Source organism: Paraburkholderia sp. RL18-085-BIA-A (assembly GCF_046027075.1).
In the GTDB taxonomy this organism is placed as follows: Bacteria; Pseudomonadota; Gammaproteobacteria; order Burkholderiales; family Burkholderiaceae; genus Paraburkholderia.
In genome coordinates, this window is sequence record NZ_JARESU010000013.1 from 1 (window position 1) to 113,278 (window position 113,278).

The window sequence follows — 113,278 nt, forward strand, 5'->3', positions numbered from 1 at the left end:
CAAGTACGAGCCGTTCAACCAGTTGATCGACCAAGACCCCGCGACTCGCGCGTCGCTCGCCGAGCTGGCCGCGCGCTACGCGCTGGCCGGCCAGCCGGTGGTGATCGCGATCAACAACAAGGCGGAAGGGTCGGCGCCGTTAAGCTGTGTGGAACTGGCGCGCGGGATTATCGAAGCATATGCGCGACTGGCTCACGAACGGGAACATGAGGACGAAGAGCCGCCTTCGGACGAGCGGCAACAGCAGGCAGGAGACGGCGAAGCCGGCGACGAACCGGCTTCTTAGGTCATGCAGCTCGGGCGGCAAGGCAACAGTTCAGCGAAGGCTCACTTGCGGAGCCCTCTTTGCCCGCGCCGCGCGCGCATTGAACGCAGACTGCGAAGCGCTGGAGCTGGTGCGAACGGCTGCCGGCCCCGACCGCAAGGCCCGGGCATCGAACAGCACGCTCGGCCCCGCCTCAGCCCGCCTTGATCCTGTGCGCGAACTTCTGACGAAACTTCGCCACTTTCGGCGCCACCACGAACGAGCAGTACCCTTGATTCGGATGCTGCGCAAAATAGTTCTGGTGGTACGCCTCGGCAGGCCAGTAGTTCTCGCCTAGCGGCAGCACCTGGGTGACGATCTGCCCGTCGTAAATCCCCAGTTCGCCGATCTCGCGGATCGCCTGCAGCGCCGTCTCGCGCTGCGCCTCCGAATGCGTGAAGATGACCGACCGGTACTGCGTGCCGACGTCGTTGCCCTGCCGGTTGAGCTGCGTCGGATCGTGGATCGCGAAGAAAATATCGAGAATCTCGCGATAGCTGATCTTCGCCGGATCGAAGTCGACCTTCACCACTTCAGCGTGGCCGGTCTCGCCGTCGCACACCTGCTCGTAGGTCGGATTGCGGGTCTGGCCGCCCGCATAGCCCGACTCCACCGCGTTCACGCCGTCGACGCCCAGATACACCGCTTCGAGGCACCAGAAACATCCGCCACCGAGGGTGGCGACTTCGCCTGTCTGACTCATGCTGCTCGCTCCTTCATGCTGATGGTCGGCCGATGCCGGTCTTGCATCGCCGCAACGCTCGTGCCACAAACGGGACTTGCCAGCTTAGCGGGTTTTGCGCTGACCGGCTGGGGTCGCGGCCAGTGCGCCGCGATTGCAGTTAAAATTGGGACAAATCGACGATTTTCACTATGACTTTCGAATCATTTGTTTCCGAGCATGCGCGCGATGGGTTCAGTCCGGCTTCGGCCCCGCTAACGCGAGGAGTCGCCTTCCGATGAAGCGCGCCAGCCCGCCCAATTTCGACCAGAACGCCTTCAAACAGGCGCTCAGCCAATTCGCCACCGGCGTCACCGTCATTACAACGCGAGCAGAGTCAGGCCAGTTGATCGGCATCACGGCCAGTTCATTTAACTCGGTGTCGCTCGCTCCGCCGCTGGTGTTATGGAGCCTTGCCACCCGCTCGGCGTCGATGCCGGTGTTCCAGGCCAACAGCCACTACGTGGTCAACGTGCTGGCCGCCTCGCAACTCGATCTATGCAAACGCTTCGCGACCGTCAAGGGCGACCGCTTCGAAGGTGTGTCGCACGCGCAGGGCGATAGCGGCATGCCGGTGCTCGACGGCGCGCTCGCGTGGTTCGAATGCCATAACCGCAGCCGCTACCAGGAAGGCGACCACGTGATTTTCGTCGGCGAAGTGGAACGCTGCGGCGTGCATGAAAATGCGGCGGATACTTCGCCGCTGGTGTTTCAGAACGGCCAGTTTCACGGGCTCAAGCCGCTGTGAATGAACGGCCGCGCTTCGCGCGGCCAGCCACTGCCCTTCAGCGGTCGTTATGCGCCGCACCGTGCCCGGTTTTCTTCACTAGCGAGACCGGCACGCCCGAATCTTCCTTCAGCGTCTGCAGCACGATATTCGAGCGAATATCCATCACGCCCGGCGCCTTATACAGACGCTGCAGCACGAAATCCGAATAGTGCTTGAGGTTATGCGCGAGAACCCGCAGCAGATAATGGGTCTCGCCGGTCACGACGAATGCGCCGACCACTTCCGGCCAGTCGCGCACCGCGTCCGCGAAACGCTCGTGCCAGTTTTCCTGGTCATTGCGCATGGACACCTGGACGAACGCCTCCAGTTCGAAACCCAGCACTTCGCGGTTCAGACACGCGCGGTAATGCTCGATGACGCCCTGCTCTTCCAGCAGACGCAAGCGCCGCAGGCAGGCCGACGGCGAGAGCGAAATGCGCTCCGCGAGATCGAGATTGCTGATTCGTCCTTCTTGCTGAAGCACCGTCAAGATACGGCAATCGGTGGCGTCGAGCGAGATCGCGTTCATATTCGGTCTCCCTTTCCCGTTTGACTCAAATTATGTTCCAAGACAGCGGGCAGAAGGTGATTTTTTCGCAATCACATTTTGCAGCAGGCCGCCTATCATTCCCGCATGGCCACAATTCATCGATGGAGACATGCAAACACTCTGGGACATCACCCCCGCCGTCAATACCGCGACGCCCGTCTGGCCCAGCGACACGCCGGTCGGCATCGAGCGCATGTGGCGCATGGAAGCGGGCTCGCCCGTCAACGTCGCGCGGCTGACGCTGTCGCCGCACACCGGTGCGCATACCGACGCCCCGTTGCACTACGACGCCGAGGGCGCGGCGATCGGCGAGGTGCCGCTCGACGCCTACCTTGGGCGGTGCCGGGTGATTCATTGCATCGGCGCGTCACCTGTTGTGACGCCACAACACTTAACCGGCTCGCTCGACGACCTGCCGCCGCGAGTCTTACTGCGCACTTACAAAAATGCGCCGACGAGCGCCTGGGACAGCGCGTTCTGCGCGGTCGCGCCGGACACCATCGACCTGCTCGCGTCGCGAGGCGTGCAGCTGATCGGCATCGACACGCCGTCGCTCGATCCGCAGGAATCGAAGACGATGGACGCTCACCGCCGGATTCGCGCGCATCGGATGGCGATTCTCGAAGGCATCGTGCTGGATGCCGTCGCCCCCGGCGAGTACGAACTGATCGCGCTGCCGCTCAAGCTGACCACGCTCGACGCGAGTCCGGTGCGCGCGGTGTTGCGCGCACTGCCCGAATCACGCTGAAGCGCGCTGACTCGCGCCGAACCCGGCGGCCTCGCTGAACCTCACTGATCCTACCGACGGAACCACCATGAATCACCGTGACGAAGCACTGGCGCTCGACAGCGCCGACCCGATCGCGACGCTGCGCGACCAGTTCGCGCTGTCGCCGACCACCATCTATCTCGACGGCAATTCGCTCGGCGTGCCGCCGGCCGCGGCCGCGCAACGTGCGCAGACCGTGATCGCCGCAGAATGGGGCGAAGGCCTGATCCGCAGCTGGAACAACGCCGGCTGGTTCGCGCTGCCGCGCCGTCTCGGCAACAAGCTCGCGCCGTTGATCGGCGCGGCCGACGACGAAGTTGTCGTCACCGATACGATTTCGATCAACCTGTTCAAGCTGCTGTCCGCCGCCGTGCGGGTCGCGCATGCGCGCGACCCGAAGCGTCGCGTGATCGTCTCCGAGCGCTCGAACTTCCCGACCGATCTGTACATCGCGCAGGGCCTGATCGAGCAGCTCGACCGTGGCTATGAACTGCGCCTCGTCGACGATCCGTCCGAACTGCCCGCGGCGATCGGCGACGACACCGCGATCGCGATGATCACGCACGTGAACTACCGCACCGGCTACATGCACGACATGGCCGAGCTGACGAAGCTGATCCACGACAAGGGCGCGCTCGCGCTGTGGGATCTCGCGCATTCGGCGGGCGCGGTGCCGGTCGACCTGAACGGCGTCGGCGCGGACTACGCGGTCGGCTGCACGTACAAGTATCTGAACGGCGGTCCCGGTTCGCCCGCGTTCGTGTGGGTGCCCAAGCGCCATCAGAACGAATTTGCGCAGCCGCTGTCCGGCTGGTGGGGTCATCGCGCGCCGTTCGAGATGGACCCGGCGTATCAGCCGGATGACGGCATTGGCCGCTTCCTGTGCGGCACGCAGCCGATGGTGTCGATGGCGCTGGTCGAATGCGGGCTCGACGTGTTCCTGCAAACCGACATGCAGGCGGTCCGCAAGAAGTCGCTCGCGCTGACCGATCTGTTCATCGAACTGGTCGAAGCGCGTTGCGGCGAGTTTCCGCTCAAGCTTGTGACACCGCGTGAGCACGCGCAGCGCGGCTCGCATGCGAGCTTCGAACATCCGCATGGCTATGAGGTGATGCAGGCGCTGATCGCGCGTGGCGTGATCGGCGACTATCGTGAGCCGCATGTGTTGCGCTTCGGTTTTACGCCGCTCTATACGCGCTTCGTCGATGTGTGGGACGCCGTCGAAACCTTGCGCGACGTGCTCACGCAAGAGACCTGGCGGGCACCTGAATTCGCCGCTCGCGGCGCCGTGACCTGAGGAGCGCGCAATGACCGATCACATGCAAACACCGGGTTTGCCGGAAGAGCCCGTCGCGCAGGGGTGTCCGTTCGGGCATGGGCGTGGGGGGGCTTCGGCCTCCGCCGCTCCAACTGCCAAAGCTTCCGATGCCCCGGACGCCGCTGAAGGCGGCTGGCATGACGCGCAGCTCGACTTCTCCGAATCGATGAGCTACGGCGATTATCTGTCGCTCGGAACGGTACTGGACGCACAGCACCCGTTGTCGCCGGATCACAACGAGATGCTGTTCATCATCCAGCATCAGACGAGCGAGCTGTGGATGAAGCTCGCATTGTATGAACTGCGCGCCGCGCTGAAGGCGGTGCATCGCGACGAACTGCCGCCCGCGTTCAAGATGCTCGCGCGCGTGTCGCGAATCATGGAGCAGCTGGTGCAGGCGTGGAGCGTTCTCGCGACGATGACGCCGTCCGAGTACACCGCGATGCGGCCTTATCTCGGCAGTTCGTCGGGCTTCCAGTCGTATCAGTATCGGCAGATCGAGTTTCTGCTCGGCAACAAGAACGAGCAGATGCTCAAGCCGCATGCGCATCGCGCGGACGTGTTCGCCGAAGTGAAGGCCGCGCTCGAAGCGCCTTCTTTCTACGACGAAGTGGTGCGATTGCTGTCGCGCCGCGGCTTCGCGATTTCATCTTCGAGACTGGAGCGGGATTGGACCCAGCCTACTACTCACGACGCGTCGGTCGAAGCGGCCTGGCTCGAGGTGTACCGTAATCCGTCGCAGCATTGGGAGCTGTACGAGATGGCCGAAGAACTGGTCGATCTCGAAGACGCGTTCAGGCAATGGCGGTTCAGGCACGTGACCACGGTCGAGCGGATCATCGGCTTCAAGCAGGGCACCGGCGGAACGAGCGGCGCGACCTATTTGCGCAAGATGCTGGACGTGGTGCTGTTTCCCGAGCTTTGGCATGTGAGGACGATGCTTTAACAAGCGAAGCGGGCCTTCGCAGAACCAGACTCACCTCGCCGTATATCCCCCATCGATTGGCAAACAAACGCCGCTAATCATGGACGCCGCGTCGCTCAGCAAAAACATGATCGGCGCGGCGACTTCGCCGGATTCGGCAAAGCGCCGCAACGGAATCGCCTTCAAAGCAGGCTCGCGTTTGGCGGGCTCGCTCCACGCCTGCACCGCCATCGGTGTCAACGTGACGGTCGGATTCACGCTGTTCACGCGAATCCCGAACGGCCCCAACTCGATGCACAGCGCACGCGTCACCGCATCGAGCGCCGCCTTCGAAGCCGAATAGCTCAGATGATCGTCGAGCGCCACGAGCGCCGCCTGGCTCGAAACGTTCACGATACTGCCCGCGCGTTTCGCGTCGATCATCCCACGCGCCACATGCTTGGCAACCAGTACCGCGCCACGCGCGTTCACCGCCATCACGCGATCGAAGCTCGCGGCCGTGGTATCCACCGCGCGTTCGAGCAACGCGATTCCCGCGCAATTCACGAGTCCGTCGAACACGTCGAGCGAACCCAGCGCGTCGTCGATCGCGGCTTCATCGCTCACGTCGAGCCTCAGCGGCTCGCAGCCGGTTTCCTCGGCTAGCCGCGCGAGTTCGTTGACGTTGCGCGCCGCGGCGACGACAGTCGCGCCCGCCTCGCACAACGCCACGACCGTTGCGCGGCCGATTCCGCTAGAGGCGCCCGTCACGAGAATCGAGCGGCCGGAAAAATCAAAGGTCGTATTCATGATGATTGCAACCGATGCATGACCGGCTTCAGAGCCGGATACAAGTCTGTATAAATGCCGAAGCGCTGTTCGTACAACGTCATCCGACGCGCGTCGGGCTGCGCGCGTTCGATCAACGTCACCCAGCTGCCCTCGGCCGCTTCCCGCTCGATCAGTCCGACGCCGACAGCCGGGCGCGTGGCATGCGCCTACGCACACGTTCGCGTTCGAAGTTCATGCACGCGGCTTCATCAACACCTTGATCGAATCGAGCGAGTTCGCGACCTTGATCGCCTCGTCCCACTCTTCCAGAGAAAAGCCGTGCGTGACGATGCCGTTCGACGTGACGAGTCCACGCGCCAGCAGATCGATTGCGATCGGATAGCAGTAGGGTCCAAGATGCGCGCCGCGCACGTCGAGTTCCTTGCGGTCGCCGATCACCGACCAGTCGAGCGTCGTATCCGCGCCGAACACCGAGAACTCGACGAAGCGCCCGAGCTTGCGAATCAGGTCCATGCCCTGGTTCACGCCGATCGGCGCGCCGGTGGTTTCGATATATACGTCGCAGCCGTAGCCGTCGGTGAGCGAACGGATGATCGCCAGCGCGTCTTCCTTCTGCGGATTGATCGTCACGTCCGCGCCGTACTCACGCGCGAGCGCGAGGCGCTCTTCCACGAGGTCGATCACCACCAGCTTCTTCGGCGTCTTCAGATGCGCGACTTGCGTCATCATCAAACCAAGCGGACCCGCGCCCGCGATCACCACCACATCGTCGAGTTGCACGTCACCACGATTGACCGTGTGGATCGCGCAGGCGAGCGGCTCGATGATCGCCGCGTCTTCGAGCGAGATGCCGTCGGGAATCTTGTGCACGATCGCTGTCGGCGGAATCCGCATGTACTCGGCCATGCCGCCGTCCGCCACTTCGCGCTGAAAGCCGAAGATGTTGTGCACTTCGCACATCCAGTACTGACCGGATTTGCAATACCGGCACTTGCCGCAAGGCACGATCTGTTCGGCGATCACGCGCTCGCCCTGCTTCACGCCGAAGTGTTCGGCCGCGCCCACGCCGATCTCCTCGACGTAGCCGAAGAACTCGTGCCCCGGAATCACCGGCGCTTTCACCCACGGGCTCGGACCGCCCCAGAACATCTTCGCGCCCGAGTAGCACTTGCAGTCGCTCGCGCAGATGCCGCACGCGGCGATGCGGATCACGAGTTCATGCGCGCGGGCGCGCGGCTTCGACACCTGCTCGACGCGATAGTCTTTCGGCGCATGACAGACGATGGCGGTCATGTTCGGCTTGTCGGATTGAGTCGTCATTGCATTGTCCTGCCAAAGAAGGAGTGAGTGGAGAAAGTTACTTTCTGCGGTCGCGGCTGAGGTAGATGGCGAGCAGAATGATTCCGACCTTGATCACGTTCTGCACATACGGATTCACGCCGACCATGTTCAGGCCTCACGCCGTGCGAACACAGCGCGATAGGTGTTGAAAAATGCGGTGTTGAAACGCGGGTGAAATGAAACGCTTCGGCTTGCAGCCCAGCGAAGGACTACACAGCCGCGCGATCGCTGCTGACTAGGTGAACGGATAAGCCGCGGCGACGCTGCGCGGCAGCCCCGGCGCGAGCACGATGGCCGGCGCGTCGTCGATGCCCGCGCCACGCGCCGCGGCTTCTTCGGACGCGTCGCGGCTCGCGTCGTTCAGTTGCTGATAGCGCCGGAATTTCGACGGCGCCATGCCCTTCACTGCGAGGAACTGCCGGTTGAAATTCGACAGGTTGTTGAAGCCCGCCTTGAAGCAGATATCGGTCACGCTTAGCTCGCCGTCGGTGAGCAACTGGCATGCGAGGTTGATGCGCATACGGTTCACGTACTGCACGAACGGCAAGCCGGTATGGCGGCGAAAATACCGCGAGAACGCGCTGACGCTCTGGCCGGCGAGCTGCGCCAGATCCGATTCGCGCAACTCGTTCGCGAGGTTCTTGCCGATATACGACAGCACGTGATTGATACGGGTCGACGCGAAGCCGGTCGGGTCGGCCTGATACGCGGGACTCGCGAGCGTCTCGCGGTCCTCGGCATTCGTCAGGATCTCTAACATCGACATGAACAGCACGAGTCGGCGTAGCCCGCGCGCCGCCAGCAATTCCATGAACAGCGGCTGGATCGCCGCGCTGGTGCGCGCGCCGAACGACACGCCGCGGCGCGAGTCGGCCAGCAGCGCTTCGACCTGGCGCCACTCAGGAAAGCTGTCGACGCAGCTCGACACGAACTCCTGCCCGAACTGCACGACCAGGTTGCGCTGCGCGATGGTCTCGCCTTCCGGCACGTCGCTGACCCAGTTGTGCGGCAGGTTCGGCCCCATCAACACGAGGTTGCCGGGCGCGAAGCTGCTGATGTGATCGCCGACGAACATCTTGCCGGTGGTCGCGACGATCAGATGAATTTCGTATTCCGGATGAAAGTGCCAGCGCACCGTTCGGTACGGATAGCCATGCGACCACGCTTTGAACGATTCGTCGCGGCGCACGGCCACGATTTCCAGATCGGGTTGCACTGTCTGCCTCCATGAAGCGGCCGTCGAACCGGCCGCTGATCTTCGTCTTGTAGACGAAAAGTAGCCTTCAAACGCGCCGGCCACCACTAAAAATGAGACCGTGGACCAATACTTTTTTGCATTCGGGTTAATCCTGGCGCGTCCGGCGTCAAATTTGACGCAATGCAATACACACCGTGAGCCGCTTGCGCTCGCCCGGCGAGCGACCGCGAACACCCGGCCAAGCCCCGCCACGCCGCGCTGCGCCACGAAAACCCTGTCGCGCCGCCTTGACTTTCGTTTCGGCGGGTACGATCATTCGCTCACATGCAGAGCAAATGCTCCACTTAAGAAAAACGCAGGCTCCGAGCCGTACGGGCAACTGCAACCAGCAACTGCAACCATCAGATCGGAGTAAGCGCTAAAGCGCTAACGGCAAAGATTATGGGATCGGAGTAAGCGCTAAAGCGCTAACGGCAAAGATCATGGGATCGGAGTAAGCGCTAAAGCGCTAACTCCGATCGACACAGGAGACGCACATGAACAGCGGGCAAGGCAGCGGCGCAGCCGCACACGTGATCCTGCACATCGGCGCGGGATCGTTTCATCGCGCGCATCAGGCGTGGTATCTGCACCGATTGAACGAGGCGAAGCTGGCCGGCGAGTCGCACTGGTCGCTGACGGTCGGCAATATCCGCAGCGACATGAACGCGGTGCTCGAAGCGCTCGCCGCGCAAAACGGCGTCTATACGCTGGAGACCGTCACGCCTCAGGGCGAGCGCGCGTACGAGACGATCCGTTCGATCGAGCGCGTGGTGCCGTGGACCGAAAACCTCGACGCGCTGATCGAAGCGGGCGCCGATCCGGCCTGCAAGATCATCGCGTTCACCGTCACCGAAGGCGGCTATTACCTCGACGAACATGACCGGCTCGATACCGCGAACGCCGACCTCGCCGCCGACCTCAAAGGCGGCCACACCACGATCTACGGCGCGCTGGCGGCGATTCTCGACGCGCGCATGAAACGCGGCGCGGGCCCCGTCACGCTGCAGACTTGCGACAACCTGCGCAGAAACGGCGAGCGTTTTCACGCGGGTATGAGCGAGTTTCTCGAACGGCGCGGCGCCACCGAACTGGCGCAATGGTTCGACGACCACACCGCGTGCCCGAGTTCGATGGTCGACCGCATCACGCCGCGTCCGACGCCCGACGTGCGCGAGCGCGTCAAGGCCGCGACCGGGGTCGACGACGCGTGCCCGGTGATGGGCGAAGCGTTCATCCAGTGGGTGGTCGAGGACCGCTTCATCGCCGGCCGTCCCGCATGGGAGAAAGTCGGCGCCGAACTGGTCGACTCGGTGCTGCCCTACGAGGAAGCGAAGATCCGCATTCTGAACGCGCCGCATAGCTGCATCGCGTGGGCCGGCACGCTGGTCGGGCTGAACTACATTCACGAAGGCACGCTCGACGCCGACATCCGCCAGTTTGCATTCGACTACGTGACCGAGGATGTGATCCCGTGTCTGTCGCCGAGTCCGCTCGATCTCGAACGGTATCGCGACGTGGTGCTCGAACGCTTCAGCAATCCGTATATCCAGGACACCAACCAGCGCGTCGCGGCCGACGGCTTTTCGAAGCTGCCAGGCTTCATCGCGCCGACGCTGTCCGAGTGTTTCGAACGCGGCGCCACGCCCGCTGCGACGGCGATGCTGCCCGCGCTGTTCTTCCGCTTTCTGGAACGCTGGCACGCCGGCAAGCTGCCGTACGCCTATCAGGACGGCGTGATGGACGAGCGCGTCGCGCGCGGCTTCTTCGCGGCGCCCGATCCGTTGCAGGCGTTCGCCGCCGACCGTCTGCTATGGGGCAGCATGGCGCAGACACCGGAGCTGGAAGCAGCGCTCGCTGGCGCGCTCGCGCGCGTCGATGTCTGGCTCGCCAAACGCGGCGCGGTTTGAACACCGCACTGCGCCTTCTTTCGAATCACGCGCGCGGCCAGGCTTAATGCGCATGGCAGCGCGCGTCATGTGCGGCTAAAGTAGCGCATCCCTAACGACGAAGGTTTCGCGCCCATGTATCTCGGCATCGACCTCGGCACGTCCGAAGTGAAAGTTCTGCTGCTCGCCTCCGATGGACGCGTGATCGCCACTGCGGGCTCCCCCTTTACCGTTTCGCGTCCGCATCAGCGTTGGGCCGAACAGAATCCCGAGGACTGGTGGACGGGCACGCGCGCGGCGCTCGCCGCATTGCGCGCGCGGCATCCCGACGAGTTCGCGCAGATTCGCGGCATCGGCCTGTCGGGGCAGATGCACGGCGCGGTGCTGCTGGATGCGGAGGACCGCGTGCTGCGGCCCGCGATCCTGTGGAACGACATGCGCAGCGACAAGGAGTGCGCGGAGCTGACCGAGCGTGCGCCGGATCTGCACAGCGTCGCCGGCAATCTGGCGATGCCGGGTTTCACCGCGCCGAAGCTGCTGTGGGTCGCGCGCCATGAGCCGGAGATTTTCGCGCGAACCGCCTGGGTGCTGCTGCCGAAAGATTATTTGCGCCTGCAGCTGACGGGCGGCAAGGTGTCCGATCCATCCGATGCGGCCGGCACGTTGTGGCTCGATGTCGCAAAGCGTGATTGGTCCGACTCGCTGCTCGCCGCGTGCAACATGACGCGCGCGCAGATGCCGGCGCTCGCCGAAGGCAGCGCGCCATCCGGCACGCTACTGCCCGAAGTGGCGCGCGAATTCGGTTTGCGTGACGGCGTGATCGTCGCGGCCGGCGGCGGCGACAACGCCACCAGCGCGATCGGCATCGGCGCGACGCAACCGGGCGACGGCTTCGTGTCGCTCGGCACGTCGGGCGTGCTGTGCGTGGTCGGCGACAGCTTCCGGCCGAACCCGGCGTCCGCCGTGCACGCGTTCTGTCATGCGATTCCAGACCGCTGGCATCAGATGAGCGTGGTGTTGTCGGCGGCGAGTTGCCTGCGCTGGGTCTGCAAGCTCACCTCCACCGACGAGCCGACCCTGCTCGCCGAAATCGAGGCGCTCCCCGCCGACGCATTGACCACCGCGCCGCTGTTCCTGCCGTATCTGTCCGGTGAACGCACGCCGCACAACGACCCGTATGCGCAAGGCGTTTTCTTCGGCATGAACCACGCGACCGATCGCGCATTGCTCGGCTATGCGGTGCTCGAAGGCGTGACGCTCGCGCTCACCGACGGCCTCGACGCGCTGCGCGCGGCCGGCACCGAAGCGAAAGCGCTGTCGCTGCTCGGCGGCGGCGCACGCAGCGATTACTGGGCGCAACTGCTGGCCGATGCGCTCGACACTGCGACCCGCAAGCACGGCGGCGGCGAAACCGGCGCGGCGCTCGGCGCGGCGCGGCTCGGCTGGCTGGCCGCGGGCGGCGATCCGGCCACGGTGCTGACCAAGCCACCCATCGAAAAGGAGTTCACGCCGAATCCGCGCCGGCATGCCGAGTTGCGCACGCGGCTCGAAGCCTATCGCGCGCTGTACCGTCACGTGCGGCCGCTGTTCGACCCGGCGCGAGCGCCGCTCGCCTGAGCCAGCGGCAAACCACGGCCGGCTGGCGTTCAGAGGCGCAGACCGGCTGTTATCATCGGCGCACTTCAAGCGAGCCGTTACCGTGCCCAAGTCCACAGAAAAACTAGATCTCGCTACCCGCGCGGCGTGGCTTTACTACGTCGCCGGCAATACCCAGAACGAAATCGCCGAGAAGCTTCAGGTCTCACGCCCGGTCGCGCAACGGCTGGTGGCGTTCGCAGTGGAAAAGAATCTGATCCGCGTGCGCGTCGATCACAAACTGGCCGACTGTCTGTCGCTCGCGGATCAACTGTCGAAACGCTATGGCCTCAGCATGTGCGAAGTCGTGCCGATCGACGGCGACACATCCGACGAAGTCGACCGCAAACTGGCCGTAGCCGGGGCGCAGGTGATGGAACGCTATCTCGGCGCCGAAAAACCGATGGTGGTCGCGGTGAGCAGCGGCCGAACGCTGAAGGCCGCGGTCGATCAGATCGCGCAACTGGACCGTCCGCAGCATCGGCTGGTGTCGATGGTCGGGGCGATCGCGCAGGACGGCTCGTCGAACCGCTACGACGTCGCGCTGCACATTTCCGAAAAGACCGGCGGCAAGCATTTCCTGCTGCCCGCGCCGCTGCTCGCCGATAGTGAAGCCGAGCGCGCGCAGTGGTGCAATCACCGGCTGTACCGGATCGTCGAGTCGCTGTCGGCGCAAGCCGATGTCGCGTTCGTCGGGATCGGCAATATCGGGCCGACGTGTCCGCTTCACGAAGACGGATTTATCACATCGGCGGAAGTGAAGGAATTGATGCAGAACGGCGCGGTGGCGGAAATGCTCGGACTGCCGATCGATGCCGCCGGCGCGCACGTCGAATCGCCGACCGGCCGGCGCGTGACGAGCATCGCACTCGATGCGCCGCCGCGCCGCCCGACGATCGGTTTCGCCGGCGGCCAGCGCAAACGCGAAGCGCTGATCGCGGTGCTCAAGGGCGGTTGGCTGTCGGGATTGGTGACTGACGAGTTGTGCGCGCGCGCGGCGTTGGAAGCGTGAGCGTTGCGGCGTTGTGCGTTCGCTAGACAGGCAGTCGCGCATGCCGGTTCGCGGATCACAGCCTGAATAAAAGTAGAAAAGGAAAGCGGAACCCCACCGTGTTACACCAGCGGCAATCCGTCGGTAATGATGATCCGGTAATCGCCGCCCTTCAACCGCGTCTCGCTCACAGCCTGATACGCCGGACTTCGATACCACGCAAGCGCTTCATCGTAGCCGGTGAATTCGAGAATCAGTATGTCCTCGATCGCGGGCCCCTCCACCACTTCCTTGCGCCCGTGACTCGCCAGCATCATCACCGGATACTGTTCGAAGACTGCGGGCGCGATCTGTTTGTATTCTTCCAGCTTGGCAAGGTCGAGGGTTTTCTCGCGCGTGATGACGACATAGGCCGGCATGAGCTTTTCCTGAGCGTAAATGAACGGAAAGCGGCGCGGCCGCCGCCTTTCCGAATCTCACGCGGCCAGCACTTCAACGATCTTACGCTGGAATGCTTTCCCTTCGCTGTCGAACAGATGGCAGTGCTCGGGGGTGGCGCCGAGCTTTTGCGTGTCGCCCTTCGCGTGCCGTTCGAGCGGCGGAATCCGCGCGATCAGACCGTCCGGCGCGACGCTGGATTCCGCATACAGATACGCCGCGTCGCCGAGCGATTCGACCGCCATCGTGCGGGCCGACACGCCGTCGTCGGTGGTGCCCACGTGCAGGTGTTCGGGGCGGATGCCGACCGTCACCTTGTCGCCCTGCTTGACCGCGCCCGGCTCCACCGCGACGCGCTGCGTCTCGCCGGTTTCGTAGCGCACCGTGACGCCGTCGTGCGTGACCGACTGCACGACGCCTTCCATGAAGTTCATTTTCGGCGAACCGATGAAGCCCGCGACGAACCGGTTGGCCGGCGCGTGATACAGCATGGTCGGGCTGCCGACCTGTTCGAGATTGCCCGCCGACAGCACGACGATCTTGTCGGCCAGCGTCATCGCTTCGACCTGATCGTGCGTCACGTAGATCATCGTGGTCTTGAGCTCGTCGTGCAGACGCGCGAATTCGAGGCGCATTTTCACGCGCAGCGCCGCGTCGAGGTTCGACAGCGGTTCGTCGAACAGGAACACCTTCGGCTTGCGCGTGATCGCCCGGCCGATCGCCACGCGCTGGCGCTGGCCGCCCGACAGCTGCTTGGGCTTGCGATCGAGCAGATGGTCGATGTGCAGGATCTTCGCCGCGTTGCGCACGGCCGCGTCGATCTCCGGCTTCTTCGTGCCCGCCAGCTTCAGGCCGAACGCCATGTTGTCGTACAGCGTCATGTGCGGATACAGCGCGTACGACTGGAACACCATCGCGATGCCGCGCTTGGCGGGCTGCACGTCGTTCATGCGCGCACCGTCGATAGTGAGGTCGCCGCCGCTGATGTCTTCGAGGCCGGCGATCATCCGCATCAAGGTCGATTTACCGCAGCCGCTCGGGCCCACGAACACGACGAATTCGCCGTCCGCGATGTCGAGGTTGATGTCGCGCATCACTTCGTTTTCGTCGTAGGCCTTTCTGATGTTGCGCAGAGTTACGCTTGCCATGATGTGTCTCCGTGTAATGCTGTGTGTTGCCTGGGTGTTGCCGATGTGTTGCCTGTGCGTTGAGTTTTCGTCGCCGTCAAGCGCGCGCTCAAGGCGCCGCCGCCGTCGCGCTCAGCGTCCATTGCGCGACCAGATCCGGCAACTGCTGCATGTCGTCGAATACGTGACGCGCGCCGGCCGCATGCAGCTTGTCGATCTGCGCGTCGCTCGCATGACCGCCGCCGACAAAGCCGAGCACCGTCATGCCCGCCGCGCTCGCCGCCGTCACGCCCGTCACGCTGTCCTCCACCACGAGGCACGCCCACGGCGCGAGCCCCAGCCCCTGCGCCGCCGCCAGATAGACATCGGGCGCAGGCTTCGGATTCGGCACCGCGTCGGCGCAGAAGAGGCGCTCGCCGAAGAACCGCACGAGGCCCGTGCGCGCCAGAACAGTCTCCACATAGGGCCGGAAGCTGTTGCTCGCGCAGCCTTTGACGAGCGGCACCTGGGTCAGCGCGGCCTCGATGCCTTCGACCGCCGGTGCCTGGATCGCCGCCGCTTCGACCGCGCGGCGGATCGCGTCGATATCGGCGACGCTCAAGCTTTTGCCGAGCTGGGCCGCCGTGGCCTGCAACACCCTCTCGATGCGCAGGCCGAGCAGCGGCAGCACCACTGGCTCGACATGGGTATCGGGCCAGCGCGCTTCGAGTTCGTGCACCAGCATCTGCGCCGCCACGGCTTCGCTGTCGATCAACACACCGTCGCAATCGCAGATCAGCGCGAGCTTGCCTGGCGTCATTTGACCGCCCCGAACGTGAGGCCGCGCACCAGTTGCTTCTGCGACAGCCAGCCGACGATCAGGATTGGCGCGACCGCCAGCAGCGAAGCCGCCGACAGCTTGGCCCAGAACAAGCCTTCAGGACTCGAATACGACGCGATGAACACGGTCAGCGGCGCGGCGTTCGAACTCGACAAATTGATGCTCCAGAACGCTTCGTTCCACGACAGGATTACGAGCAGCAGCGCAGTGGACGCGAGCCCCGGCAGCGACATCGGCATCAGCAGATAGACGATTTCCTGCCACGTCGCCGCGCCGTCGATACGACCGGCTTCGAGAATGTCGCGCGGAATTTCGGCGAAGTACGTGAACGACATCCACACCGCGATCGGCAGGTTGATCAGCGTGTAGACGATCACCAGACCCGACACCGTATCGAGCAGCCCGCTGTTTTTCCACAGCAGATAGATCGGCACCAGCACGCCGACCGACGGCATCATCTTGGTCGACAGCATCCACAGCAGCACTTTCTGCGTGCGGCGCGTCGGGAAGAACGCCATCGCATACGCGGCCGGCACGGCGAGAATCAGGCACAGCAGCGTGACGCCCACCGAGATCAGGATCGAATTCCACGCGAACAAAAAGTAATTGCTGCGCGCGAACACCTCGCGGAAGCTGTCGAACGTCGGCGTGAAAAAGAGCGACGACGCATAAGCCTGCTGCTCGGTCTTGAACGCGGTGATCGTCATCCAGAAGATCGGAAAGAACAGCAGCAACGCGACCAGCCAGGCGATCACGCCGGGGATACCGCGACGGATCGCGTCGAACGGCGACTTCGCCGGCACGGTCATGGGCGTCGTCGAGGACGCCGGAGTGGAGGCAACGTGGCTCATTTTTCGTACTCCCCTTTCAGGTTCTTCGCGAGCATCCGCACGAGGAAGAACGACACGATGTTGGCCAGCACGACAGCGAGAATGCCGCCCGCCGACGCAAGACCGACGTCGAACTGTTGCAGGCCCAGCGAAAAGATCAGGTAAGACAGATTGGTGGTCGCGTTGCCCGGACCGCCGCCCGTGGTCGTATAGATTTCGGCGAAGATCGACAGCAGGAAAATGGTCTCCATCATCACCACCACCGCGATCGCCCGTCTCAGGTGTGGCAGCGTGATGTAGAAGAACATCGAGAACGGACCCGCGCCGTCGATCTTCGCCGCTTCCTTCTGCTCCTGATCGAGCGACTGGATCGAGGTGAACAGGATCAGGAAGGCGAACGGCAGCCACTGCCACGCGACGATCATGATCACCGCCGTGAGCGGATAGACGGCGAACCAGTCGATCGGCTGCAGGCCGATCGCGCGCATGCCCTGCGCGATCAGGCCGTACACCGGATGCAAGATCATGTTCTTCCAGATCAGCGCGCTGACCGTCGGCATCACGAAGAACGGCGCGATGGCGAGCAGCCGCGCGACACCCTGGCCGTAAAACTTGCGGTCGAACAGGATCGCCATCAGCACGCCGCCGACCACGGTGATCACCAGCACGGAGACGATCAGTTCGAGCGTGTTGGCGATCGACGGCCAGAACGACGGATCGCTCGCGAGATACCGGTAGTTATCGAGGCCGGCGAATCCGCGCAGATCCGGGTTCAGCAGGTTGTAGTGCGAGAAAGAAAACCAGATCGTCATCGCGAGCGGAATCGCCATCCACAGCACCAGCACGGCGACCGACGGCGAGACCAGCCAACGGGCCGAATTGGCTTTGTGGAGTTCGCGTTCTCTTTCTGTTTGGGGATGGGCATGCATGAGAGGTAGGCGCAAAGGACGCATGATTGACCACCTGTTCGGTAATGCGCGGGGCGTCCGCCTGAACGGCGCATGCCGCGCGAAGCGCGGCGCGAACGGCCCGCTGTGCTGCGTGAGCCGGCTGACGGGCGTCAGCCGGCGCGTGCCACATCACTGAAGTGGCTTGGTTGCCGCGTTACTTCTGCTTCACTTCTGATAACCGGCCTGCTTCACCGCGCGATCCGCGGTCGCATTGCCGGCTGCCAGCGCCTGATCGACCGTCATCTGGCCGGCAACCGCGCCGGAGATGCTTTGACCGACCACGGTGCCAAACGACTGGAACTCAGGAATCCCGACGAACTGCACGCCCGTGTACGGCACTGGCTTGAGAGTCGGGTGATCGGGGTCAGCCGTTTCGATTGCCTTCAGCACGAAAGCGCCGAACGGTGCAGCCTTCTGGTACTCGGGCCGCGCGTAGGTGGACTGACGCGTTCCGGGCGGCACCGAGGCCCAGCCTTCATCCTTCGCAACCAGTTCGATGTATTCCTTCGACGTGGCCCACGTGATGAACTTCTTCGCCGCATCGGGCTGCTTCGACGATTTCGGAATCGCCAGCGCCCACGCCCACAGCCAGTGCGAACCCTTCGGCGTGACGGCGATCGGCGCCGCGGCGAAACCGACCTTGTCCGCGATCTGCGACTGCTGCTTGTTGTACAGCATGCCGGCCGCCACCGTCGCGTCGATCCACATCCCGCACTTGCCTGACGACATCAGCGTGAGGTTTTCGTTGAAGCCGTTCGAGCTGGCTCCCGGCGGGCCGTCCTTCTTCAGCAGATCGACGTAGAACGTGATCGCCTTCTTCCATTCAGGCGACGTGAGCTGCGCATTCCACTTCTCGTCGAACCAGCGGCCGCCGAAGGTGTTCACCACTGTCGTGCCGTACGCCATGTTTTCGCCCCAGCCCGCCTTGCCGCGCAGGCAGATGCCGTAGATGCCGTTGGCTTTGTCTGTGAGCTTGTCGGCGAATTGCGCGATCTGGTCGTAGGTCGGCTGATCGGGCATTTTCAGCCCGGCCTTGTCGAACAGATCCTTGCGGTAATAGGTCATCGAACTTTCGACGTAGAACGGCAGCGCGTACAACTGGCCGCCGCTCGACAGGCCGTCGCGGGCCGTCTTCACGACGTCGTTCAGATCGTAGCTGGCGGGCAGATTGGTGAGCGGCGCGAGCCAGCCGCGCTTGCCCCATTGCGGCGTTTCATATGCGCCGATCGTCATCACGTCGAACTGGCCGCTGCCGGTTGTGATGTCGGTCGTGGCGCGCTGACGCAGCACGTTTTCCTCGAGAATCACCCAGTTCAGCTTGATGTCCGGATTCGCCTTTTCGAATGCGGGCGAAAGCTTCTTCAGCTCGATCATGTCCGGGTTGTTCAACGTCGCGATCGTCACGGTGGCCGCCGACGCGCTCAACGCAAAGCATGCAACCGCGCCGGCACTGACCGCCTTCAGCGTGGATTTGAAAGCTGGTTTCATGTGTTGTCTCCTTTCTCGTACGTTATGTGATGCTGCGTTGTTCTACGAAAACGACGGGGATCGCGCAGGGTTGCGTGCCCACGTTCAGCTCATCCAGTTGCCGCCGTCGACGTTCAGCGTCTGCGCGGTGATGTAGTCCGCGTCGGCCGAGGCGAGAAACAGCGCCGCGCCGGTCAGATCGTCCGGCACGCCCATGCGGCCAAGCGGCACCGCTTCGCCGACCAGCCGCTTCTTCTCGCCGAGCGGCCGGTTTTCATAGCGGGCGAAGAGCGCGTCGACTTCGTTCCACATCGGCGTGTCGACGACCCCCGGCGCGATGCCGTTCACGTTGATCTTGTGCGGCGCGAGCGCAAGCGCCGCGGATTGCGTGTAGCTAAGCACGGCGGCCTTGGTCGCGCAGTAGTGCGAGACCAGCGCCTCGCCGCGACGTCCGGCTTGCGATGACATGTTGATGATCTTGCCGCCACGGCCCTGCTCGACCATCCGGCGCGCGACCGCTTGCATCAGGAAGAACATGCCCTTCACGTTGACCGCGAAGAGGCGGTCGAACACGTCCCAGGACTCGTCGAGGATCGGGCGCATGTCGAAGAGCGCCGCGTTGTTGAACAGAATGTCGACCTGGCCGAAGCGCTCCAGCGTGCTTGCCAGAATGCGCTGGATGTCATCGCGGCGCGTGATGTCGGCGCTCACGCTCAGCACGCGCTCGCCGTAAGTGGCGCGCAGCGCGTCGCCGAAACTGTCCGCCGGCTTCACGTCGACCAGCACGCAGCACGCGCCTTCGTCTAGATAGCGCCGGGCCACCGCTTCACCGATTCCACTGGCCGCGCCCGTGAGAATGGCCACCTTGTCTTGTAATCGTGCCGCCACCGCATGTCTCCGGTTCGTTCTGCTTCTTGAGGCGCAGCGAGCGAACGCTCATTGCGCGAACAATTGCTCTGTTGGTGATCGAATGATCGGATACGGACCGGGCCATGTCAAGGCGCTCGACCAGATTTCGATGGTGCAGCGCGGAAGGACGCCACGCATGCCGCAGGTGCCTTCAGCAACACTAGTACGGGAAATCGACGACAGCCAATTCGCGTTCCGCGCAGCCCGCTGACAAAAATTCAAGATACGTTATATCATTGCGGCCTTGCTTCGCTTCGAAGCCTTTGCCGTCTGATTGCGGTTTCATTGCCGTTCTGTCTGGAGGCCCATGCCGATGGCTACGTCGATTGCAGAACACCACGCCTTGCGGCTCGCGCATGCCGACGCGCACGCCGTCGCGCAGGGACTCGCGCTCACGCCTTTGCGTCGTCAGGTTTACGCGGCGATCGTCGCCAGCGAGCGGCCGGTCGGCGCGTACGAGCTGCTGGATGCGCTCGAACCGGAACGCGGCCGCATGCCGCCCACGACCGTGTACCGCGCGCTCGACTTCCTGCTCGCGCACGGCTTCGTCCATCGGATCGAATCGAAGAATGCGTACGTGGCCTGCTGCGAAGTCGGCGTGCCGCATCGCAGCCAGTTCCTGATGTGCGACGGCTGCGGCGCGACCGTCGAGATCCCCGGCGAAGACCTCGCCGACCAGTTGTCGCATAGCGGGCCCGCGAACGGCTTCGAAGTGCATCGACAGGTGATCGAACTCAGCGGTCTGTGCGCGCCGTGCGCCCGCGCGGCGCGTCCCGCGGGCGGTTCTTCATGAAGCCACGCACGAGCTGATGCACGCAGCCGCGCCGGCCGCGAGCCGCCAAATGCCCCTAACGTTTGCAGTTCATTCAACTTTCACGCAGCAGGAAACAAAGATGAGAAAGATCGGGTCGATGTGGTTCGAGGCGCGCCGGGCGCTGAAACTGTCGACGTGCGTGGCCGTAGGCGCGGCGGCATTGGCGTTCGGCCACGGCGCGTTTGCCGCGGACGCGAAAATCCCGGTGGTCGCCGCGGAGAATTTTTATGGCGACGTGGTGCAGCAACTGGGCGGCGATCGCGTCGACGTGACGAGCATCCTCAGCAATCCGGACCAGGATCCGCATCTGTTCGAAGCCAGCCCGAAAACCGCGCGTGCGTTGCAGCATGCCAGCCTTGTGGTCTACAACGGCGCCGACTACGATCCGTGGATGGCGAAACTGCTGGCCGCGTCGAAGGGTGCGAAGCGCACCACGATCGTCGCCGCCGATCTGACCGGCAAGAAGGGCGGCGACAATCCGCACCTCTGGTACGACCCGGCGACCATGCCGAAAGTGGCGCGCGCGGTGAGCGACGCGCTCGTCGCGGCTGACCCGGCGCACAAGTCGGCGTACGATGCGAACCTCGCGAAGTTTCTCGACTCGCTCAAGCCGATCGACGCCAAGGTCGCCGAACTGCATGGCCGCTACGCGGGCGTGCCGGTCACGGCAACCGAGCCGGTGTTCGGCTACATGTCGGACGCGGTGGGCCTGACGATGCGCAATCAGCGCTTCCAGCTCGCGACCATGAACGACACCGAAGCCAGCGCGGCCGATATCGCCGCGTTCGAACGCGATCTGCGCGAGAAGCGCGTGCGCGTTCTGATCTATAACAGCCAGGCAACCGAGGCCCTGACCCAACGCATGTTGAAGCTCGCGCAGCAATCGCAGGTGCCGACCATGAGCGTCACCGAAACCCAGCCGGCCGGCAAGACCTATCAGACGTGGATGCTGACGCAGCTCGACGCGCTGGGCGCAGCGCTGGCCGCAGGCGATGTGAACGGCGCAAGCGGAGCGAACAGCGCGAAGGCAGCGAAATCGGCAACCTCGGGCGCCAAAGGAAAAACCCCATGACCTCGACTGGCCGCAACGCGCCAGCCAGCGCCTCAGCCAACGAATCAGCGAGCGCACTCACGAGCGCTCCCCGCGGCGCGCCCGTGCTCGAACTCGAACGCGTGACCCTCGAACTGGGCGACCGCACGATCTTGCACGACGCCGGCTTCGTGGTGAACCAGGGCGAATTCATCGGCGTGCTCGGGCCGAACGGCGCGGGCAAGACCACACTGATGCGCGCCGTGCTCGGCCTCGTGCCCGCGGCCCAAGGCGCGATCCGCGTGCTCGGGCAGCCGGTCGAGCGCGGTAATGCGTCGATCGGCTATATGCCGCAAACGCGCAGCGCGCTCGCCGGCCGCCGGGTGCGCGGCCGCGATTTCGTCGCGATGGCCGCCGACGGCCATCGCTGGGGCTTGCCGCATGCGGATCCCAAAACCCGCGCCGACGTCGAGCGCGTGCTCGATCTGGTCGGCGGCCGCAAGCTCGCCGAGCGGCCGCTGTCGGAACTGTCGGGGGGCGAACGTCAGCGGCTGCTGCTCGCGCAATGCCTGCTCGGCAACCCGAAGCTGCTGCTGCTCGACGAACCGCTGATCAGCCTCGACCCGCATCATCAGAAGAGCGTGGTGGAACTGGTGCGCAGCGTGCAGCAGGAACTCGGCATCGCCGTGCTGTTTTCCGCGCACGAACTGAATCCGCTCTTGAACTCGCTCGATCGCGTGCTGTATCTCGGCAGCGGCGTGGCGGCGCTCGGCACCGTCGACGAAGTGATCACGCGGCCGGTGCTGTCGCGCCTCTATGGCTCGCCGATCGACGTGATGCGCGTGAACGGCCGCATCTTCGTGATGTCGGGCGGCGTCGAAGTCGAGAAGCACGATCACGAGCATGAACACGACGAGGACGGCGGCCACGGTCACTCGCATTCACACGGGCATTCGCACGACCACGGCGGCGCGCACGGCCACTCACACCAGCACGACTCACGCGACGGACACACGCACGATGTTTGAATACGATTTCATGGTGAACGCATTCGCGGCGTCGGGGATCGTCGCGGTGCTGGCGGGCGTGGTGGGCTATTTTCTGGTGCTGCGCGGACAGACCTTCGCCGGCCACGCGCTCTCGCACGTCGGCTTCACCGGCGCGACCGGCGCGGTGCTGATCGGCATCTCGCCGATCTGGGGGATGATCGGTTTCACGCTTGCGGCAGGCGTCGGCATGGGCGCGCTCGGCGAACGTCTGGCCGGACGCGATGTGGCGATCGGCGTGATCCTGTCGCTGTCGCTCGGCTTCGGCCTGCTGTTTCTGCACTTCTTCACCGCGTACGCGACGCAGGTCACCGCGCTGCTGTTCGGCAACGTGCTCGGCGTGAACGCGTCGACGCTCGGCGTGCTGGCCGCGTTGGGCGTCGTCAGTCTGGGCGCGCTCGCGGCGATCATGCGGCCGCTACTGTTCGCTTCGTTGCAGCCGGAACTGGCCGAGGCCAAGGGCGTGTCGCTGCGTCTGGTGTCGATGCTGTTTCTGACGATTGCCGCGCTCGCCGTGGCGGCATGCACGCAGATCGTCGGCGTGCTGCTGGTCTTCACGCTGATGGTCGGCCCGGCTGCCGCGGCGCAAAACATGACGACGCGGCTCTCGGCCGGGCTCGTGCTCGCCGCCGTGTTCGCGCTGGTGCAGGCGTGGCTGGGTCTGACGCTGGCGTTCTATACCGATTGGCCGACGAGCTTCTGGATCACCGTGCTGTCGGCGGTGGTGTATGGCGGGAGTTTGTTGGGGCGGCGTTGACCGAACGCTGGCGCGCCGGTTTGCCGATGGCGGCTGCACATCCGCATGCCGCCGCCATCTGCGTTGCAAACTACAACGACGTCACCCGTTCAGCACCTTCGCGTGATGCGCGAGATGATCCTCGATGAACGTCGAGATGAAATAATAGCCGTGGTCATACGCTGCGTGACGGCGCAACGTCAGCGGCTGACCAGCGGACTGGCAGGCGGCTTCGAACACATCCGGATACAGCTGCTCGGCAAGGAACTGGTCCGCGAGTCCCTGATCGACCAGAATCCCTTGCGCGAACTTGCGCGATGCGTGCGCCACCAGCTCGCTCGCGTCGCACTGCTTCCACGCTTCGCGGTCTTCGCCCAGATAACCGCTGAACGCCTTCACGCCCCACGGGCAGCGCATCGGCGCGGCAATCGGCGCGAATGCCGACACCGACCGATAGATCTCCGGATTGCGCAACGCCAGCATCAACGCGCCGTGACCGCCCATCGAATGCCCGAAAACGCCGAGCCGCGCGCCGTCAACCGGCAGATTGGCGAGCACCGTTTCGCGCAGTTCATCGCGCACGTAGGAGTACATGCGATAGTGCTGCGCCCAGGGCTCTTGCGTGGCGTCGACGTAAAAGCCCGCGCCCACGCCGAAGTCCCAAGCCGCGCTTTCGCCCGGCACGCCCGCGCCACGCGGACTGGTATCCGGCGCGATCAACGCGATACCGTGCTGCGCCGCGAAGCGCTGCGCGCCCCCCTTCGTCGGAAAAGTTTCTTCCGTGGAGGTGAGACCCGCGAGATAGAACAGCGCGGGCACGTTCGCGTTGGCCTGCAAAGCCTGCGGCGGCAGATACACCGAGAAGCGCATCGGCAGACCGATGACCTGCGAGTCGTGCCGGTAGATGCGCTGCTCCCCGCCATGGCACGCGTGCGCCGATATGAGTTCAAGCATCGCGACGCTCCTCGTTTAGTACAGCACGACCGAGCGGATCGACTCGCCCTTCTTCATCAGATCGAAGCCTTCGTTGATGCGTTCGAGCGGCAGGCGGTGCGTGATCAGATCGTCGATATTGATCTTGCCTTCCATGTACCAGTCGACGATCTTCGGCACGTCGGTGCGACCGCGCGCGCCGCCGAATGCCGAGCCCTTCCATTCACGGCCCGTCACCAGCTGGAACGGACGCGTGCTGATCTCCTCGCCCGCCGCCGCCACGCCGATGATGAACGACTGGCCCCAGCCCTTGTGCGTGCACTCCAGCGCCTGACGCATCACCTTGGTGTTGCCGATGCATTCGAACGAATAGTCGGCGCCGCCATCGGTGAGCTGCACGATGTGGTCGACCACGTTCTCGACTTCGTTCGGGTTGATGAAGTGCGTCATGCCGAACTTCTTCGCCAGCTCGACGCGGCCCGGGTTGAGGTCGACGCCGATGATCTTGTCAGCGCCGACCATCTTCGCACCCTGAATCACATTCAGCCCGATGCCGCCGAGACCGAACACGACCACGTTCGCACCCGCCTCGACCTTCGCCGAATACACGACGGCGCCGACGCCGGTCGTCACGCCGCAGCCGATGTAGCAGATCTTGTCGAACGGCGCGTCTTCACGGACCTTCGCGACCGCGATTTCCGGTACGACGATGTAGTTCGAGAACGTGGACGTACCCATGTAGTGAAAGAGCGGCTTGCCGTCGAGCGAGAAACGCGAGGTGGCGTCCGGCATCAGACCCTTGCCCTGGGTCGCGCGGATCGCCTGGCACAGGTTGGTCTTGCGCGACAGGCAGAACTTGCACTGGCGGCACTCCGGCGTGTAGAGCGGAATCACATGATCGCCCTTTTTCAGCGTGCCGACACCCGGCCCTGTATCGACGATCACGCCCGCGCCTTCGTGGCCGAGAATCGCCGGAAAGATGCCTTCCGGATCGGCGCCCGACAGCGTGTAGTAGTCGGTGTGGCAGATGCCCGTCGCCTTCACTTCGATCAGGACTTCACCAGCACGCGGCCCTTCCAGATCGACTTCCTCGATCGTCAACGGGGCGCCGGCTTTCCATGCGATTGCTGCTTTGGTTTTCATCGTCAATGCTCCTGTGAGTCTATCAATGCGACGCGCGTCGCGGTGCGATGCGTCGCGGCGCGTGGAGGTCCCGCGGGTGTCCTGGTTTCGCTCGCTGCGCGTGACTCAAGCGCGACGCGGGCAGTTCACGTTGCTGCGGCTCTTGTCGTCCCAACCGGCCGGCAGCGCATCCCGGGTTCCAGGCTGGCGTGCGAAAAGCGTAATGGTATGGCAAAGCGCGTCATCGCGTTGTCCAAGGCCGAGATTGCTTCGGCTAGCGAACCGTCGTGTCGCCGAACCAGGTTTCGACGCGGCCGTATAGATCGAGAAAGCGCGCGTAACGTGCGGCAAGCGCCGTATCGTCTCGCGGACCCGCGACGCGCGTCGCGCCCGGCGCGAGCGCGGCGAGCTCATTGGCGTGCCAATGACCGCTGGCAAGGCCGCCGAGAATGGCCGCGCCACGCGGCGCGGCATTGGGACAATCGACCGCATGCAGTTCGACGTTCAGAGCATCGGCGAGCAACTGACGCCAGCGCGCGTCGACGGAGCCGCCGCCTGCAAGCTTCAATGTCGTCACCGTTGCGCCGCTCGCGCGAATCGCATCGAGCCCCGCGCGCAGTGAAAACGCGACGCCTTCGAACGCGGCGCGCATCATCGCGCCGCGTGTGTGATCGAGCGCAAGGCCGAGCCAGCCGCCACGCGCCTGCGGGTTGAGCCACGGCGTGCGCTCGCCTGTGAGGTACGGCAGGAAGGTCAAGGCAGAAGCAGAGTTGACGTTCGTGATTGAGTCAGCCTCATCGCCGAACGCATCGCGATAGGCATCCGCCCATTCATACGCCAGCCAGCCACGCACCCGTTCCAGCGCGATGCCGACGTTCTGCATCGCCGCCATCCGATACCAGTGATCGCTCGCCGCCCGATAGCGATGCAAGCCCTTCGCCGCAGCGGGCGCCTGCGATGCAAGTACGACGATCTGTCCGCCGGTGCCGGTGGTGAGCAACGCGTCGCCGTCGTGCGCGAGTCCGCTGCCGAGCGCCGCGCACGGCGTATCGGCGGCGCCGGTCGCGAGCACGGTCCCGGCGCGCAGGCCAAGCGCATGCGCCGCACTCTCCGACAGCACGCCCCCCGCCGCATACGATGGCGCCAGCGGTGCGAACCATTCACGCGGAATCTGCAGGCGTTCGAGCAGCGCCGTGTCCCACACGCCGGCGGGGTCGGCGAGCGCGGTCGCGCAGGCGTCGGACGGATCGGTCGCCACCGCGCCGCCGAGCGCGACGCGTAGCCAGTCCTTCGGTTGCAGCGCCCAGCGCGTGCGGCGCGCGATCTGCGGCTCATGCAGCACGATCCAGCGCAGCAACGGACCGGCCATGCCGGGCGCGACCGGATTCGGCTGCGGCTCGGGCCACGCATCGAGCAGATCCAGCGCGCGCGTGTCGGGCCACAGCATCGCGGGACGCAACGCTTCGCCCGCCGCGTCGATCAACACGACGCCGTGCATCTGGCCGGAGAAGCCGATCGCCTGCACGTCGCGGCGTAATTCGCCGGGCAAGCGCGCCATCGCTTCGCAGAGCGCGCGCCACCATGTCTGCACGGATGTCTCCGCCCAGCCCGCGTGCGGCGTGTCGAGCGCATAAGCGACGCTCGACACCGCCTGCTCGCAGCCGTGTGCGTCGACGATTGCCACTTTCAGGGAGCCGGTGCCGAGGTCGATGCCGAGAAAACTCATGGGCGATGGGTCGTCAAAAGGATGGGGAAAATGATGTGCATCGGGCGCGAGGAACGCGTGCGTGAAGCGAGGGTGAAGCACGCATCAATCACCTGGCGAGCACTTGGCGACCGCGCGCAGAGTACGCGAAAAACGCGCGAAAAAACCTTGGGCAGATTACCTCACAAAGCGTGTCCGTCGTCGCCGCCTCGCAGCTTCGGACACGCGCCCGCCAACACGCCGAAAATCCCGAATCGCGGGTTAACCCCGCCGTCGCGCGAGCCGCATGAAAACAGGACTATGCGCGAGCCGCGATACACCTCATTGATTCTCACATATATCCCCGCGCGCCGGGCACGCGCGGCGAGCGGCCTCGCATCGCCCCTGCAAAGGGCTGACCGCCGATCGCCCCCGCGCGCGCCTTTAAATCAGCTTTCAAATGACGCCCTCGCATATCGTCACCGGGAATGCCGGAATAGGCCCCAGTGGTCTTGTTGCACCTTTTCGTCCCCGATACCTTGGAGCCATCCCAAAACCAGATGGTGGAGACAGACGATATGCAAGCGAACACGGTTCACCCGTGCGACGAGCGACTGCCCGCGGGCCAATTGCTCACCCTCGGCATTCAGCACGTTCTGGTGATGTACGCCGGCGCCGTCGCGGTGCCGCTGATCATCGGCGCGGCGCTCAAGTTGCCGAAGGATCAGATCGCGTTCCTGATCAGCGCCGATCTGTTTTCGTGCGGCATCGCCACGCTGATCCAGACGCTCGGTCTGTGGATCTTCGGCATCCGTCTGCCGGTCATCATGGGCTGCACGTTCGCGGCCGTCGGTCCGATGGTCGCGATCGGCACCAATCCTTCGCTCGGCATCCTCGACATCTTCGGTTCGACGATCGCGGCCGGCGTGGTCGGCATCCTGCTCGCGCCCGCGGTCGGCAAGCTGTTGCGCTTCTTCCCGCCGGTGGTGATCGGCGTCGTGATCTCGGTGATCGGCTTGTCGCTGATGGAAGTCGGCATCAACTGGGCGGCCGGCGGCGTGGGCAATCCCGACTACGGCAATCCGGTCTATCTCGGCCTGTCGCTGCTCGTGCTGATGCTGATCCTGCTGATCAACAAGTTCGCCAAGGGCTTTCTCGCGAACATCTCGGTGCTGCTCGGCATCGTCGCGGGCTTCGTGATCGCGCTGGCGCTCGGCCGCGTCAATATTGAAGGCGTCACGCTCGCGCCGTGGGTCGGCTTCGTGATGCCGTTCCACTTCGGCATGCCGCACTTCGATCCGCTGTCGATCGCAACGATGGTCACCGTAATGTTCGTCACCTTCATCGAATCGACCGGCATGTTCCTCGCGGTCGGCGACATGGTCGATCGTCCGGTCGATCAGAAGACGCTGGTGCGCGGCCTGCGCGTCGACGGTCTAGGTACGCTGATCGGCGGCATCTTCAACTCGTTTCCGCATACCTCGTTTTCGCAGAACGTCGGGCTGATCGGGGTAACCGGCGTGAAGAGCCGCTTTGTCTGCGCGATGGGCGGCGTGATCCTGGTGTTGCTGGGCCTGTTCCCGAAGATGGCGCAGGTGGTCGCGTCGGTGCCGGCGTTCGTGCTCGGCGGCGCGGGCATCGTGATGTTCGGCATGGTCGCGGCGAACGGCATCAAGGTGCTGTCGAAAGTCGACTTCGTGAAGAACCACCACAACCTGTTCATCGTCGCGGTGAGTATCGGGCTGGGTCTGGTGCCGGTGGTGTCGCCGCACTTCTTTTCGAAGCTGCCGCCCGCGCTGTCGCCGCTGCTGCATAGCGGGATTCTGCTGGCGTCGGTGTCGGCGGTGGTGCTGAACCTGATCTTCAACGGTGTGAAGAGCGAGAAGAAGGCGAAGTGCGACATTCGCCGCGCGGGCCATGACTTCGACGGACGGGGCGGCGCCGAACTGCAAGGCGACGAGATGCTGCGCACGGTGGACTTGCACTGAGTATCACCGGCGCTGACTGGCGCGGTGAGGGTCGCGGCCGCGAAGACCGCGGAAACGAAAACGCCACGGCGAATTTGCCGTGGCGTTTTCTTTTGTCCAACTGCGGTGAGGCGGCGCCCTGAATCAGCAACGGTCTCACCCAAGCGCCGGCGCGAAGCTCAACCCGCGTTCGGCGCCGAAGCCGCCACCGGCGCACTCGCCGCACCGTAGTCGACCGGCGCGTCGGCCGGACGCGGCTGCTCGCCGGTATGCTCGATCCAGCCGCCGCCAAGCGCCTGATACAGCGTCACCAGGTTCTGCAGACGTTCCATGCGCGCGGTAACGAGCGACTGCTGCGCCAGGTACAGCGCCGTCTGCGCTGTCAGCACTGCCAGATAGCTGTCGACACCGTTCGAATACCGCAGGTTCGACAGATCCAGCCGGCGTTGTTCGGCAAAAGTGTCGCGCTCCAGCGCCTCGATCTGCTGGTCGTACGTGCCGCGTGCCGCCAGTCCGTCCGCCACTTCGCGGAAGGCAGTCTGGATCGCCTTCTCATACGTGGCGATCTGGACGTTCTTCTGGATGTTGGCGAGATTCAGGTTGGCGGTGTTCTGCCCGCCCTCGAAGATCGGCAGCGTGATCGACGGCGCGAAGCTCCACGCTGCCGAACCCGGCTTGAACAGACCGCCGAGCGTCGGGCTCAGCGTGCCGAAACTGCCGGTCAGCGAAACCTGCGGGAAGAACGCCGCACGCGCCGCGCCGATGTTCGCGTTGGCCGCGAGCAGATTCTCTTCCGCCTCCATGATGTCCGGACGACGCGTCAGCAGATCGGAGGGCAACCCAGCCGGAATATCCGTCAGGAGATTCTGGCTGTCCAACGTCAGGCCCGGTGGCAGATCGGCGGGCATCGGCTCGCCGAGCAGCAGCACCAACGCGTTTTCAGCCTGCGCCCGCAGACGTTCCTGCGCCTGCATGTTCGCCTTCGCCACCTCGACCACCGTTTGCGCCTGGCGCAGATCGAGCTCCGAACCCGTACCGGTGTCGAACTGAACCTTGTTGATCCGATACGATTCGTCCGCGGTCTTCAAGGTGTTCTGCGTGACCTTCAGCAGATCGTCCAGTTCGAGCACCGTCAGGTACTGGTTCGCCACCTGCGAGACCAGCGCGATTTCCGCCGCCTTGCGCGCCTGGGCCGTGCCAAGGTAGGTCGCCAACGCCTGATCCTTCAGGCTTTGAATCCGCCCGAAGAAGTCGATTTCCCACGACGCGTTCAGACCGACCGAATACGTGTCGGTAATCGTCTGGTTAAAGAACGACAGGTCGAGCGGCGTGCGCTGCTTGGTTTGCGAAGCGGCTGCGTTGAGCGTCGGGAAAAGGCCGGCGCGAACGATCCGGTACTGCGCCTGCGACGCCTGCATGTTCAGCACCGACACGCGCAGATCGCGGTTGTTCTTCAGCGCGATCTCGATCAACCGCTGCATGCGCGGATCGACGAAGAACTCGCGCCAGCCGATGTCGGCGGCAGCCTGACCGTTGGCGCTACGCGCGCCGGCGTTCGGCTGGGTCGCGCCCGGCTGCGTGTCGTACACGCCGCCGCTCGGGAAGGTCGCCGTCACGGGCTCAGCCGGGCGCTCGTACTTCGGCGCCATCGTGCAACCCGCGGCGAGCAACGCGACCGCCACTGCAATCAGAGAATGTTTTTGCATCTCAATGTCCGTCCTTGCCCGAGCCTTCATCAGCCGACCCGCCCGCCGAACCGCCGCCTTGCGGATCATGCGGATGGTGCTGGTTGTAGTGTGCGAGCGCCTCATCCGGGTCCTCCTTCTCACCGCCGAACTTCGCGCGGATCACGACGAAGAACATCGGGATCATGAAAATGGCGAGGAAGGTCGCCGTCAACATCCCGCCGATCACGCCGGTACCGATCGCGTGCTGGCTCGCCGAGCCGGCGCCGTTACTGATCGCGAGCGGCATCACGCCGAGAATGAACGCGAGCGAGGTCATCAGGATTGGACGCAACCGCAGACGCGCTGCTTCCAGCGCGGCCTCGATCGGCCCCATGCCTTCACCCTGCTGCAGTTCGCGGGCGAATTCCACGATCAGAATCGCGTTCTTCGCCGACAAGCCGACCGTGGTCAACAGACCCACCTGGAAGAACACGTCGTTCTCGAGCCCGCGCAGCGTTGCGGCCAGCAGTGCGCCGATCACGCCGAGCGGCACCACCATGATCACCGAGAACGGGATCGACCAGCTTTCATACAGCGCCGCGAGACACAGGAACACGACGAGGATCGAGATGCCATACAGAATCGGCGCCTGCGAACCGGACTGGCGTTCCTGCAACGACAGGCCCGTCCATTCGTAGCCGACGCCCGCCGGCAGCTTCGCGACGAGTGCTTCCATCGCCGTCATCGCCTGACCGGTCGACTTGCCCGGTGCGGCCGCGCCCTGGATTTCCACCGACGAGATACCGTTGTAGCGCTCCAGCTTCGGCGAACCGAACGTCCACTCGGTGCTCGCGAAGGCCGAGAACGGCACCATCGTGCCCGCGCTGTTGCGCACGAACCAGACGTTCACGTCTTCCGGTTTCATCCGGAAAGGCGCGTCGCCCTGCAGGTACACCTTCTTGATCCGGCCGTCGGTATCGAGGAAGTTGTTCACGTACTGCGACGCCCATGCGATCGAGAACGTCTGGTCGATCGTGGACAGCGAAACGCCGAGCGCGGAAGCCTTCTCGTGGTCGATGGTCACCTTGAACTGCGGTGTATCGTTCAGGCCGTTCGGACGCACCTGGGCCAGCGTCGGATCTTTTGCGGCGAGACCCAGCAGCATGTTGCGCGCTTCCATCAGTTTCGCGTGGCCGATGCCCGCGCGATCCTGCAACTGGAAGTCGAAGCCCGCGGCCGTGCCGAGTTCAGGAATCGACGGCGGATTGACCGGGTACACCGTTGCGTTCTTGTAGGTGCTGAAGTGCATGAACAAACGCCCCACCAGCGCTTGCACCTTCTGGTCCGAGTGCTGACGCTGTGCGTAGTCCTTCATCCGCACGAATACGAGACCCGCGTTCTGGCCACGGCCCGCGAAGCTGAAGCCGTTCACCGTGAAGGTCGATTCGACGATGGACTTCTCGGTGGTGAGCAGATAGTCGGACACGTCCTTCAGCGCGCGCGCGGTGGTTTCCTGGGTGGAACCCGAAGGCGTTTGCACCAGCACGAACATCGTGCCCTGGTCTTCGTCAGGCAGGAACGACTTCGGCAATTTGACGAACAGCAGGCCGACCGCGAAGATCACCACCATGTAGATGATCAGCCAGCGGCCCGAGCGCTTGATCACGTGGTGCACGCCCGAGTGATACTTGTCGCGGCTCTTGTTGAACGTGCGGTTGAACCAGCCGAAGAAGCCGGTGGTCGTTTCGTGGTGACCCTTCTCGATCGGCTTGAGGATCGTCGCGCACAGCGCCGGCGTCAGAATCAACGCGACCAGCACGGACAGCACCATCGCCGCCACGATCGTCAGTGAGAACTGCCGGTAAATAGCGCCGACCGAACCGCCCGAGAACGCCACCGGCACGAACACCGCCGACAGCACGAGCGCCACGCCGACCAGCGCGCCGGTGATCTGGTCCATCGCTTTGCGGGTTGCATCGCGAGGCGATAAACCCTCCTCCTGCATCACCCGTTCGACGTTTTCCACCACCACGATCGCGTCGTCCACCAGCAAGCCGATCGCCAGCACGAGCCCGAACATCGACAGCGTGTTGATCGAGAAGCCCACGATACCCATGACCGCGAAGGTGCCCAGCAGCACCACCGGCACGGCGATCGTCGGGATCAGCGTGGCGCGCAGGTTCTGCAGGAACAGGTACATGACCAGGAACACCAGCACGATACCTTCGAGCAGCGTCTTGACCACTTCCTCGATCGACAGGCGCACGAACGGCGTGGTGTCGTACGGGTACTGCACGACGAGGCCGTGCGGGAAGTACTTCGACAGTTCGGCGACCTTCGCGCGCACCGCCTTCGCAGTGGCCAGCGCGTTCGCGCCGGTGGCGAGCTGGATGCCGAAGCCGGCCGTCGGCTGCCCGTTGTACTTGGTGTCGAAGTTGTAGTTTTCGCCGCCCAGCTCGATGTGCGAGACATCGCGCAGACGAACTTGCGAGCCGTCCTGATTCACCTTCAACAGGATATTGCCGAACTGTTCAGGCGTGTTCAGCAGCGTGGCCTGCGTGATGGTGGCCTGCAGCACCTGGCCCGGCACCGACGGAGTGCCGCCGAGCGAGCCGCCCGCGACCTGCACGTTCTGCGCCTGCAGCGCGGTTTCCACGTCGAGCGGCGTCAGGCCGAAGTTGTTCAGCTTGTTGGCGTCGAGCCAGATGCGCATCGCGTACTGCGAGCCGAACAGCGTCACCGTGCCCACGCCGTCGATACGGCTGACCGGATCCTGAATGTTCGACGCGACGTAGTTCGCCAGGTCGTACTTGCTCATGCTGCCGTCTTCGGACACGAACGCCATCACCAGCAGGAAGCTGCTGCTCGACTTCGTGACCTTGGTGCCCAACTGCTGCACGGCTTGCGGCAGGAGCGGCGTGGCGAGCTGCAGCTTGTTCTGCACCTGCACCTGCGCGATGTCGGGGTTGGTGCCGGCAGCGAACGTCAGCGTGATGGTTGCCGTACCCGAATCGTCCGACGTCGACGCCAGATACAGCAAGTGGTCGAGACCACTCATCTGCTGCTCGATCACCTGCGTGACGGTGTTTTCCACCGTCTTCGCCGATGCGCCCGGGTACGTTGCGCTGATCTGCACGGCCGGCGGCGCGATGGTCGGGTATTGCGCGATCGGCAACGTGAAGACCGACGCGATACCCGCGAGCATCAGAATGATGGCGATCACCCATGCAAAAATCGGGCGATCGATAAAGAACTTTGCCATGAGGCGGGCTCCCTGTTATTACGCGCCCGATGCAGCGGAGGCGGGTTGGGCCGTCTGTGCGCTGCTTGCGGCCGGCGCGCCTTGAGCGGCTGCGCCGGAAGCGGGCGTGGCGGGAAGTTGCGCGGCAACTGGCTTGACCTGCTGGCCGGGGCGGGCCTTGTCGGTGCCCTGGACGATCACGCGGTCGCCGGGATTCAGGCCGCTTGCGACCACCCAGTTCGAACCGTACGTCCCCGCGGTGACGATCTGACGCAATTCGACCTTGTTGTCGGCGCCGACGACCAGCGTGGTCGGCTGACCCTTCTGGTCGTGCGTGATGCCGATTTGCGGCACGACGAGCGCGTTCTGGTTCACGCCTTCCTCGATCTTCGCGCGCACGAACATGCCCGGCAGCAGCACCTTGTCCGCGTTCTTGAAGATCGCGCGAACCGTGACCGAGCCGGTGCTCTGGTCGACCGTGACGTCGGTGAATTGCAGCTTGCCCTTTTCCGGATAGACCCGGCCGTCTTCGAGAATCAGCGACACTTGCGCCGCGCCCGGGCCGGTTGTCTTGAGGCGCCCTTCCTGGATGTCGCGACGCAGCTTCAGACCGTCGAGGCTCGATTGCGTCAGGTCCACGTAAACCGGATCGAGTTGCTGGACCGTGGCGAGCAGCGTCGCGGCGCTCGCCTGGACGAAGGCGCCCGGCGTGACTTGCGACACGCCGATCTGGCCGGTCACCGGCGAGGTCACGTCGGTATAGCCGAGGTTGATCTGCGCGGTGTCGACGGCTGCCTTGCCGGCGGCGACGTCGGCCGCGGCCTGCCCTTCTGCGGCGACCGCGTTGTCGTAGTCCTGCTTGCTGACCGCGTTCGCGGCGACCAGCACCTTGAAGCGGGCGGCCTGCGCGGTGGTCGACACGAAGTTGGCCTGGGCCTTCGCAAGCGTCGCCTTCGCGTTGTTCAACGTCGCGATGTACGGCGCCGGGTCGATCTTGTACAGACGCTGGCCCGCGGTCACCTGACTGCCTTCCGTGAACTCGCGGCGCAGCACGATGCCGTCGACCCGTGCGCGCACTTGCGCGACGAGGAAGGCGCTGGTGCGGCCGGGCAGTTCGGTGACGACCGGCACGGTCGTCGGCTGGACGGTGACGATGCCGACTTCGGGTGCCTGTGGCGGCGGGGCAGATTGTTTTGGTCCGCACGCTGCCAGCAATATGGCAGCCGTCGCGGCACTAATTAAGCGGAATGGAACCCGTTCGACGCGCATGGAGCGACCTCTGTCAAAGACTGAGAATGAAAAAGTGCGCGCACCCCTACCCCGGGGACGACAGCGCACACATGCGTCTTCCGACGCTTGACCGGAAGCCCGTGGATGCACATTGCACCTGCAGGGGCATCGTGATGCGAATGCGCCATACCGGGGGAATGCCGCACGGCGCCGCCCTGTTCGGGCAACGCGCAAGAGCGTTTTGGAAGGCAACAGTGACGGATATTAACCGGTCGTCACGGCTTGGGCTATCCGATCGTGGGGTGCTATTATATATACATTCACGAATGCATGTAAAAGTGCATTTGCTTCTCTTGCTGGGCGGGGCCCCGCAAGATTGATCCCTAAAGGGGTTAGAAGCAGTTAGATTGTCACCGGGCCGGTTTAAAAACGCTCGGGAAAACCCCATCATCAGGGCAGGTCATACCAATATGGTCAGAAGAACCAAAGAAGAGGCGTTGGAGACGCGCACAAGCATTCTCGATGCGGCCGAACGCGTGTTCTTCGAAAAGGGCGTGTCGCGCACCTCGCTCGCCGATATCGCACACGCCGCCGGCGTCACGCGCGGGGCAATCTACTGGCACTTCGCCCACAAAAGCGACCTCTTCACGGAAATGTTCGACCGCGTGCTGCTGCCGCTGGACGAACTCAAGGCCGCGTCGCTGGACCCCAACGAGCCCGATCCGCTAAAACGCCTGATTGAAATCTGCGTGGTCTGCCTGCGCGACACCGCCAATGACCCGCGCCGCCGACGCGTGTTCGACATCCTGTTTCTGAAATGCGAGCTGGTCGAGGAAATGGGCCCGGTGATGGAACGTTATCAGACCAATATGCGCGAGGGACTGACGAAAATCGAAGGCGCTCTGCACAACGCGATCTCCAAGGGACAAATGCCCACGGATCTCGACACGAAACTGGCTGCGGCGATGGTGCATGCGTTTGTCAGCGGCTCGCTGCGCGACATGCTGTTTTTGCCCGACGCGACGGATTTCGGCGCGCATGCGCAACAGCTGGTCGAAGGGGTGTTCGATGCGCTGCGATTGAGTCCGGCACTGCGCAAGCGGAAGGTGTAGCGGGTAAGTGGGCCGGTGGCGCGGCTATCGGGTGATCTGGCCAATGCAAAAAAACGGGCGGGTGAATAACCCGCCCGTTTTCGTCTGTGCACGGCAGTCTCGGGTGTCTTGTGGCGGCTTTATCGTGCGAGCCGACACGGCCGCTCATTGCAGCGGTTACTCAACGTGTCCCGCGCCGAGCACTCGCGTCAGGCAATGGCCCGGTGCGCCCGCGCCGCCTGATTCGACGCATAAATGTTGCTGCGCGCGAGCGGCGCCCCGCTCGTCACTGCCGCGAGCCACTCGTCCGTGCTCGCCACCGCCGCGAAGCGCGATTGCAGCACCACGCTGAATACCCGGTGGATCTCCTCTGCGCTGGCAAAGCCCGCGCTGTTCTCGTAGGGCACCGAGCCCGTCGCGTCGTGCAGAAATTCCACCGCCAGCCCCGCGTGAACCGCGTGATTGATGGTCGACGCGTCGCAGTTGTGCGTCATGTAGCCGGTCACCGTCAGCGTGTCGATTTGCTGCGCGGAGACCCAGTCGGCCAGATCGGTTCCGGTGAACGCGCTCGGCAGGGATTTCTCCACGTAGTGATCGTGCGCGCGCGAGCCCACCACCGGATGCAGTTCCGCCGCTACGCTGTCGCGTGCGAACAGCGGCGAGCTGGCCGGCGCGAAATTCTGCACGACCACCACCGGGATGCCGGCGCCTCGCGCCGCATCCATCGCGCGGCCGATGTTGGCGAGCGAAGTCTGGACGTCGGGAAATTCGATCGGCAGATCGCCGGTCACGTATTCGTTCTGCACGTCGATGACGATCAGCGCACGGCGCGGCGTGGTCATGGCAAAGCTCCTGTCGGGTGAAGGGATGAGGGTTCGCGCTGCGCGGCCCCGCGTGGTGTGGTGTGTCGATGTGCGCGGCGGCACAGCGGCGCGATGACAGCATTGTTCGCCGGTAGCGGCTTTCCCGACAGCGACCCGAATGACAAGATTCGCTAGAATCGGGCCATCCTTTTTCGTTTCGCGAGGTGTTCGATGGCGACTCCCGCTGCCTCTGGCTCGACGCGCGACGCCGCGGCCCGCCACGTCGTCGCCGTGATCGCGTTCGACCGCATCAGTCCGTTCCACCTGTCGGTGCCGTGCGTGGTGTTCGGCGAGGACCGCAGCGGCGGCGGCGTGCCGGATTTCGACTTCCGCGTCTGTGCCGCCGAAACGGGCCCGCTGAGCACCACCGCAGGCTTTTCGATCGACGTCACGCACGGACTCGATGCGCTCGCCGACGCACACACGATCATCGTGCCGAGCTGGCGCGACCCCGGCGAGACGCCGTCCGCCCCGCTGCTCGATGCGTTGCGCAGCGCCCACGCGCGCGGTGCGCAACTGGTCGGGCTGTGCCTGGGCGCGTTCGTGCTGGCTGCGGCCGGCATCCTCGACGATCGTCCGGCCTCGACCCACTGGGCTTGGGCCGACGATTTCGCGCGACGCTATCCGCGCGTGCGGCTCGACCCCGACGTGCTGTATGTCGACGACGGCAACGTGATGACCTCGGCTGGCACCGCGGCCGGCCTCGACTGCTGCCTGCACGTGCTGCGCAGAATTTGCGGCACGCAGGTGGCGAATTACGTCGCGCGGCGGCTGGTGGTGCCGCCACACCGGCAGGGCAATCAGGCGCAATTCGTCGAGCAGCCGATGCCGCCGAACCTGCGCGGCGACCGGCTGTCGGGCCTGCTCGATTGGGTCAGCAGCAATCTGGACGTGCCGCATACGCTCGACACGCTCGCCGGACGCGCGTTGATGAGCCGCCGCACCTTCACGCGCCGCTTCCGGCTCGCCACCGGCGCCACGGTCGGCGCGTGGCTGCTCGCGCAGCGGCTCGCGCGCGCGCAACAGTTGCTGGAGAGCAGCGACGAGTCCGTGGAAGCGATTGCGACGATCGCGGGCTTCGGCTCGGCCGCGTCGCTGCGCCAGCATTTCGCGGACGCGTTTCGCACGTCGCCATCCGCCTGGCGACGGGAGTTTCGCGGGGTGTGAGCGCGGCGGGGAATGCGTCGGACGGTTGAAGATGAACGCATTCAATGCGCCAAAGCTGGAAACAGTACGCGCCCTGGGAGACGAAAACGGCTATCGCGGCGGCGGAATGCGTGCGACGCTGAGGGTGTCCGCCTTCCATTCGTGAAGCGGCGGAACAGCGAACGCGTGGAGAACGACAACGGCAATAGCGGCAGCCGAACGCGCCCAGCAGGCGGGGTGTAATCAACAGCGTTTCGTAGTGTCCTACCGGGATTTCGTAGTCGCGCCGACGCACAGCAGCGCGACCCGTCACCGTCGCGGGCCAATCGCACCGTCAATGCTCGCTAATCCAGCGCGCGACATACAACAGTAGCGCGACCACAAAAATCATCGCGGCCCAAGCCCAGTTGGGGACCACGTGCGGCCCCGATTCCCGATGCGAAACGCCATGCGACAAACCATGCGACGCACTCGCCGCTCGCGTTGTCAGCGTGCTGCCGTGATCCATGCGCGCGCGCCGCGCGATGCCGCCCAGCGTGATCGGCCGCAGAAACACGTGCTGCCGCCGCACCGCCGAACCGCGCGCGCGGTTCGGGCCTTGCCCATGCTTGGCCCGCACAACCGCGTCGAATTCGGCGAAAAAATCATCGGCCAGCTGACGCAGCGCGTTTTCGAGCTGGCGCGTCGGCAGTTCGGCGAGGGGCCCCGACGAGGTCGCCCAGATCGCGTAGTCAATCCGCGTGCTGCGCTCCTTGCCCACGCCATGCGCGTTCTCTTCCCCGCGCACGCGTATTTCGATCTGTCCGCGCAATGCGCCGATGCCGCCGGCTCGCGCCTTGAAGTTGATGGTGCGGCGCTGCGCATCCGCCGGCCCGGAATCCTGGCCGGCCACGTGCGCGCGCGCTTCGTAACGCGCGCGCAACGGGCCGAGCGGCACGGTCATGACCAGCGCATATTCGCCATGCGCGAGGCGCGTGAACGACTCGCAGTTGTCGAGGCTGGCACGCAACAGCGCGAGATCTTGCAGTGCTTCCCAAACGTCGGACGGCGCAAGCGGAATCCGTAACGCGTCGTTCAGTTCCATGGCAGCCTCTCCGATGAACGCGCGACAGCGGGATCAGGATGTCTGATCGATGCGGTCGACGCGCGATGCGTAAAACGCGAGATAGCCTTTGATCTGCATGACCGGCTCGAGCGGCGCCTCATAGCTCCACACGGCGTTTTCGATCACGCCGTCTTCGGTGCGCAGATGGAAGTACGAGGCTGCGCCCTTGAACGGACAGTGCGAAGTATGCGTGGAACGTTCGAGCCGGGCCATGTTGACGTGTTCGCGCGGGAAGTAGAACACGTCCGGCAGACCGGTCTCGGTAAGCGTCAGCGCCGCCTGCGTATCGGCCATGGTCACGCCACCGTGGATCACGCGCACCCGGTGATGATTGCCGCTAATCGTGATGGTATGGCCGCCCGTGCTCGCGCCGGGGCTTCCGTGAGGTGTCAACGCATCGCTCATGTCTCGGCTCCGTGATGGTGTGCGGTCGGTGTGCGGTCGTACAAACAGCAAAGCCACGGGCATGCCCGTGGCTTCATTATCGGCCAAACTCAAGCTGATTGCGCGGCCTTCGTCCGACGGACCTGAACCGGTCGCATCAGCGGCCATGAAGCCGAAGCCGCTTACTTCATGCTCCAGTAAAAAGCGGATCTGGCGGTGCCCTTGGCCGGAACCGTCACCGCTTTGGTCTGCTCCTGATCCTTGTACTGCGCGTGCACGGTGTAGCGGCCCGGGCGCACCTTGACCAGCATGTAGGGGCCGCGCGACGTGGTGTTCAGCACTTCGCTGTTGTGCGCGTCGACCACCCGCACGCGGACGTCGGCGAGGAACTCGGAACTGGGGCCCGTAAAGCGCAGCGACAGCGGCCACTGACTTTGCGCGCTTTGCAACGCCTTCGATTCATCGAGGCCGACGCCGCCCGATACGAACGACACGTCGCCCTGCTGCTGGATTTGCGGCAGGCCGCCGCCGTTGACGTTGCCCGCGCTGGTGTCGTCGGTGGTCGTGCCGCCGGTCACATCGCTTGCCTGCTGCGCATATACGCCGCCCGCCAGACCGAGCGTGAGCGCTGCGCACACCGCAGCGGCTACGATCCTTCGCTGATTGCGTTGGGTTTTCATCGGTTCGCTCCTTGTTAAGGTCTTGTCGCCCGGTGTCCCGCGAAGGGTCCGGAACAAACGAGACGCAACCTGCGTGCCAACAGGCGCAGGGCGCGTGGATACGCCCGCAATGTGCTACTTGAGCGCGGAGCGCCATGTCGCGCACTTTTGGGACTGGCGAAAAAAACCGGTCCGTTGCAGTAAATGCAGGGACCGGCAAACGTTACCTATATTGATAAGCGGTTCGAGTGAGACGTCGGGCAAACTGCCATCGTGCTGCTCGCGCGTCCCGCCCAGAAGAACCTATCAGCCGAGATCGACCGGCACGAAGATCTGTGCGTTGTCGCGCTGAATCAGCAACGCGATGCTGTTGCCGGCTCCAGCGATCATCTGCTTCAACTGATCGACGCTCGTGACGGGCCGGCCGTTGACCGCGAGGATCACGTCGCCCGGCTGGATGCCGGCGCTTTCCGCCGCGCCGCCCGACTGCTGCACCAGCAGACCATGCGACACCGACGCACCGCTCTTCTCTTCCGGCGTTAGCGGCCGCACCGCGACGCCGAGCCGGCCTTGCAGTTGGGTCGGCTGATCGGCCTTGTTCGACGCGACCTTCGCGTCCGACAACGAGCCGATGGTGACCTTCAGCTCCTTGGCGGCCTTGTCGCGCCACACCTGCACGGTGGCCGAACTGCCCGGTGCGATACCCGCGATCTGCGCCGGCAGATCCGCCGAGTCGTTGACCGGCTCGCCGTTCACCGACAGGATCACGTCGCCCGGCTGCAGACCCGCCTTGGCGGCCGGGCCGGCCGGATCGACCGAACTGACCAGCGCGCCTTGCGGCTTCTGCATGCCGAACGAGTTAGCCAGAGTCTGATTCATACCCTGCACCGCGACACCCAAACGACCGCGGCTCACATGGCCGGTCTTGACGATGTCGTCCTTGACCTTGATCGCTTCATTGATCGGGATCGCGAACGACAGGCCCTGGAAGCCGCCGGTCTGCGAATAGATCATCGAGTTGATGCCGATCACCTCGCCTTGCAGATTGAAGAGTGGGCCGCCCGAGTTGCCGGGGTTCACCGGCACGTCGGTCTGGATGAACGGCGTGTAGTTTTCGTTCGGCAGCGAGCGCGACTTCGCGCTGATGATGCCCGAGGTCACGGTGTTGTCGAAGCCGTAAGGCGAACCGATCGCGACCACCCACTGCCCGACCTTGCTTTGACGGGGATCGCCGATCTTCACGGTCGGCAGGTTGCTCGCGTCGATCTTCAGCACGGCGACATCGGACTGCTTGTCGGCGCCGACCACCTTCGCCTTGAACTCACGCTTGTCGGTGAGCTTCACGGTGACGACGTTCGCGCCGTCCACCACGTGCGCATTGGTCAGGATGTAGCCGTCATTGCTGACGATGAATCCTGAGCCCAGGCTCGCGCTCGGCTGATCCGGCGCATCGCCGCCGTCGCCGCCGCCTTGCATGCCCGGCATGCCGCCGAAGAAATGTTTGTAGAACTGATAAAACGGATCGCTCGGATCGATCGGCAACTGACCGCCGCCGAAGTTGCCGCCATCGCCGCCGTTAGCACCGTTACCGCGCAGCGCAGCCTGCTTGACCACATGCTTCGCGCTGATATTGACGACGGCCGGGCCGTAGGTTTCGACCAGACCCGAGAAATCGGGGATGCCGGTTTTGGCGGCGGCTTCGGCGGGCATCATCGCGGCTTGCGCCGGAGAGATCACCTGCGGTGCGGGCACGTCGCGATGGCCCGCCACATAGCCGGCGGAAAGCGCAACGGCGACAGCCGCTGCAACAGCGCTGCGGGACAAGGTTTTCGCGTTCATCGTGTACTCCTGACTGGAGAAAGAGACTTTGGTTGGATGTCGGGGAGCGTACGTGGCATCGCTTAAAAGAGTCTTAAGCAGCGCCAGATCGCTAACGCCCTATTCCTGAGGCGTATTCAGGCCTCGTTCAAAGCTCTTTGCGAACGGAAATGCTGATAGTCAGAATCGCACCGTGACCTGCAAACCGCCCGTCGGCGATTCGTCGAGCGACACGGTCGCGTGGTGCTGCATCACGATGCGGCGCACGATCGCGAGACCTAGCCCGCTGCCCGCCACGTCGGTGCGCGCGCGATTCGCGCTGGCGCCGGCGCGGTAGAAGCGATCGAACACGCGATCGCGCTCGGCCGGGTCGATCCCTGGTCCGCTGTCGGCGATCCGCACCACCGGATGCCCGTCTTCGACACGCAGGCTGACGTCGACCCGGCCACCGCGCGGCGTGTATTTGGTGGCATTGTCGACGAGATTGTTGAGCATCACGCGCAACGCGTCGGCATCGCCGATCACGGTAGCCGCCTCGCTCGCTTCGACGCCGAGATCGACGCCGCGATCGAGCGCGAGCGGCGCATAAGCCGCCACGCACTCGTGCAGCAACGCGCACAGATCGACGGCGTCGGTGCCGGCGACGCCGTCCGGTTCGGAACGCGCGAGCGCCAGCAATTGCTCGGCGAGGCGCGTGGCGCGCGTGACGCCCGCTTGCAGATCCGCCAGCGCTTCATTGCGCGCGGTTTCGTCTTTCGCGCGCCCGACCAGTTGCGCCTGAATCTGCACGGCGGCAAGCGGCGTGCGCAATTCGTGCGCGGCATCGGCGACAAATGCTTTCTGGATATCGAGCGCGGTGGCGAGCCGCTCGAGTAGCCCGTTCAAGGCTCGCACGAGCGGCTGCACTTCAAGCGGCAGACGCCGATCCGGCAACGGATCAAGCGCCTCGGGATGACGCGTGTCGAGCGCGCTGGTCACGCGCCGCAACGGCCTCAGCCCGCGTCCGACGATCACCCACACCGCCACGCCCAGCAGCGGCAGCAGCACGATCAACGGCCACAAGGTGCGCAGCGCGACGTTCGCGGCGAGCCGGTTGCGCACGGACAGCGGCTGCGCCAGCTGCACGACGTTGTCGCCGACGATCGCGCCATACACGCGCCAGTCGCCACGATCCGTGTGTTCGGTCGAGAAGCCGAGTTCGGCGCGCGGCGCGAGCGGAGCACGCGGACGCGAGTAGTACATCAGCACGCCGTTGCGGTTCCATATCTGCAGCACGATGCCTTCGTCGCCGGTGTCGCGCGAACCGAGCACCTGCGAGAACGGTTCGGCCGGCAACGCCGCGGCGATCTGCTCCAACTGGTAATCGAACAGTTCGTTGGCTTCCGCAAGCGCCTGCCGATAGATCAGCCAACCCGCAATGCCGACGCCGAGCAGCACCAGCGCCAGCAGCCAGACCAGCAATTGACGGCGAATCGAACGCATCGACTCAGGCGTCCTTCGCGATCATGTAGCCAAGACCGCGCACATTGCGGATCAGGTCCGCGCCGAGCTTCTTGCGCAGCGCGTGAATGTAGACCTCGACGGTGTTGCTGCCGATCTCCTCGCCCCAGCCGTACATTTTCTCTTCGAGCTGGCTCTTCGACAGCACCGCGCCCGGCCGCGCGATCAGCGCTTCGAGCAGAGCAAATTCACGCGCCGACAACGCGACCGGCGCGCCGTCGAGCGTGACCTGATGCGAAGCGGGGTCGAGTGTCAACGTGCCGTGGCGGATCGTCGAATCGCTGCGGCCGGATTGTCGCCGGATCAGTGCGCGCATGCGCGCGCCGAGTTCGTCGAGATCGAAAGGTTTGACAAGGTAATCGTCAGCGCCGGCGTCGAGGCCTTTGACGCGCTCGGCCACCGCGTCGCGCGCGGTGACGATCAGCACAGGCAGCGCGTGTCCGCGCGCGCGCAGCGTGCGCAGCACGTCCAGACCGTCGCGCTTGGGCAGGCCGAGGTCGAGTAGCACCAGATCGTAAGGTTGCCCCGCCGCCGCATTGAGCGCCGCTTCGCCGTCTTCCACCCAGTCGACCGCGAAGCCTTCGCCGCGCAGCGCCTTGCGCACGCCTTCGGCGATCATCCGGTCATCTTCGACTAGCAAGATGCGCATGGTTATACGTTCCGAAACGTTTGATTGATGCCGCATTCTAGCGCCCGACCAGGCGTGCGCGGCGTGTGGCGCTTTTTTCACCGCAGCCTGGCGGCATGTCACTACAATGGGCGCTTTGCGTCGCGGGGTGATGATTCGCCCCGTGCGCGCCGCCCGCGCATGCGCAAACGCGTCAACTGGCCGCAGCGTTTGCGAGAGTGGGCGATGCCGCTTGCGCAACACGCAGTCAACCAGTTTGACGCAACACCCATGCACGGATGCCACCCGAATTGCCGCGTGCCCTACACCCTGAAATTTTGCCTTTTCACCTGTTCATGACGCACGCTTTCCTGTCCTCTGTCGCACGCCGCGTGGCGCTGCGGCCGCGCCGTTCCGCCGTTTCCGTCTCTGCTGCCGCTTTCGTGTCCACTTCCGCGTCGGCCGCTTGCGCCTCTGCCGCCCGCGTGCGTCGTCGGCTCGCGCCCCGCGCGGCGGCATGGCTCGTCGTCTGCGCCGCGCTCGGTGCGGGCGCGGCGCTGCCGCTCGCCGCACACGCGCGCGTCAAGGCGACGCATCCGAGCGTCAACGTCACCACGGTGCTGCCGCAATCGGTGATGGTCGGCTTGCAGCGCGCGCGCGTGCCGTTGTCGTCGATCAGCGTGGTGGTGGAAAAAATCGGCGACCGCACGCCGCTCCTCGCGCTGAACGCCGGCAAGCCGATGATGCCCGCGTCGACGATGAAACTGGTCACCACCTACGCCGGCCTGTCGATCCTCGGCCCCGACTATCGCTGGCGCACGAGCGCCTATGCGGACGGCACGCTCGACGGCAACGGCGTGCTGCACGGCAACCTCTATATTCAAGGCACCGGCGACCCGAAGCTCGTGCCGGAAGAATTGATCGACCTCGTGCAGAAGATCCATAAGGCGGGCATCAACGGGATCGACGGTGCACTGGTGCTCGACAAGCGCTACTTCGATCCGTCGACGCGCGATCTGCCGCCGTTCGATGACGACGCCACCGCGCCATACAACGTCGGCCCCGATCCACTTTTGTACGCGTTCAAATCGCTGTCGTTCACGGTGACGCCGTCGCCCGACGGCAGGGTCGCGATCGACGTGCTGCCGGCGCTCGCGCAATTGCAGATCGACAATCAGATGCGCGCGGTCAACGGTCCGTGCCGCGGCGACTCGGCCTCGGTGTCGCCCACCGTCACGCCGGAGCCCAACGGCACGGTCGTGGCCTCGTTCACGGGCGACTACTCGGTGCGCTGCGACCCGCGCACGGTCAACGTCGCGGTGCTCGATCACTCGGCGTTTTTCGAGGGCGGCTTCCTCGCGCTGTGGCAGCAAACCGGCGGCACCTTCCACGGCGCGACCCGCGAAGGCGCGGTGCCGGCCGGCGCCAAACTGGTCGCCACGCATCAGGGGCCGGTGCTGTCCGACATCGTTCGCGACATCAACAAGTTCAGCAACAACACGATGGCGCGCAACCTGTTCCTGACGATCGGCGCCACCGAAGAAAGGCCGCCCGCGACGGCCGCCAAATCGGCGCGCGCGATCGAGGAATTTCTGCGCCGCGACAGCATCAACATGCAATACCTGACGCTCGAGAACGGCTCGGGCCTGTCGCGCGACGAGCACGTCACCGCGCTTGCGCTCGCCGATCTGCTGCAACGGGCCAACGCGAGCCCGGTCGCGCAGGTGTTCGTGGAGTCGCTGCCGATCGCGGGCGTCGACGGCACGATGCGCAACCGCCTGGCCAACCAGGGCGCGGGCGGCAACGCGCACATCAAGACCGGCACCTTGCGCGACGTGCGCGCGATCGCAGGCTATGTCGCGTCGGCGGACGGCAACAGCTACGTGGTCGTCAGCCTGATCAACGATCCGCATTCGGAGGCCGCGCGCGCCGCGCACGACGCGTTGCTCGAATGGGTGTATCAGGGACCGTCCCAGGGCTTCACGAAGGTCGCGGACCGCATCGAAGAACCGCGCGCCAAGCCCAGGAAAAACCCGCACAAACGCGGGGCCCACTGAGTATTCCTTCTAGCGAAGCCGCGCGCGGCAAGGCCCTAAGCGTGTACGCTGTCGGGCAGTGTTTGATGCGCGCGCAGCGCCATGCGCGTCGCACAAGCCACGCGCCGAGACGACGCCGGCTCACTCGAACGATAACGACACCACCCGCGGCGAACCACGCAGCGGCCAGGGACCACGGAGGAAGACACCATGCAATTCGATGCTGAATTGCTGCTGCTCGCCATGGCGCCAGTCTTTCTCGCATGCATCGGCTGGGAGGCGTGGCACCTGCGGCGCACGCGAGCGGGCGAGCCGATCTATAGCTGGCGCGACACGTTCTGCAACGCCGCGCTCGCGCTGATGCAACAAGCCGCCGACAAGCTCGCGTGGCTCGCGATCATTCCCGTCTACGCGTTTTTCTACCAGCACTACCGCATCCATACGCGGCCGGCGAGCTGGGTGTCGTTCGTCGTGCTGTTCATCGCGCAGGACCTGCTCTACTACGTGTTTCATCGTTGCAGCCATCGCGTGCACTGGCTGTGGGCCGCGCATGTCGTGCATCACTCGTCGGAACGCATGAATTTCTCGACCGCGCTGCGCCAGAGCCTGATGTATCCGATTGCCGGCATGTGGTTGTTCTGGATTCCGCTCGCCGTGCTCGGCTTCCCGCCGAAGCAGATTGTCGCGATCGTGCTGATCAATCTCGGCTTCCAGTTCTTCGTGCACACCCAGGCAATCGGCAAGCTCGGCTGGCTCGAATACGTGTTCAATACGCCGTCGATCCATCGCGTGCATCACGCGCGCAACGACCGCTACATCGACCGCAACTACGCGGGCGTGCTGGTGATCTGGGACCGCCTGTTCGGCAGCCATGTCGACGAGGATCCGCATGACGCGCCGGTCTACGGCATCGTCGAGCCGCTGCACACCTACAACCCGCTGAAGGCGACGTTTCACGAATGGGCGTCGATGGCCACCGACTTCGCGAACATGCGCGGCGGGCGCGACAAGTGGCGCGCATTGTTTGCGCCGCCCGCGTGGGCCGCGGACTATCATGCGCGCCGCGCTGCCGGCTCTGCCGTCGCGGATGCGCCGTCATGCGAACAGTTGATGAGTGAGCGGGTGACCGGGCAATCGACCGTGAATGCGAACCATACGGCCGCGTTTCAAACGCCGCGCAGGCCGTAGACGATTCTGTAAGCTGTCGCCACGCCGCCGACGCGGCGGGCGCTGCCTGCAACACATGGCACAAAGGCCACATAAACGAGGAGATGTAGTCAATATGAAGCAAACAGCATCGAGGAAGCGTCAATTCATTCGCGTCACGCAGATCGCGCTGGCTAGCGCTGCGTTCGCCCTGCTCGCGGCTTGCGGCGGCGGCAGCGATGACAACAACAACAATGCGAGCAGTACGCCTGCGGGTGGCGTCAAGTTGCAGGTGGTGTCGTTCGGCGACAGCCTGTCGGATGTCGGCACCTATGCGCCGGTGATTCAGGCGAGCTTCGGCGGCGGCCGCTTCACGACCAACCCGGGTGAGGTGTGGACGCAGAAGGTTGCCGAGTACTACGGCGGCACGTTGACGCCGGCGTACCTCGGCGGCTTCGGCCAGCCGCTGGTCGCAGCAGGCGGCTACGGTTATGCGCAGGGCGGCTCGGACGTCGTCAACGATCAAGGCCAGGGTTGGGCGCCGAACAACATGGCGGCTACGACAGTGCCGGTCGTGAAACAGGTGGCGAACTACCTGAGCGCACATACGAGCTTCAACTCGAACCAGCTCGTGCTGGTGAACGGCGGCGCGAACGACATCTTCCAGTTCGCGGGGACCACCGCCAATCTGACGGCGCTCGGCGCCGCGCTGCAGACGCAATACCCGCTGCTCGTGCAGACCGGCAAATTGCCGAACTCGCAGGCAGGCCAGGTCGCGTTCATCGTCGGCTACCTGCAGGGCCTGCCCAACCCGCAGATCGCGCAGGCCGCCACCCAGCTCGCCGCGCAAGTCCAGAACATTGTCAACTCCGGTGCGACCCACGTGGTGGTGTCGAATGTGCCTGACATCGGCAATACGCCGCTTGGCGTCGCAGCCAACGTGACTACGCCTGGCTCGGCTGCACTGCTGACGGGGATCAGCGCGGCATTTAACTATCTGCTGGTCCAGAACCTGACCGCCCTCGGCCTGGTGGGTACGGGAAAGGTGATCGTGGTCGATACGTTCACGTGGCTGGATCAGCAGTTGCCGAACTACAAGGCGCTGGGCTTCACGGTGTCCAACACCGGCACGGCGTGTAACCTGACGTCGATGGAGAACAACGCAACCGCTTACGCCAAGGCCAATCCGAGCGCGACGAACGGGCTGACCCCGGAGCAGTACGGCACCCAGTTCGGCTCTTCGCTGTTCTGCTCGCCGCAGACCTACACGGTGGCGGGCGCTGACCAGACCTACATGTTCGCGGACACGGTCCACCCGACCACGCACTTGTACGCCTTGTTCGCGCAAAACGTCCAGCAGCAGATCGCGGCGACGGGGCTGGGGAAGTAAGTTGAGGATTGCCGCATAGCGGCGAAAGGATGGGAGCGGTGCTAACCAGGCCGCCCCTATCCTTTCGCTTCGAACGCAGCCGCGGCCCGACCGAGTCGGTCATTCACCGCGATCCATTCGATCGTATCGGGCAGCTTCTCGATCAGAATCCGCGACACGTTCGCGCGATCCAGCGCGCGAAGCAAGCCGTACAACTCACGCGCGTACACCTGCGGATCTTCAGGCGCGGCGATGAAATGCACGCCTTCGGCATCGGTCCATTGCCCGGCACGCGAAACCCTTGCAACCAAAGCCACCCGCTCGCCCACTTCACGCGCGGCGAGCAAAGGCTCGAGCGCACCGAACGGCAACAACGCCAGCGGCGTGCGCGGCGCGTAGTGCGCCTTGAGTGTCCCGGAAGCCCGCGGCGCAGTCGCATCGGATCCGTCCGGCAAACGCGGCGCTTCGCCGAGTACATCGGCGATATCCTGCGGTGTCACGCGACCAGGCCGCAACAGCGCCGGAAACCCGCGCGACAGATCCACGATGGTCGATTCGATTCCGACATCCGAGGCGCCACCATCGAGCACGTGAATCGCGTTGCCGAATTCGTCGCGCACGTGTTGCGCCGTGGTCGGGCTCACGCGCCCGAAGCGATTCGCCGACGGCGCAGCCACGCCGCCATGTCCGCCCCGCAATGCGCTGAACGCTTCGAGCAACGCCTGCGCGACCGGATGCGACGGGCAGCGTAGTCCCACCGAATCCTGCCCGCCGCTGACCGCCGCCGGAATCCGCGCGGCACGTTTCAGGATCAGCGTGAGCGGCCCTGGCCAGAACGCGTCGATCAGACGCTGCGCGTCCGCCGGCAACTGCTCTACCCAGTAGTTCGGATCGCCTTGCGGCGCCAGATGCACGATGACCGGATGATTCGCCGGCCTGCCCTTCGCGGCGTAGATGCGCGCGACCGCGTCGGGACTCTCGGCGTCGCCGCCGAGGCCATACACCGTCTCCGTGGGAAACGCGACCAGACCGCCCGCGTCGAGCAATGCCGCCGCGTGTTCGATCTGCGCGGCGCTCACCGGCAATGCGCTCGCGGCGCCTTCAGCGGGGTTCTGTCGATCCGGCATGGCGCTCGCGTCAACTCGTGATGATGTGCAGGAGCCGCGCGCAATCTCGCCCGGCCGTGCGGGCTTCTTCGAGCGTAGACGCCGTGAAGTTCACGTGGCCCATCTTGCGGCCGCAGCGCGCCTCTTCCTTGCCGTACAGATGTAGCCGCGCCGCCGGCATCGCGGCGACTTCGTGCCACGGAGGCGTGACCGCCGCGCGCTTCGGGCCGTCCGGGAACCACACGTCGCCGAGAATGTTCAGCATCACCGCCGGCGAATGCTGACGCGTGTCGCCGAGCGGCATGCCGGTCATCGCGCGCACCTGCTGTTCGAACTGGCTGGTCGCGCACGCGTCGACGGTGTAATGGCCGGAGTTGTGCGGACGCGGCGCCATTTCGTTGGCGACCAGCGAACCATCTTCGAGAATGAAGAACTCGACGCACAGCACGCCGACGTATCCGAGCTTGTCCGCGATCTGCAGCGCGGCCTGTTGCGCCTGCTGAACGAGAGTCGCGCTCGCGTCCGGCGCCGGCACGATGGTGTGCGACAGCACGCCGTCGCGGTGCGTGTTCTGCGCGAGCGGATACACCGCCGACGCGCCGCTCGACCCACGCGCGATCAACGCCGACACTTCGAACTTCAGCGGCAAACGCTTTTCCAACACGCACGGCACGCCGCCGAGCGACGCATGCGCCTCGCGCACTTCCTCGGCGTTGCGCACGCGGATCTGGCCTTTGCCGTCGTAGCCCATGCGCGCGGTCTTGAGGATGCCCGGCAGCACGGCTTCGAGTTTGGCGTCGTCGAGCGCGGCCAGCGCGTCCGACGACTCGATCACCACGTGCGGCGCCACCGCCACGCCCGACGACGCGATAAAGCGCTTCTCGGCGATGCGATCCTGAGCCACCGCGACGCAACGGCCCGCCGGACTCACGAAGGTGGTCTTCGCGAGAAAGTCGAGGCTCGCGGCCGGCACATTCTCGAATTCGGTCGACACCGCCGCGCACAGTCGCGCGAGTTCGGTCAACGACGCCTCGTCGTCGTACGCCGCGCGCAGATGGCGGTCGGCGACGGCGCCCGCCGGACTGTTTTCGTCCGGATCGAGGACGGCGACGCGATAGCCCATCGCCTGGGCGGCAAAGCAGAACATGCGGCCGAGCTGGCCGCCACCGACCATGCCAAGCCATGCGCCGGGCAGAATCGGTGAAATCGGTGTGTTGTCTGGGTTCATCTTAGTGGTCGGTCGCGGCCGGGTGCGTCTGCAGTCGTGCGACTACGGGCACCCCGCCGGGGGTCGGACAGGGGACGTCTTAAAACGATCAGCCCGCGCGCTGCTATTACAGCGCCGGCAATACCATTGCGTGAGCCGCTTCGTTCTGGCGCACGCGGAACGCGGCCAGCTTTTCCGCATACTCGGGACTCGTGCCGCTCAGCAGCGACACCGCGAACAGCGCCGCATTCGCCGCGCCCGCTTCGCCGATTGCAAAGGTTGCGACCGGCACGCCCTTGGGCATCTGCACGATCGAATGCAACGAATCGACACCCTTCAGATACTTGCTCGCCACCGGCACGCCGAGCACCGGCACCGTGGTCTTGGCGGCCAGCATGCCCGGCAGATGCGCCGCGCCGCCCGCACCCGCGATGATCGCGCGAATGCCGCGCTCGCGCGCACTTTCAGCATAGGCGAACATTTCGTCGGGCATGCGGTGCGCGGACACTACCTTCGCTTCATACGGCACGCCGAATTCCTGCAAGATCGCCACGGCGTTCTTCATGATTTCCCAGTCGGAACTGGAGCCCATCAGCACGCCGACAACCGGCGCGCCATGCGTATGGGCGGTCTGAGCTTCACTCATCTTTACGGCTTCCTTGTTTCCCGAACGGCGCGAGCGATCAGGCGAGCTTGTGTCCGGTCAGGCGTTCGAGCGCTTCCTGATACTTCTCGCCCGTCTTCGTGACCACGTCGTCCGGCAGCTTCGGCGCCGGCGGCTCTTTCTTCCACGGCTGGGTTTCGAGCCAGTCGCGCACGAATTGTTTGTCGAACGAGGGCGGGTTGGTGCCGACCTGGTATTGATCGGCCGGCCAGAAGCGCGACGAATCCGCGGTCAATGCCTCGTCCATCAGGTACAGCTTGCCGTGGTTGTCCAAGCCGAATTCGAACTTCGTGTCCGCGATGATGATGCCGCGCGTCGCCGCGTATTCAGCGGCTTCCTTGTACAACTTGATCGAGATGTCGCGGATCGTGGCCGACAGTTCGGTGCCGATGCGGCGTTCCATCTCGTCGTAGGTAATGTTTTCGTCGTGGTGGCCCATTTCGGCTTTGGCCGCCGGCGTGAAGATCGGTTCGGGCAGCTTCTGCGCGTTTTGCAAACCCGCCGGCAATTGCACGCCGCACACAGCGCCGGTTGCCTGGTAGTCTTTCCAGCCGCTGCCGGCCAGATAGCCGCGCACCACCGCTTCGACGAGGATCGGCTCGAGGCGCTTGACGACCACCGCGCGGCCCTTGACCTGCTCGACTTCGTCCGCCGCGACGACGGACTCGGGCGCGACGCCCGTCAGGTGGTTCGGCACCACATGCTTCAGTTTCTCGAACCAGAAGTTCGCCATCTCGTTGAGCACGCGGCCCTTGTTCGGAATCGGCTCGCCCATGATGACGTCGAACGCCGACAGACGGTCGGTCGTGACGATCAGCAACTGGTCGTTGCCCACCGCATAGTTGTCGCGGACTTTACCGCGGCCGAGCAGCGGCAGCGAGCGGAGCGTGGATTCGTAAAGGGTAGACATCGTCGTGGTTCGCTAAAAATGAGGCAAAAAGTGTGACCGGAACAAAAGGGAAACGCCGTTCCCCGGATGATGCGGGAACGGCGATCTAACGACAACCTGGCCAAACGGCGAGGTGCAGAGCAGTTATAGCTTAACGGACGACTTGCGCAAGCTCGCCCGATTTGTACTTCTCCGCGATTTTATCAAGGGAAACCGGCTTGATCTTGCCGGCCTGGCCTTCGCAGCCGAATTGCGTGTAACGGTCGATACAGATCTTCATCGCCGCTTCGCGCGCCGGCTTCAGGTAATCGCGCGGATCGAACTTGCCCGGATTGGTCGCCATGTAGCGGCGGATCGCGCCGGTGATCGCCAGACGCAGGTCGGTGTCGATGTTGACCTTGCGCACGCCGTTGCGGATGCCTTCCTGGATTTCCTCGACCGGTACGCCGTAGGTTTCCTTCATGTCGCCGCCGAATTCGCGGATTTCCGCGAGCAGCTCCTGCGGCACCGACGACGAGCCGTGCATCACCAGGTGGGTGTTCGGAATCCGCTGGTGGATTTCCTTGATGCGCTGGATCGACAGAATGTCGCCCGTAGGCTTCTTGCTGAACTTGTACGCGCCGTGCGACGTGCCGATCGCGATCGCCAATGCGTCGCACTGCGTCAGCTTGACGAAGTCAGCGGCCTGCTCCGGATCGGTCAGCAGCTGCTCGCGGGTCATCGTGCCTTCCGCGCCGTGACCGTCTTCCTTGTCGCCCTTCATGGTTTCCAGCGAGCCGAGCACGCCCAGTTCCGCTTCCACCGTGATACCGATCGAATGCGCCGCTTCCACGACCTTGCGCGACACGTCGACGTTGTACTCATACGACGCGACGCTCTTGCCGTCGGCTTCGAGCGAGCCGTCCATCATCACGCTGGTGAAGCCGCTGCGGATCGCCGCCATGCAGACCGCCGGCGACTGCCCGTGGTCCTGGTGCATCACGACCGGAATATGCGGATACGACTCGACTGCCGCTTCGATCAGGTGGCGCAGGAACGGCTCGCCTGCGTATTTACGCGCGCCGGCGGAAGCCTGCATGATGACCGGGGCGTTGACCTTGTCGGCCGCCGCCATGATCGCCTGCACCTGCTCCAGATTGTTCACGTTGAATGCCGGAAGGCCGTAGCCGTTTTCAGCGGCGTGGTCCAGCAGTTGACGCATTGATACGAGAGGCATGCTGTAACTCCTTAGATTGAAACGAATTCTTGTGCCGTCGGCATCTTTTGGGCGATTTTATCGCGAAGCAAGCCGCATACCCTGTCGCACGATCCTTAAAGCGCCGAGCGGTCCTGTCCGCTCCAAGCGCGACTGAAGACGGTGCGCCGCCTCTCGCGGGGCATGCCAGCCTGCTTCGCTCAATCCAGCCTGTGCCGATCGGGCGGTCTCCAACCCGATCAGTACGGTTCGCCGACCCGCACGATTTTCAACGTATTGGTGCCGCCGGCCTGCCCCATCGGCTCGCCGACGGTCAGCACCACCATATCGCCGCGCGACGCGTAACCCTTGCTGACCACCGTTTCCAACGCCTGCTGCAACGCGGTGTCGCGGTCGGTGTTGGTGTCCAGATGCAGCGAGGTCACGTTGCGGTACAGCGCCATCGCCCGTTCGCTGCCGACCCGCGGCGTGAGCGCGAAGATCGGCACGTGGGTCCAGTGGCGCGACATCCACAGCGCGGTCGAGCCGGACTCGGTCAATGCCACGATCGCCTTCGCGCCCAGGTGATAGGCCGTGAAGAGCGCGCCCATCGCGATCGACTGGTCGATCCGGGTGAACGTGCGGTCGAGGAAATCGCGGTCCAGCTCCGACTGTTCCGACTTCTCGGCTTCGAGACAGATCGCCGCCATCGTTTCGATGGTCTGCACCGGGTACTTGCCCGCCGCCGATTCCGCCGACAGCATCACCGCGTCCGTGCCGTCGAGCACCGCGTTGGCGACGTCCGACACTTCGGCGCGGGTCGGCACCGGCGCGTAGACCATCGACTCCATCATCTGGGTCGCGGTAATCACGAACTTGTTCGATTCGCGCGCCATACGAATCATCCGCTTTTGCAGCGCGGGAACTGCGGCATTGCCCACTTCCACGGCCAAGTCGCCGCGCGCAACCATGATGCCGTCCGACGAGTCGAGAATGCCTTGCAGCGCCGGAATCGCTTCCGCGCGCTCGATCTTGGCGATCATCTTCGGCTTGATGCCGAACGGCGCGCCGGCGATGTTCGCCAGCTGGCGGGCCATTTCCATGTCGGTGGCGTTCTTCGGAAACGACACCGCGACGTAATCGACGCCGAGCGACATCGCCGTGCGGATGTCCTCCATGTCTTTCGCGGTGAGCGCGGGCGCGGTCAGGCCGCCGCCCTGGCGGTTGATGCCCTTGTTGTTCGAGAGCTCGCCGCCGATCTTCACGACCGTGTGGATTTCGTTGCCGATCACGCGCTGCACGTTCAGCACGATCAGGCCGTCGTTGAGCAACAGCACGTCGCCCGGCTTCAGGTCGCGCGGCAGGTCCTTGTAGTCGAGACCGGCGCGCTGCTCGTTGCCGAGTTCGCAGTCGGCGTCGAGCACGAACGGCTCGCCGGCAACCAGCATGACCTTGCCGTTTTCAAATTTGCCGACCCGGATCTTCGGGCCCTGCAGGTCCGCCATGATGGCGACTTCGCGGCCGGCCTGGCGGGCCGCCTCGCGCACGAATTCGGCGCGCTGGCGGTGGTCGTCGGCGGTGCCGTGCGAGAAATTGAGCCGCACCACATCCAACCCCGCCTGAATCATTTGCAGCAGGATTTCCGGCGTGTTGGAAGCCGGTCCGATGGTAGCGACAATCTTGGTGGCGCGATGCATGAGTCTCCTCGTCTGGATAGGATCGCTGGAAAGAGCGCTGCGAGTCGGATGCGGAGGCTGCGCACCGAAAGATGCTGCCAGGGGCTGCGCGCCGGTTGAGACCAGCGTCGCTTTGTAGTGTGAAGCGGTGTTCGAGACCAGCACGGGGGGTGCCGGCGGGGAGACGGTCTCTTCGTCCGGGAGTTCTGCCTGCGACGGTGAGGCCTGAGCGGCGGACAGGTCCGCCGGTTCGTCGACAGTGGCAGTGGTCAACTCCGCGAGCGCTAGAGGCGCGCCGGATTCTTCTATTTCGACGGACGCCGCCGGAGCGGCGGCAGAGCGAGCTGCGCGCTCTCCTGCCGTCGCTGCTTCGGTACTGCGCGGCGACTTGCCGCCGCGCGCCTTTGCAGACTTTGCCGTTGGAGAGCGCGTCGCCACGTTAAGCCCGCGATTCCAGGACTTCGACCGCCGGCAGCTTCTTGCCCTCGAGAAACTCGAGGAAGGCGCCGCCGCCCGTGGAGATGTAGCTGACTTTGTCGTGGATGCCGTACTTGGCGATCGCCGCGAGCGTGTCGCCGCCGCCTGCAATCGAGAACGCCGAGGACCTGGCGATTGCGTCCGCCAGCGTCTTCGTGCCGTTGCCGAACTGGTCGAATTCGAACACGCCGACCGGGCCATTCCACACGATCGTGCCGGCCTTTTCCAGTTGCGCGGCGAGCGCCTTGGCGGTGTCCGGTCCGATGTCGAGGATCATGTCGTCGTCTTGCACGTCCGCGACGGCCTTCACTTCGGCCTTGGCGGTCGGCGAAAACTCCTTGGCCGTGACCACGTCGGTCGGGATCGGCACCGAGGCGCCGCGAGCTTTGGCCGCGTCGATGATAGCCTTGGCTGCGTCGACCAGATCGGCTTCGGCGAGCGACTTGCCGATCTTCAGGCCGGCGGCCAGCATGAACGTATTGGCGATGCCGCCGCCGACGATCAGCTGATCGACCTTGTCGGCCAGCGACTTCAGGATGGTCAGCTTGGTCGACACCTTCGAGCCGGCGACGATCGCCACCAGCGGACGCTTCGGCGCGCCCAGCGCCTGGCCGAGCGCTTCGAGCTCAGCCGCCAGCAGCGGACCCGCGCAGGCGACTGGCGCATATTTGGCGATGCCGTGGGTGGTCGCTTCGGCGCGGTGCGCGGTGCCGAACGCGTCATTCACGTAGATGTCGCAGAGCTTCGCCATTTTCTGCGCAAGCTCGTCGGAATCTTTCTTTTCGCCCTTGTTGACGCGGCAGTTTTCGAGCAACACGACCGAGCCCGGCGCGACGTTCACGCCGTTTTCGACCCAGTTAGCGACCAGCGGCACGTCGCGGCCGAGCAATTCGGCCAGACGCTTCGCGACCGGCGCGAGCGAGTCTTCCGGCTTGAAGTCGCCCTCGGTGGGGCGGCCCAGGTGCGACGTGACCATCACGGCGGCGCCTGCGTCGAGTGACGCCTTGATAGCCGGCACCGAGGCACGGATGCGGGTGTCTTCGGTGATGTTGCCTTGATCGTCCTGCGGCACGTTCAGATCGGCGCGGATGAACACGCGTTTGCCGGACAGCTTGCCTTCGGCGATCAGATCGGAGAGACGCAATACCTTGTTCATGGGCGTTTGTGTGCGAGTTGATGAGAAGGCGGTGGCGGACGGCGCGTGGGCTTCATGCTCGGCAAATTTCCTGCGCTTCGGCACGACAGCGGCTCCACGTGAGCGGGCGCCGGCGGCAGCGCCGTGGCTCGCGCCCAGCAGCGGCGCGCTCGACCCGGAAGCTGGCATTTTAACTGATCCACACTGCCTGCTGACCCGCAGTTGGGCGAATGCCCCGTATTTGCGATGCGCCACTCATGGCGCAACGCAGCATCGGTTGCTGACCCTATCACACGAAGAGGCGCAACAACGTGAATACGACCATCCCAGTGACAATCGTGCCGAGCATGGTGCGGCGCCACAAAAACCATGCGAGACCGGACAGCGTCGCGTAAAGCTCGTGGTTGGTCGACGCGAACGACAGCCCTTCCGGCGTGGTCAGCACGTCGGGCAGCACCACGGCGGCGAGCGCCGCGGCCGGCGCATAGCGCAGCATCCGCTGCACGCGTCCCGGCAAAACCGTGCGCTCCCCGCCGATCAGAAACATCGCGCGGGTCAGCGCCGTGACGAAGGTCATGCCGAAAATGGCCAGCCAGATCTGCGTGGATGTCATGGGGAGTCTCCGGCGCTGTTGCGGATGCGGCGCAAGTCGGCGCGCTCGACCATCAGGTCGGCGGCGCTGCCCGCGATGATCGCCGCGATCACTGCGAGCGGCAGCGCGAGCCGGTAAGGCAGATCGAAAGCGAGCAGCGACACGACCCCGGCGATGCTGACGGCCACCAGCGTGGAGCGCGTCGCGATCGCCGCCACCATGATGGGCAGCAACGCCAGCGTGCCGGCCAGCGCGAGTCCCCAGTTGTCGGGAATCAGGCTCGCCAGCAGGATGCCGGCAATCGACGACACCTGCCACGACAGCCAGCTCGACACCGCCATGCCCCAGTAGTACGGCTCCTTGCCCGGCACGTAGCCGGTCGGGAAACTCTTCTTCTGGAACAGCAGATAGATCACGTCGCCATTGAAGTAGCCCAGCACGATGCGCCGCCACATCGACAGATAGGAGAAATGCGGCGCCAGCCCGACGCTGAAAATCACGAAACGCGTATTGACCATGGCCGCCGTGAGCAGCACGGTCCAGATCGGCAGCTTGGCGGCGAGCAGCGGCAGCACCGCCAGCTGCGACGAGCCGGCGTAGCACAGCAGCGACATGGTGAGCGCCTGCGGCAGCGTGAGCACGGATTTGCTCATCGCGATACCGGTGACGAGCCCCCACGAGAAAATCGCCATCAGCGTGGGTGAGTAGTCGCGCGCGCCCTCACGGAAGGCGCGGCGATCGGTATCTGACAGACGAGCGAGCATGAGGCGAAACGGGCAGGCGCAAATGCGCCGCAATGAAGGGAAGTCGGCGCCAGGTCGTCAGGCACCCGCTGGCGCATCCGGATTTGAATTAGGCGTGTGCCGGATTATAGCGTCCGGAATGCGGCCAAATGCCCGTTCCGTGTGCAAAAGACGCTAAAATATTGCTCTTGGCTGCGCCTGACGCGCGTAGTCGCACCTCACAACGCACCTGCTGGAGAATCGTATGTCAATGGCCGACCGTGACGGCAAGATCTGGATGGATGGCAAGCTCATCGACTGGCGCGATGCCAAGATCCACGTGCTCACCCACACGCTGCATTACGGCATGGGCGTTTTCGAAGGCGTGCGCGCCTACAAGACGGCCGACGGCGGCACCGCGATTTTCCGTCTGCAGGAGCACACCAAGCGTCTCCTGAACTCGGCCAAGATCTTCCAGATGGACGTGCCGTTCGACCACGAAACACTCGCTGCCGCGCAGCGCGAAGTGGTCCGCGAAAACAAGCTCGAGTCCTGCTACCTGCGCCCGATCATCTGGGTCGGTTCGGAAAAGCTCGGCGTGTCGGCCAAGGGCAACACGATCCACGTCGCCATCGCCGCGTGGCCGTGGGGCGCTTACCTCGGTGAAGACGGCATCGCCAAGGGCATCCGCGTGAAGACCTCGTCGTTCACGCGCCATCACGTGAACGTGTCGATGGTCCGCGCGAAGGCGTCGGGCTGGTACGTGAACTCGATCCTCGCAAACCAGGAAGCGATCGCCGACGGCTACGACGAAGCGCTGCTGCTCGACGTCGACGGCTATGTGTCGGAAGGTTCGGGCGAGAACTTCTTCCTCGTCAACAACGGCAAGCTGTACACGCCGGACCTGTCGTCGTGCCTCGACGGCATCACGCGCGACACGGTCATCACGCTGGCGCGCGACGCGGGCATCCCGGTGATCGAAAAGCGCATCACGCGCGACGAGGTCTACACCTGCGACGAAGCGTTCTTCACCGGCACCGCCGCCGAAGTCACGCCGATCCGCGAACTCGACAACCGCACGATCGGCGCGGGCGCACGCGGCCCGATCACCGAGAAGCTGCAGTCGGCGTTCTTCGACGTGGTGAACGGCAAGAGCGACAAGTACGCGCACTGGCTGACCAAGATTTAACGCGCGCTGCGCCGGCAGGCTGGCCCAGGCTGACCTTTTGGCTCTTGCCGGTCCGCGCATTACCGGCGCAACGCCCGCACCCTGCATACAACGAGAAAGTCCCATGAGCGAAATCAAGGAAATGCCGCTGGTCGAACTGTCGGCAAAAGACCTGCCGGCTTACTGCCCGAACCCGGCCATGCCGCGCTGGAGCGCGCATCCGCGCGTCTTTATCGATGTCACGCACGGCGAGGCGCGTTGCCCGTATTGCAGCACGCGCTACAAGCTGCGCGACGGCGAAGTGGTCAAGGGGCATTGATCAAGACGCACTGAGCGCTGGTTGCTTGCGGCGCTTGTGTGTGGTGTCGTGCGCGGGTTGGTGGGGTTGGGTGGACGCGGGTTTTTGTGCGCTCCGTGTCGTCGGGTTCGATGGCGGCCCGGTGATCCGCACGGTCACCCGTTTCGCTGCCTGCTTTGTAGTGCTGACTGACTGGCTGAAGATTTCGCTCGCCGCTTCGTTGTCCGGCGAGCCTGCCCCGGTTGCACAGCACGCGCGCACAACATCAACGCCAATACGCACGCAAGCGCAAACGCGCCGCAGCAGGGCCGCCACCGCGACGCCTCCGGCCACGCCGGAAGCGCGCCACACGGTTGGCGGCTTTTCCACTTTCACCAATCCGAATGCCACGCGCATTGCGCGCGCGGCGTTTCATTTCGACACCGGACACTGAATCTGATGCGTCGCGCGTTAGTTATCGCACCGAACTGGATCGGTGACGCATTGATGGCGCAGCCGCTGTTTGCGCGCCTCGTGAAATTGCATCCGCGCATCGCCATCGACGCGGTCGCGCCCTCGTGGGTCGCGCCCGTGCTCGAACGCATGCCGGAAATCCGCGACGTCTACGCTACCGACCTCGCGCACGGCAAGCTGCAAATGCTGCGTCGCTGGCAGCTGGCGAGCGATCTGCGTGACGTCGGCTATGACGCGGCGTATGTACTGCCGAACTCGCTCAAATCGGCGCTGATTCCGTGGATGGCCGGCATTCCGTTGCGCATCGGCTATACCGGCGAGAGCCGCTACGGCCTGCTGAACGTGCGTCACGCGAATCCGCGCAAGGACGAGCGTCCGCCGATGGTCGGCCAGTACGCCGCCCTCGCCTACGCGCCCGGCGCCAAGCTCCCCGACGACCTGCCGATGCCGCGCCTCGACACGGACCTGAACGAAGCGTCGCGCGTGTCGGCGCGCTTCAATCTGGATACGCGAGTGCCGCTGCTGGTGTTCTGCCCGGGCGCCGAGTACGGCCCGGCCAAGCGCTGGCCGCCCGAGCACTTCGCGGCGCTCGCGCAGATGGTCGGCCAGTCGTTCCCGTACACGCAGATCGTCGCGCTCGGTTCGCCGAAAGACGCCCCGCTTGCACAGGCGATCGCCGAGAAAGCGCCGAACGTGCGCAACCTGTGCGGCCAGACCGCGCTGGGCGAGGCTTGCGCGCTGATCTCGCGGGCCAACGCGGTCGTCACCAACGACTCCGGCCTGATGCACGTGGCCGCCGCGCTGCGCCGGCCGCTGGTGGCCGTGTACGGTTCGACCGATCCACGCCACACGCCGCCCTTGTCGGAGCTTGCGAAGGTACAATGGCTTCATCTCGAATGCAGCCCCTGTTTTGAGCGCGAGTGTCCGCTCGGTCATCTGAATTGCCTGAAGCAGTTGAGCGCCGAGCAGGTATTCAGCGATTTGCGCGGCATGTTGCTGACGCAACGCTGAACCCACCGACACTTGCACGCAACACCGCACGCCCCTGAGCGCGTCGCGTCACGTTCGCGCCTTGCGGCGCGGGCATTCTGGCGCTTGGGTGCGACGGTCCGGTGCTCCGGACCGCCCCGCTGACCGCTGTCGCGCAACCGCGCGCCGCGCACAAGAGACTGACGAGCCATGCCACGTTTTGCCCATATCTTCGAAGCCGCCGCCGATACCCTGAGCGCCTACTATCAGGCCGTCGCGGAGGTCAATATCGACAGCTTGATGGGCCTGTGGATCGATGAAGAGTTCGTCAGCTGCATCTGCGCCGACGGCTCGCACCTGCACGGCCTCGACAGCATTCGCGCGGGCTTGCAGATCCAGCTCGACGCCGCGCCCGTGTCGATCGAGCCGCTCGACATCCGCGTGTACGACAGTCTCGGCACGGTCGTCTACGCGATTGCCGAAGCGCATCGTCCGGCCGACCCCACCGCCACGCCCGCGATGGTCTTCACCACTTACGTGATGGTCCACGAACGCGGCGAGTGGCGCATCGCGCACATTCACGCGAGCCCAATGCCGAACGAGGCCGCCAGCCAGTTCGCCACCAAGATGCGGCATGGCCAGGGCTCGCTGCACTGACGCGCGGCTTGAGCTCAGATTCAGGTTCGCGTTTTACTTTTCGCTCCAACGCCTGCATGAGTTCGACGCACGATAAACCCGCTTCCTCAGGCTCGGCCCGCGCCGCGGCCGCCGTTGAGGCCGCCGTCGAGGCCACCGTCGAACTGCTCTACCGCGCCCCGCTCTGGCTGCCGAACCGGCACGTGCAAACCATCGTGCCGTCGCTGTTCGCGCGCCGCCCGGCGGTGTCGTTTCGGCGCGAGCGCTGGGACACGCCGGACGGCGACTTCATCGATCTCGACTGGGTCGTGCATGACGGCCAGTCCTCAACGTCGTCCCTCGCACCTGCCGCCGCGCCGCAAATTCCCGCCGCCGATGCTCCGCTCTTCGTGCTGTTTCACGGGCTCGAAGGCAGTTCCTCGTCGCACTACGCGGCCAGCTTGATGGCGGCCGCGCGCGACTATGGCTGGCACGGCGTCGTGCCGCACTTTCGCAGTTGCAGCGGCACGCTGAACCGCTTGCCGCGCTTTTATCACCTCGCCGACAGCAACGAAGTCGATTGGGTGCTGCGCCGCTTGCGCGCCGCGCATCGTGGGCCGGTCGTCGCGGCAGGCGTGTCGCTCGGTGGTAATGTGCTGCTGCGCTGGCTCGGCGAGCGACGCGACGAAGCGGCGTCGGTGGTCGCGGCGGCCGCCGCGATTTCGACGCCGATCGACGTGCATGCAGGCGGTCGCGCGTTGTCGCGGGGCTTCGGCCTCGTCTACACGCGCAGTTTCCTGAAGACGCTCAAGCAGAAGGCCGGGCAGAAACTGGTCCAATTCCCAGGCCTGTTCGACCGCGACGCGATGCTGGCGAGCCGCACGATGTACGAGTTCGACAACGTGGTGACCGCGCCGCTGCACGGCTTTCGCAATACCGATGAGTATTGGAGCACGGCGACCACGCGCCCGCTCCTGCCGCACATTCAGGTGCCGACGCTGGTCCTGAACGCGCGCAACGACCCGTTCCTGCCGGCCGAGGCGTTGCCGTCGCGGCGCGAAGTGTCGGCGGCGGTGGAGCTCGACCAACCGAGGCACGGCGGCCACGCCGGCTTCATGACCGGGCCGTTTCCGGGCCGCATCGACTGGCTGTCGCGGCGCGTGTTCGGCTACCTGGAGCGACACGTCGATCATGGATGACCTTGTCAGGCAGGCTCTGGCCAAGTGGCCGAACGTTCCGAGTTGCACCGGCTGGCTGATGCTGGACCGGCGCGGCAACTGGCGCATGCGCGACGAAGCCGCCCAGGCGAGCGGTGCGCCGGGCGAGCCGATCCGGCATGAGGCGCTGCTCGGCTTCATCAACCGGAACTACGACGCCGACGAACGCGGCCAGTGGTTTTTCCAGAACGGCCCGCAGCGGGTGTATGTCGAACTGGGTTATACGCCGTGGGTGGTGCGACTGTCGGCCGGCGCCGATGGCGCGCTCGCGCTGCAGGACCAAGCCGGCGGCGCTTACGAGCCCGCTGCGGTGTTTGTCGATGAAGAAGGCGGGATTCTGTTTGCCGACAACTCGGCGCATGCGAGAGTCGCTGTCCTGCACGACCACGATCTGCAGGTCTTCTCCGATCATGCGACGCTCGGCGACGACTCGATGACGGGCGACTTCCACTGGAACAATCAGCGAGTATTGCCGCTGCAACCGATGCGGCGCGCCGAAGTTGCCGCCCGCTTCGGTTTCGTGCCGAGTCCGGCCGCGAACGTCTAGGACTCTGTCGCGTGCGCGGCGCTCGGCCTCGGCGCGACCACCCATCTCGCCCGGCCAGCCGAGCGCGGCCCTGGCGCTAACCCTTCTCGTCGAGCCGCTCCTCCTTGTAGCGGTTCTCCATTTCGTGCAAGCGCGCATCGACGGTCGCGAGATCGTAATAGCCGATCGTCTTCAGATTGCGCGCGTCCTTCAGTTGCCGGATTGCCGACGGCCACGCCCCTTCCAGCGCGAACTTTTCGGCCATCGCCCGATGCTGCGTCAGCGCATCGCCGCTGCCCGCGCTTGCCTGCGCGAGATACAGCCACCAGGCCGGCTGATCCGGGTGAGCGCGCGTCTCCCTCTGCGCGAGCGCCTGCGCATCGGCGAAACGCCGCAAGGTGAGCAAGGTGCGGATGTGCATGTCGATTGCCGCATTCGACTGCGGCCAGCGCTGCTGCGCGAACTCCGCGAGCCGCGCGGCTTCGTCGTTGCGCCCCGCGCGCCGTGCGATGTCGGCGGCGAGCACGTCGAGGCTCGGCGAGCTGCGCGCGGGCGCGCCCCCGGTACGCTCGCCGGTCGCGAACGCCGCGCGCGAAGTCGCGAGCGACGCCGCCGCATCGTCGTAACGTTCGAGCAGCAGCTGACCATACGCGATCCCGTACCAGTTCGCCGCGACGTTGATCGCCGTGCGATCGTCGATTTCGGAGCGCAAGCGCGAAATCTCATCCGCGTATTCGCTGCGCGAGCGGTCTTGCAGCAAACGCGCCCGCGCGCGCACGAAGCCATATTCGGGCGCCTGATGCGGCTGCCGGTACGGCGCGCGGCGCGCGCGGTCCTCCATGTCGGCGATCCGTTCGCCGGTCAGCGGGTGCGTGCGCGCGTAGGCCGGGACGCCCGTGTCGCTCATCGCCGCGCGGTCGAGCCGGCCGAAGAAGGTCGCCATCGCGTACGGGTCATAGCCCGCGCCGGCCAGCAGCAGAAAGCCGACGCGATCCGCTTCGTGCTCGGCCGAACGCGAAAAGCGCAACTGATTGTCGACCGCGTAAGCCTGGCCGCCGATCGCAATCGCGCTGCCCAGGTCGCCGCTATGTGCGAGCACGCCCGCCAGCACGCCGAACAACAAACCGGCGAGCGCGGCATAGGTGCTGGTCTCACTGGCCGAGATCATCCGCGAGATGTGCCGTTGCAGCACGTGGCCCATTTCGTGCCCGAGCACCGACGCCAGCTCGGACTCGGTCTGCGTCGCCGCGATCAAACCGGTGTTCACGCCGATGAAGCCACCCGGCAACGAGAATGCGTTAATCTGCGCGTCGCGCACCGCGAACAGTTCGAAGTCCGGCCGATAGCCGCCGATGTACAGCGCGCTCGCCGCCGCGGCGAGCTTGGCGGACACCGAGTTCAGATAGTCGCGCACCAGCCAGTCGTCGAGATAGTCGGGGTCGCGGCGCACTGCGCGCATCACGCGCTCGCCGAGCTTGCGCTCGGCTTGCGGCGTCAGCGAACCCGAACCGCCGTTGCCGAGGTCGGGCAACTGCTGGGTGACGATCGGCGTGCGCCAGTCGCTGTTCACACCGGCGCGGCCGGACAGGTGGTTCTGCGCGCCGCCATACACGCCGAACACGCCTTGCGCGATGTCGGGCGGCACGACCGGGTCGGCATAGGCGTCGGACGGCCCGCTGACCAGTGGCGACTCGGCCGGCTGCATATTGAGCGCGACGCTTGCGCCGGCATGCGATTGCGCGAACGCGCCCGGCGGCGCGGCGAGCGCGACAGACAACAACGCAGCAAGAAACCGTTTCGGACGCATCGCGAGGTCGGTGGCGAAGTCGGAAAGCGACGCCCGCCGCTCGGACTAAGCTAGCGGGCACAGGTCAATTGTAATCAGTCGCCGCGGCGAATCGGATGGCCGCGCCGCGCTGTTATTGCATTGCGATCGCACTGCTATGATAGGCCCCCTCTGAAGGAGCCCAACATGCCTGAACTCACTCATTTCGACGCCGCCGGCCAGGCGCATATGGTAGACGTCGGCGGCAAGAAGGAGACCAAGCGCATCGCCGTCGCGCGCGGTTCGATCCGCATGCTGCCGGATACCTTCGCGCTGATCCGCGACGGTAACGCCAAAAAGGGCGATGTGATCGGCATCGCGCGCATTGCGGCGATTCAAGGTTCGAAGCGCACCGCCGATCTGATCCCGCTCTGTCATCCGCTCGCGCTGACGCGCGTCAAAGTGGATTTCGAACTCGACGAGAGGCTGCCCGGCGTGCACTGCACGGTTCAGGTCGAAACGCTCGGCCGAACGGGTGTGGAGATGGAAGCGCTGACCGCCGTGCAGGTCGGACTGCTGACGGTGTACGACATGTGCAAGGCGGTGGATCGGGGGATGACGATCACCGATGTGAAGGTGCTGGAGAAGCACGGAGGGAAGTCGGGCGATTGGGTGGCTGATCAGGCGGGGCTCGGCAAGCCCGCGCAAGACTGACACGATAAGCGCCTCTCCATAGTACGACACGGTGGTCGAGCTTCCCGATGGCCGCCGGTTTCGGGCGCGTCGCGGTGCACTCGACAATAGCGGCGATCCTGAAGGCCTGGATCATCGGTTCGTTAGTGCGCATCGCCGGTGCAACGATCGCGTTCCTGTAGTCAGCCGGCTCTTCGGGAAGCATGGCGCGCCGCGGGCGTCAATCAGTCTTCGTCGGTGTCGTCGTCCTGGTTCACGTCGGACCCCGGGAGGCCATAGCGCTTGACCAGTTCCGCCTTGAAGCCGGCCAGCGACTTCTGCTCATCGGTCAGTTCATACAGATAGCTCAACTGCGACGGCCAGTCCTTCAACTCCTCCGCAAAAATCCTCAGGCGCTCGACGGTGTCGAGCGCCGCCGCCGTGTCCCCGCTCAGCGCCTGCAACACCGCATAGCGGCGCAACACGGTTTCGCCCGGCAGCAGCGCGATAGCCTGCTTGTGGATCGCGAGCTTGTGCTGCAGGTCCATCGAGTTCATCGGCTGCAGTGTCGCTAGACCGTATTCGCCCCAGGCCTGGAACAGGAACGACGGATTCGCCGTGTATTGCTCGGCAGGCCGCGAGCCGTAGTACAGCACCTCGGCGCGCGCGTAATCGCGATACACCGGATACAGCGCAGCCAGCCCGCCAAACACCACCACCGCAAACGCGCCGAACGACAGTCGCCCAGGCACGAGACGCAACGGCCGCGTTTCCAGCAAGCCGAACACGAACATCGCCGGCAACAGGAAGAACATGTACTGCTGCGGATACTCGACCAGCGCGTGCATCGTCAGCACGCCGATCAACGCGATGCCGAACACGCGCCCGGCGCTTTGCGGGGCGCGCACCACACGCACGAGCCACGCGACCAGCCCGATGAGCACGATCGCAATGCCGATCAGACCGGTCTTCGCGAGCAGGTCGATGAAGATGTCGTGCGAATTGTTGGCGATCTCGACACCGCCGAGCGTCTTCACCAGCTCAAACTGGTAGCTCGGAAATTCGCCCCAGCCGACGCCCAGCAGCGGATGCGTTTTGAACATCGTCCAGCCGTACTTCCACAACGCGAGGCGCGGCGCGATCTGGCCCGCGTCCTTGAAGCGCTCGGCCGCCGATTGTGCAAGCTCGAGGTGATAGTGCACATTGGCCCAGCGGATCAGCGCATTGACCACGAAGAACAGCACGGCCAACGCGATCGGGATGACCCATTCGCGGTTGCTGCGGCGAAGCAGCGGTTCGTTGCGAGTCTGCGCGAACGCCATCCAGAAACCCGCGACGACGATCACCCCCATTTGCAGCCACGGACCGCGCGACACGGTCAACGCCAGCCCGACCGCGAAGATCGTCGAGATGAGCAGCCAGATGCCGACGGCGAGCCGCCGTGTCTGAACGAGGAACAACGCGCCCGCCATCGCGAACGCGATGTAGGTGGCGAGGTGGTTCGCCTGCGCCATGTTGCCGAACGGCCGGCGCTCGACCGTCACGTTATACGCGACGACGAACGGCGAGACACGCGTCTCCAGGTGGAAGAGCTGGATCACCTGGCTGAACACCGCAAACAGACCGCCGACGATCAGCGCCCCCGCCGCCCAGCGCAACGCGGTTTCGTCGAGCTTGGCGCGCGCGAAGCCGTAGCCGGCATGCGTCGCCATCCATGCCGCCAGCAGGAAACCACCGCCGAGCCAGTTCATCGACGGCTCCGCGACGGGCAGTAGCACCGATTGCGCGACCAGCACCACGCCAAACAGCAGCGGCACCAGCGCAACCGTCGGCGATGCGAACGTGATGCGCGGCTTCGCGGTCGCCATCAGCAGCACGACACCCGCGCCGGTCAGCAGATGAAGCGCGAGCGCGGTGAATTCGGCGTAGAAGGTCGGAATCGGGTACGTATGATTGGCGACTGCATAAGGCAGCACCAAAGCGAGAGCCAACAGAACGAGAGACAGGTAGCGTGCGAATGGGGAAGGCATCGAGTAACCGGAGGGCGTCAGCAACCGGCGCACTATACAAAAAATTCCTTCCGCTGTGCGCCGGCTGGCCGAAATAGGCCAAAAATCAGCCTTTTACTTTCCCGGTGTGTGTGAATGGCGACTCGTGTGGCCACTTGTGCCGCTTAGTCACACGCTAATCATGCATTCGGTCACGAACGGCATTCCGGCGGCGCCAGATTCGACGCGAGCGTGGGCGCATCGACAGGTGCGGGCCCCGCGCCCGGCGCCGGCAACGAAGACGCCGTTTTGCCGCCGGTGAAACATTCCCACGTGATCGCGCCGGCCTGCACCGAGTCCTTGCTCAGCGCGACGCGCGCGGTCGGCGCGTCCGCATTGTCGGGCACCGACGGCACCAGTGTCAGCGTGTTCGAACCGGCCGGCGCGACGCGCGTGGTGAAGGCGATCGTGATCTGGCCGGTGTCGTCGTCGACCCGGATCGACTCGACGTTGCGGGTGGCGGGCGGCGACGCATAGCCACCGCTGAAGGCATTGCCGCTCGCGGCGTTTTCGGCCACCGCGAGCCGCGCGGACGATGCGAGCGACAGCCCCTCACCGACCCGGCTGCGCGCCAGATAGTCCTGATACGCGGGAATCGCATAGGCCGCGATCACGCCGACGATCGCCAGCACGATCATCAATTCGATCAGCGTGAAGCCGACGCCGAAACGACGGCAGACACGCGCGAGCCGCGCGGACCAGCTCGCGCGTCCAGACGCGGACCGCACTGAAAGCGTGGAATGGGAATATGGGGGATATGGCAAGGTAACGGTCATCGGCAGGCTCCTGAAACGGAAAAACGCCTGCCCCGCGGATCGGGGACAGGCGTTTCAATCGTAGCCAGCGCCGCTCTCGGCTTACAGTCAGCCGAATGGCTAACGTTGCGTTCATCGCGAGCCATTGCGCCGATACAGCGGCGCGTTCCGGTCCTGCGGCGACGCGCGCGTGTGTCGGCGCAGGGTCGCGCACCTCACGCCGCCGCGCGATTGGCGTTGCGGCGCTTCAACAGATACCCGAGGATCACGACGAACAACGCCCCCGCGATGCTCATCCCGTATTCGGCGGCAGGCGTGTCGAGGATGGGCCAGCGGTCGCCGGCCGGGTCGTTGATGATCAGGCCGCCCGCGATCCAGCCCAGCAACCCGGCGCCGAGCACGATGACGATCGGAAAGCGGTCGAGCAGCTTGAGAACGATCTGACTGCCCCACACGATCAGCGGAATGCTCACCACCAGGCCGAAAATCACCAGCGCGAGCCGATGCTCCTGATCGGCGGCTTCGGCGGCGCCGGCAATCGCGATCACGTTGTCGAGGCTCATCACCGCGTCTGCGACGATGATGGTCTTGATCGCCGCCATGAGCTTGTCGGCCGGCTTGATGTTCTCATGTACGTCATGCGCCGGCGCCATCAGGCGCACGCCGATCCACAGCAGCAATAGCCCGCCTGTGAACTTCAGCAACGGCACATCGAGCAGCACGACGGCGAACGCGATCAGCGCCACGCGCAGCACGATCGCGCCGGCCGTGCCCCACAGCACGCCGCGGATGCGCTGTGAGGGCGGCAGATTGCGGCAGGCCAACGCGATCACGACGGCGTTATCGCCACCCAGCAGGATGTCGATCACGATGATCTGGAAGACCGCGCCCCAATGGAGGGTGGCGAAGAAATGGAGCATGACTGAAAGAATAAGAAAAAATCCGATGCGCGGACAATAAAAAAGCGGGGGAGTCTAAAACTCCCCCGCTTTTCGGGACCGCTCGCTTACGAAAGGAGTTCGTAAGCGTAACAAAAATCGCGCCGCTACAGCACGCGAATTTCGATTTACAGCATCGCCTTCAGAAGACGCGCCATTTCCGACGGGTTCTTCGTGACCTTGATACCGCATGCGTCCATGATTTCCAGCTTCGCTTCAGCCGTATCCGCACCGCCCGAGATCAGCGCGCCAGCATGGCCCATGCGCTTGCCCGGAGGCGCCGTGACGCCAGCGATGAAGCCAACCACCGGCTTCTTCATGTTGTCCTTGATCCACTCAGCAGCGTTCGCTTCGTCCGGACCGCCGATTTCGCCGATCATGATGACGGCGTCCGTATCCGGATCGTCGTTGAACATCTTCATCACGTCGATGTGCTTCAGACCGTTGATCGGGTCGCCGCCGATACCGACTGCCGACGACTGGCCGAGGCCGATCGCCGTCAACTGGCCGACTGCTTCATACGTCAGCGTGCCCGAACGCGACACGACGCCGATGCGGCCCTTGCGGTGAATGTGACCCGGCATGATGCCGATCTTCAGTTCGTCCGGCGTGATCGTGCCCGGGCAGTTCGGTCCGAGCAGCAGCGTCTTGCTGTTCTTTGCGCGCATGCGTGCCTTGAGCTCGATCATGTCACGGACGGGAATGCCTTCCGTGATACAGATTGCGAGGTCCAGGTCGGCTTCGACCGCTTCCCAGATTGCGGCAGCAGCGCCTGCCGGCGGAACGTAAATCACCGACACGGTCGCGCCCGTTTCAGCCTTGGCTTCAGCGACGCTCGCGTAGATAGGAATGCCTTCGAAATCTTCGCCGGCCTTCTTCGGGTTCACGCCTGCAACGTACGCTTCGCGGCCGTTTGCATATTCACGGCAAGCACGCGTGTGGAACTGACCGGTTTTGCCGGTGATGCCCTGCGTGATGACCTTGGTGTCTTTGTTAATCAGAATCGACATGTATTGACCTCTGTTCGTTTGGCGTCGCGCGGTGGCGCCACGCGGCGCAATGTTTCGCGCCCGCGTCGCTCGCACGCCGCCATTCGTATCCTGGTAAGTGCGTCTGGTAAACGCGCTTGGGGCTTGGCTTACGCCTTGCCCGAAGCGGCCGCGACGACCTTCTGAGCCGCTTCTTCCATGCTGTCCGCCGCGATGATCGGCAGACCGGATTCAGCGAGCATCTTCTTGCCCAGGTCTTCGTTCGTGCCCTTCATGCGGACCACGAGCGGCACCTTCAGCGACACGGCCTTCGACGCCGCGATCACGCCTTCCGCGATCACGTCGCAGCGCATGATGCCGCCGAAAATGTTGACCAGAATCGCGGTCAGGTTCGGGTTCTTCAGCATGATCTTGAACGCTTCCGTGACCTTCTCGGTCGTGGCGCCACCGCCCACGTCCAGGAAGTTCGCCGGTTCGCCGCCGAACAGCTTGATGGTGTCCATCGTTGCCATTGCGAGACCTGCGCCGTTCACGAGGCAGCCGATGTTGCCGTCGAGCGAGATGTACGCGAGGTCGAACTTCGATGCTTCGACTTCAGCCGGATCTTCTTCGTCCAGATCGCGGTACGCAACGATTTCCGGATGACGGAACAGTGCGTTCGAATCGAAGTTGAACTTGGCGTCCAGCGCGATGACCTTGCCGTCGCCGGTCAGGATCAGCGGGTTGATTTCGGCGAGCGATGCGTCGGTTTCCCAGAATGCCTTGTACAGACCTTGCAGGATCGAGCGTGCTTGCGGCAGCGAAGCGGCGGGAACGCCGATCTTCGTTGCAAGCTCGTCGGCCTCAGCGTCCTTCAGGCCGGTCGACGGATCGACAGCGATCTTGTGGATCAGCTCAGGCGTCTTTTCCGCGACTTCTTCGACGTCCATGCCGCCTTCGCTCGATGCCATCACGACGATCTTCTGCGAAACGCGATCGATCACGAGGCCGACATACAGTTCCTTCTTGATGTCAGCGCCTTCTTCGATCAGCAGACGATTCACCTTCTGACCTTCCGGACCGGTCTGGTGCGTGACGAGCTGCATGCCGAGGATCTGGTTCGAGTATTCACGAACCTGTTCCAGCGACTTGGCGACCTTCACGCCGCCGCCCTTGCCACGGCCACCCGCGTGGATCTGAGCCTTCACGACCCATACCGGGCCGCCGAGCTCTTCCGCGGCCTTGACCGCATCACCCACCGAGAAGACCGGCTTGCCGCGCGGTACCGCGACGCCGAATTTCCGCAGGATTTCCTTACCCTGGTACTCGTGAATCTTCATGCGTGATTCCCTTCAGTCTGAGAGTTGGATTGAACTTCGTTTCCGCTGCCGTCGTTCATGCCGGACGCGTTGCCGCCCTCGCCTGTTCGGCGGACTGCCCCGTCGCTGCCTGACGACGCCGCGCGACCCGCTGACTGCGGTGCGTGGCCATACCAGCGCGGATAGAACTGTTGCACCGCCTCGCCGTCGAAACGCAGCGCGTGGCAGCGTCCCAGCTGGAATGGCGGTTTGTCGTTGGAATGCTCGCCTGTGCTGTTAGACGATTCGTCCCCTGAACTCGCGTTCGCGCCCGGTGTGCCGTCGTTGGTGTTCCACACGTCGCCGGCGAATGCCTGAATGGCGACTGTCGGCAGGATTGCGCACAACTCCGTGAGATGCGTGCAACCAGCCGTGCCGCCCAGCAAACGGGCGACATCGCGACGGAAGTTGTTGAACAGATTGAGCCCGATGAGGGCACGGTAGGCGGGATTGCTGACTTGGCACAAACCAGGATAGGGCACCCAGTCGGACGACGCCTCGGCGTCGACGACATTGAGCGTGCGATCGATGGTGATGCGAAGCCAGAGTTCATGGATCGGCTGACCATTGGGCCGGACGCCCGACGCAAGCACCACGTCACGTGGTTTTTCGTCGGTCAAGCACGCTTCCACATCCCACAGACCATCTGCTCGCTCATAGGCTTCCGCTCTGATTGCGCGACGGTGGCGCAACTGACGGGACACTGGCGGCGAAAGCGGCATGCGGGAAGGAAAGGCCGGATTGGAAAACCCATGAATTTTAGCATACTGGGTATTTGAGACAGGTTGGAATACGTTCGAGCGATTGGCGCCCCTGAGCGCGCGGCGGACGTTGCGCCGCTAATCGCCGCTCCATGTCTCGTCGATGCCTTTGAGGATTTTGCCGATCGTCGCGCCGGAGAAACCGCGCGATGCCAGAAAGCGCGCCTGCTTCGCCCGCTCGGCCGGCGTTTCGGGAAGCTGACCGAACTTCTTGCGCCAGACAGCTTGGGCGCGCGTGAGTTCGGTTTCACGCAATTGCGCGCTGGCCTCTTCGACGAGGCTCTGATCGACCGCATGGTGCTTCAGTTCGCCGATGATCCGGCTCGTGCCCAGTCGCGACGAGCGCCGGTGAATCAGACTTTCCGCGAAACGTGAGTCGGATAGCCAGTTCTCGGCTTCCAGTGCGTCGAGCACGGTATCGAGCGAATCGGTTTCCTCGACGAATGGCTTCAGTTTGCGCGCGAGTTCGGCGCGACTGTATTCGCGGCGAGATAAATAGCCGAGCGCGCGTCCTTTGAGCGAACGTGCGGGGCGTTGGGATTTTTTGGTTTCGTCCTGCCCTGGCTTCGCTTCGCCGGGCGTGCGACGCGAGCGGGTGTAGGTGGTCTCGGAAGGATCCGAGGCGGCAAGCGCAGAGGATTCAGACGATGCGCGCTGCGGTTCACGGCCCGCAGCGCGATCGTGTGCGTCGAACGATTCGAACGAATCGTCCTCTTCGTCACGCGGGCCGCCCGAGTGGCGTCCGGCATCGGACAACGGCCGGCCCTTGCGTATCACTTGAGGGTTACTCTTCTTCGTCCGCGACTTCTGCGCCTGCGCCGGTCACTGCCTCGGCCATTGCATTGACGCCCAGCGATTCGCGGATACGGTTTTCGATCTCACGGGCGATGTCCGGATTCTCGCGCAGGAACTCACGCGCGTTGTCCTTGCCCTGACCGATCCGTTCGCCGCTATAGCTGTACCACGCACCGGCCTTGTCGACGATCTTTGCCTGCACGCCCAGGTCGATGATTTCGCCCTGACGCGAAATACCTTCGCCGTACAGAATGTCGAAAATCGCTTCCCGAAACGGTGGCGACACCTTGTTCTTGACGACCTTCACGCGCGTTTCATTGCCGATCACTTCGTCGTTCTTCTTGATCGAACCGATCCGGCGAATGTCCAGACGCACCGACGCGTAGAACTTCAGCGCGTTGCCGCCCGTGGTGGTTTCCGGGTTGCCGAACATCACGCCGATCTTCATGCGGATCTGGTTGATGAAGATCACCAAGCAGTTCGTGCGCTTGATCGTGCCGGTGAGCTTGCGCAGCGCCTGCGACATCAGACGCGCTTGCAGACCCGGCAGCGAGTCGCCCATTTCGCCTTCGATTTCAGCCTTCGGCACGAGCGCCGCGACCGAGTCGATTACGATCATGTCGATCGAGCCCGAGCGCACCAGTGCGTCGGCGATTTCGAGCGCCTGTTCGCCGGTGTCCGGCTGCGAAACCAGCAGGTCGTTCACGTTCACGCCAAGCTTGCCCGCGTACTGGATGTCCAGTGCGTGTTCCGCGTCGATAAACGCCGCCGTGCCGCCGATCTTCTGCATTTCAGCGATGACTTGCAGCGTCAGCGTGGTTTTACCGGACGATTCCGGGCCATAGATTTCGACCACACGGCCACGCGGCAAACCGCCGACGCCCAGCGCGATGTCGAGGCCGAGCGATCCGGTTGAGACCACCTGGATGTCTTCGACTACCTCACCTGCGCCGAGCCGCATGACCGACCCTTTGCCGAACTGCTTTTCGATCTGCGCGAGCGCGGCGGCAAGCGCCTTGCTCTTTTCAGCAGTCAGTCCAGCCGAGCCTTTCTTGCTTTCTTCCATGAATCGTCCTTTGCTATGATGAACGGCGTCTGAGGCAGATGTGCCGCCCACTTTTAGCGGACAGCACACGAAACCCAGACACTGTATAAAAAAACAGTGGTTTTGGCAAGCGCGATTCTCATGCGAACGCGCATTTTTACCGTCGCGCTGCCCAAACCACCCACAATAATTTTCGGAGACCGCTGTGCGCCGGAGACACCTTCGGTGCCGGCAAGGCCAGGTTGGCGCATCATGCGAATTCTGATTGCCGAAGACGACAGCATACTCGCGGACGGTCTGGTTCGATCACTCCGCCAATCGGCCTATGCGGTCGATCACGTGAAGAGCGGCGTGGAAGCCGATACCGCGCTGTCAATGCAGACGTTCGACCTATTGATTCTCGATCTGGGCCTGCCGCGCATGTCCGGACTCGAGGTGCTGCGGCGTCTGCGCGCGCGCAATTCCAACCTGCCAGTGTTGATCCTGACCGCCGCGGACAGCGTCGACGAACGCGTCAAAGGTCTCGACCTCGGCGCCGACGACTACATGGCGAAACCCTTCGCGCTGAACGAGCTCGAAGCGCGCGTGCGCGCGCTGACCCGCCGCGGCGCGGGCGGCGGCCCCACGGTCGTGCGGCACGGCTCACTGTCGTTCGACCAGGTTGGCCGGATCGCCTATGTGAACGACCAGGTGATCGACCTGTCGGCGCGCGAACTCGGCTTGCTCGAAGTGCTGCTGCAAAGGATCGGCCGGCTGGTGTCGAAGGAACAGCTCGTCGACCATCTATGCGAATGGGGCGAGGAAGTCAGCAACAACGCAATCGAGGTCTACGTGCACCGTCTGCGCAAGAAAATCGAGCCGAGCGGCGTGCGCATCATCACCGTGCGCGGCCTTGGCTACTGCCTCGAAAAGGCGGCGTCGCCCGCGAGCGCGAGTGCGGCCGCCACGCCCGCTTCCACCGAGCCCGATCCGCCCGCCTCGCCGCCGTCCGGCGCGATGCCGGCAAGTCACCACTATAAATAGAGGAAGAGGACGCCCATGTCCGCACGCGCAGATCGCGCCACGGCGCACGCGGCGGACCTCGACGAAGCGCGCGACGAGCGCTACGCCAATCCGTTCGCCCCGCCCGACGAAACCGAAGCCGCCGCCGAAGCGCGCCCCCGCTCGCTGTTCGGTGAGATTCTCGACTGGATGCTCGCGCCGCTGCTGCTGCTCTGGCCGATGAGCCTCGCGGTCACCTATCTGGTCGCCAAGTCGATCGCGAACGGCCCGTTCGACCGCGCGCTCGAAACCGACGCCTACGTGCTCGCCCGCCAGATTCATCCGGTCAACGGCGTGGCGGAGCTGTCGCTGCCCGACTCCACCCGCGACTTTCTGCGCGCCGACAACGTCGACAGCGTGTTCTATCAGGTGCTCGGCACGCGCGGCGAGCTGGTGAGCGGCGAGCACGACATGCCCTTGCCGCATGAAGAGGACCGGCCGCAGCCGGGCATCGTCGAATTCCGCGACGACGTGCTGCGCGGCAACGATATCCGCGTCGCTTACACGACCGTCGAGTTCCCGCAGACGCCGGGCGCGCAGCCCGTGCTGGTGCAGGTCGCCGAAACGCTCGACAAGCGCAGCCAGCTTGCCAACGACATCATCAAGGGCGTGATCCTGCCGCAGTTCGTGATCCTGCCGCTCGCGATCCTGCTGGTGTGGTTCGGCCTGTCACGCGGCCTCGAGCCGCTGCACGCGCTGCAGGCGCACATCCGCTCGCGGCGCCCGGACGATCTGTCGCCGCTCGAAGCGCGCCGCGCGCCGCCGGAAATCGAGCCGCTGGTGACTTCCTTCAACGATCTGCTCACCCGGCTCGAACAGAACATGGAACTGCAGAAGCGTTTCATCGCCGATGCCGCGCATCAGATGAAGACGCCGCTCGCCGGCCTGCGCACCCAGGCCGAGCTGGCGCTGCGTCAGGACGTGTCCGAGGAAGTGCACCGCTCGCTCGAACAGATCGCCACCAGTTCGGAGCACGCCGCGCGGCTCGTCACGCAGTTGCTGGCGCTGGCGCGCGCGGAAAACCGCATGTCGGGACAAATCTTCACGCCGGTCGAGGTGGGCGAGGTTGCGCGCAGCGCCGTGCGCGACTGGGTGCAAGCCGCGCTCGCCAAACAGATGGACCTGGGCTACGAGGCGCCCGACGAGCCCGTCGAGGTCGACGGCAATCCGGTGATGCTGCGCGAAATGCTGTCGAACCTGATCGACAACGCGATCCGCTATACGCCATCGGGCGGGCGCATCACCGTCCGGGTAAGGCACGACGCCGCGGCGCGGCTCGTGCACCTGGAAGTCGAAGACACAGGCCTCGGCATTCCGGTCGCCGAGCGCTCGCGGGTGATCGAGCGGTTCTACCGGATTCTCGGCCGCGAAGGCGACGGCAGCGGCCTTGGACTGGCTATCGTCCGCGAAATCGCGACCATGCACGGCGGCGAGCTGACCATCGACGACAACGTTTATCAGACCTCGCCGCGGCTGGCCGGGACGCTCGTGCGTGTCAGTTTGCATGTGCATGAGCGGGGCGGGACTTACCCTAACGCGGCTTGAGCCTCGAAACCATGCGGGCGCTATTTTGAGATAATTTACGCGTACGTTGGACTCCGTTAGCACAAATTTGCCAAGCTTTGCCCGAATTTGGCAGGCACCGGGTGCTCCGTCATTTCACCCCGCCACGTCAGTACGCCGTAAGTTTCCACTCCAATAATCGGTTGCACGGGAACGCCTTTGCTGGCGATCCGCGTGCATATCAATATTGGAGACGACATATGGCTACCGTAGGCGGGCAAATCTCGCACGTGCCGATGACGCGCGAGGAGAAGCGGGTGATCTTCGCATCGTCGCTGGGTACGGTTTTCGAGTGGTACGACTTCTATCTGGCCGGCTCGCTCGCGGCCTTCATCAGCAAAAGCTTCTTCTCCGGCGTCAATCCGACCGCCGCTTTCATCTTCACGCTACTCAGCTTTGCCGCGGGCTTCGCGGTCCGGCCTTTCGGCGCGATCGTGTTCGGCCGGCTCGGCGACATGGTCGGGCGCAAATACACGTTCCTCATCACGATCGTGATCATGGGTCTGTCGACGTTCCTCGTCGGCTTCCTGCCGGGCTACGCGGCGATCGGCATGGCCTCGCCGGTGATCTTCATCGCAATGCGGATGCTGCAAGGCCTCGCGCTCGGCGGCGAGTACGGCGGAGCCGCGACCTACGTGGCCGAACACGCGCCGGCGGGACGCCGCGGCTTCTACACCGCGTGGATCCAGACGACCGCCACGCTCGGCCTGTTCCTGTCGCTGCTGGTGATTCTCGGCGTGCGCACGGCGATGGGCGAAGACGCGTTCGGTGCCTGGGGCTGGCGCATTCCGTTCATCGCGTCGATCATCCTGCTGGGTATTTCGGTGTGGATTCGTCTGCAACTGCATGAATCGCCGGTGTTCGAGCGCATCAAGGCTGAGGGCAAGACCTCCAAGGCGCCGCTGTCCGAAGCATTCGGCCAATGGAAGAACCTGAAGATCGTGATTCTCGCGCTGATCGGCCTCACCGCCGGCCAGGCCGTGGTCTGGTACACCGGCCAGTTCTACACGCTGTTCTTCCTGACGCAGACGCTGAAGGTCGACGGCAGCAGCGCCAACATCATGATCGCGATCGCCCTGTTGATCGGCACGCCGTTCTTCCTGTTCTTCGGCTCGCTGTCGGACCGCATCGGCCGCAAGCCGATCATCATGGCCGGCCTGCTGATCGCCGCGCTCACGTACTTCCCGCTGTTCAAGGCGCTGGCGCACTACACCAACCCGGCTCTGGAGGCCGCGACCGCGCGGGCTCCGATCGTCGTGATCGCCGATCCCGCGCAGTGCTCGTTCCAGTTCAACCCGGTCGGCACGGCCAAGTTCACCAGTTCCTGCGACATCGCGAAGAGCGCGCTCTCGCGGGCCGGTCTGAACTATGAGAACGTCGCGGCGCCGGCGGGCACGCTGGCGCAGATCCGGGTCGGCGATACGGTGGTCAACACGTTCGAAGGCCACGCCGCCGATGCGAAGGAGCAAGGCAAGCTGTTCGACAAGACGCTCGCCGCGACGCTGAAGGCGGCCGGCTATCCGCCGAAAGCCGATCCGTCGCAGATCAACTGGCCGATGACCGTGGTGATCCTGACGATCCTCGTGATCTACGTGACGATGGTCTATGGTCCGATTGCGGCGATGCTGGTGGAAATGTTCCCGACGCGCATCCGCTATACGTCGATGTCGCTGCCGTATCACATCGGCAATGGCTGGTTCGGCGGCTTCCTGCCGGCCACGGCCTTCGCGATCGTCGCGGCGAAGGGCAACATCTACTCGGGGCTGTGGTATCCGATCGTCATCGCTTTGGTCACCTTCGTGATCGGCATACTGTTCGTCCGGGAAACCAAGGACTCGGACATCTACGCAAAGGACTGACAGTAGTTGACGGACCGGCAACTTGAAAAAGTTGTGCGCCGGGGGTTGACAGCCTCCGGCGCGGTCAGCATAATCTCGCTTCTTTCGGCGAATTAGCTCAGTTGGTTAGAGCGACGGAATCATAATCCGCAGGTCCGGGGTTCGAGTCCCTGATTCGCCACCAGCATCACTCGCAAGGCCCGCTTCTCTTAACCGAGAGCGGGCCTTTCGTTTTGCCAAGACGGTTTTGCGACGGCGGATCGGTGCGTGAGTTGAGTCCGCTGTACAAAGGCCCGTCACTCACGATCTGTTACCATCCCTGAACCGATGTTTTCAACGGAGTGAGTTATCCTCCCTGCATTGATTCTTCGCCAGTTGCAAAAAGCCGCTGCCCCTCAAGGTTCAGCGGCTTTTTTATTTTGGCTTTCCCGATCGCAACTTCAAGGAGGTTTCTTGATGACGTTCCGCACCGCCGCACTCGCCGTAGCCACCGCTTCCGTCGCGCTCGTAGGCGCCACGTCCGCGCTGACCGCTCACGCGCAGACTCCGCCCGACAGCCAGTGGCGCGCCAGTCCCATCACCCTGTCCACCCTGCTGCAGGACGGCTACAAAATCGTTGCCGTTGTGAACGGCGCGCACGGCAATGCCGGCCCGGCCGACACCATTTTTGTCCAGCGCGATCAAAGCGCTTTCAAATGCATCGACCCGCAACAGCCGGACGCGAGAACGAAAACAGCCATCGCTCCACCCGCGTGTTTCGAACTGGTCCCGCCATCGGGAACAGCACCCGCCACCGATTCGAAGTAACGGTAAAAGTGAACGAGCCCGCGCGCTAACCAGCGCGGGCAAGCACCCCACCGCACGTACGCATCACCGATCCACCAGCCGGCTCAAATTGCCGCGCACGCGCTGCAATAGCGCGATCAATTGCGCCGCCTCTTCATCGGTGAAACCGTTGAGCGCTTCGAGCGCGACTTCATCGCCCACCTTGCGCGCCTTGCCGAGCGTGCGCTCGGCCTTCGGCGTCATACGCACCTGGTACTCGCGCCGATCCCGCGGATTGGCGATCCGTTCGATCCAGCCGCCCTCCGCCATCCGATCCAGCAAACGGCCCGCCGAAATCGGCGCGACTTCGAGCAAATCCGCAAGCCGCGCCTGATTGATGTCGCCGTAATGCGCGAGATAGGCCAGCACGCGGCACTGCGCGCGCGTGAGATCGACCGAGGATTTCGCGAGGTCGTCGAAACGCTTGCCTGCCAGCCGGCCGACGTCGGAAACCAGAAAGCCGAAGCGCTCTTCGAGTTGGGTTTTCATGTGCGGATTATACGAAAGCCTTTCGACATCCAGCGTCATGGCGGACGCAATTCAGCCTCCGCGTAACTCCCGATGGTGGCGATCCATCACGGGGATATAATAAGCATGCTTACTATATCGACGACCCCGATCCCCATGTCCTCCGTTTCCTCGCCGGCGAGCGCAGCCACGCCGCTCAACCGGCCGATGATCACCATCTCGATCATGCTCGCGACGCTGATCCAGACGCTCGACAGCACGATCGCCAACGTGGCGCTGCCACATATGCAGGGCGCACTGTCCGCGTCGCAGGACGAGATCACGTGGGTGCTGACCTCGTACATCGTCGCCGCCGCGATCGCCACGCCGCTCACCGGCTGGCTGTCCGACCGGCTGAGCGTGAAGCGCCTCCTGATCTTCGCGATCGGCGGCTTCACGGTATCGTCGGCATTGTGCGGGTTGTCGGAAACGCTCACGCAGATCGTCGCATCGCGTTTGCTGCAAGGGATTTTCGGCGCGTCGCTGGTGCCGCTGTCGCAGTCCATCCTGCTCGACATCAACCCGCGCGAAAAGCAGGGCCAGGCGATGGCGGTGTGGGGCATGGGCGTGATGGTCGGACCGATTCTCGGACCGACGCTCGGCGGCTGGCTTACCGACAGCTACAACTGGCGCTGGGTGTTCTTCATCAACGTGCCGGTCGGCGCGTTCGCGCTGTTCGGCGTAGCCACCTTCCTGCCCTCACGCGAGCCGAAACACGACGTCAAGTTCGACGCGTTCGGCTTCATCACACTGGGTCTCGCGATCGGCGCGTTGCAGGCGATGCTCGATCGCGGCGAACAGCTCGACTGGTTCTCATCGACCGAGATCGTCATCGAGTCGCTCGTCGCCGCGGTCAGCTTCGCGTTCTTCCTCGTGCATACGGCAACGGTCGGCGAGACCTCGTTCTTCAAATACAAGTTGCTGAAGGACCCGAACTTCGCGACCGGCACCTTCTTCATCTTCGTGATCGGCGCGGTGATGTACGCGACGCGCGCGCTGCTGCCGCCGATGCTGCAAAACCTGATGAACTATCCGGTCGCGACCACTGGGCTCGTCACGGCGCCGAGCGGCGCGGGCACGATGATCGCGATGCTGTTCGCGGGGCGGCTGTTGAAGCGGGTGGACGCGCGGCTGTTGCTGCTCGCCGGCTTCCTGATTTCGGCGTTCGCGTTGTGGCAGATGATGCACTACACGATCGTGCTGTCGCCGTCGGACATCGTGTGGCCGGGCGTGATCCAGGGCTTCGGGCTCGGTCTCGTGTTCGTGCCGCTGAGCGCGCTGACCTTCTCGACGCTCGCACCGGAACTGCGCGCGGACGGCACCGCGACGTACAGCCTGATGCGCAATATCGGCAGCAGTATCGGCATTTCGATCGTGCAAACGCTGATGACGCGCAACACTCAGATCTCGCACGCGGATCTCGCGGCGAACATCACGCCGTTCAATCCGGCGATCCAGCCCATGCTCGGCAACGGCTCGAGCTACGACATCGCGGCACTGAATGCGTCGATCACGCAGCAGGCGTCAATGATCGCCTATCTGAACGACTTCAAGCTGATGTTCATGGCGACGCTGCTGGTGATCCCGCTGCTGCTGTTGATCCGCCCGTCGCGCAAGGCGCCGGACGCGTCGGTCGCGCATGCGGCGATGGATTGATCGTTCATCCCTCGATCCGCCCGCGCGTCACCCCGAGCAACGACGCCATCGCCGCGCGCGCGGCGGCGCAATCGCGCTCGCGAATCGCGTCGAACACCGCCGTATGCTCGGCCAGCGACGCGTTGAAGACCTCCGCGCGTTTCGCATTCAGCCGCAGCTGCGCTTCGAGCGTGCGCTCGATCAGCGTGCCGAGCGGAATCAGCAATTCGTTGCTGCACGCGGTCAGCACGCTCAAATGAAACTGCAGATCGGCCCGCACCCACTCGTCGACATTGCGCGCCGCCGCCATCGCGGCGTGCGCGTCGGCCAGCGAGCGAAACGTGTCGTCCGTATATGAGGCTGCGGCGAGGCTCGCGGCATACGGTTCGATCATCTCGCGCATTTCCTGCAGCTTGAGCGCAAACGTCATCGGCTCGGCGACGCGCGAGTACCAGTCGAGCAGATCGACATCGAGCAGATTCCACGCGGGCTTCGGCCGCACGCGCGTGCCTACGCGCGGCCGCGATTCGATCAGCCCTTTCGAGGTCAGCGTGCGCAGCGCCTCGCGCAATACCGTGCGGCTGACGCCGAACGAATCCATCAACTCGGCCTCGCGCGGCAGGATCGAGTCGGGCGCATAGTCGCCGCGCAGAATCGCGGTTGCCAGCAGATGGGCAACGCGCCCATGCAGATCGTGCTGAATAGCTTTCTCCCAGCGGCCTTGCGGCGTCATTCAAATCGGAACCGCGCCCCGGACGAGCGTGGACCGGCCGCCCCGACTTGCCAGGTCCGCCGCGTAGACGCCGTCCGGCTCTGAACATCCTCCGGTCACTATTTGGCAAATAATACTATTAATAGTACTTAAATGCGATTTTGTTGTAGCATGTGAATCCTCGAAATATTTCGCAGACGCCCAAGCCGCAAGGAGACTCACACCATGAAAATCACCAAGCTCGAAACCTTCATCGTTCCGCCGCGCTGGTGCTTCCTGAAGATCGAGACTGACGAAGGTATCGTCGGCTGGGGTGAGCCGGTGGTCGAAGGCCGCGCGCACACGGTTGCGGCCGCGGTGGAAGAGCTGTCCGACTATCTGATCGGCAAGGACCCGCTGCTGATCGAAGACCACTGGCAAGTCATGTACCGCGCGGGCTTCTATCGCGGCGGCCCGATCACGATGAGCGCGATCGCCGGCGTCGACCAGGCGTTGTGGGACATCAAGGGCAAGCATCATGGCGTGCCGGTGCATGCGCTGCTCGGCGGCCAGGTGCGCGACAGGATCAAGGTCTACTCGTGGATCGGCGGCGACCGTCCGAGCGACGTCGCGAACAACGCGCGAGCTGTGGTCGAACGCGGCTTCAAGGCCGTGAAGATGAATGGCTCGGAAGAACTGCAGATCATCGACACCTTCGACAAGGTGCAAGGCGTGATCAACAACGTCGCGGCGGTGCGCGAGGCGGTCGGACCGAATATCGGCATCGGCGTGGACTTCCACGGCCGCGTGCACAAACCGATGGCGAAGGTGCTGGCCAAAGAACTCGACCCGTACAAGCTGCTCTTCATCGAAGAGCCGGTGCTGTCGGAGAACGCCGAAGCGCTGCGTGACATCGTCAACCAGACCAACACGCCGATCGCGCTGGGCGAGCGTCTGTACTCGCGCTGGGACTTCAAGCACATTCTGTCGGGCGGCTACGTCGACATCATCCAGCCGGACGCGTCACACGCTGGCGGGATCACCGAGTGCCGCAAGATCGCGTCGATGGCCGAAGCGTACGACGTCGCGCTCGCGCTGCATTGCCCGCTCGGCCCGATCGCTTTGGCAACCTGCCTGCAGATCGATGCGGTGAGCTACAACGCGTTCATCCAGGAACAGAGCCTCGGAATTCACTACAACCAGGGCAACGACCTGCTCGACTACATCAAGAACCCGGAAGTCTTCAAATACGAAGACGGCTTCGTGTCGATTCCGCAAGGCCCCGGCCTCGGCATCGAGGTCAACGAAGAGAAAGTGCGCGAGATGGCGAAGGTCGGGCATCGCTGGCGCAACCCGGTGTGGCGCCACGAGGACGGCAGCGTCGCCGAATGGTAAATGCGTGAATGCATGCCGCCTGCGGGCGGCATGTTTATTTACGTTGCGACGGCTCGCCCGACGATCCACTCGCGTGTCACGGTGACGTGACGGGGGCCGTCGCAGTCACGTGGCATCCCGGGCCAAACCGGCCGAAACACGGGGCTCCCAAGCCCCTTCCCTGCCCCGCCTCATCTCGCGCAAAGCCTTATCCACCAGGGCTTTCAAGCTGTTTGTTCGGCATCAGACATACGCATGGCCCTCTCCTTGCTGAAATGCCTGCAAACAACATGCAGCGGGGAACATCATGGGCGAATTCCTGCCGGACTATCTCATCCGGGAACAGGCGGCCGTCGGCGCGCTGGTCGGGTTCGGCGTGCTGCGCATCTTCGGCGCGGTGCTCGCGTTCGAACGCGGCTGGCGCATCTCGGTGGTTGAAAAATGCTTCGTCGCCGCCGCGTTCGTCTATTGCCTGCCGCAGCTTTTCGACCTGCTGACGCATCTGTACGGCTCGCGCGCTGCCGGCGCCGAACTCGAAGGCAAGGCTGCGGGCTGCGCGATCGCGCTCTTCTGTGCGCCGATCGTCGGCCATCGGCTAGGGCTGGAATAAGCGGGCATGTCGGGCGGACTACTTCCCGCGCGGTTGGCAAAGCGATTCGCGAAACCGGCGTCTCGCGCGGGCGTCGAGTTGAAGCTCCGCTGCGGCGGACGCCCGATGACCGCGACATGGAGCGGCCCGGTGCTATTTGCGCCGGGCAACTGGCTGATCTGCCAATGGTTCAGCGACGCCGGCGAACTGCAGCAGGAGATGTTTGCGGAAGAGACCCTGGAAGGGACGGACCGGGTCGCACGGTACTCGTCGATTAAAGAGCAGTAGCGGATCTGCTGGCCACCGCCACGCGACCGTGTGCATTGCGCCGCACGCTCTTGCTGTGTGGCGTTTTTTTATGTGGAGGGTGCTTGTTGCAAAGGTGAGCGATGTGCGTCGCGCGCACTGGGGAGGCAGGCAGTGAAGTACGGCCAGCAAGGAAGCTTGCCGTACGAACCTTCGCTCAGGACCCTAGCGTCGGATGCACAGACGCTTGTGATTCGAACACAGCGCCCTCGGGCTGCAGCAAGCCGTGCGGCCTCACTCAACGCAATGCACCGCGCCGCCGCCCGCTTCAACCCAGCGCCGCGAACCCCGGCACGCTATGCGACAGTACGGCCGCCGCGGCAAACGCACCGATCATCGCCAGTGCTTCCAGATACAGCACATTGACGAAGGTATGCGCATCCATCGTCGATGCGGTCCGGCGCAGACGCGGCAGCGCGAGGAACCGGTTGAGTCCGCCGAGCACCAGCGCCAGCGCGACGAGCACGAGTTTCAGCGTCAGCACATGGCCCCACGTGCTGAACTGAATCGCTGCGAGCGAGCCGCCTGAGCCGCGCACCGCATTGAAGATGCCGGACAGCAGCACCAGCCCGACCGCCACCACCGACATATTCGACACCTGGGTCGCGGTGCGGATCAGCATCCCGCGCGCGGTCGAAGCGCCAAGCGCCGGCAGAACCGCGAGCCCCGCCGCCATCGCCAGCCCGCCCCACACGGCGGTGACGAGCACGTGCAGCGTTTGCATGCCGATCGCCGCCGAGGCCACGCCGGCATCGGCCGCATGCCCGAGCGACGCCTTGCCCGCGGCGATCGCGATCACCGCCAGCCACAGCAGCGCATTGCGCAGCATGCCCGGCTGACCGGTCAGAGCGGTGCCGAGCAGCACCAGCGCGCCTCCGAACGCGACACTCCAGCCGTAGCCGACATGCGTTTGCGTGAGCACGGTTGGCACCACGCCGAACGCGGCCGGCAGCGCGACGCCGCTCATCGACGCCGCCTGATACAGCAGCCAGCCGAGGTCGGCGAGCACCAGTACGACGCTGGCGGTCAGCATGGAACGATGCGCGCGCAGCCAGGCCGGCCGCGCCGGCGAGATCTGCTGCCGGGCGTCTTTCGCGAGCCACGCGCCGAGCAGCGCCGAACCGACGGCGAACGCAAACGCGACATTCATGAGCGCGGCCATCGCGACCTGCCCGATCCACAGTCCGTCGATGCTCATTTGACGTCGAACGCGAAGTCGCCTTGGGTACGGTGGCCGTCCGTGGCAACCGCGATCCAGTGCACCGCATAGCGGCCCGCGCTCAACTGCGGCAACGGCAGGCGCATGACCTTGGGATCCTGCTTGTCGACTTCCGCTGCAGCGGGGGCTGCGGCCTTGCCGCTCGCATCGGCAAGCGTGATCTTGCTGAAGGCCGGCTCGAGCGGCTCGGTGAAATGGATCGTGACGGCGGCGGCCGCCGCGACTTCGGCGTTGGCCGCCGGTTCGCTCGATGCCAGATGTGCATGCGCAAACGCGGCGGACGTCACAACCAGCGCCGCGGCGCCGAACATCAACGCACGTAGCACCGGACGGGAAAATTGGAATAGCTTCATGTAAGGCCGATAGCGGATGAACAGGAAAACGATGGCTCGAACCGGGACACGCCCGGCTCCGGGAGCGGCGGGCAAGCCCGGAAGTGTACGCTTCGATGGTTCTCGCGGACATCGGTTCAACCTGCTTTCTCGAACGGCATGCCGCGAGTCGCGCTGGCGGCGTGGAACGCGTCGCTAATTTTGAGATGACGCAAAGACCCCACGAAGGGCAATTGCGCGTCAAACTGTCGCATGGCTGTCACACCCCGGAACCTTCTCGCCTGTGGCAAATAGTCACCATCACCCTTCGATGATAGAATGCTGCGTCGCCGCAGCGCCGGCTGCCCTTCACACCGAGCCGCTCGAAGTTCGGTCAGGTCCCCGATTTTGATGGAGTTACGCGTGTCTTCAAGACGCCTTTTCCGCCCGTTGCTCGCCCTTCTGATGATCGGCTTCGCGGGTGTCTATAGCGCTGCGAAAGCGCAGACTCAACCGAAGGCCCCTGATACGATGGAAGCGCGCGTGCAAGGGTGCACGGCCTGCCACGGCACTCATGGGCAAGGTACCGACAACGACTACTTCCCACGCCTCGCGGGCAAGCCGGCCGAGTACCTGTTCAATCAGCTGCAGAACTTCCGCGACGGGCGTCGCAAGTACCCGCCCATGAATTACCTCGTCACGTATCTTTCGGACGACTACCTTCACAAGATCGCCACCTACTTCTCGCAGCAGCGTCCGCCGTATCCGCCGCCGGCCAAGCCGACGGTGTCGCCGGCCACGCTCGCGCGCGGCCAGCAGCTGGTGCTGAACGGCGACGCATCGAAGCAGATCCCGGCTTGTGTGGCTTGCCACGGCAAGGCTTTGACGGGTATGGAACCGGCTATCCCCGGTCTCGTCGGTCTGCACTCCGATTACATCAGCGCGCAGCTCGGCGCATGGCGCTCGGGCTCGCGTCACGCCATCGCGCCTGATTGCATGCACACCATCGCCACGCGCCTGACCGACGAAGACGTGAATGCCGTTGCTTCATGGCTTTCCACGCAGCAGGCCCCACAAAACCCCGTGCCGGCTCCGGCCCGCTCGATGAAGACTCCGCTTGCCTGCGGCAGCGAACCGCAATAAGGCACCGGGAGAGACACTCAAATGAAACGCAAGTCTTTGTTCGCACTCTCGGCAGTCGTCGTGGTCGCGGCTGCCGCACTCGTTCCCGTCCTGTGGTCGGGCGGCGACAACCTGCATAACGGCACGGCGATGGCGGCAACGCCCGCCGACCAGGCCGAACTGATCAAGAAGGGCGAGTATCTCGCCCGCGCCGGCGACTGTATCGCCTGCCACACGGTGCGCGGCGGCAAGCAGTTCGCCGGCGGCCTGCCAATGGCCACACCGTTCGGCACGATGTTCACGCCGAACATCACGCCCGACGACCAGTACGGCATCGGCAAGTGGACCCAGGACGACTTCTATCGCGCGATGCACACCGGCCGCTCGAAAGACGGCAGCCTGCTCTATCCGGGCTTCCCGTTCACGAGCTACACGAAGGTTACGCGCGCCGACTCGGACGCGATCTACGCGTTCCTGCGCTCGGTCCCGCCGGTCAACGTGCCGAGCCGTCCGCACGAACTGAAATTCCCGTTCAACCAGCGCAACATGCTGATCGGCTGGCGCACGCTATTCTTCCGTGAAGGCGAGTTCAAGCCGGACCCGACCAAGTCGGTCGAATGGAACCGCGGCGCGTACCTGATCGAAGGCCTCGGCCATTGCGGCATGTGCCACACGTCGATCAACGCGATGGGCGGTCCGGTCAACTCGGCGGCGTTTGCCGGCGGCCTGATCCCGTTGCAGAACTGGTACGCGCCGTCGCTGACGTCGAACCGCGAAGCCGGTCTCGGCGACTGGGACCTGAAGGACATCGCCGATCTGCTGAAGACGGGCGTGTCGAACCGCGGCGCGGTGTTCGGTCCGATGGCCGAAGTGGTTCACAACAGCCTGCAGTTCATGACGGACGAGGACATCAACGCGATGGCCACGTACCTGAAGACGATTCCGCAAAAGAGCGAGGCGCCTGAGCCGTTGCAGCTCGAAACGTCGGAAAAGTTCGGCGGCGAACTGTTGAAGCAAGGCCAGAAGATCTACGCTGACAACTGCGCGAAGTGCCACGCGGAAAATGGTCTCGGCATGCCGCCGTCCTTCCCGCCGCTCGCGAACAACCAGTCGATCCAGATGCCGTCGGCGGTCAACCCGATCCGTATGGTGCTGAACGGCGGTTACCCGCCGAGCACGGACGCCAACCCGCATCCGTATGGCATGCCGCCGTTCGCGCAGTCGCTGTCGAATCAGGAAGTGGCGGCCGTTGTGACGTACATCCGTATGTCGTGGGGCAACCACGGTACGGCCGTGTCACCGCAGCAAGTGGCCGATCTGCGTTCGGCGCCGCTCGACTAAGCAGCGTTCGTTGCACCCTGGGCGCGGCCTGCGAGTTTCGCGGCCGCGCCCTTCGTTTTTGCAGGACCGGTATCATGTGGGCGGGTTTGTACTTACTTGCTCTTATGAAACCGCGCAGGAGGAAAGAGCCGTGCATGTCGGTGAGCGTTTGAACAGCATTACCCATCTCGTCGGCGCCGTGTTGTCGGTGGTGGGGCTGGCGACGCTCGTCACAATGGGCGCGCTCGACGGCGACGCGTACAAGGTGGTCAGCTTCAGCGTGTACGGTGCGATGCTGTTCGTGCTGTATGCTATCTCGACGCTCTACCACAGCGTGCGCAACCCGCGTGTGAAAGCGGTTCTCCAGAAATGCGACCATTCGGCGATCTATCTGCTGATCGCGGGCAGCTACACTCCGTTCACGCTTGTCACATTGCGCGGGCCGTGGGGCTGGTCGTTATTCGGCGTAAGCTGGGGGCTTGCCGTTCTCGGCATCGTGCAGGAACTGACGCTCGGGCGACGCACCCGCAGCGTTTCGATGGTGCTGTATGTGTTGATGGGATGGCTCGCGCTCGTGGCCGTCCGCCCGCTGGTGCAAGCATTACCGGCAGCGGGTACCGCATGGCTCGTGGCCGGCGGGGTCATCTACAGCGCCGGCATCTACTTCTTCATCAACGACGAGCGCATCCGGCATGGACATGGTATCTGGCACCTGTTCGTACTGGCGGGCAGTCTGTGTCAATTCGTCAGTGTTGCGCGCTATGTCGCGTGACATCCACGGCGACGAAATGCAACTTAAGGCCAGTCAACGTGTCTGCATAGCGCGTTGAAGCATTCGGCACGTGTTTGAGCGTGCCGCCGATTTCTCTGCGACCGGAACTGGGCTTTGGCCTCGAACGCGCCATGCGGGCGTGTTCATGCCGCGTTGATGCCCGCCTGGGCCCATATGCGCCGTTCGCGAAACTGCATTGCAAAGAGCTTTTATGTCTTTTGATTCCCTCGGCTTGTCCGAACCGTTGGTCCGCGCTGTACACGAACTCGGCTACACCACCCCGACACCGATCCAGACGCAAGCGATCCCCGCCGTGCTCAACGGCGGCGACCTGCTGGCCGGCGCGCAGACCGGCACCGGCAAGACCGCCGGCTTCACGCTGCCCATTCTGCAGCGCCTCAATTCGATGCCCGCGGTCACCGCGGGCTCGGGCAAGCGCGCAGTGCGCGCGCTGATCCTCACGCCCACGCGCGAGCTGGCCGCACAGGTCGAAGAAAGCGTGCGCGCGTACGGCAAGTATCTGAAGCTGAAGTCGACCGTCATGTTCGGCGGCGTCGGCATCAATCCGCAGATCGGCGCGCTAAGGAGCGGCGTGGACATCGTCGTCGCGACGCCGGGCCGTCTGCTCGACCACATGCAGCAGAAGACCATCGACCTGTCGCATCTCGAGATTCTCGTGCTCGACGAAGCCGACCGCATGCTCGACATGGGCTTCATCCACGACATCAAGCGGGTGCTCGCGAAGCTGCCGCCCAAGCGTCAGAACCTGCTGTTCTCGGCCACCTTCTCCGACGAGATCAAGACCCTCGCCGACAACCTGCTCGACTCGCCGGCGCTGATCGAAGTGGCTCGCCGCAACACGACGGCGGAAACGGTCGCGCAAAAGATTCACCCCGTAGACCGCGACAAGAAGCGCGAACTGCTCACGCATCTGATCAAGCAGCACAACTGGTTTCAGGTGCTGGTGTTCACGCGCACCAAGCACGGCGCCAACCGCCTGGCCGAGCAGTTGACCAAGGACGGCATCACCGCGCTCGCGATTCACGGCAACAAGAGCCAGTCGGCGCGCACGCGCGCGCTCGCGGAGTTCAAGGACGGCACGCTGCAGGTGCTGGTCGCGACCGACATCGCCGCGCGCGGCATCGATATCGATCAGCTGCCGCACGTGGTCAACTACGACCTGCCGAACGTGCCGGAAGACTACGTGCACCGCATCGGCCGCACGGGCCGCGCGGGTGCGACGGGCGAAGCGGTGTCGCTGGTGTGCGTCGACGAATTGCAACTACTGAAGGACATCGAGAAGCTGATCAAGCGACCGGTGCCGCAGGAAGTGATCGCCGGATTCGAGCCGGACCCGACCGCGAAGCCGGAGCCGATCCTGCGCCGTGGCCAGGGCGGCGGTGGTGGCGGTGGGGGACGCTCGCCGCGTCAAGGACAAGGCGCGCCCAAACGTGACGGCGCCGCTTCGGCGAAGCCGTCGCAACGCTCTGGTCAACGTCCGGCGAACGGTCAGCAGCAGCCGAAGCCGCAAGGCGCGAAGCCGGCCGGCAACGGCGGCCAGCCGCGCCGCGACGGCCAGCGTCACGACGACCGGCCGCGCGCAGTCGCGCATGAAAGTAGCGCCGCGCAGCACGCGCCGCGCAAGCCGCAGGGCAACAAGCCACAAGGCAGCAACCCGGGTGCGTTGCTGGGCGGCGCAAAGCCGCGCAACGACGCGCCGCGTGGCGGCATGCCGACGCGCAGCGGCCAGCGCGGCCGCTAAGCTTCGAAGCTGTTGGCCTGCCAGCCGAGGTCCCTCGTCGAGGGGCTAACGGCCGGCCGCGGCGGCGGCTTGCTTCAGGTGCTCGATCTGCCGTTCCCACCGGTCGAGCACCGCACTTCCCTCTCCTTCCAGTTCGAACGTAATGCCGCTTGTCAGGCGCGCATAACGCACGCTCTGCGCGTCGGCTGTATCTATCGAGCCAATCAGATAGACGAGCCCGCTATCGTCGCCATCAACGCCGGCTAGCGGCGCGACGAGCAACTGCACCTGATAGAACGCTGCGTCGCAGACAAAGCTGAGCGCGGCGCGGCCGCTTTGCGCAATCGCGCGCGCCGCCCTCGCTTGCGGCCACAACGCAAAGCACAGCGTGCGCGAGTCGGGCGCATACAACTCGCCGACACTCAGTAGCGATGTGCGCACATGGCCGTTCGTATCGACGCTCAGCAGCGACGCGGTGAACCCCATCTTGCTCGCCAGCGAAGAACCGTCGAACAACGCGCGCACGGCATCGGGCCATTCATCGAACACGCTTTGTTCGAGCGGACGCGCGGGTGTGGATCCGGGTGCGGAGGAATCGCTCATGCTGTCGATCCGGTTGAAGGTGGGCAAGGCTCAATCATGCCTCGAAAAAAGAATGGCCCGCATTGGCGGGCCATTCATCGTTGTGTCGTCGGGTCGCTTTGTCGCCGCGCGATCACACGTTGTGCACTCTATCCGCTACTCAGCGAAAGAACACATGCTGCGTGATCTTCGCGAGCGGGTAGTGCACGCCCGGCTGAATTTTCGCAGGAAGATTGAGCGGCTTGAGCAGCATCTTCACGCACATGTCGGCGGAAAGATTGCGCCGCACCAGCGCATTGATCCGCGCCGCGCGGTCGCGGTTATACGCCGAATCATGCACGCGCTCCGGATAGCGAATTGCGAACACGTGGCGCAGCGCGATCTCCGAGTCCTCGTTCTTGATCTCCATCACGCGGCGCATCAACGCGCCGAGCACGGCGAGACGGCCGTTGCCTTCAATCCTGTTGTACTTCTTGAAGAACTTGAAAAAGTGTTTGTAGTGACGGACTTCGTCGGTGCGAATATTGTCGGTGATCTGCTTGAGCACCTGTTCATCCGAACATTCGCCGATCGCGCGATACAGCGTCGCCGTGCCCGTTTCCACCACACAGCGCGCGACCATTTCGAGCGCGCGGGTCTTTTCGAAATCTTCGACCGAACAGGTCAGCGAATATTCGTCCATGAAATTGCGGAACGCGGTATCCCAGTCGAATTCGGGCCACACGTAGGCCACATACGTCTTGAGCGCGCGGCCATGCTGCATTTCCTCCGGCTCCCACTCGTTGTTGAGCCAGGCCGAAACTTCGGGATCGTCGTTGAAGAACGTACTCAGATTGGTCGTGTAAAGGTCGGTGCCGCTCTCAATGAACGAAGCCGCGCACAGGAGCAGCAGGAGGTCCTCGTTAGCGACGGCCTTTTGCCGATCAATGCGGGTGAGGTCGATGTCCTCGATCCGCCAGGGCATGACATGGTTCAGCTCGGTGTGCATCGTGTCTTGCTCCGAATGCTGTATCGACTCGTAAAGCATGCTCGAAACCGTTCGCACTCGCCGTGCGGTTCGCCGTGCCGGATACAGCGCTTGAATTAGAGTTAACCCCTTCTATCTGCATCTTAGCCGGTGTTTGCCAACTCTGCAGGTAACCACAGCACAGACCATGCCGGGCAGCCGCAGTTCCACTTCGAAAATAGTCGAAATATTCGGCCGTAAAAAAGCCAGCCCGAAGAGCTGGCTTTGAGTTGGGCACGAAGCCCCGCGAGTCGCGCCTGACGAGGCTGGCGCGGCGTCCATGAGCGCCGCCGCCGGCATGCGCTCAGGCGGGCTGAATGCTGTGCACGGAACCCGCCCGGCGCATGCGCCACGCGACGATGATCAGCGACACGCCCGACAGCACCGCGGCAAGCAACACGTAGTAACTTGGCGCAAGCTTGTCTCCGGTCAGATGAATGAACGTCTCGACGATGGTCGGCGCAAACCCGCCGAAAATCGTCACGCCGATGCTGTAGCCGATCGAAAGACCCGTCGAGCGCACGTGCGTCGGAAAGATCTCCGACATCAGCGCAGGCATCGGTCCGGAGTAAGCGGCCTTGAAGATACCGGCCGTGGCTTGCAGCAACATCAGCCAGCCGATCGTCGGATGCGACTGCAGCCATGCGAACATCGGATAGATCAACAAGCCCATCAGGATCGACGTAGTCAGCATGATGCGAATCCGGCCGATACGGTCGGACAATGCGCCCATCACCGGCGACAGGATGAACTGCAGTCCGCCGTTGAGCACCACCACGCCGAACGATGCGGCCGCGGGCATGTGCAACTGCTTGACCGCGTACATCGGCATATAGAGTTGCAGCACATACACGCCGACCGTCGACTGCGCGACGATGCCGACCGCGAGCAGCAGATTGACCCACTGGCTGGCGAACGACGCGCCCTCGTCTACGCTTGCTGCCTTGCTCGCGCCGGCCGCCTCGCGCGCTTTGCGCAAGGCGAGAAACTCCGGCGTCTCGTCGAGATGCGAACGGATGTAGAAGCCCACCGGGCCGACCAGCAAACCGAACACGAACGGTACGCGCCAGCCCCAGCTATTCAGATGCTCGGGCGGCATCCACGCGGTCAGCAGGGAGCCGAAGGCCGCGGCCGTGATCGCCGCCAGCCCCTGGCTCGCGAACTGCCAGCTCGCGTAGTAACCGCGGCGCGAGGCGCTGTGCTCGACCATGAAGGCCGTCGCGCTGCCGAACTCGCCGCCCACCGCGAACCCTTGCACGAGTCGCGCGAACAGAACCAGCAACGGCGCCGCAATGCCGATCGACGCATACGGCGGCATCACCGCCATCGTGAAGGTGCCGACCATCATCAGCGCGATGGCGAGCGTGAGCGCCGACTTGCGGCCTTTGCGGTCGCCGTAGATACCCAGCACGATCGCGCCCAGCGGACGCATCAGGAACGAGATGCCGAAGGTGGCGATGGCGAGCAGCGTCGAGAGCCACTCGTCCTGCATCGGGAAAAACTGTTTGGCGATGATCGTCGCGAAGTAGCCGTAGACCAGAAAGTCGAACCACTCGAGCGCATTGCCGATCGATGACGAAAACACGATTCGCCGCACCATTGCTTTGGAAAGCGGTGCGGGCGACGAATCGGGGGAAGCTGTCGCGGATGGCGACGCGGGGGTGTGCATGATGTCTCCTGCGTTATTGGGCCGTCTGATGCGGCTGGTGTGGTGTGGTGAGCGTGATGGTGCCGAAGCGCCATCGGCGCGCCGAGCGCCCGGTTTCGCGCGATGCCGGCGCTCGCGGGCAGTCCGCCTGGCTTGCGCGTCAGAAGTAGGTCAATGAGCACTGCTGAGGGGATGCTGCGACGCACGGCGATGCGCGGCGCCGTGCGCGCTGCGTCGATGAAGCTCAACGCGGTGCCGCTCGCACGCCGCGAGCAGCGGCGTCCCCAGGTATGCGCACAGACAGCGCCACGCCGCGCGTTCGCGGGTTCAGAACCCCGCAGCCAGACCGTCGCGGCGGCTGTCGCTAGCCGCCACGTAGCCGCGTTCCGGATCGTTGCGATCGAGCTTCCAGATGTATTGGCCGGAGCCGAAGTCCATATACGGATCGTCGACCGACTTGATCGTGTGGCCGAGCTTCTGCAACGCCTCGGCGGTCTTCGGATCGAGCGTCGATTCGATGTCGATCGTGAAGTCGCGATTGACCTTCCAGCGCGGCGCGTCGCACGCGGCCTGGGGCTGCTGGCCGTAGTCGAGCATTCGCACGATGGATTGCAGGTGCCCTTGCGGCTGCATGTCGCCGCCCATCACGCCGAAGCTCATCACCGCTTCCTGCTGGCCGTTCACCTGCTGCGTGAGGAACGACGGGATGATCGTATGGAACGGCCGCTTGCCGCCTTCCACCACGTTCGGCGACTTCGGGTCCATCGAGAAGCCGCAGCCGCGGTTCTGCATCGCGATGCCGCTGTCCGGCACCACGATGCCCGAGCCGAAGCCCATGTAGTTCGACTGGATGAAGCTCACCATCATGCCGCGCTCGTCGGCCACCGACATGTAGATGGTGCCACCCGCCTTCGGCATGCCGAAGTCGAATTGCGTCGCACGCTTATGGTCGATCAGCTTCGCGCGCGACGTGAGGTACGCGTCGTCGAGCATCTGCTCGGGCGTGACTTCCATCGAGCGCGGATCGGCGACGTAGCGGTAGACATCGGCGAACGCCAGCTTCATCGCTTCGATCTGCAAATGCTGCGATTCGACGTTGTCGACCGCCAGTTCCTTCACATCGAATTTTTCGAGGATGCCCAGCGCGATCAGCGCCGCGATGCCTTGGCCGTTCGGCGGAATCTCATGCACGGTGTAGCCGCGATAATCCTTGCCGATCGGCTCGACCCAATCCGCACGGTAGTTGCGCAGATCGTCGAGCGTCAGCGCGGCGCCGCCTTTGCGGGCGAATGCCGCAATCTGCTCGGCGATCTCGCCCTCGTAGTACGCGCGCGGGCCTTGCTCCGCGAGCTTGCGCAGGGTCTTCGCGTGGCCGGGGAAGCGCACCAGCTCGCTCACTTCCGGCGCACGGCCGCGCGGCATGAAGGTTTGCGCGAAGCCCGGCAGGTCCTTCAACTCCGGTACGGCCGCCGCCCACTTGTAGGCGACGATGCTCGCCACCGCGTGACCGCGCTCGGCGATCTCGATCGCCGGCTCCATTAGGTCCGCGAACGGCAGCGTGCCGAACTTCTGATGCAACGCTTCCCAGCCCGCGATCACGCCGGGCACCGTCACCGCATCCCAGCCACGCTTGGGCTGCTTCGCGAGGCCGTTCTCCTCGCCGTACTTGCGCTTGAAGTAGTCGACGTTCCAGGCGGCCGGCGACACGCCCGACGCGTTCAGCCCATGCAGCTTCTTGCCGTCCCACACCAGCGCGAACGCGTCGCCGCCAAGGCCGCACGACACCGGCTCGACCACGGTGATGGCGGCGGCCGCCGCGATCGCCGCGTCGACGGCATTGCCGCCTTTCCACAGCATGCGCAAGCCGGCTTGCGCGGCGAGCGGGTGCGAAGTCGAAACGATGTTGCGCGCGAATACAGGCAGACGCGGCGTCGGATAGGGGTTTTGCCAGTTGAAGCCAGTCATGTCGAACACTCTCGAAGGCGCGGTCCGGCTTGAGAAGGACGCCGGAAACCAGGGAAAACACGTGAACGCGGTAATCCGCGAAACCCAGGATTGCAGCGCGAACCGGCTCAAAAAACAAATTCATTTATCAAATGAATAAATGAGTTGATCGCCTGAATGGATGTTCTAGCGGCCGTCGCGCCGTTTATGCGTGTGGCACGCGTTGGCGAAGACGGGGTCCGATGGTCTTACAATACCCGCAACCGTTCATGCCTGACCCGCTTTCCCGCCTTGCGCATTGCGCCGGCGGCAGGCCAAGCCGATATTCATCCCACGACCCGACACCGATGACCCGAGACCCCCGCCTGACTCTCAACGCCCGGCAACAGGAATTGCTGGAGTGGGTGCAACGCGACGGCTTCGTGACCGTGGACGACCTCGCGTCCCACTTCGACGTGACGCCGCAGACGATCCGCCGCGACGTCAACTGGCTCGCCGACATGAACCTGCTGCGTCGCTATCACGGCGGCGCCAGTCTGCCGACCAGTTCCGAGAACGTCTCGTACACCGCGCGCCAGCGCATGTTCCATGACGAGAAGCGGCGCATTGCGGCGCTAGTGGCCACTCACATTCCCGATCAGGCCTCGCTGTTCATCAACCTCGGCACCACCACCGAGGAAGTCGCCCGCGCGCTCAACCGGCATCGCGGCCTGCGCGTCATCACCAACAATCTGAACGTCGCCAGCATGATGAGCGGCTATCCGGATTGCGAGGTGCTGGTGACAGGCGGCATCGTGCGGCCGTGGGACAAAGGGATCGTCGGCGAACTGGCGATCGACTTCATCCGCCAGTTCAAGGTGGACTTCGCAATCATCGGCACGTCGAGCATAGAAACCGATGGCACGCTGCGCGATTTCGACACTCGCGAAGTGCGCGTGGCCGAGGCGATCATCGAGCACGCGCGCACGGTGTTCCTCGCCGCCGACAGTTCGAAATTCGGCCGCCCGGCGCTCGTTCGCCAAGGCCATCTCGATCAGATCGACGCGCTCTTCACCGACGCCGCCCCGCCCCCCGAGATGCTCGAAACGCTCGCCGCCGCCAATTGCCAGGTGTATGTCGCCGGCTAGGTGAAGGCGTTTTCCGCCATGCTGCAGCGCACGCAAAACTTCGAGTGAAATCAAGGATCTGGCTGCGGCTCCGAACCGCCTGTGGGACGCCAGATTGTCAAACGGAATATTAACTGGGGAGTGTTTGGTGTTTGGCGCACGGTTGACTACACTCCAGTTCCCGGCGTCCGTTCCGCATTCTGCGTATCGCCGGTTGAGTGAATCTGTCGTGTAAGCCGTACTTCCCGCCTGATCTTCCCGCGGACTTCACTGGCACCCTGCCAGTTGCCGGCAAGGCCGTCCGCGTTTGCTTGACATGGAGAGAAAGATGCTGAGTCCGCATGAATTCGCCACGTTGTTGCTCGTCAAGGACGCCCCCAATCAAGTCGACATGGGCCGAGAAGAACTCGACGCATTGCTGGAACGTCAGTTGGTACAACTCGAACGCCTCGCGTCGGGCAATGAACAATGGCGCGTGACGGAATCCGGCGACAACGCATTGCGTGCCATCAAGCGTCTTTCCTAGTGTCATAGGGCTTGTCGCTGCTGTTGCAGTGTGCGACCTGCCTTGTAGTGACGGCAGGGTGCGTCGGTTCCCGCGCATCCTCGGCCTCTTCAAACTGTACTGATTTTCTTCGCACGACAAGGCCGCCGCCCCGGCGGCCGATTTGTTGTGCACAGGTCATTTACGCAGTAAATTGCCGCGACGGACTTTCAGCCCTTCGCGCATGCCCAAAACCCTCTCCGCCGACGACATCCAGCAATTTCGCGAGGCCATGCGCCGTGTGGCCGAGAATGCATTCGCCACGCGCGGCGCCCAAGGGGTGACGATGCGCGAATTGGCGAAGGAACTCGGTTGCAGCGCGATGACGCCGTACCGCTACTTCCGCGACAAGGACGAGATCCTCGCCATGGTCCGCGCTGCGGCGTTCAACCGCTTCACGGCCCGCCTCGAAGCCGCCGCGAACAACGCCCCCGCGGCCGATCAGTCGCCGGTGAGCGAGGCCTACGTCGCGTTCGCACTCGACGAACCGCACGCCTATCGTTTGATGTTCGATCAAACGCCGCAGCAAGGCGTTTATCCGGAACTCGCCGCCGCGTCGCAACGCGCGTGGCGGCTGCTCGGCGCGCACTTCGAAGGGCTCGTTGCGGCTGGCGTGCTGGAAGGCGACCCGCAGTTGATCGCCTACGCGTATTGGGCGAGCCTGCACGGCTTCACGATGCTGGCGCTCGCCAACCAGTTGCCGCTGCCCGAGGCGCAACAAGCCGCCGCTGCAAACGAAGCGGACAAGGCAAGCACCGAGGCAACCACCCATCCGACGCCGACGCGCGAAGCCGTGTTCGCGCAGATGCGCCGCATGCTGTGGCGCGGCGCGCAGCCGCGACGCGGCTAACCCAACGCGTCCAACGCACGATTCAGTTCGCGCGCAGCACAGCAGTCAACGCACGCCGCTCGTCAAAACGAAACTCAAACGCCCCGACTCAACCGCTGCGCAGGGTCGGATCGACCGCCGCGCGCCAGCTCAATGCCTTTGCCCGCTGATCGGTGAAAAACTCGACCCACCGGTTGCGCACCTGCGGGTCGGTGCTCACGCCCTCGCTCGCATGACGCTGGGCGATCGACGCCTGGAACGCACAGAACTCGTCCTTCGACACCTTGCCGCGCCGGGTCGCCACGTAAGCATCGAACATCGCCGCGTAGACACCTTGCGCGTCCTGCCCGTAGTCAACGGTCTGGGCCGTGCACATCTGCTGTAGCGCCTCGAACGACGGCGCGCCCATCGTTCCATTCAGGCTCGGCGAGCTGACGCATCCGGCGAGAAGCGCAGTGGCGCCGATCATCAAAAGTCCACGCATTGATCCACCTCGATATGGCTGTGCCGAGAGTATCGTCCGCGGCCGCGCGTTGCGCCACTCCCCTAGCCGATCGGACAAGCGCCGTTCAGATAAAGCGAACTTTACTTTTTCGAATATGTTCATTAGAGTTCGAAAACGAACACGATCGGTTCGCCAGATTTTCCAAACGGCTTTTCACGCGCAACATCAACGCGCAACCCAGAGGACCCGGCAGGTGACGCAAGGCTCGAAATACGATTTGCTCGTCGTAGGCGGCGGGATCAACGGTGCAGGCATCGCACGCGATGCGGCCGGCCGCGGCCTGTCGGTGCTGCTGTGTGAGCAGGACGATCTGGCCTCGCACACGTCGTCGGCCAGCACCAAGCTGATTCACGGCGGCCTGCGCTACCTCGAATACCGCGAGTTCGGACTGGTGCGCAAAGCGTTGCAGGAGCGCGAAACGCTGCTGCGCGCGGCGCCGCACATCATATGGCCGCTGCGCTTCGTGATGCCGCACATGCCCGATCTGCGTCCGGCCTGGTTGATCCGAGCGGGCCTGTTCCTGTACGACCATCTTGCCAAACGCGAACTGCTGCCGGGTTCGCGCGGTATCACGATGCGCAACCATCCGGCGGGAGCGCCGCTGGTCGATTCGATCAAGCGCGGTTTCGTGTATTCGGACGGCTGGGTCAACGACGCGCGTCTGGTCGTGCTGAACGCGCTCGATGCGCAAGAGCACGGCGCGACGATTCTCACGCGCACAAAGCTGGTCAGCGCGGTGCGCGCCGGCGGCGAATGGCGCGCGCAGCTGCGGCGCGCGGACGGCACGACCTTCGACGTGTGCGCCGCGTCGATTGCGAACGCCGCGGGCCCGTGGGTCGGCGAGCTGTTGCAAGGGGCGCTCGGCCGTCAGGCGACAAGGAGTGTGCGCCTCGTGAAAGGCAGCCACATCGTCACCCGGCGCCTGTTCGAACACGACCACGCGTACATCTTCCAGAACCCGGACAAGCGGATCATCTTCGCGATTCCGTACGAAACCGATTACACGCTGATCGGCACGACCGACCTCGAATATCGCGGCGACCCGTCGCATGTGGCGATCGACGCCGGCGAAACGCAGTACCTGTGCGACTCCATCAACCGCTACTTCAAGCAGAAGATCTCGCCGGCCGACGTGCGCTGGACCTACTCCGGCGTACGTCCGCTGCTCGAGGAAGAAGGCGCGGACAATCCGTCGGCGGTCACGCGCGACTACTCGCTCGAACTCGACGCACCCGAGGGCGAAGCGCCGCTGCTGTCGGTGTTCGGCGGCAAGATCACGACCTTCCGCAAGCTCGCGGAACAGGCCGTCGACACGCTCGCGCAGGCGTTGCACAAGGGCGCGCCCGCGTGGACCGTCGGGGCGCCGTTGCCCGGCGGCGATATTCCGCACGCCGACTTCGAGCGCTTCCTGAGCGGCATCAGGCAGCAGCTTGCGTGGCTGCCGGCCGATCTCGCGCACCGCCTCGCGCGCGCCTATGGCACGCGCGTCACACGGGTGATCGGCAATGCGCGCTCGGTGGCCGATCTCGGCCGCGCATTCGCGCCGGGTCTTTACGAAGCTGAACTGACTTACTTGCGCAATACCGAATGGGCATGCAGTGCTCAGGACGTGCTGTGGCGCCGTTCGAAACTCGGTCTGCACGTCGAACCGGGCACGCTCGACTCCGTCACGCGCGAGATCGACGCATGGTTCGCGCGTGAACCCGCGCGGCAGAGTGCCTAGACTGCATAGAGGCACAGGGTTGGGAATACAAAGCACCGCAACGTGGCGTGCGCTGCGCGCTCGACGGGAATCAATTCCCCCCTTCCGGCTGGACCACGCCGGGCTGCACAATCACATCCGGTTGCCGCCCGCTGAAAACAACAGGCCGTTCCCATCGCCGGTCAACAGTCCGGGGATTCGCAAACGCATGGAGAAGAGACAATGCAGGATCAGTACATCCTCGCGCTTGACCAAGGCACCACCAGCTCGCGTGCGATGCTGTTCGACCGGCGCGGCAGCATCGTGTCGATCGCGCAGAAAGAATTCCAGCAGATCTATCCGCATCCGGGTTGGGTCGAGCACGACCCGCAGGAAATCTGGTCGACCCAGGCCGGCGTCGCCGCGGAAGCCGTGACGCGCGCCGGCATGAACGGCACCTCGATCGCCGCGATCGGCATCACCAATCAACGCGAAACCACCATCGTGTGGGATCGCGAAACCGGCCACCCGGTCTATAACGCGATCGTCTGGCAGGACCGCCGCACCGCCGACTTCTGCGACGAGCTCAAAAAGCAGGGGCTCGAAGAAAAGGTCCGCGCGAAAACCGGTCTACCGATCGACTCGTATTTCTCGGCGACCAAGATCCGCTGGATTCTCGACAACGTCGAAGGCGCGCGCGAGAAAGCGCGCCAAGGCCGCCTCGCGTTCGGCACCGTCGACAGCTGGCTCGTGTGGAACTTCACCAAGGGCGGCCTGCACGTCACCGACGTGACCAACGCATCGCGCACCATGCTGTTCAACATCCACACGCTGAAATGGGACGACGAACTGCTCGACATGCTCGAGATTCCGCGCAGTATGCTGCCGGAAGTGCGGGCGTCGTCGGAGGTGTATGGGCCGACCAAGACCACGGTGTTCGCATCGAAGATTCCGCTCGCGGGCATCGCCGGCGATCAGCACGCTGCGCTATTCGGACAGATGTGCACGGAGTCCGGCATGGTGAAGAACACCTACGGCACCGGCTGCTTCCTCGTGATGAACACCGGCGACAAGCCGATCGAATCGAAAAACAATCTCGTCACGACGATTGCGTGGCAGATCGGCGACAGGATCGACTACGCGCTCGAAGGCAGCATCTTCATCGGCGGCGCGGTGGTGCAATGGCTGCGCGACGGCCTCGGCATCATCAAGAATGCCGCCGAGATCGAAACGCTCGCGCGCAGCGTGCCGCATTGCGACGGCGTGTATCTGGTGCCGGCGTTCGCCGGCCTCGGCGCGCCGCATTGGAACGCGCACGCTCGCGGCACGCTGTTCGGCGTGACGCGCGGTACGAGTTCCGCGCATATCGCACGTGCCGCGCTCGACTCGATCGCCTATCAATCGCTCGACGTGCTGAAGGCGATGGAAGCCGACTCCGGCATTCGCATCGGCGAATTGCGCGTGGACGGCGGCGCCTGCACGAACAATCTGCTGATGCAATTCCAGGCGGACATTCTCGGCGTCGACGCGGTGCGGCCGAAGGTGGCGGAAACGACCGCGTTGGGCGCGGCTTACCTGGCCGGTCTCGCGGTCGGCTACTGGCAAAATGTCGACGAGCTGCAAAACCAGTGGCAGCTCGAGCGGCGCTTCACGCCTGCGCTGCCTCACGCCGAGGTCAAGGCATGCCTTGACGGCTGGCAGCGGGCGATCCGCGCGGCGAAAGCGTGGGCGGATATGCCTGGCTGATCGGATCGTTGTGGTCGCTATAGTCGTTCTGGCCGGCGACCTGCTTCAGTCATCGCGCTCCCGCGCGCCCGGCGGCGGGGCGCCCGCATCCGCACCTTACACGCGCGCCGATCCGGAATCCGGCGGCATCAAAACACGTATCATGATGCTTTCCATCCCGGCGCCCGAGCCTGCAACCGTCTTCGCTCGCACGCGCTCCGCTTACCGTTTCCTGGCATGATCGACCACCTCATCTGTGATTGCGACGGCGTTCTCGTCGACAGCGAAATCATCGCTGATCGCGTGATGCTCGAAACGCTCACCGCGACTTTTCCCGACCTCGACTTCGAGCCGGTCGTCAAAACCGCGTTCGGTCAGCAAACGTCGCGCTTTCTCGAAAGCATCGAGTCGTCCTTCGACATCAGGTTGCCCGCCGACTTTCTCGACACTATCGAACATAACGTCGAGCTGGCGCTCGCGGCATCGCTCAGCCCGATCAACGGCGTGCGCGACGCGCTGCAACGCGTAACACTGCCGGTCGCGGTCGTGTCGAACAGCCGCACGTCGCGCGTGAACGCATCGGTCCGGCGCGCGGGTTTGCAGCAGATTTTCGGCGAGCGGATTTTCAGCGCCGAACAGGTGGCGCGGCCGAAGCCCTACCCCGACGTGTATCTGTTCGCCGCGCAAACGATTGGCGTGGAGCCGTCGCGCTGCCTCGTGGTCGAAGACAGCGTCGCGGGCCTGAACGCGGCGCGCGCGGCGGGAATGAAGACGATCGCTTTCGTCGGCGCGAGCCATATTCCGGCTGGCTATGCGGACGCGCTGCGCAAGATGGGCATGACGCGCATCATGATGCACATGGATGAATTGCCCGCGCTGGTCGAAGCCGGCGTGCGCGGCGAGTTTGGCGACGTGCAGTCGTAGCGAGCGGGAGCACGCGTAGCTTCTTGCCTGTATCACAGCCCTGCGTGGTGGCGACGAAAAAAGGCCGGTTCTTCATGAACCGGCCTTTTCCATTTTGGCAGCGTGCGTCACGCCGTTCACACGGGCGACGCGCGACTTGCATCAGGCTTCGTCAGCGACGCACTCGCGCGCCTGCGCGAGCGAAGCGCGAAATTCCGCCAGTTCCGCGATCGTCAGCATCGGCAGATTGTGTTGCGCGGCGAAGCGTTCGACGTCCGCGCCGCGCGTCATCGTGCCGTCGGCGTTCATCAGTTCGCACAGCACGCCCGCCGGCTTCAGCCCGGCGAGAATCGCCAGATCGACCGTGCCTTCGGTATGGCCGCGGCGCGCCAGCACGCCGCCGGGCATCGCGCGCAAAGGGAACACGTGACCAGGGCGCACGATGTCGGCGGGCTTCGCGTTATCGGCAATCGCTGCGCGAATGGTCGTCACACGATCGAGCGCGGACACGCCGGTCGTCACGCCGTCGCGTGCTTCGATCGACACCGTGAACGCGGTGCCGTGACGGCTTTCGTTGTTGACGGCCATCGGCGGCAGTTCGAGCGCGCGGATCTTGTCGTCGGGCAGGCACAGGCAAACGATGCCGCTGCATTCGCGGATCAGCAGCGCCATGGTTTCGACGGAAAGGCGCTCGGCCGACACGATCAGATCGGCTTCGTTCTCGCGGTCGTGATCGTCTTGCAGGACCACGGCGCGGCCATCGCGCATCGCTTGCAGCGCGGCGGCGATACGCGGCGGAACGGCTTCGGTGTCGAGCAGCGGGAGATCGGCGAATGCGTCCGGCGCAAACGTCGACGAAGCAGGAAAAGTAGCAAAAGACATAGTTGAAACGCTCATCGCAAAAGTTGGGCGAAAAACGTTTCAGGGCATTGCAAACAGACAACGACGCGCCGCCGAGCGCCGCACACCGCGACGCTCGCGCACCGCCTAAACCACGGGCGGCGCCACGGAAGCGCACATGACTATCTGCACATCTTCTTCCATCCGGACTGTGACCGTCGGCTCTGGCTTTTCACCAGATCTGCTGACCCCGCTGTGGTCCCCCGATACTCGGAAGACCGCACGACGCGGGCGCTCGCGGGCTCACCGGCTCACGCTGTCGCGCTGCCGGCATACCGCCGGTGGGGAATTTCACCCCGCCCTGAAGACGCACTGATTGCCGGATAAACCGGCTGGCGAAGCATACAACAGTTGCGCAAGAGCTGCAGCGCAACCCTACTGACCCGATGGAGGCTCTGAACTGTAAGCGCCTGCTTCCGCGAAATGCAATCAAACCGGCGTGGCCGCAAGCGCCGCTTCATGTGCCACTGCACGTCCCAGCTCATGCCGCGCCTCGTGCTGCGTCGGCACGTCCCAGCGCGGTGGCGTCTCCGCCCTCAGCGTCACGCGAAACGCGCGCGCTTCGGTGTCGCCCGGGTTGCGCAGACTGTGCGGCTGATCGGCGTCGAACACGATCGCGTCGCCGGTCGCGAGCAACTGGCGCTGATCGTGCACACTGACTTCCAGCGTGCCTTCGCTGACCACCAGGTTCACCGTCGTGCCCGGCGCGCGGCGCGTGCCGGCTTCGGTATGCAATGGCGCGATGCGCAGCTCGTGGAACTCGGCGGCAGTCGGCTCGGACTCGGGATACAGAGGCCGCGCCGAATAACGCCCGTTCGCGCTGACGACGCGCGCCGAGCGCTCCGCCGGCAAATGTTCGAAACCATTGGTCGCGTGACGCCAGAGGAAAGCCGCCACCGATACCTTCAACGCCGCCGCCACCTTGCACAGCACCTTGATGGACGGCACGCTGCGCGCCGACTCGATCTGCGCCAGCATCGCCCGCGACACGCCGGACGCACGCGCCAGGGCGTCGAGCGACAGTTGCCGCTCGGCGCGCAAGCGAGCGAGGTTCACGCCGACCAGCTGTTCCAGAGCATCGAAGGGTTCGGCGGCACGCGGCGACGCGTCGGTATCGGCCGAGGGATCGCGAACCAGCGCGAGCGGGGAATGCATGATTGCCTCCAAAGCGCCGCCGGGCGGCGCGCAAGCGGTTAGTGGAAGCAAGATAGCATCGCGTCCCGTCACGCCCAACGAAGTTATCTTCACACTGTTATCAGCATTGCGGAGGACGGTTCTCGCAAAGCTTGTGCGCATTTTTCATATGAACGAGCGGGCCCACCGATTCGCGGGATCGCAGACCGTCATGCGCACATTTGCTTTGGCGTCTGCGTGGCGATTGGCGGTGCAAGGCCGGCAAACGATCACGCACACTCAAAGCCTCGCGCCGCCTGGGTGAGCGCTCGCCAAGCCGAGCGATCGCAGATTCACACCCGCTCCTGCGCGCTTACGCGCCGCGCCACCACCGTTGCCGGCGCATCCGCACGCGCCGCGAACCACGTCAGCAGCAACGCCGCCACGCTGACCGCCGCCGCGACCCACGGCAACGTATCGAGCGCATGACCGTGATTGATCACCAGTCCGCCGAGCCACGCGCCACCCGCATTGCCCACATTGAACGCGCCGATGTTCAGCGTCGACGCCAGATTCGGCGCCGCGGCCGCCTTTTCGACCACGCGCATCTGCAACGGCGGCACGGTGGCGAACGCGGCAATGCCCCACACGAAAATCGTGATCGCCGCGGCCACCGGCGAATGGCTGGTGCGCGCAAAGAGCGCCATCACCACCGCGAGCGCGGCCAGAATGCCCATCAGCGAAGGCATCAGCGCGCGGTCCGCGAGCTTGCCGCCCACCGTGTTGCCGATCGTCAGCCCCACACCAAACAGCACCAGAATCAGCGTTACGCCGCGCGGCGAGAAGCCGCTCACCTGCTCGAGAATCGGCGCGATGTAGGTGAACACGACGAACACGCCACCAAAGCCGAGCACGGTCATCATGAGCGCGGTCCAGACTTGCGGGTCCTTGAGCACGCGCACTTCATGACCGAGACCGACCGGGGCGGCATCGTGACGCTTCGGCACCAGCGCCGTGACGCCAGCGAGCGACAACACGCCGAACGCGCTGACGATCCAGAACGCCATGCGCCAGCCGAACTGCTGGCCGATGAAGGTGCCGAACGGCACGCCGAGCACGTTCGCGAGCGTCAATCCGGTGAACATCAACGCGATCGCGCTGGCGCGCTTCTCGGCCGGCACGAGCGAGGCCGCCACCACCGCGCCGATGCCGAAGAACGAACCGTGCGCGAACGAGGTCACCACTCGCGCGATCATCAGCACGGAATAGCTCGGCGCAATCGCGCACAGCGTATTGCCGACGATGAACACGCCCATCAGCAACTGCAGCGCGAGCTTGCGCGGCATCTTGCTGGTGATCACGGCGAGCAGCGGCGCGCCGACCGCGACGCCGAGCGCATAGCCGCTTACCAGCAAACCCGCCGATGGAATCGACACTGCCAGATCGTGCGCGACATCAGGCAGCAAGCCCATGATGACGAATTCGGTCGTGCCGATCGCGAATGCGCTGATCGCTAGCGCAAGTAATGGCAGGGGCATTTTTCCTCTCCAGATTTCAAAATTGAGCGTGATGCAAAGCCGTCACGAATTCGATGACCACCCCCGGCGCGAGCGCGACGAACAGTTGCTGTTCGGCGGGATGCACGCCCATTTGCGGGACTTGCGCGCTTTGATAGCCGACGCCGGCCACATCCAGGCGGTCTAACAGCGCCTGCCATTCGGCCGCGGTCTCCAGCCGGAAAGCGAGATGATCGATACGCGGCGTCGCCCGGCCGGACACGGCAGGCGCCGTCGCGGCGATCAGATGAAGCGCCGGCCGGCCGTTCAGATATAGCCAGTAGCCGTCGACCGAAAACGGCGGACGCGCGCCTTCAGTGAGTCCGGCGATGTCGACGAAGAAACGTCGGGCGGTGTCGAGACCGCCGGTGACGATCGTCGCGTGATCGAGTTGCATGACTTGCGGGTGCCGACGCTTGCGCGCGCGGCATCAGGGTTTTCGTGGGGTGGATTGTCGGGGCAATGCCTCGATTTGATAATTGGCGTAGCATTTGAAGCATTTTCAAATATCTTTTGAAGGCTGGCGATGGATAACCTCGGTGACATTCGCCTGTTCGTCGAAGCCGCGCAGCAAGGCAGCCTGTCGGCGGCGGGCCGCAAGATGGGGCTGACGCCGGCCGCCGCGAGCGCGCGCCTCGCCAAACTCGAAGCCGGGCTGAAGGCGCGCCTGTTCGAGCGCACCACGCGCCAGTTGCGGCTCACCGACGAAGGCCGCCTCTACCTGAACTGCTGCCGCCAGGCGCTGCAATCGCTCGACGACGCCGAAGCCGCGCTGCAAGCCGGCCAAGGCGTGGTGCGCGGGAAGGTGCGAATTTCCGCAACCTCCGACTTCGGCCGCAACCTGCTGATGCACTGGCTCGACGAATTCAACGCGCTCTACCCGGAAGTGAAGTTCGCGCTCACGCTGTCGGATTCGCTGTCGAATCTCGTGCAGGAGGACATCGACCTCGCGATCCGTTTCGGCGTGCCGCCCGACAGCTCGCTGGTCGCCCGCAAGCTGGCGCCGAACCGGCGTGTGCTGTGCGCGTCGCCCGACTACATCGCGCGCAAGGGCGAGCCGAAGGACCCGCAGGATCTGGCCAATTTCGATTGCATCGTGCTGGGCACCGCGTCCGGGCCGGCCAACGAGTGGCGCTTCACGCGCGGCGATGAAGTGCAGAACTACACCGTGCCGCTCGACTCCGCCCGCGAGACCAACGACGGCGCGGTCGCCCGCGAATGGGCGCTGCGCGGCTACGGGATCGCGATCAAGTCGATGTGGGACGTGGAAGCGGATCTGCGCGCCGACGGTCTGAAGATCCTGCTGCCGGAGTGGCGCTATCCGGATGCGCCGTTGCACGCGCTCTATCACCGCAACCGCTTCATGGCGCCGCGCGTGCGCGTGTTGCTGGATTTCCTGAGCGAGCGCTTCGCACAGGTGTCGGGCGAACTGGAAAGCCTGCTGGGCTTGCCGCCGGAGCGGCCGCGCGGCGGCGCGGACGTCGAAACCCGCATTCCGTGAAGGGCTATAATGTTGCGTTACGCTGCAGACGTGCATCGCGGATCGAGCAGGCGGAACGCAAATGGGCCTCAGCAGGCCCGAAGCGCCAGGCTCGAAGCGGCCCAAGCGCCGCCCGACGGCCTTGTCCAGCGCTGCCCGCACGTCCGGCCCCCTTCACCTTTTTAAACGACGCCCCCAGATCAACCACTGCGACCGGCGAAATTCGATGACCAAGAAAGTTTATGTAAAGACCTTTGGCTGCCAGATGAACGAGTACGACTCCGACAAGATGGTCGACGTACTCGGCGCGGCTGAAGGGCTCGTCAAGACCGACACGCCGGAAGACGCCGACGTGATTCTGTTCAACACCTGCTCGGTGCGCGAAAAAGCCCAGGAAAAAGTCTTCTCCGACCTCGGCCGCGTGCGCGAGCTGAAGGAAGCAAATCCTAATCTGATCATCGGCGTGGGCGGCTGCGTGGCGAGCCAGGAAGGCGCGTCGATTGTGGCGCGTGCGCCGTATGTGGACCTGGTGTTCGGTCCGCAAACGCTGCACCGTCTGCCGCAGATGATCGACAGGCGCCGCGAAAGCGGCCGCGCGCAAGTCGACATCTCGTTCCCCGAAATCGAAAAGTTCGATCACCTGCCGCCAGCGCGTGTCGAAGGCCCGAGCGCGTTCGTGTCCATCATGGAAGGCTGCAGCAAGTACTGCAGCTACTGCGTCGTGCCGTACACGCGCGGCGAGGAAGTGTCGCGGCCGCTCGACGACGTGCTGACCGAAATCGCCGGCCTCGCCGACCAGGGCGTGCGCGAGGTCACGCTGCTCGGCCAGAACGTCAACGCATACCGTGGCGGCATGACGCTCGGCTCGTCGGAGATCGCCGACTTCGCGACGCTGATCGAATACGTCGCCGACATTCCGGGCATCGAACGGATTCGCTACACCACCTCGCATCCGAAGGAATTCACGCAGCGCCTGATCGACACCTACGCGAAGGTGCCGAAGCTCGTCAGTCACCTGCATCTGCCGGTGCAGCACGGCTCCGACCGCATCCTGATGGCGATGAAGCGCGGCTACACGGTGCTCGAATACAAGTCCGTGATCCGCAAGCTGCGCGCGATCCGCCCGGACCTGTCGCTGTCCACCGACATGATCGTCGGCTTCCCTGGCGAGACCGAAGAAGACTTCGACAAGATGATGGCGCTCGTGCACGAGATGAAGTACGACACCAGCTTCTCGTTCATCTACAGTCCGCGTCCCGGCACGCCGGCCGCGAATCTGCACGACGACACGCCGCGCGAAGTGAAGCTCAAGCGTCTGCAGCACTTGCAGGCAACCATCGAGGAAAACGTGCAGCGCATCAGCGATTCGATGGTCAGAAAGATCGAGCGCATTCTGGTCGAGCGCCCGGCGCGCAAAAACCCGAATGAACTCGCGGGCCGCACCGAGAACAACCGCGTGGTGAATTTCCCGGCGCCGATCGCGTCGCACGCGCGGCTGATCGGCCAGATGGTCGACGTGAAGATCGTCCATGCGTACCCGCATTCGCTGCGTGGCGAACTCGTGCTGGTGCACGACGACTCGCGCCCCGAAGGAAGTGTCCTTGGGGCGGCCACTACCACCCACTAAGCCACCCCGACTCGCGACGCTAACCCTCGCATCCAAACCGACAGGATCGATCCACCGCCTTGAAGACCACTCAGCAGCATCTGGAATTCACCGCACCGCGCGACGACAACACGCGGCTCGCCAACCTCTGCGGACCGCTCGACGAAAATCTGCGGCAGATCGAGCAGGCGCTCGACGTGACCTTGCAGCGCCGCGCTCACCGCATCACGATCCGCGGGCGCGGCGCGAAACTCGCGCTCACCGCGCTCGAGAACTTCTACAACAACGCGCGCGACCCGCTGTCAGTCGACGACATCCAGCTCGCGCTCGTCGAAGTGCGGCAACCGGCGCGCCATCGGCCGAACGGCAATGGCGACGAAGCCGGCGACCGGCGTTTCCACGGCAATCCGGATCATCCGTTCGATGAGCCCGCCGACGCCGCCGACGCCAATGATGACGACCTCGCGGAACTCGGCCCGAAGCTCTACACGCGGCGCGCGGATCTGCGCGGCCGCACGCCGGCGCAGCGCGAGTATCTGAAACAGATCGTCTCGCACGACGTGACCTTCGGCGTAGGTCCGGCCGGCACCGGCAAGACCTATCTCGCGGTGGCCTGCGCGGTGGACGCGCTGGAGCGCGACCAGGTCAAGCGCATCGTACTGACGCGGCCCGCGGTCGAAGCGGGCGAGCGTCTCGGCTTCCTGCCGGGCGATCTGGCGCAGAAGGTCGATCCGTATCTCCGCCCGCTGTACGACGCGCTGTACGACCTGCTCGGCTTCGACAAGACCGCCAAGATGTTCGAGCGGCAGATGATCGAAATCGCGCCGCTCGCCTACATGCGCGGCCGCACGCTGAACCACGCGTTCATCATCCTCGACGAGGCGCAGAACACCACGCCCGAACAGATGAAGATGTTCCTCACGCGGATCGGCTTCGGCTCGAAGGCGGTCGTCACCGGCGACACGACCCAGGTCGACTTGCCGCGCGGCCACAAGAGCGGGCTGATCGAAGCGCAACAGGTGCTGTCGGAGGTGCGCGGCATTGCGCTCACGCGCTTCACCAGCGCGGACGTGGTGCGCCATCCGCTGGTCGCGCGAATTGTGGAGGCGTACGATGCGCATTCGCAGAAAACCGCCAGTCCGGCGGATTCGCGCTGATCGCGCTGCTTCGCGTCCACTGACCCTGCCGCCGCCTTCCACGCGGCGGATGCAACGCCACAAACCGCATGAGCCGTGCCCCGAAACTGACGTTGAATCTGCAATTCCCCGCTGCCAAGGCCTGGCCAGAACACAAGGCGCTGCTGCCGCGCGCCACGGTGGCCGGCTGGATCAAGGCGGCGCTATTCGCGGACGGCGAACTCACTGTGCGGTTCGTCGATGCCGAAGAAGGCCGCACGCTGAACCGCACCTATCGCGGCAAGGACTACTCGACCAACGTGCTGACCTTCGCCTATGCCGAGTCAGAAGACGATCCGGTGACGGGCGATCTGATCCTGTGCTGCCCGGTGGTCGAAAAAGAAGCCGCCGAGCAAGGTAAGCCGCTCATCGCGCACTACGCGCATCTGCTGGTGCACGGCACGCTGCACGCGCAAGGCTACGATCACGAAGTCGAAGAAGAAGCCGAGGAAATGGAAGCGCTCGAAACCGAAATCCTCGGCAAGCTCGGGTTTCCCGATCCGTATCAATAGGCGCCGGTCGCCGCCGCGCCGCTTATCCGCCACCCACGTTCATCCTCATTCGAACCGACACCGTGAGCACCTCGTCCCCTGAAGCCGACACCCGCACGCCCTGCCCGGATTACCCGCCGGTGCTCGGCGAGTCGCGGCTTCTGACTGATGAGGAATTGCGCGCGTCGCTCGAATGCACGTTGCGGGACTGGGACCGCAAGAGCGACCTCTGGCTGTTCGGCTATGGCTCGCTAATATGGAACCCCGGCCTGCCGACGGTCGAAGCGGCTCGCTCGAAGGTGCACGGCTATCATCGCGGGCTATATCTGTGGTCGCGCGTGAATCGCGGCACGCCGGAGCAGCCGGGCCTCGTGCTCGCGCTCGATCGCGGCGGCTCGTGCACCGGCATCGCGTTCCGGCTCGCAGCCGTTGGCTCGATGCCGCATCTCGAAGCGCTCTGGCGGCGCGAAATGGCGATGGGCTCGTACCGTCCGGCATGGCTGCCATGCGTGCTCGCCGACGGCCGGCGCGTCGACGCGCTGGCGTTCGTGATGCGCCGCGACGTGCCGAGCTATACCGGCAAGCTGAGCGACGAGGTCGTCAAGACGGTGTTCGGCTGCGCGTGCGGCCGCTACGGCACCACGCTCGATTACGTGAGCCGCACCGTGCACGCGCTGCGCGA

Annotated in this window: 105 protein-coding genes, 1 tRNA gene, 1 pseudogene and 1 riboswitch (1 of these 108 cut by a window edge); of the genes and pseudogenes, 51 read left to right on the plus strand and 56 right to left on the minus strand. The window is 64.5% G+C overall.

All coding sequences use genetic code 11. From position 1 onward, the window contains the following. Positions 1–286 (plus strand): annotated as a pseudogene (locus tag P0D89_RS11720) (DUF72 domain-containing protein); the annotation flags it as partial. Positions 287–458: 172 nt separating this feature from the next. Here P0D89_RS11720 and msrA read toward each other — a convergent pair. After that, entirely contained in the window at positions 459–1,007 is a 549-nt protein-coding gene (gene msrA / locus P0D89_RS11725; RefSeq protein ID WP_408356178.1) for a peptide-methionine (S)-S-oxide reductase MsrA, read from the minus strand. Positions 1,008–1,263: 256 nt separating this feature from the next. Between msrA and P0D89_RS11730 the strand changes: the two genes are divergently transcribed. Beyond that, entirely contained in the window at positions 1,264–1,773 is a 510-nt protein-coding gene (locus P0D89_RS11730) for a flavin reductase family protein (RefSeq protein WP_408356176.1), read from the plus strand. 37 nt (positions 1,774–1,810) lie between these two features. Here the strand turns inward: P0D89_RS11730 and P0D89_RS11735 are convergent, their stop codons facing one another. Then, positions 1,811–2,323 (minus strand): Lrp/AsnC family transcriptional regulator, encoded by a 513-nt coding sequence (locus P0D89_RS11735; RefSeq protein WP_149671899.1) that lies wholly within the window; start codon positions 2,321–2,323, stop codon positions 1,811–1,813. Positions 2,324–2,453: 130 nt separating this feature from the next. On the opposite strand from P0D89_RS11735, the gene kynB reads away from it, so the two are divergent. The 3 genes from kynB (at position 2,454) to kynA (ending at position 5,377) form a co-directional block, all read left to right on the plus strand. Next, positions 2,454–3,092 (plus strand): arylformamidase, encoded by a 639-nt coding sequence (kynB, locus tag P0D89_RS11740; RefSeq protein WP_408376617.1) that lies wholly within the window; start codon positions 2,454–2,456, stop codon positions 3,090–3,092. A gap of 67 nt (positions 3,093–3,159) precedes the next feature. After that, positions 3,160–4,410: a kynureninase gene (kynU, locus tag P0D89_RS11745; RefSeq protein ID WP_408356172.1), complete on the plus strand. Its 1,251-nt coding sequence runs from the start codon at positions 3,160–3,162 to the stop codon at positions 4,408–4,410. Positions 4,411–4,420: 10 nt separating this feature from the next. Then, the gene (gene kynA, locus P0D89_RS11750; RefSeq protein ID WP_408356170.1) at positions 4,421–5,377 is read left to right on the plus strand and encodes a tryptophan 2,3-dioxygenase; all 957 of its coding nucleotides are present in this window, start codon (positions 4,421–4,423) and stop codon (positions 5,375–5,377) included. 30 nt (positions 5,378–5,407) lie between these two features. Here kynA and P0D89_RS11755 read toward each other — a convergent pair whose 3' ends face one another. From P0D89_RS11755 to P0D89_RS11765, 3 genes are all read right to left on the minus strand, one after another. Next, positions 5,408–6,145 carry an SDR family oxidoreductase gene (locus P0D89_RS11755; RefSeq protein WP_408356168.1) on the minus strand — a complete coding sequence of 246 codons (738 nt, stop codon included), beginning with the start codon at positions 6,143–6,145 and terminating at the stop codon, positions 5,408–5,410. 213 nt (positions 6,146–6,358) lie between these two features. Further along, entirely contained in the window at positions 6,359–7,447 is a 1,089-nt protein-coding gene (locus P0D89_RS11760) for an alcohol dehydrogenase catalytic domain-containing protein (RefSeq protein WP_408356166.1), read from the minus strand. Positions 7,448–7,703: 256 nt separating this feature from the next. Continuing rightward, the gene (locus P0D89_RS11765; protein WP_408356164.1) at positions 7,704–8,684 is read right to left on the minus strand and encodes an AraC family transcriptional regulator; all 981 of its coding nucleotides are present in this window, start codon (positions 8,682–8,684) and stop codon (positions 7,704–7,706) included. A 518-nt stretch (positions 8,685–9,202) separates the two neighbouring features. Here P0D89_RS11765 and dalD point away from each other — a divergent pair. From dalD to P0D89_RS11780, 3 genes are all read left to right on the plus strand, one after another. Further along, positions 9,203–10,615, plus strand: coding sequence for a D-arabinitol 4-dehydrogenase (dalD, locus tag P0D89_RS11770; RefSeq protein WP_408376618.1), 1,413 nt, complete (start codon positions 9,203–9,205; stop codon positions 10,613–10,615). A 114-nt stretch (positions 10,616–10,729) separates the two neighbouring features. Further along, positions 10,730–12,211 carry a xylulokinase gene (xylB, locus tag P0D89_RS11775; protein WP_408356160.1) on the plus strand — a complete coding sequence of 494 codons (1,482 nt, stop codon included), beginning with the start codon at positions 10,730–10,732 and terminating at the stop codon, positions 12,209–12,211. Between the two features lie 82 nt (positions 12,212–12,293). Then, the gene (locus P0D89_RS11780) at positions 12,294–13,241 is read left to right on the plus strand and encodes a sugar-binding transcriptional regulator (RefSeq protein WP_408356158.1); all 948 of its coding nucleotides are present in this window, start codon (positions 12,294–12,296) and stop codon (positions 13,239–13,241) included. Positions 13,242–13,342: 101 nt separating this feature from the next. Here the strand turns inward: P0D89_RS11780 and P0D89_RS11785 are convergent, their stop codons facing one another. From P0D89_RS11785 to P0D89_RS11815, 7 genes are all read right to left on the minus strand, one after another. Beyond that, positions 13,343–13,639 (minus strand): DUF1330 domain-containing protein, encoded by a 297-nt coding sequence (locus P0D89_RS11785; protein ID WP_408356156.1) that lies wholly within the window; start codon positions 13,637–13,639, stop codon positions 13,343–13,345. Between the two features lie 57 nt (positions 13,640–13,696). After that, the gene (locus tag P0D89_RS11790) at positions 13,697–14,806 is read right to left on the minus strand and encodes an ABC transporter ATP-binding protein (RefSeq protein WP_408356154.1); all 1,110 of its coding nucleotides are present in this window, start codon (positions 14,804–14,806) and stop codon (positions 13,697–13,699) included. Positions 14,807–14,894: 88 nt separating this feature from the next. After that, positions 14,895–15,584 (minus strand): HAD family hydrolase, encoded by a 690-nt coding sequence (locus P0D89_RS11795; RefSeq protein ID WP_408356152.1) that lies wholly within the window; start codon positions 15,582–15,584, stop codon positions 14,895–14,897. After that, positions 15,581–16,414, minus strand: coding sequence for a carbohydrate ABC transporter permease (locus tag P0D89_RS11800; protein WP_408236555.1), 834 nt, complete (start codon positions 16,412–16,414; stop codon positions 15,581–15,583). Before P0D89_RS11800 ends, P0D89_RS11795 begins: the two co-directional genes overlap by 4 nt. Positions 16,415–16,452: 38 nt before the next feature. Beyond that, positions 16,453–17,388, minus strand: coding sequence for a carbohydrate ABC transporter permease (locus tag P0D89_RS11805; RefSeq protein WP_408356150.1), 936 nt, complete (start codon positions 17,386–17,388; stop codon positions 16,453–16,455). Between the two features lie 162 nt (positions 17,389–17,550). Beyond that, on the minus strand, positions 17,551–18,873 hold the full coding sequence (locus P0D89_RS11810; RefSeq protein ID WP_408356146.1) for an ABC transporter substrate-binding protein: 1,323 nt from the start codon (positions 18,871–18,873) through the stop codon (positions 17,551–17,553). Positions 18,874–18,957: 84 nt separating this feature from the next. Continuing rightward, positions 18,958–19,740: an L-iditol 2-dehydrogenase gene (locus tag P0D89_RS11815; protein WP_408356144.1), complete on the minus strand. Its 783-nt coding sequence runs from the start codon at positions 19,738–19,740 to the stop codon at positions 18,958–18,960. Positions 19,741–20,074: 334 nt separating this feature from the next. On the opposite strand from P0D89_RS11815, the gene P0D89_RS11820 reads away from it, so the two are divergent. The 4 genes from P0D89_RS11820 (at position 20,075) to P0D89_RS11835 (ending at position 23,408) form a co-directional block, all read left to right on the plus strand. After that, positions 20,075–20,554, plus strand: coding sequence for a Fur family transcriptional regulator (locus P0D89_RS11820; RefSeq protein ID WP_408356142.1), 480 nt, complete (start codon positions 20,075–20,077; stop codon positions 20,552–20,554). Positions 20,555–20,654: 100 nt separating this feature from the next. Continuing rightward, on the plus strand, positions 20,655–21,647 hold the full coding sequence (locus P0D89_RS11825; RefSeq protein ID WP_408356140.1) for a metal ABC transporter solute-binding protein: 993 nt from the start codon (positions 20,655–20,657) through the stop codon (positions 21,645–21,647). Beyond that, positions 21,644–22,633 carry an ABC transporter ATP-binding protein gene (locus tag P0D89_RS11830; RefSeq protein WP_408356138.1) on the plus strand — a complete coding sequence of 330 codons (990 nt, stop codon included), beginning with the start codon at positions 21,644–21,646 and terminating at the stop codon, positions 22,631–22,633. The genes P0D89_RS11825 and P0D89_RS11830 overlap by 4 nt, the downstream gene beginning before the upstream one ends. After that, complete coding sequence (locus P0D89_RS11835; RefSeq protein ID WP_408356136.1) at positions 22,626–23,408, plus strand: metal ABC transporter permease; 783 nt, start codon at positions 22,626–22,628, stop codon at positions 23,406–23,408. The genes P0D89_RS11830 and P0D89_RS11835 overlap by 8 nt, the downstream gene beginning before the upstream one ends. Before the next feature lie 81 nt (positions 23,409–23,489). Here P0D89_RS11835 and fghA read toward each other — a convergent pair whose 3' ends face one another. The 3 genes from fghA to P0D89_RS11850 all read right to left on the minus strand — a co-directional run bounded on the left by fghA (position 23,490) and on the right by P0D89_RS11850 (position 27,168). After that, positions 23,490–24,341 carry an S-formylglutathione hydrolase gene (fghA, locus tag P0D89_RS11840; protein WP_408356134.1) on the minus strand — a complete coding sequence of 284 codons (852 nt, stop codon included), beginning with the start codon at positions 24,339–24,341 and terminating at the stop codon, positions 23,490–23,492. A 15-nt stretch (positions 24,342–24,356) separates the two neighbouring features. Continuing rightward, on the minus strand, positions 24,357–25,463 hold the full coding sequence (locus tag P0D89_RS11845; RefSeq protein ID WP_408356132.1) for an S-(hydroxymethyl)glutathione dehydrogenase/class III alcohol dehydrogenase: 1,107 nt from the start codon (positions 25,461–25,463) through the stop codon (positions 24,357–24,359). 253 nt (positions 25,464–25,716) lie between these two features. Then, on the minus strand, positions 25,717–27,168 hold the full coding sequence (locus tag P0D89_RS11850) for a xylulokinase (protein WP_408376619.1): 1,452 nt from the start codon (positions 27,166–27,168) through the stop codon (positions 25,717–25,719). A gap of 536 nt (positions 27,169–27,704) precedes the next feature. Here P0D89_RS11850 and P0D89_RS11855 point away from each other — a divergent pair. Continuing rightward, positions 27,705–29,114, plus strand: a complete 1,410-nt coding sequence (locus P0D89_RS11855) for a nucleobase:cation symporter-2 family protein (protein ID WP_408356128.1) — start codon at positions 27,705–27,707, stop codon at positions 29,112–29,114. Between the two features lie 158 nt (positions 29,115–29,272). On the opposite strand, the gene P0D89_RS11860 is transcribed toward P0D89_RS11855, so the two are convergent. From P0D89_RS11860 to P0D89_RS11870, 3 genes are read right to left on the minus strand one after another with little or no spacing between them, the layout of a single operon-like run. After that, the gene (locus P0D89_RS11860; RefSeq protein WP_408356126.1) at positions 29,273–30,799 is read right to left on the minus strand and encodes an efflux transporter outer membrane subunit; all 1,527 of its coding nucleotides are present in this window, start codon (positions 30,797–30,799) and stop codon (positions 29,273–29,275) included. A gap of 1 nt (position 30,800) precedes the next feature. Next, the gene (locus tag P0D89_RS11865; protein ID WP_408356124.1) at positions 30,801–34,022 is read right to left on the minus strand and encodes an efflux RND transporter permease subunit; all 3,222 of its coding nucleotides are present in this window, start codon (positions 34,020–34,022) and stop codon (positions 30,801–30,803) included. Positions 34,023–34,040: 18 nt separating this feature from the next. Then, positions 34,041–35,270: an efflux RND transporter periplasmic adaptor subunit gene (locus tag P0D89_RS11870; protein ID WP_408356122.1), complete on the minus strand. Its 1,230-nt coding sequence runs from the start codon at positions 35,268–35,270 to the stop codon at positions 34,041–34,043. 431 nt (positions 35,271–35,701) lie between these two features. Between P0D89_RS11870 and P0D89_RS11875 the strand changes: the two genes are divergently transcribed. After that, positions 35,702–36,343: a TetR family transcriptional regulator gene (locus P0D89_RS11875; protein ID WP_408356184.1), complete on the plus strand. Its 642-nt coding sequence runs from the start codon at positions 35,702–35,704 to the stop codon at positions 36,341–36,343. Positions 36,344–36,531: 188 nt separating this feature from the next. Here P0D89_RS11875 and P0D89_RS11880 read toward each other — a convergent pair whose 3' ends face one another. Further along, entirely contained in the window at positions 36,532–37,164 is a 633-nt protein-coding gene (locus P0D89_RS11880; RefSeq protein WP_408356120.1) for a cysteine hydrolase family protein, read from the minus strand. A gap of 192 nt (positions 37,165–37,356) precedes the next feature. Between P0D89_RS11880 and P0D89_RS11885 the strand changes: the two genes are divergently transcribed. Then, complete coding sequence (locus tag P0D89_RS11885) at positions 37,357–38,352, plus strand: helix-turn-helix domain-containing protein (RefSeq protein ID WP_408356118.1); 996 nt, start codon at positions 37,357–37,359, stop codon at positions 38,350–38,352. Between the two features lie 313 nt (positions 38,353–38,665). On the opposite strand, the gene P0D89_RS11890 is transcribed toward P0D89_RS11885, so the two are convergent. The 6 genes from P0D89_RS11890 to P0D89_RS11915 all read right to left on the minus strand — a co-directional run bounded on the left by P0D89_RS11890 (position 38,666) and on the right by P0D89_RS11915 (position 44,446). Next, on the minus strand, positions 38,666–39,415 hold the full coding sequence (locus P0D89_RS11890; protein ID WP_408356116.1) for an SRPBCC family protein: 750 nt from the start codon (positions 39,413–39,415) through the stop codon (positions 38,666–38,668). Positions 39,416–39,448: 33 nt separating this feature from the next. Beyond that, the gene (locus P0D89_RS11895) at positions 39,449–39,841 is read right to left on the minus strand and encodes a DUF427 domain-containing protein (protein WP_408356114.1); all 393 of its coding nucleotides are present in this window, start codon (positions 39,839–39,841) and stop codon (positions 39,449–39,451) included. A gap of 161 nt (positions 39,842–40,002) precedes the next feature. Beyond that, complete coding sequence (locus tag P0D89_RS11900) at positions 40,003–40,500, minus strand: carboxypeptidase-like regulatory domain-containing protein (RefSeq protein ID WP_408356112.1); 498 nt, start codon at positions 40,498–40,500, stop codon at positions 40,003–40,005. Positions 40,501–40,785: 285 nt separating this feature from the next. Further along, the gene (locus tag P0D89_RS11905) at positions 40,786–42,318 is read right to left on the minus strand and encodes a DegQ family serine endoprotease (RefSeq protein WP_408376620.1); all 1,533 of its coding nucleotides are present in this window, start codon (positions 42,316–42,318) and stop codon (positions 40,786–40,788) included. Between the two features lie 159 nt (positions 42,319–42,477). Next, positions 42,478–43,779 (minus strand): ATP-binding protein, encoded by a 1,302-nt coding sequence (locus tag P0D89_RS11910; RefSeq protein ID WP_408356108.1) that lies wholly within the window; start codon positions 43,777–43,779, stop codon positions 42,478–42,480. Positions 43,780–43,783: 4 nt separating this feature from the next. Further along, a complete protein-coding gene (locus tag P0D89_RS11915) occupies positions 43,784–44,446 on the minus strand; it encodes a response regulator (protein ID WP_149671932.1) in 663 nt (220 codons plus the stop codon). Between the two features lie 314 nt (positions 44,447–44,760). Between P0D89_RS11915 and dacB the strand changes: the two genes are divergently transcribed. From dacB to P0D89_RS11930, 3 genes are all read left to right on the plus strand, one after another. Beyond that, positions 44,761–46,461, plus strand: a complete 1,701-nt coding sequence (gene dacB / locus P0D89_RS11920) for a D-alanyl-D-alanine carboxypeptidase/D-alanyl-D-alanine endopeptidase (protein WP_408356105.1) — start codon at positions 44,761–44,763, stop codon at positions 46,459–46,461. Positions 46,462–46,650: 189 nt separating this feature from the next. Beyond that, positions 46,651–47,628, plus strand: coding sequence for a sterol desaturase family protein (locus P0D89_RS11925; RefSeq protein ID WP_408356103.1), 978 nt, complete (start codon positions 46,651–46,653; stop codon positions 47,626–47,628). A gap of 94 nt (positions 47,629–47,722) precedes the next feature. Continuing rightward, positions 47,723–48,976, plus strand: a complete 1,254-nt coding sequence (locus P0D89_RS11930; RefSeq protein ID WP_408356101.1) for an SGNH/GDSL hydrolase family protein — start codon at positions 47,723–47,725, stop codon at positions 48,974–48,976. A gap of 56 nt (positions 48,977–49,032) precedes the next feature. Here P0D89_RS11930 and P0D89_RS11935 read toward each other — a convergent pair whose 3' ends face one another. The 9 genes from P0D89_RS11935 to P0D89_RS11975 form a co-directional block, all read right to left on the minus strand. Then, the gene (locus tag P0D89_RS11935) at positions 49,033–50,082 is read right to left on the minus strand and encodes an L-threonylcarbamoyladenylate synthase (protein WP_408356099.1); all 1,050 of its coding nucleotides are present in this window, start codon (positions 50,080–50,082) and stop codon (positions 49,033–49,035) included. Positions 50,083–50,092: 10 nt separating this feature from the next. Next, positions 50,093–51,289 (minus strand): 5-(carboxyamino)imidazole ribonucleotide synthase, encoded by a 1,197-nt coding sequence (locus P0D89_RS11940; RefSeq protein ID WP_408356097.1) that lies wholly within the window; start codon positions 51,287–51,289, stop codon positions 50,093–50,095. Between the two features lie 106 nt (positions 51,290–51,395). Beyond that, the gene (gene purE, locus P0D89_RS11945; RefSeq protein ID WP_408236362.1) at positions 51,396–51,914 is read right to left on the minus strand and encodes a 5-(carboxyamino)imidazole ribonucleotide mutase; all 519 of its coding nucleotides are present in this window, start codon (positions 51,912–51,914) and stop codon (positions 51,396–51,398) included. A 37-nt stretch (positions 51,915–51,951) separates the two neighbouring features. Next, on the minus strand, positions 51,952–52,842 hold the full coding sequence (locus tag P0D89_RS11950; protein WP_408356095.1) for a phosphoribosylaminoimidazolesuccinocarboxamide synthase: 891 nt from the start codon (positions 52,840–52,842) through the stop codon (positions 51,952–51,954). A 130-nt stretch (positions 52,843–52,972) separates the two neighbouring features. Beyond that, complete coding sequence (fba, locus tag P0D89_RS11955; protein WP_408356093.1) at positions 52,973–54,037, minus strand: class II fructose-bisphosphate aldolase; 1,065 nt, start codon at positions 54,035–54,037, stop codon at positions 52,973–52,975. Between the two features lie 218 nt (positions 54,038–54,255). Continuing rightward, complete coding sequence (pyk, locus tag P0D89_RS11960; protein WP_408356091.1) at positions 54,256–55,692, minus strand: pyruvate kinase; 1,437 nt, start codon at positions 55,690–55,692, stop codon at positions 54,256–54,258. A gap of 418 nt (positions 55,693–56,110) precedes the next feature. Further along, positions 56,111–57,304: a phosphoglycerate kinase gene (locus P0D89_RS11965; RefSeq protein ID WP_408356089.1), complete on the minus strand. Its 1,194-nt coding sequence runs from the start codon at positions 57,302–57,304 to the stop codon at positions 56,111–56,113. Between the two features lie 268 nt (positions 57,305–57,572). Further along, complete coding sequence (locus P0D89_RS11970) at positions 57,573–57,896, minus strand: AzlD domain-containing protein (RefSeq protein ID WP_408356087.1); 324 nt, start codon at positions 57,894–57,896, stop codon at positions 57,573–57,575. After that, positions 57,893–58,639 (minus strand): AzlC family ABC transporter permease, encoded by a 747-nt coding sequence (locus P0D89_RS11975; protein ID WP_408356085.1) that lies wholly within the window; start codon positions 58,637–58,639, stop codon positions 57,893–57,895. Before P0D89_RS11975 ends, P0D89_RS11970 begins: the two co-directional genes overlap by 4 nt. Positions 58,640–58,862: 223 nt before the next feature. On the opposite strand from P0D89_RS11975, the gene P0D89_RS11980 reads away from it, so the two are divergent. From P0D89_RS11980 to P0D89_RS12010, 7 genes are all read left to right on the plus strand, one after another. After that, a complete protein-coding gene (locus P0D89_RS11980) occupies positions 58,863–59,786 on the plus strand; it encodes a branched-chain amino acid transaminase (protein WP_408356083.1) in 924 nt (307 codons plus the stop codon). A 103-nt stretch (positions 59,787–59,889) separates the two neighbouring features. Continuing rightward, positions 59,890–60,084: a zinc-finger domain-containing protein gene (locus tag P0D89_RS11985; RefSeq protein ID WP_064268765.1), complete on the plus strand. Its 195-nt coding sequence runs from the start codon at positions 59,890–59,892 to the stop codon at positions 60,082–60,084. A 70-nt stretch (positions 60,085–60,154) separates the two neighbouring features. Next, positions 60,155–60,496 (plus strand): hypothetical protein, encoded by a 342-nt coding sequence (locus tag P0D89_RS11990; protein ID WP_408356080.1) that lies wholly within the window; start codon positions 60,155–60,157, stop codon positions 60,494–60,496. A gap of 5 nt (positions 60,497–60,501) precedes the next feature. Beyond that, positions 60,502–61,527 (plus strand): lipopolysaccharide heptosyltransferase II, encoded by a 1,026-nt coding sequence (gene waaF, locus P0D89_RS11995; protein ID WP_408356078.1) that lies wholly within the window; start codon positions 60,502–60,504, stop codon positions 61,525–61,527. 168 nt (positions 61,528–61,695) lie between these two features. Beyond that, positions 61,696–62,142, plus strand: coding sequence for a nuclear transport factor 2 family protein (locus P0D89_RS12000; protein WP_408356076.1), 447 nt, complete (start codon positions 61,696–61,698; stop codon positions 62,140–62,142). A 56-nt stretch (positions 62,143–62,198) separates the two neighbouring features. Then, positions 62,199–63,299, plus strand: coding sequence for a YheT family hydrolase (locus P0D89_RS12005; RefSeq protein WP_408356074.1), 1,101 nt, complete (start codon positions 62,199–62,201; stop codon positions 63,297–63,299). Then, a complete protein-coding gene (locus tag P0D89_RS12010; protein WP_408356072.1) occupies positions 63,292–63,864 on the plus strand; it encodes a DUF2946 family protein in 573 nt (190 codons plus the stop codon). The genes P0D89_RS12005 and P0D89_RS12010 overlap by 8 nt, the downstream gene beginning before the upstream one ends. Positions 63,865–63,940: 76 nt before the next feature. On the opposite strand, the gene P0D89_RS12015 is transcribed toward P0D89_RS12010, so the two are convergent. Beyond that, positions 63,941–65,650 (minus strand): M48 family metalloprotease, encoded by a 1,710-nt coding sequence (locus P0D89_RS12015; protein WP_408376621.1) that lies wholly within the window; start codon positions 65,648–65,650, stop codon positions 63,941–63,943. A gap of 165 nt (positions 65,651–65,815) precedes the next feature. Here P0D89_RS12015 and moaC point away from each other — a divergent pair, with 165 nt between their 5' ends. Next, positions 65,816–66,322 carry a cyclic pyranopterin monophosphate synthase MoaC gene (gene moaC / locus P0D89_RS12020; RefSeq protein ID WP_408356068.1) on the plus strand — a complete coding sequence of 169 codons (507 nt, stop codon included), beginning with the start codon at positions 65,816–65,818 and terminating at the stop codon, positions 66,320–66,322. Positions 66,323–66,525: 203 nt separating this feature from the next. Here moaC and P0D89_RS12025 read toward each other — a convergent pair whose 3' ends face one another. The 8 genes from P0D89_RS12025 to recA all read right to left on the minus strand — a co-directional run bounded on the left by P0D89_RS12025 (position 66,526) and on the right by recA (position 74,969). Beyond that, positions 66,526–68,310, minus strand: coding sequence for a PglL family O-oligosaccharyltransferase (locus tag P0D89_RS12025; protein WP_408376622.1), 1,785 nt, complete (start codon positions 68,308–68,310; stop codon positions 66,526–66,528). Positions 68,311–68,480: 170 nt separating this feature from the next. Next, on the minus strand, positions 68,481–69,104 hold the full coding sequence (locus tag P0D89_RS12030; RefSeq protein ID WP_408356064.1) for a pilin: 624 nt from the start codon (positions 69,102–69,104) through the stop codon (positions 68,481–68,483). A 194-nt stretch (positions 69,105–69,298) separates the two neighbouring features. After that, the gene (locus P0D89_RS12035) at positions 69,299–70,003 is read right to left on the minus strand and encodes a TerC family protein (RefSeq protein ID WP_408356062.1); all 705 of its coding nucleotides are present in this window, start codon (positions 70,001–70,003) and stop codon (positions 69,299–69,301) included. Positions 70,004–70,149: 146 nt separating this feature from the next. Next, positions 70,150–71,031 (minus strand): succinate--CoA ligase subunit alpha, encoded by an 882-nt coding sequence (sucD, locus tag P0D89_RS12040; RefSeq protein ID WP_228875199.1) that lies wholly within the window; start codon positions 71,029–71,031, stop codon positions 70,150–70,152. 128 nt (positions 71,032–71,159) lie between these two features. Beyond that, complete coding sequence (gene sucC / locus P0D89_RS12045) at positions 71,160–72,329, minus strand: ADP-forming succinate--CoA ligase subunit beta (RefSeq protein ID WP_408356060.1); 1,170 nt, start codon at positions 72,327–72,329, stop codon at positions 71,160–71,162. Further along, positions 72,326–73,069, minus strand: a complete 744-nt coding sequence (locus tag P0D89_RS12050; protein WP_408356058.1) for a DUF2889 domain-containing protein — start codon at positions 73,067–73,069, stop codon at positions 72,326–72,328. The genes sucC and P0D89_RS12050 overlap by 4 nt, the downstream gene beginning before the upstream one ends. A gap of 117 nt (positions 73,070–73,186) precedes the next feature. Further along, complete coding sequence (gene recX, locus P0D89_RS12055; RefSeq protein ID WP_408356056.1) at positions 73,187–73,885, minus strand: recombination regulator RecX; 699 nt, start codon at positions 73,883–73,885, stop codon at positions 73,187–73,189. A gap of 7 nt (positions 73,886–73,892) precedes the next feature. Beyond that, on the minus strand, positions 73,893–74,969 hold the full coding sequence (recA, locus tag P0D89_RS12060; RefSeq protein ID WP_042321135.1) for a recombinase RecA: 1,077 nt from the start codon (positions 74,967–74,969) through the stop codon (positions 73,893–73,895). Between the two features lie 231 nt (positions 74,970–75,200). Between recA and P0D89_RS12065 the strand changes: the two genes are divergently transcribed. The 5 genes from P0D89_RS12065 to P0D89_RS12085 all read left to right on the plus strand — a co-directional run bounded on the left by P0D89_RS12065 (position 75,201) and on the right by P0D89_RS12085 (position 80,197). Further along, positions 75,201–75,971: a response regulator gene (locus P0D89_RS12065; protein ID WP_408356054.1), complete on the plus strand. Its 771-nt coding sequence runs from the start codon at positions 75,201–75,203 to the stop codon at positions 75,969–75,971. Between the two features lie 15 nt (positions 75,972–75,986). Further along, positions 75,987–77,534, plus strand: coding sequence for a sensor histidine kinase (locus tag P0D89_RS12070; RefSeq protein ID WP_408356052.1), 1,548 nt, complete (start codon positions 75,987–75,989; stop codon positions 77,532–77,534). 218 nt (positions 77,535–77,752) lie between these two features. Continuing rightward, positions 77,753–79,411, plus strand: a complete 1,659-nt coding sequence (locus P0D89_RS12075) for an MFS transporter (protein ID WP_408356050.1) — start codon at positions 77,753–77,755, stop codon at positions 79,409–79,411. Positions 79,412–79,497: 86 nt separating this feature from the next. Beyond that, positions 79,498–79,574: transfer RNA gene (locus tag P0D89_RS12080), tRNA-Met, on the plus strand. Positions 79,575–79,846: 272 nt separating this feature from the next. Beyond that, on the plus strand, positions 79,847–80,197 hold the full coding sequence (locus P0D89_RS12085) for a hypothetical protein (protein ID WP_408356182.1): 351 nt from the start codon (positions 79,847–79,849) through the stop codon (positions 80,195–80,197). A gap of 63 nt (positions 80,198–80,260) precedes the next feature. Here the strand turns inward: P0D89_RS12085 and P0D89_RS12090 are convergent, their stop codons facing one another. Then, complete coding sequence (locus tag P0D89_RS12090) at positions 80,261–80,704, minus strand: MarR family winged helix-turn-helix transcriptional regulator (protein ID WP_408356047.1); 444 nt, start codon at positions 80,702–80,704, stop codon at positions 80,261–80,263. A 135-nt stretch (positions 80,705–80,839) separates the two neighbouring features. Between P0D89_RS12090 and P0D89_RS12095 the strand changes: the two genes are divergently transcribed. Continuing rightward, positions 80,840–82,378, plus strand: coding sequence for a DHA2 family efflux MFS transporter permease subunit (locus P0D89_RS12095; protein ID WP_408376623.1), 1,539 nt, complete (start codon positions 80,840–80,842; stop codon positions 82,376–82,378). A gap of 4 nt (positions 82,379–82,382) precedes the next feature. On the opposite strand, the gene P0D89_RS12100 is transcribed toward P0D89_RS12095, so the two are convergent. After that, a complete protein-coding gene (locus P0D89_RS12100) occupies positions 82,383–83,090 on the minus strand; it encodes a FadR/GntR family transcriptional regulator (protein WP_408356043.1) in 708 nt (235 codons plus the stop codon). Positions 83,091–83,294: 204 nt separating this feature from the next. Between P0D89_RS12100 and dgoD the strand changes: the two genes are divergently transcribed. The 3 genes from dgoD to P0D89_RS12115 all read left to right on the plus strand — a co-directional run bounded on the left by dgoD (position 83,295) and on the right by P0D89_RS12115 (position 85,299). Then, positions 83,295–84,443, plus strand: coding sequence for a galactonate dehydratase (gene dgoD / locus P0D89_RS12105; RefSeq protein ID WP_341314358.1), 1,149 nt, complete (start codon positions 83,295–83,297; stop codon positions 84,441–84,443). A gap of 286 nt (positions 84,444–84,729) precedes the next feature. Then, complete coding sequence (locus tag P0D89_RS12110; RefSeq protein WP_408356040.1) at positions 84,730–85,032, plus strand: hypothetical protein; 303 nt, start codon at positions 84,730–84,732, stop codon at positions 85,030–85,032. 6 nt (positions 85,033–85,038) lie between these two features. Beyond that, positions 85,039–85,299: a YodC family protein gene (locus tag P0D89_RS12115; protein WP_408356038.1), complete on the plus strand. Its 261-nt coding sequence runs from the start codon at positions 85,039–85,041 to the stop codon at positions 85,297–85,299. Positions 85,300–85,585: 286 nt separating this feature from the next. Here the strand turns inward: P0D89_RS12115 and P0D89_RS12120 are convergent, their stop codons facing one another. Then, positions 85,586–86,515, minus strand: coding sequence for a CopD family protein (locus tag P0D89_RS12120; RefSeq protein WP_408356036.1), 930 nt, complete (start codon positions 86,513–86,515; stop codon positions 85,586–85,588). Next, positions 86,512–86,889: a copper homeostasis periplasmic binding protein CopC gene (copC, locus tag P0D89_RS12125; RefSeq protein WP_408356034.1), complete on the minus strand. Its 378-nt coding sequence runs from the start codon at positions 86,887–86,889 to the stop codon at positions 86,512–86,514. Before copC ends, P0D89_RS12120 begins: the two co-directional genes overlap by 4 nt. 369 nt (positions 86,890–87,258) lie before the next feature. Here copC and P0D89_RS12130 point away from each other — a divergent pair, with 369 nt between their 5' ends. From P0D89_RS12130 to P0D89_RS12145, 4 genes are all read left to right on the plus strand, one after another. Beyond that, positions 87,259–87,990, plus strand: a complete 732-nt coding sequence (locus tag P0D89_RS12130; protein ID WP_408356032.1) for a c-type cytochrome — start codon at positions 87,259–87,261, stop codon at positions 87,988–87,990. A gap of 21 nt (positions 87,991–88,011) precedes the next feature. Continuing rightward, complete coding sequence (locus tag P0D89_RS12135; RefSeq protein WP_408356030.1) at positions 88,012–89,310, plus strand: c-type cytochrome; 1,299 nt, start codon at positions 88,012–88,014, stop codon at positions 89,308–89,310. A 130-nt stretch (positions 89,311–89,440) separates the two neighbouring features. Then, a complete protein-coding gene (trhA, locus tag P0D89_RS12140) occupies positions 89,441–90,061 on the plus strand; it encodes a PAQR family membrane homeostasis protein TrhA (protein WP_408356028.1) in 621 nt (206 codons plus the stop codon). A gap of 211 nt (positions 90,062–90,272) precedes the next feature. Further along, on the plus strand, positions 90,273–91,823 hold the full coding sequence (locus P0D89_RS12145; RefSeq protein ID WP_408356026.1) for a DEAD/DEAH box helicase: 1,551 nt from the start codon (positions 90,273–90,275) through the stop codon (positions 91,821–91,823). Positions 91,824–91,868: 45 nt separating this feature from the next. On the opposite strand, the gene P0D89_RS12150 is transcribed toward P0D89_RS12145, so the two are convergent. From P0D89_RS12150 to ggt, 4 genes are all read right to left on the minus strand, one after another. Further along, on the minus strand, positions 91,869–92,405 hold the full coding sequence (locus tag P0D89_RS12150) for a hypothetical protein (protein ID WP_408356024.1): 537 nt from the start codon (positions 92,403–92,405) through the stop codon (positions 91,869–91,871). Positions 92,406–92,544: 139 nt separating this feature from the next. Further along, positions 92,545–93,372 carry a ferritin-like domain-containing protein gene (locus P0D89_RS12155; protein ID WP_408356022.1) on the minus strand — a complete coding sequence of 276 codons (828 nt, stop codon included), beginning with the start codon at positions 93,370–93,372 and terminating at the stop codon, positions 92,545–92,547. A 322-nt stretch (positions 93,373–93,694) separates the two neighbouring features. Beyond that, on the minus strand, positions 93,695–95,059 hold the full coding sequence (locus P0D89_RS12160; RefSeq protein ID WP_408356020.1) for an MFS transporter: 1,365 nt from the start codon (positions 95,057–95,059) through the stop codon (positions 93,695–93,697). A 306-nt stretch (positions 95,060–95,365) separates the two neighbouring features. Then, complete coding sequence (gene ggt / locus P0D89_RS12165; RefSeq protein WP_408356018.1) at positions 95,366–97,003, minus strand: gamma-glutamyltransferase; 1,638 nt, start codon at positions 97,001–97,003, stop codon at positions 95,366–95,368. Here ggt and P0D89_RS12170 point away from each other — a divergent pair. The 4 genes from P0D89_RS12170 to P0D89_RS12185 all read left to right on the plus strand — a co-directional run bounded on the left by P0D89_RS12170 (position 97,002) and on the right by P0D89_RS12185 (position 99,482). Next, positions 97,002–97,142, plus strand: a complete 141-nt coding sequence (locus tag P0D89_RS12170) for a hypothetical protein (RefSeq protein WP_408376624.1) — start codon at positions 97,002–97,004, stop codon at positions 97,140–97,142. The genes ggt and P0D89_RS12170 overlap by 2 nt on opposite strands. A 187-nt stretch (positions 97,143–97,329) precedes the next feature. Then, complete coding sequence (locus P0D89_RS12175; RefSeq protein ID WP_408356016.1) at positions 97,330–98,109, plus strand: DeoR/GlpR family DNA-binding transcription regulator; 780 nt, start codon at positions 97,330–97,332, stop codon at positions 98,107–98,109. A 307-nt stretch (positions 98,110–98,416) separates the two neighbouring features. Next, on the plus strand, positions 98,417–98,614 hold the full coding sequence (locus tag P0D89_RS12180) for a hypothetical protein (protein ID WP_408356014.1): 198 nt from the start codon (positions 98,417–98,419) through the stop codon (positions 98,612–98,614). Positions 98,615–98,816: 202 nt separating this feature from the next. Continuing rightward, on the plus strand, positions 98,817–99,482 hold the full coding sequence (locus tag P0D89_RS12185; RefSeq protein ID WP_408356012.1) for a TetR/AcrR family transcriptional regulator: 666 nt from the start codon (positions 98,817–98,819) through the stop codon (positions 99,480–99,482). An 88-nt stretch (positions 99,483–99,570) separates the two neighbouring features. Here P0D89_RS12185 and P0D89_RS12190 read toward each other — a convergent pair whose 3' ends face one another. Beyond that, positions 99,571–99,945 (minus strand): hypothetical protein, encoded by a 375-nt coding sequence (locus tag P0D89_RS12190; RefSeq protein ID WP_408356010.1) that lies wholly within the window; start codon positions 99,943–99,945, stop codon positions 99,571–99,573. A 214-nt stretch (positions 99,946–100,159) separates the two neighbouring features. Between P0D89_RS12190 and glpD the strand changes: the two genes are divergently transcribed. The 3 genes from glpD to P0D89_RS12205 all read left to right on the plus strand — a co-directional run bounded on the left by glpD (position 100,160) and on the right by P0D89_RS12205 (position 104,296). Next, entirely contained in the window at positions 100,160–101,689 is a 1,530-nt protein-coding gene (glpD, locus tag P0D89_RS12195; RefSeq protein WP_408356005.1) for a glycerol-3-phosphate dehydrogenase, read from the plus strand. Between the two features lie 201 nt (positions 101,690–101,890). Further along, a complete protein-coding gene (gene glpK, locus P0D89_RS12200) occupies positions 101,891–103,393 on the plus strand; it encodes a glycerol kinase GlpK (protein ID WP_408356003.1) in 1,503 nt (500 codons plus the stop codon). A gap of 216 nt (positions 103,394–103,609) precedes the next feature. Beyond that, positions 103,610–104,296, plus strand: a complete 687-nt coding sequence (locus tag P0D89_RS12205; protein ID WP_408356001.1) for an HAD family hydrolase — start codon at positions 103,610–103,612, stop codon at positions 104,294–104,296. Between the two features lie 141 nt (positions 104,297–104,437). Here the strand turns inward: P0D89_RS12205 and ribB are convergent, their stop codons facing one another. The 4 genes from ribB to P0D89_RS12225 all read right to left on the minus strand — a co-directional run bounded on the left by ribB (position 104,438) and on the right by P0D89_RS12225 (position 108,241). Further along, entirely contained in the window at positions 104,438–105,157 is a 720-nt protein-coding gene (gene ribB / locus P0D89_RS12210) for a 3,4-dihydroxy-2-butanone-4-phosphate synthase (protein WP_408355999.1), read from the minus strand. Between the two features lie 146 nt (positions 105,158–105,303). Then, positions 105,304–105,488: riboswitch (FMN riboswitch) on the minus strand. A 116-nt stretch (positions 105,489–105,604) separates the two neighbouring features. Continuing rightward, a complete protein-coding gene (locus P0D89_RS12215; RefSeq protein ID WP_408376625.1) occupies positions 105,605–106,330 on the minus strand; it encodes a helix-turn-helix domain-containing protein in 726 nt (241 codons plus the stop codon). 311 nt (positions 106,331–106,641) lie between these two features. Then, complete coding sequence (locus tag P0D89_RS12220) at positions 106,642–107,826, minus strand: MFS transporter (protein ID WP_408355995.1); 1,185 nt, start codon at positions 107,824–107,826, stop codon at positions 106,642–106,644. A 16-nt stretch (positions 107,827–107,842) separates the two neighbouring features. Continuing rightward, on the minus strand, positions 107,843–108,241 hold the full coding sequence (locus P0D89_RS12225) for a VOC family protein (protein WP_408355993.1): 399 nt from the start codon (positions 108,239–108,241) through the stop codon (positions 107,843–107,845). Between the two features lie 129 nt (positions 108,242–108,370). Here P0D89_RS12225 and P0D89_RS12230 point away from each other — a divergent pair, with 129 nt between their 5' ends. The 5 genes from P0D89_RS12230 to P0D89_RS12250 form a co-directional block, all read left to right on the plus strand. After that, positions 108,371–109,345, plus strand: coding sequence for a LysR family transcriptional regulator (locus P0D89_RS12230; RefSeq protein WP_408355991.1), 975 nt, complete (start codon positions 108,371–108,373; stop codon positions 109,343–109,345). Positions 109,346–109,550: 205 nt separating this feature from the next. Beyond that, entirely contained in the window at positions 109,551–110,951 is a 1,401-nt protein-coding gene (miaB, locus tag P0D89_RS12235; RefSeq protein ID WP_408355989.1) for a tRNA (N6-isopentenyl adenosine(37)-C2)-methylthiotransferase MiaB, read from the plus strand. A 59-nt stretch (positions 110,952–111,010) separates the two neighbouring features. Further along, entirely contained in the window at positions 111,011–112,087 is a 1,077-nt protein-coding gene (locus P0D89_RS12240; protein ID WP_408355987.1) for a PhoH family protein, read from the plus strand. A gap of 68 nt (positions 112,088–112,155) precedes the next feature. Further along, positions 112,156–112,617 (plus strand): rRNA maturation RNase YbeY, encoded by a 462-nt coding sequence (gene ybeY / locus P0D89_RS12245; RefSeq protein ID WP_327627597.1) that lies wholly within the window; start codon positions 112,156–112,158, stop codon positions 112,615–112,617. 62 nt (positions 112,618–112,679) lie between these two features. Next, positions 112,680–113,278 carry the 5' portion of a gamma-glutamylcyclotransferase gene (locus P0D89_RS12250; protein ID WP_408355984.1) on the plus strand. 118 nt of this gene lie beyond the right edge of the window, so the window shows 599 of its 717 coding nt (coding positions 1–599); it begins with the start codon at positions 112,680–112,682; the stop codon falls past the right edge of the window.

Coding starts and splice junctions, on each gene's coding strand:
- msrA (WP_408356178.1), bottom strand. CDS start 1,007: ATGAGTCAGACAGGCGAAGTCGCCACCCTCGGTGGCGGATGTTTCTGG.
- P0D89_RS11730 (WP_408356176.1), top strand. CDS start 1,264: ATGAAGCGCGCCAGCCCGCCCAATTTCGACCAGAACGCCTTCAAACAG.
- P0D89_RS11735 (WP_149671899.1), bottom strand. CDS start 2,323: ATGAACGCGATCTCGCTCGACGCCACCGATTGCCGTATCTTGACGGTG.
- kynB (WP_408376617.1), top strand. CDS start 2,454: ATGCAAACACTCTGGGACATCACCCCCGCCGTCAATACCGCGACGCCC.
- kynU (WP_408356172.1), top strand. CDS start 3,160: ATGAATCACCGTGACGAAGCACTGGCGCTCGACAGCGCCGACCCGATC.
- kynA (WP_408356170.1), top strand. CDS start 4,421: ATGACCGATCACATGCAAACACCGGGTTTGCCGGAAGAGCCCGTCGCG.
- P0D89_RS11755 (WP_408356168.1), bottom strand. CDS start 6,145: ATGAATACGACCTTTGATTTTTCCGGCCGCTCGATTCTCGTGACGGGC.
- P0D89_RS11760 (WP_408356166.1), bottom strand. CDS start 7,447: ATGACGACTCAATCCGACAAGCCGAACATGACCGCCATCGTCTGTCAT.
- dalD (WP_408376618.1), top strand. CDS start 9,203: ATGAACAGCGGGCAAGGCAGCGGCGCAGCCGCACACGTGATCCTGCAC.
- xylB (WP_408356160.1), top strand. CDS start 10,730: ATGTATCTCGGCATCGACCTCGGCACGTCCGAAGTGAAAGTTCTGCTG.
- P0D89_RS11785 (WP_408356156.1), bottom strand. CDS start 13,639: ATGCCGGCCTATGTCGTCATCACGCGCGAGAAAACCCTCGACCTTGCC.
- P0D89_RS11790 (WP_408356154.1), bottom strand. CDS start 14,806: ATGGCAAGCGTAACTCTGCGCAACATCAGAAAGGCCTACGACGAAAAC.
- P0D89_RS11795 (WP_408356152.1), bottom strand. CDS start 15,584: ATGACGCCAGGCAAGCTCGCGCTGATCTGCGATTGCGACGGTGTGTTG.
- P0D89_RS11800 (WP_408236555.1), bottom strand. CDS start 16,414: ATGACCGTGCCGGCGAAGTCGCCGTTCGACGCGATCCGTCGCGGTATC.
- P0D89_RS11805 (WP_408356150.1), bottom strand. CDS start 17,388: ATGCGTCCTTTGCGCCTACCTCTCATGCATGCCCATCCCCAAACAGAA.
- P0D89_RS11810 (WP_408356146.1), bottom strand. CDS start 18,873: ATGAAACCAGCTTTCAAATCCACGCTGAAGGCGGTCAGTGCCGGCGCG.
- P0D89_RS11820 (WP_408356142.1), top strand. CDS start 20,075: ATGGCTACGTCGATTGCAGAACACCACGCCTTGCGGCTCGCGCATGCC.
- P0D89_RS11825 (WP_408356140.1), top strand. CDS start 20,655: ATGAGAAAGATCGGGTCGATGTGGTTCGAGGCGCGCCGGGCGCTGAAA.
- P0D89_RS11830 (WP_408356138.1), top strand. CDS start 21,644: ATGACCTCGACTGGCCGCAACGCGCCAGCCAGCGCCTCAGCCAACGAA.
- P0D89_RS11835 (WP_408356136.1), top strand. CDS start 22,626: ATGTTTGAATACGATTTCATGGTGAACGCATTCGCGGCGTCGGGGATC.
- fghA (WP_408356134.1), bottom strand. CDS start 24,341: ATGCTTGAACTCATATCGGCGCACGCGTGCCATGGCGGGGAGCAGCGC.
- P0D89_RS11845 (WP_408356132.1), bottom strand. CDS start 25,463: ATGAAAACCAAAGCAGCAATCGCATGGAAAGCCGGCGCCCCGTTGACG.
- P0D89_RS11850 (WP_408376619.1), bottom strand. CDS start 27,168: ATGAGTTTTCTCGGCATCGACCTCGGCACCGGCTCCCTGAAAGTGGCA.
- P0D89_RS11855 (WP_408356128.1), top strand. CDS start 27,705: ATGCAAGCGAACACGGTTCACCCGTGCGACGAGCGACTGCCCGCGGGC.
- P0D89_RS11860 (WP_408356126.1), bottom strand. CDS start 30,799: ATGCAAAAACATTCTCTGATTGCAGTGGCGGTCGCGTTGCTCGCCGCG.
- P0D89_RS11865 (WP_408356124.1), bottom strand. CDS start 34,022: ATGGCAAAGTTCTTTATCGATCGCCCGATTTTTGCATGGGTGATCGCC.
- P0D89_RS11870 (WP_408356122.1), bottom strand. CDS start 35,270: ATGCGCGTCGAACGGGTTCCATTCCGCTTAATTAGTGCCGCGACGGCT.
- P0D89_RS11875 (WP_408356184.1), top strand. CDS start 35,702: ATGGTCAGAAGAACCAAAGAAGAGGCGTTGGAGACGCGCACAAGCATT.
- P0D89_RS11880 (WP_408356120.1), bottom strand. CDS start 37,164: ATGACCACGCCGCGCCGTGCGCTGATCGTCATCGACGTGCAGAACGAA.
- P0D89_RS11885 (WP_408356118.1), top strand. CDS start 37,357: ATGGCGACTCCCGCTGCCTCTGGCTCGACGCGCGACGCCGCGGCCCGC.
- P0D89_RS11890 (WP_408356116.1), bottom strand. CDS start 39,415: ATGGAACTGAACGACGCGTTACGGATTCCGCTTGCGCCGTCCGACGTT.
- P0D89_RS11895 (WP_408356114.1), bottom strand. CDS start 39,841: ATGAGCGATGCGTTGACACCTCACGGAAGCCCCGGCGCGAGCACGGGC.
- P0D89_RS11900 (WP_408356112.1), bottom strand. CDS start 40,500: ATGAAAACCCAACGCAATCAGCGAAGGATCGTAGCCGCTGCGGTGTGC.
- P0D89_RS11905 (WP_408376620.1), bottom strand. CDS start 42,318: ATGAACGCGAAAACCTTGTCCCGCAGCGCTGTTGCAGCGGCTGTCGCC.
- P0D89_RS11910 (WP_408356108.1), bottom strand. CDS start 43,779: ATGCGTTCGATTCGCCGTCAATTGCTGGTCTGGCTGCTGGCGCTGGTG.
- P0D89_RS11915 (WP_149671932.1), bottom strand. CDS start 44,446: ATGCGCATCTTGCTAGTCGAAGATGACCGGATGATCGCCGAAGGCGTG.
- dacB (WP_408356105.1), top strand. CDS start 44,761: ATGACGCACGCTTTCCTGTCCTCTGTCGCACGCCGCGTGGCGCTGCGG.
- P0D89_RS11925 (WP_408356103.1), top strand. CDS start 46,651: ATGCAATTCGATGCTGAATTGCTGCTGCTCGCCATGGCGCCAGTCTTT.
- P0D89_RS11930 (WP_408356101.1), top strand. CDS start 47,723: ATGAAGCAAACAGCATCGAGGAAGCGTCAATTCATTCGCGTCACGCAG.
- P0D89_RS11935 (WP_408356099.1), bottom strand. CDS start 50,082: ATGCCGGATCGACAGAACCCCGCTGAAGGCGCCGCGAGCGCATTGCCG.
- P0D89_RS11940 (WP_408356097.1), bottom strand. CDS start 51,289: ATGAACCCAGACAACACACCGATTTCACCGATTCTGCCCGGCGCATGG.
- purE (WP_408236362.1), bottom strand. CDS start 51,914: ATGAGTGAAGCTCAGACCGCCCATACGCATGGCGCGCCGGTTGTCGGC.
- P0D89_RS11950 (WP_408356095.1), bottom strand. CDS start 52,842: ATGTCTACCCTTTACGAATCCACGCTCCGCTCGCTGCCGCTGCTCGGC.
- fba (WP_408356093.1), bottom strand. CDS start 54,037: ATGCCTCTCGTATCAATGCGTCAACTGCTGGACCACGCCGCTGAAAAC.
- pyk (WP_408356091.1), bottom strand. CDS start 55,692: ATGCATCGCGCCACCAAGATTGTCGCTACCATCGGACCGGCTTCCAAC.
- P0D89_RS11965 (WP_408356089.1), bottom strand. CDS start 57,304: ATGAACAAGGTATTGCGTCTCTCCGATCTGATCGCCGAAGGCAAGCTG.
- P0D89_RS11970 (WP_408356087.1), bottom strand. CDS start 57,896: ATGACATCCACGCAGATCTGGCTGGCCATTTTCGGCATGACCTTCGTC.
- P0D89_RS11975 (WP_408356085.1), bottom strand. CDS start 58,639: ATGCTCGCTCGTCTGTCAGATACCGATCGCCGCGCCTTCCGTGAGGGC.
- P0D89_RS11980 (WP_408356083.1), top strand. CDS start 58,863: ATGTCAATGGCCGACCGTGACGGCAAGATCTGGATGGATGGCAAGCTC.
- P0D89_RS11985 (WP_064268765.1), top strand. CDS start 59,890: ATGAGCGAAATCAAGGAAATGCCGCTGGTCGAACTGTCGGCAAAAGAC.
- waaF (WP_408356078.1), top strand. CDS start 60,502: ATGCGTCGCGCGTTAGTTATCGCACCGAACTGGATCGGTGACGCATTG.
- P0D89_RS12000 (WP_408356076.1), top strand. CDS start 61,696: ATGCCACGTTTTGCCCATATCTTCGAAGCCGCCGCCGATACCCTGAGC.
- P0D89_RS12005 (WP_408356074.1), top strand. CDS start 62,199: ATGAGTTCGACGCACGATAAACCCGCTTCCTCAGGCTCGGCCCGCGCC.
- P0D89_RS12010 (WP_408356072.1), top strand. CDS start 63,292: ATGGATGACCTTGTCAGGCAGGCTCTGGCCAAGTGGCCGAACGTTCCG.
- P0D89_RS12015 (WP_408376621.1), bottom strand. CDS start 65,650: ATGCGTCCGAAACGGTTTCTTGCTGCGTTGTTGTCTGTCGCGCTCGCC.
- moaC (WP_408356068.1), top strand. CDS start 65,816: ATGCCTGAACTCACTCATTTCGACGCCGCCGGCCAGGCGCATATGGTA.
- P0D89_RS12025 (WP_408376622.1), bottom strand. CDS start 68,310: ATGCCTTCCCCATTCGCACGCTACCTGTCTCTCGTTCTGTTGGCTCTC.
- P0D89_RS12030 (WP_408356064.1), bottom strand. CDS start 69,104: ATGACCGTTACCTTGCCATATCCCCCATATTCCCATTCCACGCTTTCA.
- P0D89_RS12035 (WP_408356062.1), bottom strand. CDS start 70,003: ATGCTCCATTTCTTCGCCACCCTCCATTGGGGCGCGGTCTTCCAGATC.
- sucD (WP_228875199.1), bottom strand. CDS start 71,031: ATGTCGATTCTGATTAACAAAGACACCAAGGTCATCACGCAGGGCATC.
- sucC (WP_408356060.1), bottom strand. CDS start 72,329: ATGAAGATTCACGAGTACCAGGGTAAGGAAATCCTGCGGAAATTCGGC.
- P0D89_RS12050 (WP_408356058.1), bottom strand. CDS start 73,069: ATGCCGCTTTCGCCGCCAGTGTCCCGTCAGTTGCGCCACCGTCGCGCA.
- recA (WP_042321135.1), bottom strand. CDS start 74,969: ATGGAAGAAAGCAAGAAAGGCTCGGCTGGACTGACTGCTGAAAAGAGC.
- P0D89_RS12065 (WP_408356054.1), top strand. CDS start 75,201: ATGCGAATTCTGATTGCCGAAGACGACAGCATACTCGCGGACGGTCTG.
- P0D89_RS12070 (WP_408356052.1), top strand. CDS start 75,987: ATGTCCGCACGCGCAGATCGCGCCACGGCGCACGCGGCGGACCTCGAC.
- P0D89_RS12075 (WP_408356050.1), top strand. CDS start 77,753: ATGGCTACCGTAGGCGGGCAAATCTCGCACGTGCCGATGACGCGCGAG.
- P0D89_RS12085 (WP_408356182.1), top strand. CDS start 79,847: ATGACGTTCCGCACCGCCGCACTCGCCGTAGCCACCGCTTCCGTCGCG.
- P0D89_RS12090 (WP_408356047.1), bottom strand. CDS start 80,704: ATGAAAACCCAACTCGAAGAGCGCTTCGGCTTTCTGGTTTCCGACGTC.
- P0D89_RS12095 (WP_408376623.1), top strand. CDS start 80,840: ATGTCCTCCGTTTCCTCGCCGGCGAGCGCAGCCACGCCGCTCAACCGG.
- P0D89_RS12100 (WP_408356043.1), bottom strand. CDS start 83,090: ATGACGCCGCAAGGCCGCTGGGAGAAAGCTATTCAGCACGATCTGCAT.
- dgoD (WP_341314358.1), top strand. CDS start 83,295: ATGAAAATCACCAAGCTCGAAACCTTCATCGTTCCGCCGCGCTGGTGC.
- P0D89_RS12110 (WP_408356040.1), top strand. CDS start 84,730: ATGGGCGAATTCCTGCCGGACTATCTCATCCGGGAACAGGCGGCCGTC.
- P0D89_RS12115 (WP_408356038.1), top strand. CDS start 85,039: ATGTCGGGCGGACTACTTCCCGCGCGGTTGGCAAAGCGATTCGCGAAA.
- P0D89_RS12120 (WP_408356036.1), bottom strand. CDS start 86,515: ATGAGCATCGACGGACTGTGGATCGGGCAGGTCGCGATGGCCGCGCTC.
- copC (WP_408356034.1), bottom strand. CDS start 86,889: ATGAAGCTATTCCAATTTTCCCGTCCGGTGCTACGTGCGTTGATGTTC.
- P0D89_RS12130 (WP_408356032.1), top strand. CDS start 87,259: ATGGAGTTACGCGTGTCTTCAAGACGCCTTTTCCGCCCGTTGCTCGCC.
- P0D89_RS12135 (WP_408356030.1), top strand. CDS start 88,012: ATGAAACGCAAGTCTTTGTTCGCACTCTCGGCAGTCGTCGTGGTCGCG.
- P0D89_RS12145 (WP_408356026.1), top strand. CDS start 90,273: ATGTCTTTTGATTCCCTCGGCTTGTCCGAACCGTTGGTCCGCGCTGTA.
- P0D89_RS12150 (WP_408356024.1), bottom strand. CDS start 92,405: ATGAGCGATTCCTCCGCACCCGGATCCACACCCGCGCGTCCGCTCGAA.
- P0D89_RS12155 (WP_408356022.1), bottom strand. CDS start 93,372: ATGCACACCGAGCTGAACCATGTCATGCCCTGGCGGATCGAGGACATC.
- P0D89_RS12160 (WP_408356020.1), bottom strand. CDS start 95,059: ATGCACACCCCCGCGTCGCCATCCGCGACAGCTTCCCCCGATTCGTCG.
- P0D89_RS12170 (WP_408376624.1), top strand. CDS start 97,002: ATGTCGAACACTCTCGAAGGCGCGGTCCGGCTTGAGAAGGACGCCGGA.
- ggt (WP_408356018.1), bottom strand. CDS start 97,003: ATGACTGGCTTCAACTGGCAAAACCCCTATCCGACGCCGCGTCTGCCT.
- P0D89_RS12175 (WP_408356016.1), top strand. CDS start 97,330: ATGACCCGAGACCCCCGCCTGACTCTCAACGCCCGGCAACAGGAATTG.
- P0D89_RS12180 (WP_408356014.1), top strand. CDS start 98,417: ATGCTGAGTCCGCATGAATTCGCCACGTTGTTGCTCGTCAAGGACGCC.
- P0D89_RS12185 (WP_408356012.1), top strand. CDS start 98,817: ATGCCCAAAACCCTCTCCGCCGACGACATCCAGCAATTTCGCGAGGCC.
- P0D89_RS12190 (WP_408356010.1), bottom strand. CDS start 99,945: ATGCGTGGACTTTTGATGATCGGCGCCACTGCGCTTCTCGCCGGATGC.
- glpK (WP_408356003.1), top strand. CDS start 101,891: ATGCAGGATCAGTACATCCTCGCGCTTGACCAAGGCACCACCAGCTCG.
- P0D89_RS12205 (WP_408356001.1), top strand. CDS start 103,610: ATGATCGACCACCTCATCTGTGATTGCGACGGCGTTCTCGTCGACAGC.
- ribB (WP_408355999.1), bottom strand. CDS start 105,157: ATGTCTTTTGCTACTTTTCCTGCTTCGTCGACGTTTGCGCCGGACGCA.
- P0D89_RS12215 (WP_408376625.1), bottom strand. CDS start 106,330: ATGCATTCCCCGCTCGCGCTGGTTCGCGATCCCTCGGCCGATACCGAC.
- P0D89_RS12220 (WP_408355995.1), bottom strand. CDS start 107,826: ATGCCCCTGCCATTACTTGCGCTAGCGATCAGCGCATTCGCGATCGGC.
- P0D89_RS12225 (WP_408355993.1), bottom strand. CDS start 108,241: ATGCAACTCGATCACGCGACGATCGTCACCGGCGGTCTCGACACCGCC.
- P0D89_RS12230 (WP_408355991.1), top strand. CDS start 108,371: ATGGATAACCTCGGTGACATTCGCCTGTTCGTCGAAGCCGCGCAGCAA.
- miaB (WP_408355989.1), top strand. CDS start 109,551: ATGACCAAGAAAGTTTATGTAAAGACCTTTGGCTGCCAGATGAACGAG.
- ybeY (WP_327627597.1), top strand. CDS start 112,156: ATGAGCCGTGCCCCGAAACTGACGTTGAATCTGCAATTCCCCGCTGCC.